Source organism: Sphingomonas rhizophila (assembly GCF_014396585.1).
Lineage (GTDB): Bacteria > Pseudomonadota > Alphaproteobacteria > Sphingomonadales > Sphingomonadaceae > Sphingomicrobium > Sphingomicrobium rhizophilum.
Genome location: NZ_CP060717.1, coordinates 2,397,501 through 2,510,692 on the forward strand (window position 1 = coordinate 2,397,501; position 113,192 = coordinate 2,510,692).

Genomic DNA, 113,192 nt, shown 5'->3' on the forward strand with positions numbered 1-113,192 from the left:
CAAGCAGGCCCAATCGCGCGCCAAGATGCTGGCCAAGATGCAGCCGATCGCGGCGATGGCCGAGGACCCAAGCCTGGCCTTCAACTTCCCCAGCCCGAGCGAACTGAAGCCGCCGCTGATCACGCTCGACGTGGCGAGCGTCGGTTACGCGGCCGGCCAGCCGGTCCTGCGCCAGCTGAACCTGCGCATTGATCCCGACGATCGCATCGCGCTGCTTGGCCGCAACGGCAACGGCAAGACCACGCTCGCCCGTCTGTTGGCGGCGCAACTCGCGCCGATGGACGGCGCGCTCAACGCCAGCGGGCGGATGAAGGTCGGCTATTTCACTCAATATCAGGTCGAGGAACTCGAAGGCGACGACACGCCTCTGCAGCATATGACCCGCATGATGGAGGGCAAGACACCCGCCGCGGTTCGTGCGCAGCTCGGCCAGTTCGGCTTCTCCGGTGATAAGGCGACGACCCGCGTCGACAAGCTGTCGGGCGGCGAACGCGCGCGTCTGGCGCTGGCACTGATCACCCGCGATGCGCCCCATCTGCTGATCCTGGACGAGCCGACCAACCACCTCGACGTCGACAGCCGCGAGGCGCTGGTCCAGGCGCTCAACGATTATGAAGGCGCGGTCATTCTCGTCAGTCACGACCGTCACATGGTCGAACTGACGGCCGACCGGTTGGTGCTCGTCGATCACGGCCGCGCGGTCGACTACGCGGGTAGCATCGACGACTATATCGACTTCGTGCTGGGCCGGAACCAGCCCAAGTCTGCCACCAAGTCGAAGGATGCACCGCGCAAATTCGGAAAGGCCGGCGATGCCCTGCGCAAGGCCGTGCGCCAGGCCGAAGCGGAAACCGGCCGACTGACCGACGAACTCGCCGCGATCGATCGCGCATTGGCCGAAGCAGGCGCCGACACTGCCGGGCTGCTCAAGCGCCGCGTCGACTGCGCCGCCGAGCTGGAGCGGGCCGAGCTGGACTGGCTCGACGCCAGTGAGCAGCTCGAACAGGCTGCCTAGACTAGCGGCGTTCGCCCGGGTGATAGATGGCGCGCGCGTGCGCCGCGACATCGGCCGTTTCGAAATGCACCGGCAGTAAGTGCCCGTCGGCATAGGCCTGGGCCTGGTCGGCGAAGTGTGGCGAGCGCGGGTCGCCGTTCACGCCCCGGCCGTCACCGCGAAGCCGCGTGGCCCGTTCTTGCCGAACTCGACCACCGCTACGAAGCTGTTGCCGCTCGTGCCGTAGCGCTTCTTCGTCCCCGGATAGGTGCGCGCGCCGAAGCTGGCGAGCGAGCCCCAGTCGGCCGACGGGAACGGCACCGCAATGCTCGGCTTCGCGTCGTCAAAGGTCTGGACGATCGCGCCGTCATTGCGCTGGAAGCGGTTGATGTCGCCCCACTTGACCCGCCAACTCCCAAAGTCGCCGCGCAACTTGTCGAGCGCTGACGTTAGCGCCTCCAGCTTCTGCGTGTCGTTCGCTGCCTGCATCGCCGCATAGACCTGCGCGGTTGCCCGGCCCTTGATGCCGGCCGACGCCCGCTTCCACATGGCCTCGCCCCAGTGGACGGCCAGCGTTTGCGCTTCGCTGTCCGCCGACCAGCGCCGGTCCCATCCTCGAAGCATTGCGATCGGCGCCGCGAACGAGGCGCGCCGAGCATCGTCCGTCGAGAGGCGGTCGAATGCTTCGATCAGGCCCGGCAACAACAGGTCGACCCCCGGCTGTTCGCGATCATAGGCTGCGGCGATCAGCTTGGCCGGCGTGAAGCGCTGCTCCCGTTCGAGCACGCGAAGCGCGTGGTCGGTGCGCGCGTTCCAGCCCCACTGATCCATGTAGCGCGGGAATTTCGCCGGATCGAAGGTGCCGCGGCCCGCTGCGGGCCATGGCGCATCGTTGGAGTTGAAGACGAAGCCCGACGCCGGATTGACAACGTTGGGCAGGTCGCGAACCTCGTGCAGTCCCCGCCAGTCGGTCGCCGGATCGCTGCCATCGACAGGCTTGGTGTAGTCGAAGCGATTGTCGCGCACCGGCACGAACTGCGGGTGAAGGTAAGCGATGGTGCCGCTGGAATCCGCGAACAATGTGTTGTTCGACGAGTTGGCCCGCCGCTCGGCAACCGCCATGAATTCGGCCAGGTTGCGCGCCTTGGTGCGGAGGAAGCTCTGCTCCAGTGCCGCGACCGGATTGTCGAGGATGGCGTAGGCGATCCACTTGCCGCCTTCCGACCGGACGATCGGGCCATGATGCGTGCGCAGGGTACGGAACGTGCGCGCCGCCAGCTGTCCGTTCGACTGCCGCACCTGGATGGTGATCGGAGTGACTGTCACCGCCCGCACCTTCCCGCCATACCGATAGCCAAGTTTACCACCTGGCAGCGCGGAACGCGTCTCCACGAATTCGTCGCGGTTATCGAGGCCGCTCGAGGTGTGCATCCACCCCGCGGTGCGGTTGAACCCCTGGTAAACGAAGAACTGGCCCCAGGTGACCGCGCCATAGACGTTGAGCCCTTCACCGCTGGTCACCTGCACGACATCGCGGAAGAAGAAGCTGGTGTGCGGATTGATCAGGAGCAGCGGCTTGCCATCGGCGGTCCGCTTCGGCGCGATGGCCATGCCGTTCGACCCCTGCGGCTCCTCGCGCGGCCGCTCGCCCGCGCTGACCTTGGACGGCGTCCCGTAGAAATCGCGCAGCGCGTCGAGATCGACGTACTCGATGTCGCCGCCGATGCTCCCTTCCGAGAAACTCAGCGCCATCCACGGCTCGAACCGAGTGAGCACCCGCGGCCTCGTGCCAGGGTGCGTCGCCAGATAGTAATTCAGCCCGTCGGCCCACCCGTCCATCAGCTTGCGCAACCATGCCGGGCTGGCGGCATATTGTGCGCGCAGTTTGGCCGGATCCGTCCACAGCCGCTGGCGCAGGTCCTTCCACAGCGACTTTTCGCCCTCGGCCTCGGACAAGCGGCCAAGGCTGGTGAGGTAATTGGTCTCGACCCGGTTGAAGTCGTCCTCGGCCTGCGCGAACGCCATGCCGAACACGGCGTCGGCGTCGGTCGGTGCCTTGACGTGCGCGATGCCCCATTCGTCGCGGGTAATGGTGACCAGCCTGGCGCGCGCCGCCAGCCGCGCCTGGTCGTCGGGCGCTGCCCACGCGGGCTGGGCGACAAGCAGCGCGGCGGCAAGCAGGATGATCTTCATCGCTATGTTGTGCGGTGCGCTCTCTTTCGGCGCAAGTCGGCGGCGAACCGTCTCCGGCAAGCATCCGCGCTCGCCAGCAGCCGGTCGATCAGCCGGTCGCCGCGCGGGGTCAGGATTGATTCCGGATGGAATTGCAGGCCGAATTGCCCGGCTTCCATGTCGCTGATGGCCATCGCCATGCCGTCCAACTCGGCCTCGACCCTGAACCGCTCGGGAAGATCAGATACGGGCGTGCACAACGAGTGATAGCGGCCAATGCCGAGTGGCGAGGGCAGGCCCTCGAATAGGTCGGTGCCATCATGGTCGATCGACGAGCATTTGCCGTGACAGGGGGCGTCCGCCCGGCAGACGGTGCCGCCCGCCTGCTGAACGATGGCCTGATGACCCAGGCAAATGCCGATCAGCGGCACCCGTCCGCGCGCCAGTTCGATCAGGTCCAGGCAGCAGCCCGCGTCCTCCGGCCGTCCTGGACCGGGCGACAGCATCAGTATGGCCGCGTCGTCGATCGCCCGCCGCAATGCCTCGTCCGCATCAATGCTGTTGCGCACCACCCGCACCGTCGCGCCTGCCGTCCGGCAGGCGTCGGCCAGGTTGAAGGTAAAGCTGTCGCGATTGTCGACCAGCAGGATGTTCACGCCGCGGCCCCGAGCGCGGCCAGCACCGCGCTTGCCTTGGCGCGGGTCTCGGCGGCTTCAGCAGCTGGCACGCTGTCGGCGACTACCCCGGCCCCGGCGCGCACCTCGGCCACGCCGTCGCGGACCAGTGCGGATCGGATCACCACCGCGCTGTCCATTTCGCCATTACCGGCGATCCAGCCGATCGCCCCGCCATAAGGCCCGCGCGCGCTGCGCTCGACCGACCGGATCAGCTCGATCGCGCGCAGCTTGGGCGCGCCGGATAGCGTTCCGACGTTGAGGCAGGCGCGCACCGCGTCGATCGCATCGGCGCCATCGGCCAGCCTTCCCTCCACCGTCGACACCAGATGCATCACCCGGGCAAACCGCTCGACCGCCAGCAGGCGCGATACGCGGCGCGTGCCCGGCACGGCGACCCGCGCGACGTCGTTGCGCGCCAGGTCGACCAGCATCAGATGCTCGGCCACCTCCTTGGCGTCGAGCCGCAAATCGGCTTCGAAACGGTCGTCCTCGTCGGGGGTCACGCCTCGCGGCCGCGTCCCGGCGATCGGGCTGACCGAGACGATCATGTCGTCACCGCGCCACGCCAGCTCGACCGCTGTCTCGGGCGAGGCGCCGAACAGCACGCCGTGCCCGCTGTCGAAACAATAATGATAAGCGCTCGGGTCGGCGGCGACGAGACGGCGGAAGGCCACATCTGGCGCGTCGCAAGGCGCACGGAAAACACGCGATGGCACGGCCTGGAAGATGTCGCCGGCGGTGATGTGCTCCTTCAGCCGAACGACGGTCGCCTCGAACGCGGCATCGTCCAGGTCGGGCGCTGCGCTCACTGGCTCGGCAAGCACCGGCGCAGGCGCCCGCGCATGCTCGCAGATCGCCGACAGGTTCGCCAGACGATCGGCGGCGAGGTGATGCTGTCGGTGTGCCGTCTTCTCGTCATCCGATCCGACGGCCATCGCCAGCACCCGCGCCGCGCCAGATGCTTCGACGACAATGGCTGTCTCGGCCAGCAGGAAGACGAGATCGGGAAAGTCGCCCGTGGGACGGGGCGGCAGGTCTTCGACCATGTCGACATGGTCGAATCCGATGATCCCTGCGGCGAGCGTCGCAAACGGCTCGTCGCCATCGATCGGCCCAGCCGCTGCGATCATGGCACGAAGGGCATCAAGCGCGGTGGGCGCCGCGGCGCGGGCCTCTTCGTCCGGGTCGTCGCAACGGGGGAAATGCAGGCTCAGGTCGCTGTCGGACCTGTCCGTCACATGGGCCGCCAACCGTTCGGCGACGGCTTCGAGCAGCAAGGCGCCGCCTTCGCTGACCGCGCAGATCCGCGCGTCCGGCCCCGTCGCTTCCAGCCGGAGTGCGGAATCGGCGACGATCAGCGCCCGCTGCCCGGTGCGGCGGAACAGGAACGGACGCCGGCCCTTCGCTACCAATGCCGCGTGCAGCGCCAATGGGTCGTGCGTCCCCGTCAACCGTCGCGACACCAGCCCCGCCTGTCCGGCGCGCGCGTGCCTCACAGGGTTCGGCCAAGGACACCCAGCACCGCGCCGAGCTGCTTGCCCAGCGCGATCATCTGGTCGGGATAGAGCGATTGCGGGCCATCGCTCAGCGCGGTCGGCGGGTCGACATGGACTTCGACCATCAGCCCATCCGCGCCAGCCGCCGCGGCCGCGAGCGCCATCGGCGCGACCAGGTCGCGCCTGCCGGTGCCGTGCGACGGGTCGACGATGACGGGCAGGTGGGTCTTGGCCTTGAGTACCGGCACCGCGGCCAGGTCGAGCGTGTTGCGAGTGGCGGTTTCGAACGTACGGATGCCGCGCTCGCACAGGATCAACTGGTCATTGCCCGCGGCCAGCACATATTCCGCCGCCAGCAGCAGGTCCTCGATGCGCGCCGACATGCCGCGCTTCAGGATGACGGGCTTCCCCGCGGCACCGACCGCCTTCAGCAGCGCAAAGTTCTGCATGTTGCGCGCGCCGACCTGCAGCGCGTCGGCGTGACGCGCGACCAGTTCGACGTCGCCGCTTTCGATGACCTCGGTGACGACGGGCAAGCCGACCGCACGCCCGACCTGGGCAAGAAGTTCGAGCGCTTCGGGTCCATGGCCCTGGAAGGCATAGGGGCTGGTACGCGGCTTGTACGCGCCGGCGCGAAGCACCCGCGCACCGGCCGCCTTGGCCGCCTGCGCACTGGCCAGCAACTGGTCCTCTGTTTCCACCGCGCAGGGACCCGCGATCAGGCCGAAGCGGTTCCCGCCGAAGCTGGCGCCGCCGACCGCCACCAGGCTGTCGTGCGGGTGAAGTTCGCGGCTCACCAGCTTGTAGGGCGCCAGGATCGGCTTCACGGATTCCACATAAGGATCGCCATCCAGCGCCAGTTCGGCCAGCACCCGCTCGTCGCCGAGTGCGCCAAGCACGACCCGCTCGCTGCCCGGCATATGCAGCGGCTTCAGGCCCTTGGCGGCAATGCGGTTCAGTACGCGGTCGACCTCCGCCTCGGTCGCCTCCGGCTTCATCACGATGATCATTCGTTCGGTCCTTGGAAAAGGGGCAATAAAAAAGCCCGCGGGTGGCGCGGGCTCCTGGAAGAAACGGGCCTCGATACGAGGCTATTTCAGCGGGGCGTGCGCCATCGTTCGGGCAAGCGCCACCACCAGCCAGCCGACAGCGCGGAAGCATTCAGAGCGGAATCGAGGCGTTGCGTTGCGTGCATCGACGCTAAAACAGCGCAGCGCGGATGGGCTGTCAAGCGCCGTGGCTCAATGTCCCGGGCGGACGATGCGCTCCTCCCTCGATGCCCCGGCCTGGCGCAACGGCACCAGCGGCTTGGCCCCATCGCCAAGGATGATGAAGGCCGCCCAGTAGACCGGATGCGATGTCCGCGGATCGTCCATCAGGCCGCGCTGCGCTTCGCCCAGTGCCATTGCCAGCGGCTCACCCGCCTTGGCGCTGAGCAGGCCCGAGATCAGCCGCTTGGTGGCGTCGAACGACTCCGGGACTGGCCAATGGCTGGCGACGACTGACCGCGCCCCGCGCCGACGAAGGCCCGGACCAGTCCGTCGAGGGCATAGTTGCCGCCAGTGGCGACGCCCGCTTCGCGGCTCGCGCCAATGCTTGCCGACCCCGCGGTGTCGCAGGCGGACAGGATGACGACGTCCGCATCGAGCTTCAGGTCGAAAATCTCGCGGAAGGTCAAAAGCCCATCCGATCCGTCCGCGAAGCTGGTGACGAGCGCTGGCCGCGCCGGGCATTCGGGCCGGGGCGCGGTGACCAGTCCGTGGGTCGCGAAGTGGACGACGCGATACTGATCGATGCTCCGGTCGGTCAGCAGCGCCGCGTCGGTGAACGCCTTGTCGGTGACGATCCGGCTTTGGGCCGGGCCGAATACCGACGCGCCGACGCGAAGTTCGTCGGCGGAAATCGGTTGCTGCCACACCTGGATCGGCCAGTCGCATTCGTCGGCGACCGCGACCGCGGGCCTCGCCACGGCGACCGCGTTGTTGCCAAGGCCGAGATAGGCTTGCCGCGCCCGGCTCGGGGCGATGGCGCGAACGTCGAGGAAGCTTCGCGGGCTGACCGAGATCGACACCTGACGGCCGCGCGCCAGCCAGTCGACGCCGGTAAAATCATATTCGTCGGCGCCCGGCCGGTTGAGCCGGACCGCATAGGCGTCGACTCCCGCCTGGGTCGCAGGAAGCAGGTAGGGCGGCAATTCCAGCATCGGCCCGTCGGGTTCGAACACCAGGTGCTTCAGCGACCGAACCTCGCCATCGACCGCGCCGAACAGCGACAGGTACAGCGTCCGCGCGCGAAGCAGGTCGAACGGTTCGCTGACCATTAGCCCGCCCGTTCCTCGATGATGCTCGATCGGACCTTGCTGACGTCGCCGCCCATCTCGGTCGCCGATTGCTGCAGCTTCATCGCCCGGGCGCCGCCGCGGGTCGCGAACAGCGCGTACACCGCGTCGTCGACGACCATCATCTTGTAATAGCCTTCGCCGTCCCGGAGCGCCGCCTGCAATTCGGTCAGGTCGACATTCGACGGCGACAGCGCCTTGTACCGCGGATAGTCGGCGAGCTTCGCCTGCAACTGCGTTTGCTGTGCACGAAGGTCGACCAGGCTCGCCTTGGCCGCGTCCAGCGCCGCCTGCTCGCCGCGGGTCGGCTTGACCAGCGCGCTCAGCCGCGCTGCTTCCGCCTCGGTCCGGACGATTTCGCGGGTGCGTGACACCGCCAGCCGGAAGGTCGCGCTGGCTTCGTCGTTGCCGGCCGACAACTGCCGCGCCAGGATGGCCTGCGTCTGCGCGACGCCAGGCCGCTGCAGCACTTGGCTGGCGCGGAACATGCTCGCCGCCGCCGCCGCCGATCCATCGCCCGCCAAGAGTTCGAAATAGGGGGCCAGCAGCCCGCGCAGCGCCGCGCCGGCGTCGTCGATATTGGCGCTTTCCTTGATGACCTCGTCGAACAGCGCTCGCGACGCCGCACCCTGTCCGGTCCGCATCAGATAGCCTGCCTTGCGCGCCTTGGCCGACAGCAGCGCCGGGCTTTCGGGAAGGAAGCGCCCATCGTTGCGATCGCGCTGTCGAACGAGGCCATCGCCGCGGCGGGGTTGCCCGCCGCCTCGTCGACCAGCGCCCGTTCGACCCCGATCTCGCTTTGCAGCCAGCTGGTCGACAGCACGCGCCCGTCGCGCACGCTGGCGAGGTCGCGCCGCGCGCGGTCCAGACGTGCCGCGGCATCGGACAATTTGCCTTGGAGGCGGAACGCTATCCCGGTCAGCGCCGTCGCCTGCGCGTCGAGCACCGCGGCCCGCTCCAGCTGCGTCAGTCCTGACCCAAGCTGCGCCACCTGCTGCGTGCTGTTGCTGGCGCGATTGATCAGCTGCGCCATCGGGATGCTGATCAGGCCGCGGCGAAGCTGGCTTTCGCCCTCCTCGGCCATGACGTCGGCGACCTTGCGATTCAGTTCTTCGAGCGCGCCGTCGGTGTCGCGCTGGTTGAGGGCGTTGATGGCGCGGTAGTTGCGGATCAGGCGCTGGCTGACGCCGTCGCCTTGCGGCGCGCTCGCCTCAGCCCGCGCCAACAGGCGCAGGGCGGCGGAAAAATTGCCGAGGTTCGACTGCTGCAGTCCTTGATTGGCATAGGCTTCCGCCAAGGTCGCCGCATCGTCGCCTTCGCGGTTGGCGATGTCTTCGAAAAACTGCGCGGATTCGGCGAAGCGGCTCCCGTTGCCGCGGGCATAGGCCTCCTGCCGCGCGCCGGCGGTATCGAGCGATCCGGCCTGAGTCCGCGCGAATGCTGCGGGATCGCTGACTTCGGTCGTGGCGACCTGGATGACGCCCGGTTGCGCCCGGTCCAGCACCACCGACGCCAATGCCAGCCGCAGCGCAGGATCATAACCCGCCAGCCCCTCGACCATGTAGCTGGTGTGCCTCTTGGTCAGCGAATAGCGCACGTAGTCGAGGCTGTTTGTCTTGTCGTGGCAGCGCGCGGCCTGAACTGCCCCTACGCCCTCGAGTGTCGCGGTCGACGGCTTGCAGTCCAGCGTCGCCATCGGCAGCGCGCTGGGTTCGGACAACAGGTTGATGCCGCGGCGCACCGCGATCAGACTGCCGACCGGCGACGCCGCGTCGCGGCACGTCAACAGATAGCCGCGGTCGAACATGCCGGTCAGGCGAGCATCGGTCGGCTTCGATTGCGCAGTGCATAGCACCCCGGCGTCGCCCAGGCGGAAGCTCGTCCGGGTCGAGATAGGCAGGGTCGACAGCGGCGCGGCCAGCGCAGGACCGGTTATCGCACAGGCGGTGATCGTCCCGCCAATGAGCCACCGGGCGAAGCGGGAAGTCTGGTGGGCCATCACTTGACCTTTCCATCACCGTCGTTGGTCTTGGCGCGTCCGGCGGCGGGCTTCTTCTTCTTTTTTTCCTCGTCTTCTTCATCGAGTTGGTCGAGCGTCACGGTTCCGCTGCCCGTCAACGCCGGGTTCCCGCCGCCGCTGATCGGCTCGTCGGTCTCTTCGCTGCCGACCAGCGGTCCGGTGTCGAACAGCGGCTGCGGCGCCAGGATCGGGCTCGACGCGCTGTCGACGCCGCCCTCTTCCTGGTTATCCTCGATCGTCTCCTCGTTGCCGAACGGCAGCTTGTCCGGCGCCGGGGTAGAGATCAGTACCAGCTGACCCTGCAACGGTGGATTGGGGTCGTAGCTCGGCGGCGGTGGCGGCGGCGGCGCGATCTTGGTGCAGGCACCGCCCGTGACGGGGCAGCCGTTGATCATGCTCCCGGCCTTGAACCTCGCCGGATCGTCGTCCTCCATCAGGGCATCGCGAACGTCCTTGCCGGTCAGGATGCCCTCGCCGGTGTCGATCTGGCCGTTGATGACCATATCGATGGCGCCCGGCGTGGACCCTTCGGGCGAGAAGAATTCCGCGTAGCGCGCCAAGAAGCCGGCGGGCGTCGCCGACGTACCGGTGTTCTGCACCAACAGCGTGAACGCGGTCGCGCCCGATCCATTGTCAGGATCGACGTAGATGGTGTCGGCACGCACCACGCCCTCGGGACGCGCCGTCTTCGTGGGGGTCTGCAGGTCGTAGTTGCGGTTGGTATAGTTGAGGTCGCTTTCCAACTTGTCGAGCACCGCCGCGCTGGCGACGTGCAGGTGCGGGGTGACGAATTCCAGCACGCCGGTCAGGCTGCCGTTGTTCTCCAGCGCGATGGTTGCAGTATCGGCGTCGACCTCGACCATGCCGGACACGAAGGCGGCATAGTCGGCCGGACCGACGACATCGCCGACGACGCGCATGACGCCTTCGACATGGCTGTTGTCGGCGGAGGTGGTGACGAAGCGATAGCTGCGACCGCCGAATGCCTGCTGCTCGCCGCCCTCGCTATTGCCGCCTTCGAGCACCAGGTCGCCGATAAGCATGTCGATCCGGCCGCTGGCCGCGCCATTACCGGCGATCGTCAGCTGGCTGGCATCGATCCGCCCGAACTCCGCGCCGTCCAGGAGATAACCGGCTGGCGTCTGCCCGGCCGGTACCAGCCCGTCGCCGACCAGCGTCTGGGCGCCGTTCGACGATACCAGCGTGACGTCGTACCCGCTGATCCCGCCGTTGTTGCCGATGGCGATGTCGTTCGACTTCAGCCAGGTCGAATCCCACACATTCCAGTGGCCGTTGATGGTGGCCGTGCCGCCGACGGTGGCGCTCAGCGACGCGGTGGTGATCGCTGCGGTGGTCAGGTGCTGGCCGACCCGGGCATTGACGCTCCCAGCATTGACCGCGCCGTTGATCGTGACCGATCCGCCGGTTGCGGTCGCGGTGCCGCCCTGCAGGGCCGCGAACACGACCTCCTTGTCGAAATCGTCCTTTCCGCCGCCGCCGGCCAGCATGCCGAAGCCGGCGATCCCCAGCCGTCCGCCGATGTCGAGCGTACCGAGAATGGTGTTGCCACCGGCCAGCGCCAGCAGGTCGCCCCCCGCCGTCACCGCCGCCGCGGAAATGTTGCCGCCAGCGGCGAGGCCGACGTCACCGGCGGCATGGACAGCACCGACGCTGATTGCACCGTTGCTGCCGATGCCGATATCGTGGCTGCCCTCGCCAACCGGTTCGACGATCCCCGCGTCAAGGTCGGTCAGCGTCACGCCGCCGGCGCCCCAAACGCCAATGCTGTCGCCGGCACTGATGGTCGTCCCGGTGACGATGCCGGCGGTGTCGACGTCGACCGACTGGCCGGATCGGATCGACTGGGTCGTGATCGGGCCAGTGGCCGACGCAAGAGTGATGTCACCGGCCGCGTAGGCGTTGCCGCCAATCGTCAGACCGCTGCCCGCCAGCATGTCGATGCTGCCGCCAGCATCGAGTGAGCCGGTGGAGATGGTGGTGCCCGCGCGAATGAACTGCGAACCCCAACTATCGATCGATCCCGCCGTGAAGTTGCTCCCGGCCGACGCCGCCAGCCAGTCCGCCGCGATATCGCCGACGCTGATCGAACCGCCGCTCGCCACCGGCGCGCTGGCCAGAGCGGGGCGGGGTCGAATTCCTCGCCGATCGTCCCGCCCAGTGCCATCATCGAGCGGTTCGCAAGGTAGACCGGGCCACCGGCGCTGATCGATCCGAGCGCCATGTTGGCGCCGCCCAGTGCCAGCACCGGGCCGCCGGCATGGATGTCGTCGGTGTCGATGTCGCCGACCGCAGCGATGGCGACGCTGTCGGTCGCGGTGATCGACCCGGTGCTGACGCTGCTGCCGCCGTTGATCGCGACGTCGGTTCCTTCGTAATCGAACGTTCCGAAGCCGAAGGTCTGGTTGAAGGCGCCTGCCGTGATGTCGCCGGTGCTGATCGCTCCCGGCGCGATCAGAGTGATATCCTCGCCCGCCGTCAGGTCCCCGCTGGTGATGGTGCCATTGGCGGTGAACGCGATCTCGCCCGTCGCGGTCACGTCGCCGGTCAGGATCGATCCGACGCTGTTCTGCACATAGTCGCCGGCGATCAGGTCGATCGTGTCATAGGTCTCGATGATGTTGGCGGTGATGTTGCCCTTGGCCTCGACCTGGGTCGGCCCGAAGCTCAGGATGTTCCCGCCGGTGAAATCGGTGCCGGCACTGGCGCGCAGCGAACCGACCGTGGTGTCGCCGCCGATGACGATCGCGGCGTTGGTTGCGGCCGGGGCGTGGGCCAGGACGGCGTCGACATCGAAGCCGCTTCCGATCGCGCCGCCCAGCGCCTGCATCGACTTGTTGGCCAGGAAGGCGGTGCCGCCGGCCTCGATCGACGCGAAGCTCATCGTCGCGCCGCCCAGCGACAGGAAGTGGTTGCCGGCATTGATCGCACCGGTGGTGATGTTGCCGTTGGCGGCCAGCACGATCGTCCCGCCCGCATCGATCGATCCGGTGGCCAGCGTCGTCCCGGCTGACAGGCCGACATCGTTGCCCGCGTCGATATTGCCGAGCGCCATCGCGCCGACGCTCCACGCATAGATATCGTCACCAGCGCTCAGGTGGCGCGCGGTCAGTGACGATTGCGAATCCAGCGCGATCGACCCCGCGGCGTCGATATCGTTGGCGGATAGCGCGCCGAGCGTGATCGCGTTCACCGATCCGCCGGCGGTCAGGTCGTGAGCGCTGAGCGTTCCGGCATTCAGCGCGATATTCCCACCCGCGCCAATGTCGTTGACCGACAACGTCCCGCCGACCAGCGCGGCGGCGGTGGTGCCGGCGGCGACGTCGTGCAGCGTCGTATTGCCGATGCTGGTCAGCGCGACTGATTGGTCTGCGGTCAGGTCGTTGGCGTGGATGGTCGAGGCGCTAACGCTGATCGCTCCGTCCGCCGTCAGGTTCCGAGCGACCAAATTGCCGCCGATGCTGGCCGCGATGGCGCCAGCGGCGATGTCACGAACCGTTGCGTTGCCGCCGATATCGAGCGCCGCATTGCCGCCCGCCGTGACGTCGTTGGCCGCCAGCGAAGCCGCACCGATCGCGGCCGATCCACCCGCGACGAGGTTATTGGCGGTCAGCTTTCCGCCGATGGCCGTCGTCAGGCTGGTGCCCGCATTGACGTTGTGAACAGTGGTGTCGCCGATGCTGGTCAGCATCATGGCGCCGGCGCTGGCCAGGTCGTTGGCCTGGGTCGATGTCGCCACGACAGTGGCAGTCCCGCCTGCCGTCAGATTGTTGGCCGAAAGCACCCCGCCAATGGCCGCGTTCAACGCGCCGCCCGCGACCACATTGCGCACGTTCGCACTGCCGCTCGTCGCCAGATTGATGTGAGCGCCAGCAGCCAGGTCATTGGCTTGGATCGTACCGGCATCGATCACCATCGCCGCGGCGGTCGTAAGGTTGCGCGCAGTGAGGGCCTTTCCGATGTCGAGGTCCATCGATCCGGCGCTACCGTCGTTCAACGCGAACGCACCGGCCGTATCGATCGTCATCGCGCTACCGGCCGACAAGTCGTGAACTGTACCCGATGCCAACGCGAGCGTCATCGCGCCGCCCGACGTCAGGTCGTTGGCCTGGATCAAACCGGCATCGATAACCATCGCTGCGACGGTCGTGAGGTTATGCGCGGTGAGGGTTGTCCCGATGTCGAGGTCCATCGATCCCGCGACGGCGTCGTTCAGCGTCGCTGCGCCGGACGTGGTGATGAACATCGGGCCGCCCGAGGAAAGGTTGTTGGCCTGTATCGTCACTGCCTCCAGAGCCATCGCGCCGGTCGCAGTCAGGTTGTGCGCGCTGAGGGTCGTTCCGATGTTGAAATCCATCGATCCGGCAGTGGCGTCGTTCAGGGTTAAGGCGCCGATCGTATCGATACTCAACGCGCCCCCGGCCGACAGGTCGTGGACAGTGCCCGAAGCCATCGCCAGGGTTATCGCGCCCGCCGCGTTCAGGTCGACGGCCGTCAGGTTCCCGCCAAAGGTCCCGCCGATCGAACCGCCCGAGGTGACATCAAGGAAGGTTGCGTTGCCGCCGCTGGCAAGGCTCATCGCCCCACCCGAGGACAGGTTCTTAGCGTTGATCGCGCCATCAGCGTTGATCGATAGCGTGCCGCCAGCGGTCACATCGCCCGTGATGCTCGCGGTGCCGCCGGCGTCAATCGACGCCAACCCATCGGTCACGATCGTATTTCCGGCAGTGAATCCCTTGCCTGCGGCCGCCTGCAGCGATCCCGCCGCGATGGGCCCGGCAACGTTGATCGATCCTCCGGTCCTGACCGGCGTTGCGGCGAGGATCGGGGCGGGATCAAACTCACCGTCGCCAAGCTCGCCCATCTCGATCATCGAGGCGTCCGCCAGATAGGCCGGGCCTGCCGCCATGATCGAAGAGATCGACATGTCGCCACCGGCGAGCGCCAGGAAGATTCCGCCGCTGTCGATCGCGCCGGCGACCAGCGATCCCGTTGCGCCGAGCCCGATGTGCGACGACGCCGAGGCGTCGAGGATGCTGAGGTTGCCGCCACTGACGACGCCGATGACATAATCGGCCCATTCGTCGCTGCTGGGTTCGACCAGCCCGGCCGACAGATTGCCGAGCCGGACATTGCCGCCGGCGGTGACATAGATACTGTCGGCCGCGGTCAGGTTGCCCGCAACGATCGTTCCACCGGCCTCGATGTCGATCGATTGGCCGTAGTAGCCGTCGCCTTCCTCGAATGTGCCGACGTCGCCGCCGTGATAGTCTCCACCGACGGATATGCTGCCGACCGTGATGTCCGACCCGGCGTAAAGCGACGTATCGAGCACACTGTCGATCGTCCCGAGCGCCAGGCTGCCCTCGTAGGCAGATATGTCGACAAAGCCGTATGCCAAAATGTCTCCGAGCGAGATGTCGCCGCTCGATGACCAGATCGCGACGTCGTGGCCCGTCAGGTCGCCGGCGTCCATCGATCCGCCAGCGTTCATCCAGATCGATCCACCCGCATCGACATCGCCCAGCGCAATGGTCGAGCCAGCGGTGACGCTGACCGTGGAGGACGCGGTAAGGTCGCCCAAATCGACCAGCCCGTTGGCGTAGAGGAACAGGTTGCTGCCGCTGACCAGTCGGGCATCCATGATGATGTCCTGACCGCTCAGTATATCGATCCAGCCGGCGAAGATCGTGCCCTGGTTGGCGGCCGGCGCGTACGGCGGGACATCGTACACGAAGTTGGCTGCGTCGAGCGTCAACGAGCCCGCGGTCAGCGTCGATCCATCGAGCAAGACCGAGAGGCGGTTGCCGGTGCTGATCGTCATCGCGTCGTCGACGGTGACGTTGGAATGGAGCAGGCGGACGCTGTCCGGCGCGCTGCCCATGGCCGCGCCACCGGCAGCGGACGTTGTCGCGGCGTAGTGACCGAAGCGGACATTGCTGTCCTCGACGTACAGCGACTGGTTGCCACCAATCTGCGCCGCGCCGCCGCTCGACGCGCTTGCCGAGGTCGCGCCGGTGTAGCTGTCGATCGAGACATTCGACCCGGTGCCGGGGTTGATCGTGCTGCCGGCGAAATTGAGCGAGAGGGCAGAGGTCAGCGCATTGCCGCCCGCCGCGCCGCTACCGCCCGAGCCGCTGGTCGATGCCCCGGTCAGCGCAAGCGACCCGATGTCGATGGCGCCTCCGCGCGCGGTCAGGCTGGCCGATCCGCCGTCGGCGTTGCCGCCGCGCCCGCCTGCGCCGGACCCTGTCGTTCCTGACCCGGCCGCGCCGCCGTTGCCGCCAAGCGCCGAGAGCAGGATGCTTGCGCTGTCCGCTTCGAACCGGCCGTCGTTGCGGAACGAGGGCGATCCTGTCGTGGTGCCCAGATAGGCATTCCCCGCCTGGCCGGCACCGCCTGCACCGCCAGTGCCTCCGGCACCGGCGCTGCCCGATCCGCCGGCCCCGCCGTTGCCGCCGCGGCCCAGCGTCGTTGCCGACAAGCTGCCAAGGTCGACGACCCCGCTCCCGACGCCCGCCTGGACGAAGATGTTGCCGCCCTTTCCCGCCCCGCCAGCGCCGCCGCTACCACCGCTCGTACCGTTGGCTCCCGCACCGCCGCTGCCGCCCTCGCCGCGCACATCGACGGTCAGCTGGTTCGCTTTGAACCGGTTGAGACCACTGTCGCTGTTGTCCGCGGTGACGAACGCGGTGCCGCCGGTGCCAACACCGCCTGCCGCGCCTGCGCCGCCCGCGCCGCCAAGACCGTTCGCCGTCAGGGCGAGCGTGCCCCCGTCGATTGAACCGCCATGGCCACTGCCGGTGGCCGTCACGGCGACCAGCCCGCCGCTCGCCGCGCCTCCGGCCCCACTGCTGCCCGCACCGCCGCTCGCGTTCGCGTTCAGCGCCGCGTTGGCAAAAGTCACCGTGCCGGTGCTCGCCGCGATCCTTGCCGTCCCACCGGACGCCGCGCCGCCAGTCGCGCCGCTGCCGCCACTACCGCGCGCATCGAGAATCGCCGTGCCGGTGATCTGGTGAGTGCCGCCGCCGACCGAAATTTCCGCCGCTCCGCCGGATCCGGTTCCACCAAGCACACCGCCCGCCCGCCGGCCGCGTTGGCCGAGAAGGACAGTCCGGCGATCGTCGCCGTTCCGCCATCCAGCGCGATCCGCGCCGTGCCGCCATGACCCGCGCCGCCCTTCCCGAAGATGCTCCGCCGACGCCACTGGCATCGGCGCTCAGCGTCCCGGTCGACAGCAATGTGCCGCCGCTGGAACCGATCGACACCGTGCCGCCCTGGCCGATGCCGCCTTGCACCGACCCGGCCCCACCAACGCCCCGCGCGGTGGCGGTCAACTGGCTGAAACTGACGGTGCCGCCCGTCGGCGCGATGGTGATCGTCCCGCCGGTGCCGTTGCCGCCCGTCCCGGTGCCCGTGGTCGCTGAACCGCCCGTACCGTCGGCGGACAGGACGGTGGCACCGGCGAAGTGGAGCGTCTTGCCGTTCGACGCGCCGATGCTGATGTCGCCCGCGGTCGCGTCGCCGCCCGGCGCGCCAATGCGGTCGGTGGTGGCGGTCAGCGTCCTCGCGAACGTCAGGTTGTTATTGGTCGCCGCGACATTGATCTGCCCTGACGCCGCCAGCGTCACGTCGCCGCCATAGGTCGACGCGCCGCCATCACTGTTCACATTGATCGTGCCGTGGGCAATCGCGGTGAGCCTGGAATCGGTCGATACGCCGTCCAGCGTGATGTTCGAATTGCCCGCACCGGCCGGATACGAGGCGACGCCGCCATTGAGCACGCTCGCGCCTGCGGACAGGACGACGCTGTTGCCCTCGATTCCAGCCGAGCCGGCAACGTCGAATCCCAGCTTCGATCCGCTGTTGAACAGCATTGTCACTGCATCGTTTTTGGCCACGCTGACCAGATAGGCGGTGTGGTTGCCACCCACCGCGGCGGTGTTGCGGGCGATCGCGCCGTTGAGGACGATGCCGTTGGGATCGGTCGTGCCGGTACCGACGATGATGTCCCACAGGCCATTGTCGCGAATGGTCAGCGTTGCCTGCTCGGCGGCGACCAAGGCGGCGACCCCGTCGGTCTTGATCGTGCCCTGCACGTCGACCTTCGGCGCAACCAGCGCAATGTAGTTGTCGCTGTTGCGTACCGCGAGCGTCGCACCGGGATTGACCCGGACGAAGGCGTTGGGATTGACCGCCGGACCGAAGCTGATCGTCTGCGCCGAGGTGCCGAAGCCGCTGATCCAGTTGCCATCGGCATCGCTTGCGACCGGCAGGGCGGTCAGCCCCAGGGAGCCGACATCGATCACCGCGTTCTGGCCGATGATGACGCCGTTCGGACTGGAGAAGAAGATCGTCCCGCCGCCGCCCGAACTGTTGGACTGGGTCTCGATGATCCCGTCGAGCAGGATCGAACTTCCGGCGACGCCGGGCGTGACGCGGTTAAGCACCGCGAACTGGCTGTTGCCGCGGAAGCTGGCGGTCGTCCCGGCCGGCTGGAAGGTGATCACGCCGTTGTTCGACGCGCCCGTCGCGGTCCAGTTGATGACGGCCTGGGTGTTCTGGACGTTGATGACGGTGATGCCGTTGCCCTGCAGGTGGACGTTGGCGCCAACCGATGAATTGACTGTGCCGATGAAGCTTTGGGCTAGCGCGGGACGGGGCGCCATCACCAGCGCGGTCGCGATCGCCAGCGATGAGCAAAGCGTCTTCCGGGACAAGCGGCGGGCCATCATCATCTCCACGGCAAAAGTCGGCTGGTCAGGGTCAGCAGCAGTCGCGTCGGCCCCTTTTCGTTGGTGATTCCGGCGCGCTCGAGCGGCTTGGCGACGGTGAGGTCGAGTCGCATCCGGTCGGCCCACGCAAAGCGGACGCCTCCGCCGGCCGATTTCAGGTGATCGGGATCTCCGGCCAGGTTCTTGTTCCACGCCCACGCCGCGTCGCCGAACAGGAAGGGCTGAAGCGACAGGGTGTCGAGCTTTGGCGGAATGAAGCGCGGGCCGCGAAGTTCGACGGTGGCCCCGACGCCGCTGTCACCGCTAAGCAGTGCGGGGTCGTAGCCGCGGCCGATCGTGTAGTTGCCGGCGGTAAACTCCTCGAACGCGAACAGCGGCTTGAAGGCGATCTGGGCACGTGGCGCGATCGCCAGCGCCAGCGAAGAACCGATGGTGACTTCGGCATCGGCGCTGGCGCGGACCAGCATCGCATCGGGTTCGCCATCGGCGCGGCTCGGCCCGATTATTCCGGTCGGGCAGCCGCCGGTCGGGCAGCTGTTCGTCGCGCCCCAGAGGTCGAAGCCCTTGCGCAACTCTAGGCTGCCGGCGACGCGCCATTTCGGACGGCGCGACGACAAGTCGATGCTGTCGGCGGTGACCCGCAGGAAGCCGACGCGCAACCGGTCACGCGACTGCGGCCCGAAGAAATCGACGTCCTGTTTCAGGAAATCGAACCCGCCGCCGATCCACAGATTGTGCGACTGGCGGCGGACCAGGGGATAGCGCACCGCCAGTTCGGCAAACAGCGTTCGCGCCTTCAACGGCGGCACGACCGACGTCGTGTTGAGATCGGGCCGAGTCCAGGCGTAAGTGAAGTTACCGTCGACGACCAATCCCTCGCTGCCGGGGCGAAAGCTGTGCGACAGTTGCAGGATCTTCTGTTCCTTGTGCTGCGCGGTCGAATAGAAAGAGGCGCTGGTAACGTCGCCCAGGCCGGTCAGGCCGAAGAACATGGCGCGCACCTGCCCGCCCAGCGGCCCGTTTCGGGCGCGGCGAGGTTCTGCACCATGATGTCGAGCGATGCGGGAAGACGGACGACCGACACTTCGCCGATCAACTCGCCCGGCCCGGTGCCGGCGGGGCGCAACGTTAGTTGCACGTTGTAGCCAGGCAGGTCGCGCGCCAGCAGCAGGTATCGCTCGGCGCGATAGCGATCGAAAATCTCGTCCTCGGTGAGTTTGCTGAGATAGCCGGCCAGCTTGGCTTCGGCGCCCCCGGTTTGACCGCGGGCGCGCACCGTGGTGACCCGGGCGAACAGCGTTTCCATCCGCACGATACCGTCGTCGATGCGCTGCGTCGGCACCTGGACCGCGGCGAGATAGCCCTTGTTGCGCAGGATTGTCGCGGCGGCATCGCGGATCTCGCATAGCACCGCCACGGGTTGGGCCGTTCCGGCATAAGGCGCCCAGGACGGCGCCAGCTCTGCCGTTGTCGCGCCCTTCAGATTGTCGAATATTACCTCGCGAATGGTGACCTTGACGTCGGCGTATTGCGGGGCGGCGAGGGGGCAGGGCGACCGCTCGATCCCGCCGACGACGTTCAGCGTGCTCCTGGGGGCGGGCGCTTCCTGGGGGCGCGTGAGCTCGTCACGAGTGGGGGCAACCGATTGGGCCACGGCGGATGCCGACGATAGCATCGCGACGCCGGCAAGCAGGCTGAAGAAACGCACGTGCCGTCGCCCCGTCCCCACCGGCATGCCATGGTCCCCTTGATGGTGCGCGCTCCACCCCCGCGGAGCAAAGCGAGTCGCATCCGTTAAATTTTGTGTAACCAAGATTAATAAGAGTCAATGTTTAACGCGGTTGGGAGCGGTCCCTAAAGTGGAACCGCGTCAGGCACTTGGCACGTTGAATTGACCGGCCGGCGATCCTTTGCCGGCGAACCGATTAGCGGCTTTCGAACCCCGCGAGGCACTCCGCCAGCCAGCGGGCCGCGGTCAGTGCGCTGAGATCGGTGGAATCGAGCGGCGGATCCCATTCGCTAAGGTCGATCACGGCGACTTTCGGGCAAGCCGCCAGCCGCCGCGCGGCGGAAAAGAAATCGACGACGGAAATTCCACCCGGCCGGGCTCCCGGCGCGCCAGGGAACTGGCTCCGGTTGACGACATCGATGTCGCAATCGACCAGGATCGCGTCGCAGTGCGCGACATGGCCGATGGCCCGCTTCACCGCCTCGTCTATCCCGCGTTGGCGAATGTCGCTCGTCGTCACGACAAGATGCCCGCCCTCGATCGCGTCGCGGTGCATCGCCGCGCTGTTGGCGAACGGCGCCAACCCGACCTGAGCGATGTTGCGTCCGGGTAGCCCGTCCTCACGTAGCGCTCGCACCGGGTTGCCGTTGCCCAGGCCTTCGGCGGTCGAGCGAAGGTCGAAATGCGCGTCGAGGGTGATCAGCCCGATGCGGCCAAGTGGCAGGCCGAGCGCATCGCCCAGCGCAAGGACACCCGGCCTGGTGACCGCGTTGTTGCCGCCGATCAGGAAGGTCAACGCGTGACGGTTCACGCTCGCGGCGCAGGCCTCGCGGATCAGGCCAGTCGCTTCTTCGATGCTCATCTCGCCGATCGGCGCATCCCCATGGTCGGCAATCCGGGCTGCGATCTCGCGCCCCGTTTCCAGGTCGTACCGGCCGATCCGACGAAGCGTTTTGCGCAGGTGTCCCGGTGCCAGGTCGCAGCGCCCGGGTGTCACCGATCCGCTGGCCAGCGGCGCCCCGACCAGTCCGACCGGCGCGTCGCGTTGCGCATCGACGATCAGGTCGGCAAGGTTGGGCCAGCTCATGCTTGACGACTAGCACCGCGCCCGCTCATTGCCACCCACCATGTGGGACCGGCTGCTTACCGATTGTCATCTCGCGACGATGGTCGCCTCGCCCGGCAACCCGCTCGGCATCATGACCAACGCCGCGATCGGGATCGCCGATGGCCGGATCGTCCGTGTCGGCAAGCGTACCGAGCTCGCGGGCTTTCGCGCGAAGGAAGTGGTGCCGCTGGGCGGCGCCTGGGTCACGCCCGGCCTGGTTGATTGCCATACCCACCTTGTGTTCGGCGGGACCCGCGCCAACGAACATGCCATGCGCCGCGCCGGCGCGACCTATGAGGAAATCGCTCGCGCCGGCGGCGGCATCGTTTCGACCGTCGCCGCGACCCGCGCCGCTTCCGCCGACGACCTCAAGGGCTCGGCCCGCCGCCGTCTCGACGCATTGATGCGCGGTGGGGTCACGACGATCGAGATCAAGTCGGGCTACGGCCTCGATACGGCGTCGGAAATCCGGATGCTCAATGCGGCGCGGTCGCTCGGCCGCGATTCGCCGGTGCGGATCGTGCCGACCCTGCTCGCGCTCCACGCCCTGCCGGCGGAGGCGAAGGACGACCGCGAATCCTTCGTCAAAATGGTCGCCGACGAGATGATCCCCGCCGTTGCCCGCGCCGGCCTCGCCGGCACGGTCGACGCCTATTGCGACACGATCGGGTTCACCCCGGCGGAGGTCGAGCGCGTGTTCACCGCGGCCCTCGCCAATGGCATGGCGGTCCGCCTCCATGCCGAGCAATTGTCGAACCAGCACGGCGCCGCGCTCGCCGCGAAATACAAGGCGCTGTCGGCCGATCATCTCGAACATCTCGATGCGGCCGGCGCGCGGGCGATGGCGGCGGCGGGGACCGTCGCGGTGCTGCTGCCCGGCGCCTATTATGCGCTGAACGAGAAAGTGAAGCCGCCGGTCCAGTTGCTTCGCGACGTCGGCGTGCCGATGGCGGTGGCGACCGACTGCAACCCCGGCACCTCGCCGCTGCTGTCGCCGACTCTGGCGATGAACATGGCCTGCACCCTGTTCGGCCTGACCCCGGAAGAAGCGATCGCGGGCATGACCATCCACGCCGCCCGAGCCCTCGGCCTGGCGCACGAAGTCGGCTCGATCGAGGCCGGCAAGGCCGCCGACCTCGCCGTCTGGCGGATCGGGGAGCTTGCCGAACTCGGCTACTGGATCGGCCTTCCGGGGCCGGAGCGGCGGCTATTCGCCGGACGTGATTCCTGATGGAGCCTCGCCGCGCGCCGCCGCGGCCTTCGCCTGCCGTCGCCTCGACCAGATGTTGAGGCCCTCGACCGCTGCCGAAAATGCCATCGCCGCGTAGATGTAGCCCTTGGGCACATGCACGCCGAAGCCGTCCGCAATCAGTACTGCGCCGATCATCAGCAGGAAGCCCAGGGCCAGCATCACCACCGTCGGGTTGTGATGGATGAAGTTGGCCAGGGGGTCGGCGGCGACGAACATCACCACCACCGCGACGATCACCGCAATGACCATCACCGGCAGGTGGTCGGTCATGCCGACCGCGGTCAGGATGGAATCGATCGAGAAGACGAGGTCCAGCATCAGGATCTGGACGATCGCCGCGCCGAACGTCAGCGTCTTCGACGGGCTGTCGAACAGGTCGTCGTTGGGATTGGGGTCCGCGTTGTGGTGGATTTCCTTGGTCGCCTTCCAAACCAGGAACAGGCCGCCCGCGATCAGGATGAGGTCGCGCCACGAAAACTCGGTCTCGAACGAGGGTTCGCCGTGCGCCCCCGGCGCGCCCTGGAAGCCAAGGTCGAAAACCGGCGCGGTCAACCCCACCAGCCAGGCGATCGTCGACAACAGTGCGAGACGCATGATCAGCGCCAGCGAAATCCCGACCCGCCGGGCCCTCTGGCGCTGCCCTTCCGGCAATTTGTTGGACAGGATCGAAATGAAGATGAGGTTGTCGATGCCCAGCACGACTTCCATCACGATCAGTGTCATCAGTGCCGCCCACACCGTGGGATCGGCGAACAGGGTCATCAGACCTTCCATGAAACAACCTCTCTGAGTCTCGCGTCGACGAACATCGAAAGGTTTAGCCGGGTGCGTCAGGCTTCACGAACGGCACCAGGGCAAACCCCGATGCGGTCCGACATCACGACCTTGTCAGCAAGGTCGCCAGAGGGGCCCGGCCCGCGCGGCCATGGCTAGGCGAGAAGCGATTGCGGTTCAAGCGCGAGGTTGGCATGTCCTCCTGACGTCAAGCCAGCGGGGAGGCAGGGACATGAGCATGGGTGTAGCTTCGAACGGAGCGCGCCTCGCCGCCGTGCTCGTCGCCGCCGTGGCATGGATCGGCATCGCCGTGCAGTTTCGGGCGACGTTGGGCCAAGGTTACGACATCGGCGCGACGCTCTGGATCCTGCTCCGCTATTTCACGATTCTCACCAACCTCGCTCTGGCGGTGATGATGACCATGGTGGCTCTCGGGCGCCGAGTGTCGCCGGCATGGCTCGGCGGCGTGACGCTGGCGATGGTGCTCGTCGGCGTGGTCTACATGACGCTGCTGCGCGGCCTGCTCGACCTCAGCGGCGGCGCCCTTCTGGCCGACACGCTGCTGCACAAGGTGACGCCGATCCTGTCCGCGCTATGGTGGCTGCTCCTCGCGCCAAAGGGGCGCCTTGGTCGGCGGGCACCATTGCTGTGGGCGCTCTATCCCTTGGTCTATTTCGGCTACGCCTTGTGGCGCGGGTCGATCGAAGGCGTCTTCGCCTATCCCTTCATCAACTACGCGAACATCGGCGTTCCCGCCGTGGCGCTCAACGCGGTCGTCATCGCCGGCTGCTTCCTGCTCGCCGGGCTCAGCATGGTGGCGATCGACCGCCGCCTTGGCGCATCGCGCGCGGCGGGCTAGGGCGCGGCCCAGCCCAATCGACAGGACCGCCCGATGACCGACCCCCGCCTCGACAACAGCCGCCGCATCCGCGCCCGCCGCGGGTCCGACATCAAGGCGAAAAGCTGGCTGACCGAAGCCGCGGTGCGGATGCTGATGAACAACCTCGATGACGAGGTCGCGGAAAATCCGCAGAGCCTGGTCGTCTACGGCGGCATCGGCCGCGCCGCGCGCAACTGGGCAGCCTATGACAAGATCGTCGAAACGCTGGAGCGGCTGGAGGGCGACGAGACGCTGCTGGTCCAGTCGGGCAAGCCGGTCGGCGTGTTCCGCACCCACGCCGACGCGCCGCGCGTGCTGATCGCCAACTCCAACCTCGTGCCCAAGTGGGCAACGTGGGAAAAGTTCAACGAACTCGATCGCGCTGGCCTCATGATGTACGGCCAGATGACCGCGGGCTCGTGGATCTACATCGGCACGCAGGGCATCGTTCAGGGCACCTACGAAACCTTCGCCGAAATGGGCCGCCAGCATTACGGCGGCGACCTTCGCGGCAAGTGGATCCTCACCGCCGGCCTCGGTGGCATGGGCGGCGCGCAGCCGCTGGCGGCGGTGATGGCGGGTGCGCACTGCATCGCCGTCGAATGCCAGGAAAGCTCGATCGAGAAGCGGCTGGCGACGCGCTACCTCGACCACCGCGCCACCTCGATCGACGAGGCGGTCGACATCATCGCCAAGGCCAGCGAACCGGTCAGCGTCGGCCTGCTCGGCAACGCTGCCGAAATATTGCCGGAAATGGTCGCGCGCGGCATCCGCCCCGACGCGGTCACCGACCAGACCTCCGCCCACGATCCCGCCAACGGTTACTGCCCTGCCGGGTGGAGCGTCGCCAAGTGGCTGGAGATGCGCGAGCGCGATCCGGCTGCTGTGGCGCAGGCCGCCCGCCACTCTATGGCCCGCCATGTCGAGGCGATGCTGGCGTTCAAGGCGATGGGCATCCCCACCTTCGACTACGGCAACAACATCCGCCAGGAAGCACTCGACGACGGCGTTGCACGCGCCTTCGACTTTCCTGGCTTCGTCCCCGCCTACGTCCGCCCGCTGTTCTGCCGCGGCATCGGCCCGTTCCGCTGGGCCGCGCTGTCGGGCGACCCGGAGGACATTTACCGCACCGACCAGCGGGTCAAGGAACTGATCCCCGACGATCCCCACCTTCACCGCTGGCTCGACATGGCGCGGGAGCGCATCGCGTTCCAGGGTCTGCCGGCGCGCATCTGCTGGGTCGGCCTTGGCCTCCGCCACAAGCTCGGCCTCGCCTTCAACGAGATGGTGCGGAATGGCGAAGTCAGCGCGCCTATCGTTATCGGCCGCGACCACCTCGACAGCGGCAGCGTCGCCTCGCCCAACCGCGAGACGGAGGCGATGATGGACGGCAGCGACGCGGTCAGCGACTGGCCGCTGCTCAATGCCCTGCTCAACACCGCCAGCGGCGCGACCTGGGTGTCGCTCCACCACGGCGGCGGGGTCGGCATGGGCTATTCGCAGCACAGCGGCATGGTGATCGTCGCCGACGGAACCGACGACGCGGCGCGCCGGCTGGAACGCGTACTGTGGAATGACCCCGGCACCGGTGTCATGCGCCATGCCGACGCCGGCTACGAGATCGCCATGGACTGTGCCCGCGAGCAGGGCCTCGATCTGCCGAGCATGAGCCGCCGAGCTTAAGCGAAGCGCAGCCCGGCGCCCTTGTGTGGAGCGGCGGCGAACGCCGGATGACGGGACGTTATTCGCGCCGATCGACCATCTGCCGGAAGGCGGGTGAAACGGTTCGCCGCTCTTCGCGGGCGCGTCACCCATAAACTTAACGGGGGCTAAACCACGGCCAATTCCGTTCATCTGGCAGCAAGGTTCGGCTGAACAGTCGGCGCGATGAAGTGACCGGAAAAGCGTGTCGCCAACGCGGCAGGCCGGTCACCGGAGGAACGAAATTGGTGCAGATTTTGAAGCGATTGACGGTTCCCATGCTGTTGGCTGCGGTGGCCTTGCCGGCCAGTTCGCTTTCGGCGCAGCAGGTTGACGGCGGGGATCCGATAACCGTGACCGGCCAGCTGCCGGCGACCCTCAAGGGCTTGCCCGAAGGACCCGAAATCAAGGGCATGATCACCGCGCGCAAGGGCGGCCAGATGCAGGTCACCGCCGACAACGGCGCCAGCACGGCGGTTCTCGTCGCCCCGACCACGGAGATCAAATCGAGCGGCGGTTTCCTTGGCCTCGACAAGGACAAGCTTTCTGCAGCCTCGCTGCTCAATGGGCTGCCGGTTACTGTGAAGACGGTGCAGTACGGCGGCGGACTCATCGCCACCCAGGTCAAGCTCAAGGACAAGAACCTGGCGACTGCCTCGATGATCCGCAACGGAACGGCGCAGCGCTTCGGGGAGCACGACACCGCGATTGCCCAGAATGCGGCGGCGACCGAGGCCCTTCGCGGCCGCGTGGGCGACATCGACCAGTATAACATCAAGGGCACGACCAACATCTACTTCGACACCGGCAAGTGGGCCTTGTCGCGGGACGAGGAAGCCCAGCTGTGCGCGGCGGCGACCCAGGCCAAGGCGATGGACAACGCCCTCCTGCTCGTCGTCGGCTATACCGACGCGGTCGGCGGCGAGGACTATAACCAGGCCCTCAGCGAGAAGCGCGCGGCCAAGGTCGTCAACTATCTTCAGCAGAAGTGCGGCTGGGCGCCGTACCGCATGCTGACCCCGACGGGCATGGCCGAGGCCGATCCGGCGGCGGACAACACCACTGCCGAAGGCAAGGCGCAGAACCGCCGCGTTGCGGTCAACATCCTGGTCAGCAAGGCCGTCGACGGCATCGGCGAAGGCGGCTAACCCGCGAGTTGTCTCCGGCGGCGCCCGCCCTGTACGGGCGTCGCCGGAGTCATGCCACCGTTTGGCCGCAAGCGGTCCACCTTCCCAGCGCGGACACCCGCCCCTGCTATCGCTGGCCGTAGCTGGACAAATCGGTCATCGGCCGGCCTGCCTGGTAATCGCCGCCGCCACCGGCACCGCCATCGTCGCTCATCCGCGAGGAAACCGGCGCAAAGTCCCTCTTGAAGCCGGTGTTGCAGCCGCGGGATTTCAATTCGCTTTCCACCGCGCCGAGCGTCATCGCGGTCCGCGCCACGCCGCCGAAGCCCGACTGCTGCTCGATCGGCGGCGCGTTGGCGGAGAGGAGCTTCTCGGCAAGCTCGCGGCATTCGTCTGCGCTCAGGCTGCCCGCCGGCCGAACCAAATCGTCCAGTTCGTCTTCCAGCACCATGCTGAACAGCCCGAGCGTCAGGCCTTTCGAACGAAACGCCGGGGCGACGAAATCGTCGGGCGCGTCCCCGCGCTCGACCTTGGCGGTGACTCGTGTCTGTCGGCCGCCCGCGACCGGCTCGAGGTGGGCGATCATTCGCACCGCGACCTTGTCGCCGCTCGTGACCGTCCACACCATGTCGTCGCCTTCCTGCGTCAGCTGGAACAGCGGCGCGACACCGCCCGACCGCGAGGGATCGCTTGCCGGGGCGCCGGGCGCGTTGCGGATGTCGAGGTCCATCAGGGCGCTTCGCACGTCGTCGGGCGATGCGCCGACCGTGCGGTCGATGCCGCCGCTGCCGCTCATCAGGTAGGCGGCCGGCGCCGCCACGCAGCATAATCCCGTAAAAGCCTTGCCGAACATCAACGCACCCGCTGCTGGATCTAGAAGCAGCGGGCACGGTGATGGAAAGGGGTGAAGAAGTGGTTGCCCGCCTTCTTCACCCGCGGCCCGTTACACCAGCGTGTAGGGGTCGGCCCAGGCGTCGATGTTCGACGTAATGGTATAGCCCAGGTCCTTGAACGACGCCGCGCTCATCGCGGAATAATAGTTCGGACCGTCGTTGAGGTAACCGGTCATCATCTCGTTATCGAACGTCTTTTCGTCCCAGTGCGCACCGGCGGTGCCGCCGCCGCCGTCCTGCTCCACCGGGACGCCCGAACCCGAACCGCCCAGTTCGAGATATTCGGCCAGCGCGTTCTGGCCGGTGAACAGGCCATCGGTAACAAGGCCGAGCCGCGACCAGATCGATCCGAAGCCCAGGCTGTGCGACATTTCGTGAAGCACGACCGCCTCGAAAGCTTCCAGGCCCATCGCGTTGACGTCGACGATGTCGAACTTCATCGTCGCGGTCACCGGCAGCGACCCGGCGGTGCGTACCGCGGTCGGGCCGGCTTGCCCAAGCACGTTGCCGGCGCCGTCGATATTGCCAAGCTCGGCAACGATCAGGATGTCGTCGACGCTCTTCGGTCCGCCCTTGCTGCCATAGACCGTGGCATTGGGAAGCTCGCCGATGATCAGTGCGGTCAGTTTGTCGGCGGAACTGACGAAGATGTTGTACAACTCCTGGGTCCAGGTGCCCTTGAACTCGATCGTGATATTGTAGCCGCTCGCCGTGTTTGCCGGGCCGCTCGTATAGGGCGCGAAGCTGGTCCCGCCGCCGCCGCCGCCGCCACCGCCGCCGGGGTTGCCGCCACCGCCACCCTTCGCGGCCGCGACATCGTTGGTATGGATGATGTGCGTCAGGTCGACGCCGACGATCTTGTCGGTCGTCATCGGCAGATCGACGCGAAGGTCGAGCCGCGACTGCCCGAACGCGGAATTGCCGGGCGTGGTGTCCTGCCCGTCTGTGGTTTTGCGCATGCGATACCCCTCGTTGGCGGCCGGACGTGCGCCGGCCGCGGATCGACCAGCCTAAGCGGCGATCTACGCCTTGCAAGTCATTATATTCGCGCGAAATTTCGAACCGGCGCACGCGCGGCGCGCTCCGCCGATGACGGCGTTCATTGCGCGCCCCCTGTGATTTGCCGGCGCTTTCTGCCAAGGGCGCGGCCATGCTGATCCTCGACCCGACCACGATCGACCTCGCCACCGTCCGCCGCCTTTGGGCAGGCGAGCCCGGTCGCCTTGACGACGAATCGCTGGCCCGGGTGGATGCGGCCGCTGCGGCGGTCGGACGCATCGTCGCGGGTGGCGCGACCGTTTACGGGGTCAACACCGGCTTCGGCCTGCTTGCCCAGACGCGCATCCCCGCCGATCGGCTCGCCGACCTTCAGCGCAACCTGATTCTCAGCCACAGTTGCGGCCTTGGCGACGCGCTCCCGCGCCACGTCGTCCGGCTGATGATCGCGCTCAAGTTGCTTGGTTTGGGGCGCGGCCATTCGGGCGTCCGGCGCGACGTAATCGACGCGCTACAGGCGCTGCTCGATGCCGATGCCATGCCGATCATTCCCGCGCAGGGCAGCGTCGGCGCGTCGGGCGATCTCGCCCCGCTGGCACACATGGTCGCCGCGCTGATGGGTGAGGGCCGCATCGACCTGGCCGGAGAAATTCTCGCTGCCCGCGATGCGCTCCAGCGCCTCGGCCGCGATCCGCTTTCGCTGGGCCCGAAGGAAGGTCTCGCACTTATCAACGGGACCCAGGCCTCGACCGCGATCGCGCTCGACGCACTGTTCATTGGCCAGCGCGTGTTCGACGCGGGGATCGCCGCCGGCGCGCTGTCGGTCGATGCGCTGATGGGCAGCATCGCCCCGTTCGACCCGCGCATCCACGCCGTCCGCGGCCAGCCGGGACAGATCGAGGTCGCCCGGCGCCTCCGCGCCCTGCTCGACGGCAGCGAGATCAATTGCAGCCACCACGACTGCGACCGGGTCCAGGACCCGTACAGTTTCCGCTGCCAGCCGCAGGTGATGGGGGCCTCGCTCGACCTGCTCGGCCACGCCGCGCGCACGCTGGAGATCGAAGCCGGAGCGGTGACCGATAACCCGATCCTTTTCCCCGACAGCGACGAGGTCATCTCGGGCGGCAATTTCCATGCCCAGCCGATCGCCTTCGCGGCCGACATGATTTCCATGGCGCTGTGCGAGGTTGGCTCCATCAGCGAGCGGCGGACGTCGGTGCTGGTCGATCCCAAGATGAGCCGCCTGCCGGCCTTCCTGACCGACGACGGCGGGGTCAATTCGGGCCTGATGATCCCGCAGGTCACCGCCGCCGCCTTGACATCCGAGAACAAGAGCCTCGCCTTCCCGGCCAGCGTCGATTCCATCCCGACGTCGGCGGGGCAGGAGGACCATGTGTCGATGGCGCCGATCGCGGCGCGGAAGGCAGTGCAGATTGCGAAGAACGCCGCGGGCATCGTCGCGATCGAACTCATCGCCGCCGCGCAGGGCGTCGACTACCGCGCCCCGCTCAAGACCAGCGCGCCGCTCGACAAGGTTCACGGCCTCGTCCGGTCACGCTCGCCGCACCTCGAATCCGACCGCTACTGGGCCGATGAAATCGCGGGTGTGCAGGCGCTGGTGCTGGACGGCGCGTTCGCGGGCTAGCGCACCCGGCGCCAGTTCTGTTCCTTGCACAGGACTCCGGCCACCGCGCAGCCCCTGACCGAGATGGTGTTGGCGCTCAGCACGCGGATGGTGCCGCCGGCGCTCATGTTGCGCTTGGGAAGGAACACCTTGCCCTTGTAGCCGCCGCGACCATCGGGGACGAAGCCGTGCATCAGGCGGGTGCCGATGAGGTTGGCGGTTCCGCCTTCGCGTGCGTCGGCCTTGGCCTTGGCGGAGGCGCTGACCACCGTGCCGCACCAGGAATTGCCGCAGCGGTCGACGTCCACCACGACGCTGCCCTTGGGATTGGACCAGCGGCCCTCGATCGAGCCCGCCGGCGCGGCCGCCGTCGCCGCCGAAGCGAGCGTCGCTGCCACCGTCATGCCAACCAGAAAGAGTTTCATCTGTCCATTTCCGCTGTTGTGGGGGATGTCGGGGTCCTAGCACAGGGCGATTAAGCTGTTGATGAACGAAACAAGGCGCAATTGGGGCGCTCCATCGCTTCGGGTCAGTGAAAATCGCGGCTTTTGGGGATGCAGCTCACGTTGCGCGGGTGAATGCCGGTCTTCGCCCGCCAGCTGCCGCCGCCATCGCCGTTCGACAGGGTGGACGGCATCGATTCCTCGCTCAGGGACCGCAACATATGGGTGTCGTCCTCCAGCTTCGCCGCGACGACATGGACTACCGCCTCGTCATGCTGGACCATGCCGTGGACGACCATCAGCCGCGCGCCCATCACCACCCCGCGCTGGGCGGCGAAGGCATCCGGCCACACCACCAGGTTGGCGATGCCGGTCTCGTCCTCCAGCGTGATGAAGCACACGCCTTTGGCGCTGCCCGGCCGCTGGCGGATCAGCACCAGCCCCGCCAGGCTGACGCGGCGACCATAACGCAGCGATCTGAGTTCGCCGGCGGTGACGAAACCGCGCCCGCCATAGTGGCGGCGCAGGAAATGCATCGGATGGGCTTTCAGGCTGAGGCGCGTCGTCTGGTAATCGATCACCACCTGCTCGCTCATCGGCATCGCCGGCAGGCGCACGACATCGGTTTCCCAGCCTTCGTCGCGCGCGTCGGCATGAGCGAACAGTGGCAGGTCGGGCGCCCCTTTCAGCGCCCGCGCGTCCCACAGCGCGCCGCGCCGGTCGAGCTTGATCGAACGGAAGGCGTCGGCTTCGGCCAGCCGTTCGATCGACGACACGCCGGCGCCCGAACGGCGGCGAACCTCCTCGACCGACGGATAGGGCGTGTCACCACGCGCCGCGACGATCCGCGTGGCCGCGTCCAGCCGCAGCCCCTCGACCTGGCGCAGCCCCAGCCGGAGCGCGACGCCGCCGTCCCCGGCCGGCTCCAGCGTGCAGTCCCACTGGCTGTGGTTGACGTCGATGCCGCGCACCTCGACACCATGTTCGCGCGCATCGCGGACGATCTGGGCGGGGGCGTAGAAGCCCATCGGCTGGCTGTTCAAAAGCGCGCAGGCGAACGCCGCCGGGTACTTCCATTTGATCCAGCTCGACACGTAGACCAGGTGGGCGAAGCTCGCCGCATGGCTTTCGGGGAAGCCATATTCGCCGAAGCCGCGGATCTGGTGGAAACAGCGCGCGGCGAAGTCGGGGTCGTAGCCCCGCTCGACCATCCGCCCCACCATCTTGTCCTGCAGCAGGTCGATCGTCCCGCGCGACCGGAACGTCGCCATTGCCTTGCGCAACTGGTTGGCCTCGGCGGACGTGAACTTGGCGGCGTCGAGCGCGATCTTCATCGCCTGTTCCTGGAAAATCGGCACGCCCAGCGTCCGGCCGAGGATCCGCTCCAGCTCGTCCGGCGGGCCGTGCTCCGGCGACGGGCAGGGGAAGGTCACCGGCTCCTTGCCCTGACGTCGCTTCAGGAAAGGGTGGACCATGTCGCCCTGGATCGGACCGGGGCGGACGATCGCGACCTCGATCACCAGGTCGTAGAATTCGCGGGGTTTGAGGCGCGGCAGCATGTTCATCTGCGCCCGGCTTTCGACCTGGAATACGCCCAGCGAGTCCCCCTTGCACAGCATGTCGTAGACCTGCGGCACCTCGCGCGGGACGGTCGCCAGTTCCAGCGGTTCGCCATGATGCTTGCCGATCAGGTCGAAGGCTTTCCGGCAACAGGTCAGCATGCCCAGCGCCAGCACGTCGATCTTGAGGATGCCCAGTTCCTCGATGTCGTCCTTGTCCCATTCGATGAAGGTCCGGTCGTCCATCGCGCCGTTGCCGACCGGGACGGTTTCGATCAGCGGCCGTTCGGTCAGGATGAAGCCGCCGACATGCTGCGACAAATGCCGCGGCATGCCGATCATCTGCTGCGCCAGCGCGATCGTGCGGCGAAGGTGCGGGTCGGCGAAATCGAGCCCCGCCTCGCCGACGCGTTCCTCGGCAATGTCGGCCTCCATGCTGCCCCAGTGGGTCGAGGCGATGGCGGATGTGACGTCTTCGCTAAGCCCCATCACCTTGCCGACCTCGCGGATCGCGCTTCGCGGGCGGTAATGGATGACGGTCGCGGCGATGCCGGCGCGTTCCCGGCCATATTTGCCGTAAATGTGCTGGATCACTTCCTCGCGCCGCTCATGCTCGAAATCGACGTCGATGTCGGGCGGCTCTTTCCGCTCCTCGGAAATGAAGCGTTCGAACAGCAGGTCGCTGGTCGACGGGTCGACCGCGGTAATGCCCAGGCAATAACAGACCGCGCTGTTCGCCGCGCTGCCGCGTCCCTGGCACAGGATCGGGGGTCGAGGCTTCGGGCGAAGGCGACAATGTCGTGGACCGTCAGGAAATAGCGCGCGAAGTCCAGCTTCTCGATCAGCGCCAGCTCATGCTTCAACTGTTTCAGGATGCGCGGCGGCACGCCTTCCTTCCACCGCTTCGAGGCGCCGATCCAGGTCAGGTGGGCCAGCTGCTGCTGCGGCGTGCGACCGCCCGGCACGCTTTCGCGCGGATATTCGTAGCGCAGCTCGTCGAGCGAAAAGTCGATCGCGTCGGCGAAGGCGCGGGTCGCGGCAATCGCGTGCGGCCAGCGTTCGAACAGGCGGACCATCTCCGCCGGCGACTTCAAATGGCGCTCGGCATTGGGGTTGAGCCGATAACCGGCGGTGGCCAGCGTCACCTTCTCGCGGATGCAGCTCATCACGTCCTGCAACGGCCGCCGGTCGGGCGTCGCATAATGGACGTCGTTGGTGGCCAGGATGGTGAGCCCGTGCGCCCGCGCCAGCCGGTCGAGCCGTTCGATCCGCGCCAGATCGTCGCCGCGATAGAGGTGGGCGGCGGCGATGTGTTTCATGCCCGGCAAGGCCGCGGCCATCGCTGGCAGCGCCGCCTCGAACGCGTCGAGATCGGCGGCCGGCATGGCGATGAAGGCGATACCCTCGCCATGCAGCGCGACCTCGCTCAGCGTAAGGTCGCACTCGCCCTTTTCGCAGCGCATCTTGCCCAGGCTCAGCATGCGCGACAGCCGGCCATAGCCTTCGCGGTCGATCGGGTAAGCGAGCAGGGACGGGGCATCGACCGGGTCTATCCGGCACCCGATCAGCGGCCGCATCCCCGCGCCCTTGGCGGCGCTGTGCAGCCGCACCACCCCGGCCAGCGTGTTGCGGTCGGCGATGCCGATCGAATCCATCCCCATCTCGAGCGCGGTCAGCACCAGCTCGATCGCGTCCGACGCGCCGCGCAGGAAGGAAAAGGGGCTCGACACGCCCAGCTCGACGAACGGTGCGGGAGGGATCGGCGGCAACGCCTCGCCATCGCCCAGCACCAGCTTCTTGCGCGAAAATCCGGTATATTCGGGCATCAGCCGAACGCCTTATCGAGGGTTCGGATCGTCATCCGAACAGGCCGTGAAGATACCAGACCGGATCGCCGCCACGCCCGTCGCCGTGCAGTCCTTCGCGGTAGATCCAGTACCGGCGGCCCTCGCGGTCCTCGACCCGGTAGTAATCGCGAAGGCGAGCGGTCGATCGTTCGCGCCACCATTCCGGCGCGATCCGCTCCGGTCCCTCGGCGCGGGTCACGTCGTGCACCGCCCGCCGCCACACGAAGCGGCGCGGCAGGCCCTCGGGCGTGGCATAGATCACCGCAATCGCCTCGGGCCGGTCGAGCATCCGCGGCGGGCGCGGTGCGGTCGGCGGCGGCGCCATGCACTCCGCCGCCGGTTCCAGCGCCGGGCGCCAGCCGCTGGCGCGCTCGGGGAGATGGCTGGCACGCGGTTGCGGCCGGCGCACCCGCTCCGGGCCCAGCTTGACCGACAGGCGATCGACCAGCCGCGCCACCTCCAGCGCCGGCGGCGGGCCGCCGATCAGCCCGTCCTGGCCTGCACCCAGCGGCTCGCACCACGCCGCTTCCAGCGCGAACCCGTCGAAGCCGAAGCCGGGATCGAGCGTTCCCGCCTTGTCGGCCAGCAGGCGGTGGAGGTGTTTGGCCTCGCGGGTCGCCAGCGCGGTCGCCGCCACCGCTACCGCCACCTCCCCGTCGACCCGGTACCCGGCCAGCAACAGCCGCCGCGCGCCCAGCTTGCGCGCTTCCAGCTGCTTGACGAGCCCGGGCACCAGAAGGTCGAGCGCCTGGGGCGCGGCGGCCGGATCGGACACCGGCTCGGCCAGGCGCAGCAGGGCGCGGGGCGGGGGATCGTCGGGGATGGCGGTCAGCGGCTCGGCCTTGCGTCCCAGCATCCGGTCGAGCGCGTCGAGCGGATTGTCGGCCTCGCGAAAGCGCCGCGCCAGCGGACGACGCTCGACCCCCGCCAGCGTGCCGATCCGCTTCAAGCCCAGCCGCTCCAGCGTGCGCGTGACCTCTGGCGGCAGGCGCAGCGCCGCGACCGGCAGCGGCGCCAGCCGCGCGGCGGTGGCATCGACGGGGCAGGATTGCGCGGCGGACGCGCCATGATGGGCCAGCGCCCATGCCGCACCGGGGGTGCAGGCGATCGCCACCCGGCTCGACAAGCCCAGGCTCGACAGCCGCCGCTGGATGTCGGCGATCAGGCCATTCTCGCCGCCGAACAGGTGCGCCGCGCCGCTGGCGTCGAGCCGTAGCCCATCCGCCCCGTCGATCTCGACCAGCGGCGACCAGCGCGACGCCCAGCGCGCCAGCCGCTCGAGCAGCGCCGCGTCGCCGGCCGGGTCGGCTACAACCACCTGCAATCCAGGGTCGAGCGCCCGCGCATCGGTCAGCCGCATCCCCGGCCGCGCGCCCAGCAATTGGGCGGCCTCGGTCGCGGCGGCGATGCGCTGGCCATGCGCTTCTTCGACGACCAGCGCCACCCGGGCGTCGTCAGGAGCGCCCGCCAGCCGCCGCCAGCGTTCGATCGCCAGCCGCGGCAGCCAGATCGCGACGATTCTCTGCTCCCTTGACCGTTTCTCCGCCTTGCGCCGGTTCATCGCCGACCCTCCATCGGCCAGGCGCGAAGCCCCGCGCACGGAACAGCTCCGCCTCCCACGCCGCCGGGCCGGGCGCGCGCGGGTTGAGCGGGTGGGGCAGGCTCGGCGCGCTGGCCACGCGCCAGCGCATCCGCGCCCCGCTGAGGTTGGCGTGACCGCCCAGCCGAATCAAAAAGGCGGCCACGCCATGCCGTTCGGCGGCCACCGCCAGCCGCCGGGTCGCGGTAAAGTCGAGCGCTTGTGGGTCGCCCCACAGCTCGCCGACGACGGCGCTCAGGGCCGAACATCGCAGCCCCTCCTCCATCGCCCACAGGGCATCGCGGGCATCGCGCACCTCGACATGAATAAGTTCGGACAAGCCAAGCCCCGGCGGGTAGATTCGGCCGCTTTCCAGGATCGCCATCCGGTCCTGCACCCACAGCAGCGGGCGTTCCGGCACCAGCTGGCCCAGCAACAGCCCGGCCCAGCCGCCATCGCGCGGGGACGCGGCGAACAGCTCGCTGAGCGTCGGCCCCGCCGGCGCTGGAAGCTCGCCGGGCAGGCGCCAGGGTGCCTCGGTCCCTTGCGGAACCGCCGCTTCTTGGCCCGACCGGGGACGCGCGCCACCGCCTCCGTCCAGGGGACGAAGCCGGGCCCGCTGCCCGCCGGCGGCCACCAGGGAAAGACCTGCCGCCACACGACTCGCAACGCTTATGTTCTTATTTTGTTCTTATCGTTCCGACTCCCTCGGGGAGTCAACGGGGAAGCGATCAGGATACGATCGGAAGCTTACCCATGACCGGCGGCGCGCCTTCCGCCTCTGTCAAAAACTGGCGGATTTCCTTCACAACCTGGCTCAGCGCCGGTCGATACAGCGCGAAGCCCATGTGGTGCGTGTCGACTTCCACCGCCTTGTCGACCTCATGCGCCTGGCCGCGCGCGGCGGCGGGGGCGACGATGCCGTCCTTGCGCGACCACAGCGCCAGCGTCGGCACCGGCGGTTTGGTCAGGTGCCGCTCGAACGGCGGCTTCTCCACGTCGTGGCCGGCGATCCGTTCATAATATTCGCGAACATTGGTGTTGGTCTTGAGGTCGCCGCTGAACGGGCTTCCCAGCGTCACCACCGCGCGCACCAGTTCGGGGCAGAAATGCGCCACCTCGCGGGCGAACATACCGCCCAGGCTCCAGCCCACCAGCAGCACCGGCTTGCCACCACCGACCGCCTTCAGCCGATTGCGGATCAGCCGGAGCGTATCCTTCTTGGCCCCGGTGTTGATACCGAGCAGCCAAGGATGCGCGCGCCAGCCCCCGCGTGCCAGTGCGCGGCGAAGTTCCATCGTCGTCCGGTCGGTGGCCAGAAAGCCCGGCAGGACCATCACCGGCGGCCCGTCTTCCGGTCCGCGTGGCCCCAACGGGCCAAGCCCCGACAGCATCCGCGGCAAATGCCAGAACACCTCGCGCGTGCGGTCCCATACCGACGGCGCCAGGCTGTCGGGATCGACCGGCCCGTCCGCCGGCGGCACGGGATCCAGCGCGCGTTCCCACTTCATGATTGGAAGATGGGACCTTTCCGATGGCCGGACAAGCCGTTCCGCTTCGTTAACGATGCTTTTGGAGGAAGCTGTCGATTTCCCGCACCACCGCGCGCGCGGTCGATCGCGACACGCCGAAGGCCATATGACTGCAGCGCATTTCGACCGTCGCGTCACTTTCCTCGGCCAGTCCGCGCGCCGCCGCCGGGGCAACGATTCCGTCCTGCGGAGACCAGATCGCCAGCGTCGGCACCGGCGGCTTGGCACTGACCCGCGGGATCGGCGGGGCGTCGACGGGATGCCCGGCAATCCATTCGTAAAGCTGCCAGACGTTGTTGGCGCGCGGATCGCCGCTGAAGGGGCTGCCCAGCGTCACCACGGCGCGGATCCCCTCGGGGTGCGACCGCGCAAATTCCCGCGCGAACACTCCGCCCAGGCTCCAGCCGACGACCAGCACCGGTTCGCGCGCGTCGAGTTCGTCGATCCGCCGCTTCAGCCGTTCGATCGTGTCACTGCGCGCACCGAGATTGAAGCCAAGGTCCCAGGGGTGAACGCGCCACCCGCCGTCGGCCAGGGCGCGGCGAAGCTCCAGGGTGGTGCGGTCGTTGGCGATGAATCCGGGGATGACCAAAGCCGGCGGCCCATCCTCGGGTCCGCGCGGGCCGAGATGCCCGAACCCGCGCCACATCCGCGCGCCCAGCCATGCCGCCTCACTGGCGCGGCGCCACTTCGGGGGCGGCTGATCGTCGCTCCGCCTAGAGATACTCGTCCCCGCCCATCAGGTCGCGGATCGCCGCGGGCAGGCGCACCCGGCCGTCGGCGGTCTGGTGATTTTCCAGCAGCGGCACCAGGATTCGCGGGGACGCCAGCGCGGTATTGTTCAGCGTGTGGGCGAAGCGCACCTTGCCGTCGGCATCGCGGTAACGGAGGTTGGCGCGTCGCGCCTGCCAGTCGTGCAGCGTCGAACAGCTGTGGGTCTCGCGAAACTTGCCCAGGCTCGGCACCCAGCTCTCGATATCGTTCATGCGATACTTGCCGAGCCCCATGTCGCCGGTCGACGTCTCGATCACCTGATAGGGGATTTCCATCGCCGTCAGCAGGCTTTCGGCCAGCGCCAGCAGCCTGGCGTGCCACTGTGCGCTCACCGCGGGGTCAGCCTCGCACATCACCCACTGTTCGACCTTCAGGAACTGGTGCACGCGGAGCAAGCCGCGTACGTCCTTGCCCGCGCTGCCCGCCTCGCGGCGGAAACAGGGGGAGTAGCCGGCGTAGAGGATCGGCAGCTTGGCGCCCTCGACGATCTCGCCCGAATGAAGGCTGGTCAGCGCGACTTCGGCTGTGCCGGCCAGATAGGCGTCGTCGTTGGGAAGCGCGTAGGTTTCCTCGACATGGCCGGGAAATTGGCCCTGGTTCAGGAAGGCCTGCTCGCGGGCGATGGCGGGGACCGTGATCGGGGTGAAGTCGGCCGCCGCGATGCGCTCGAGCGCCCAGCCCATCAGCTTGGTCTCCAGCAGCGCCAGCCGCCCCTTCAGGCAATAGGTGCGGCTGCCCGACACCTGGACGATCCGGCTGAGGTCGGCCCAGTCGTTCTTCTCGATCAGCGCAACATGGTCCAATGGCTCGAAATCGAACGCGGGCACGGCGCCCTCGGTGCGGATGACGACATTGCTGTCCTCGTTCGGCCCAACCGGCGCGCCTTCCCACGGGATCCCCGGAAGCTTCATCAGCAGGCCGCGAAGCTCATCTTCCTTGCCGGCCAGCGCACCTTCCAGCTCGCCCGCCCGCGCCCCGGCGGCCTTGGCTTCGGCACCCAGCGCGGCTCGTTCGTCCGGACTGGCGTCCTTGAACCGCGCGCTGATCGCGTTGCGGCTGGCCCGCAGCGCCTCGATCTCGCCCTTGGCGCCGCGAACCTCGGCATCCAGCGCCAGCAGCGCGTCGAGGTCGACGTCGACCCCCTTGTCGCGGATCGCGCGCTCGACATCGGCGCGGTTCGACTTGATGAAATCCATTCCCAGCATGGCGATGCCGCTTGGGCAAAAACATCGACACTGGCAAGGCCCCCGCCGGTCCGCTAGCACCGGCAGGCAGTTTCGAGATGGGGGATTTCATGCGTTGGACGTTACTGGCGATGGCCGTCCTCGTCGCCGGCGGCGAAGTGTCCGCGCACCCCGGCCACGCGCCGCTGGTGGCCTCGGCGAATGAAGTGATCACGCCCGAAAGGTTGGACTTGCCCGCCTCAAAGGGCCGCAAGCTCGCGATCACCGTGTGGCCCGCACTCGGAAACGACGGGCCGGTCGTCATCTTTGGCCACGGCCTCGGCGGCGAGCCGGAGGCCTACCGCGGCCTGTTCGAGCTTTGGGCGATGACCGGAACCACGGTCGTCGCGCCGATCGAACCCGACAGCCGCGCCAATTCGGACCACGACAAGGTCGACCTGCCCACCGGCTTCGGCCTCAGGACCGAGGACCTGATGATCGCTCGCGGCTATGTCGCTCAACGGTTCCCGAAGAGGCCGGTCTTCCTTGCCGGTCACAGTTACGGGTCATTGTTCGCGATGATGGGCGGCGGCGCGGTGACGGCGGCCGGTCCGCTGAATGGGCCGCCGGTCGCCGGGGTGGTCGCATTTTCCACGCCGGGGAAAATCCAGGGCGTGGTCAAACCGGACAGCTTCGCTTCATTGAAGGTGCCGTTGCTGCTGGTGACGGGAACCGAGGACACGGTTCCGGGCTTTGTCCCCGATGCAGCCGACCACCGCTTCCCGTTCGATAGCGCCGCGCCGGGCGATAAGATGCTGGTGACGTTCAAGGGCGGCGCCCACGATCTGGCCATTCGTCCCGGACTGCCCTCGTCGGTGTCGGCCGCATTGTCCGCGGCCTTCTTCGAAGCATATGGGCGCCCCGATCCGGACGCGCGCGCCGAATTCCGCAAGTTCAAGTCGACCGGAACCTACACCGTTGAAGTCCGCTAAGGAGTTTCCATGCCCTCCGGCCTGATCGCCCTGCTCGACGACGTCGCGATGATCGCCAAGCTGGCGTCGGCCAGCCTCGACGATGTCGCCGCCGCCGCAGGCAAGGCAGGCACCAAGGCGGCCGGGGTGGTGATCGACGATACCGCGGTCACGCCGCGCTACGTCAATGGCTTGACGCCGGATCGCGAGCTTCCGATTATCTGGAAGATCGCCAAGGGCAGCTTGCGAAACAAGATTTTCTTCCTGTTGCCGATCGCGATGTTGCTGGCGGCTTTTGCTCCATTCCTGATGACCCCGCTGCTGATGATCGGCGGCGCTTACTTGTCGTTCGAAGCGACCGAAAAGATCCTGGAGGTCATCACCGGCGACCATCATGACGAAGAAACGCTGCTCGAGGATGATACGCCTGCCGAGCTCGAGGCTCGTCAGGTCAAGGGCGCGATCCGAACCGACTTCATCCTGTCGGCCGAGATCATGGCGATCGCGCTGGCGGAACTGAAGGACCAGGCGCTGGCCATGCAGGCCCTGGCCCTGGCGCTGGTCGCCATCGCCATCACGGCCGGCGTGTACGGGGCCGTGGCGCTGATCGTGAAGCTGGACGATATTGGTCTGCACCTCGCCGAACGCCAGTCGAAACTGGCCCGCTCGTTCGGCATGTTCCTTGTCCACGCCGTTCCGAAGCTCCTTCGCGCCCTGTCGGCACTCGGCATCGCGGCGATGCTGTGGGTCGGCGGGCAGATCCTGCTGCATGGCCTGGAGGACATTGGGCTGCCCCTGCTGCCGCAGATCGTCCATCACTTCGCCGAGGACGTCGCACACGGTCTCGGCGGCATCGGGTCCGTCGTCGAATGGCTGATCGGTGCGCTTGGCGGCGCCCTGATGGGGATCATCATCGGCGGCGCAATCGTGCTGATCGTCAAGCAATTCACCGGGCATCCGGAAAAGCTGGTGGTCGACGCCTGATGGCGCCCGCGCTGCTGGTGTTCGCCGGTGGCGGGCTCGGGGCGCTGCTCCGTTACCTGACGGCGCTGCTGGTCGGCGGCCCCTTGTCGACCCTGACCGTCAACATCGCCGGCTGTTTTGCGATCGGGCTCATTGCCGGTTCGGTCCCGCTGGACGCCACCAACGTGCGACTGTTCTTCATGACCGGGATCCTCGGCGGCTTCACCACCTTCTCCGCTTTCTCCCTCGACGCCTTGTCGATGTGGCAGCGTGGGGAGGCGCTCGCGGCGTTGGCCTATGTCGCGGCCTCGGTCATCCTGGGACTGGCGGCCGCGGCCGTCGGCCTGGCGCTAGGCCGCGCGATGTAGCCCTTGTTCAGTTGCGATCCGCTACCCATCTGGCGGCGACGCGACGCGAAGGAGACCCCGCGATGACCGACCAGCCGACCCTTGCGAACCAGCCAGCCGATTACGTCCCGCCACGGGTGTGGACTTGGGCCAAGCCGAGCGGCGGCCAGTTCGCATCGATCAACCGTCCCGTCGCCGGCGCCACACACGACGCCGATCTTCCGGTCGGTGACCACCCGCTACAGCTCTACAGCCTCGGTACGCCCAACGGGCAGAAGGTTACGATCATGCTGGAAGAACTGCTCGCGGCTGGCCACGCGGGCGCGGAATATGACGCCTGGCTGATCGACATTGGCAAGGGCGACCAGTTCGGCTCCGGCTTCGTCGCCATCAACCCCAATTCGAAGATCCCGGCGCTCCTCGACCGCACCGACCCGAGCGCGCCGCAGCGCGTGTTCGAAAGCGGCGCCATCCTTCTCTATCTCGCGGAAAAATTCGGCGCGTTCCTCCCCACCGACCCCGCCGCCCGCACCGCGGCCTTGAGCTGGCTGATGTGGCAGATGGGCAGCGCCCCCTTCCTCGGCGGCGGCTTCGGCCATTTCTACGCCTACGCCCCGTTCAAGATCGAATATGCCATCGACCGCTACGCGATGGAGGCCAAGCGCCAGTACGACGTCCTCGATCGCCACCTCGCCGAGAACCGCTTCATGGCCGGTGAGGACTACAGCATCGCCGACATCGCCATCTGGCCCTGGTACGGCGGCGTCGCGCTCGGCGCGGCCTACGGCGACGCCAAGGACTTCCTCGACCTCGGGAGCTACAAGCATTTCCAGCGCTGGGTCAGCGAAGTCGGAGCGCGTCCCGGAGTCCAGCGCGGGCGCGTGATCAATCGCAACGCGGAAGGGTTCATCCCCGAGCGCCACAGCGCGGCGGATATCGACGCGCTGCTGCACCGAGCGTAGCGCCGCCGGCGCAAAGCGCCGCCGAAGCAGCGCGAAGAGCGCAGCAAGCCGGCCGGCCTGCCGCGTCAGCGGACAGGACCGACGTCACGGATTTACTCCGTGACGGCCCGCGTCACTCAAGCCTCAAAAAACCGCTGTCCTACACGAACCGATTTGGTTAACTGCCTAGCCGCATGCCTCCCCTGCTGCCCGACAATCTCCCGCCCGCCCCGCCGCCGTTCAATCCCGACGACCCGCTCGATTTCGAGCCGGTGCCGCGCCGCGTCAATCGCCCCGACGGCTGGACGGCGGAGCGCCAGCGCGAGTTCATCCGCCGCCTCGCCGTCCACGGCTCCCCGCAACAGGCGTGCCTCGAAATGGGCAAGAACGTCACCGGGATCGAGGCGGTCTACAAGGTGCCGACCGCGCACAGCTTCCGCGCCGCCTGGAACCATGCGGTCACCATCGGTCGCGCCGCGCAAGGACGTGGCGGCGGCCCGCTGCACCTCGGCGCCGTCCCCGGAATCCAGCGCCGCGGGCCGAACGGCCAGCCGCCGCCCGCGCCGCCCGCCGACCAGGAAGAGGACGAGATGACCGTCGAGCAAAAGGGCGCTCTGCTCGACAACCTGCTCGGCCGCTGGCTCGGCAAGGTGGAGGCGGAGCGCATCGCCCGCCTCGCCGGCCGAATCACGGAGGCGGATTTCTACCTGCGCCAGGTGACCTTCATCGAAATCGCCTTCGGCCTGATGTGCGGCGGCCCGCACGACGCCTGGATGGAACTGGGCAAGCGCCAGCATCACGGCGAATCCCTGTTCTTCATCGCCGAAACCCCGTTCAGCCAGGTGCTGGATCTCAAGCGGCGGGAACTGTGGGCGATCATGGAACAGCCCGACCGCCCCGAACATCCCCCCGCCCGCTTCCTCGTCGACCGCCGGGTGTTCAGCATCGAACCGTTCGAGGTGCTCCACGGCGGCGAGCAGGGCGACAAGGACCGCGAACACCACGCCGCCCAATACGCCGAGGACGCGAAGAGGCAGGTTGAATGGGAAGCGCAGGCGCGCCGAGACTATGAGCGCCGCCGCGACAGCGGCGCCGCATCATAGACGAAGAGCCGCGCCAAGCCGGCCGACGGGGACGGAGCGAAGCGACGACAGCCCGATCGACGTCACGCAGGAAGCGGCAACGGTGCGCCAGCATCGTGAAAGCGCCCGAAAGTGGCGGCCCCGTTCAAGAAGGAACCACCCCATGCCCACCGACCCGGACCCCGACAGCCCACCGCCGCCCCGCACCTTCACTCTCAACGACCCCTACGCGCTGGAAGCCCTCTGCCACCGCGAGCGCTCCATGCTGCCGAGGTTGCCGAGGCGGAGGGTTCGGGGAAGCTGGATGGCTTGGTGGTGGTGCCGGTCGATCGGTGATGGGGCTGAATGGCGGCCGTGAGGATGTTGTGATGACACCGACCAATTTTGTTCGCAATTGATCAAGACTCAAAGGAAGCCGCTTGGGCGAACTCCGTAGATTTGGCGAACATCTCGCAAGAATTCCGGCTGGCCTCCGTAACTTGGGTGGCGAACCCGAAGGACTTCAATTCCTGTGCCCAATGTTTCGACGGCCTTCGCAGCGTCATTACCGATGGCCAGCAGTTTCTTAGGGCGTACGAGACCAATGAGCTGTTCGAGCACCTCCAATCCAAGTTTCCGTTCGGCTGCGGTATGGAGGCGATTTGTAAATGGGTTCGTGATTTCATGAGGATGTAGGGGGAAAACGTTCCACAAAAATATGGGGAGGTCGATTGCTTCGAGCAGGCTCCAGATTACCGTAGCTGCACGCTCCGCCACGGCACTGCCCTTGGTTGGTCTGCTAACACTCAGACCCCAACGAGCCCCGTGGTCAGACAAATGCACATCATCGGTGAAAGGAAGGCCAGTTCTACGCCCACCGCGATAGCCGAGATCCCTTCCGATCCACAGGGTTTCTAGCTCGACGGATTGGGCAGCTACGAGTGTTTCCGTCAGCATCTTCGAACGGATTGCCGGGGCGTTATCCAGGTCGTAGACTTTGCAGCTATCCGAATAGGGATTGAACGCATTCACGGATCGTTGCGTGCTCAATTGAGAAACAAATTGCTGGGGTGTCATCGGAGCCTCTAGGAAAGCGGCCTATAGCTAATAGTCCGCAATTCGCGATCCCCAACGACCCACCCGCCATTGTTTGCCTTCACGTCTCGGAAGACTGCATACCCTTGCAGGATCGCTCTCTCCCACACGCTGAGGGGCATCTATCGACTTCATAACCGCTTACGAAATCGGCAATTGTCTTAAGCATATCGAACGAAACAGAGTTTTTGTTTTCAAAAAAATTCAGCTCCTTCGCTCGAGCAAATATCCAGGCAGTCAAACCCTCTTCGATCACGATTGCTCGACCGCCATCCTGCGCCTCATCAACTTCTCTGTCGCTTTTCCTTTTATGCTTGATCAATGCCCTAGTTACAGGTGACCAATGCAAAATTGCCGCGTGGGCGAGGTGAAAAACATCATGGAAGCGGTAACCATCCGGATCACGGATATTATCTGACAAAGGGTCGCCAAGAAAAACGCCCTGCCACCGGAGATAGCTTTTTCCGCTCCTTCGCTGCGTGATCTCAATTTCGAAGTGATCGGGGAGCCGTTCTTCCGGCTCAAATTGTGAGTCGAAAGTAGGGAGGAGTTCAAGGTCGGGTGGAACAAATCTTCCTATCGTTTTGGAAAGATTCGTTCTCGCGACTTCGCCAAAAGAAACGCCAGAGACCTGAAGGGCCTTCACGTAACTGTCAGCGAAGGCGACTAGCGCGTCTATCGTTATTTCTCCGTCGGCCACTTGCAAGAGCGCTGACGCCGCGGAGCCGAGGAGCTGAAGGGCGTCGTCAAGAGCGGCCACTTGTCGTGGCATTAGAATTTTTGAAACTGATCCGGACTCAATGTCGCTGGCGGCCAACACCGCAACGTAGTCATCGCCAGCAGTGGCCTTTTCGAAGACATCTTCCAACGAAATATTCAGGCGACGGCAAAGCGCAGAGAGATACCAGAGGCTATCTCCAAACTCCTCGACTAGAGACTTGCGGTAACCGACGAAAATCGCACCTTCTCGGTGGTGCTTTTTGGCTGCCGACATGATGCCGCCGACCTCACCGAAGAGGCCGAAGAGAACTGGCCTGATGTCAGGCTTCATATTGTCGGTTTGTGCTACGCGACTAACGTAGTCACCGATTGTGATTGTCGTCGGAAAATCCATTTCAGGCATCTTCAAGAATCCAGTCCAGTGGCCGGCCATAGAAGCCCGGCGATCCGAAGGTGCGGAGCCAAGCAACGAATTCTCCAATCCAATCGTCGTCATCGAGCCGTTTTCGCCGACGGATTTTGCGGCAAATATCGTAGCGGGTGGGGTCCCGAAAATGCACAGGAATCTCAGGCCCTTGGCCGCCGAAGTAATAGAAGTCCTGACTGATCAGGATTCTGTCGACGCCCGTGTCCCTTTTTACGTGTTCTGCCCTGGCAGTCCCGTCGTCGTTGCTATGGAAGGAATCTGACTGGATCCATCCAGTGTCGTCATCGTTGCGATGGTAAATGTTGTCACCACAACTTTGTTTACGACTTCCCCTTCTTAACGGGCGCTTGCGAGCGAAACGTGGATCGGCCCAATAGTCTCGCCAGGTGCACGCTTCTCCAACGCGCATGGCGTAAACAAGAGTTGTGCCGCGGTTCAGGCGCCTGTCCGCGCTCCCAGTGCCAACAACCCAGTCGCCGGGCTGTGCAGCATGGCGAATGTCGGGCTTGCACGTGGCAAGAGTGCAGTACCCGTAAAACGGGTTAGGAGCGAACCCGCTATCGTAGCGGACGACATACGAAAAAAGCACTTCTGCCAGCTAGCAACAATGCCGCTTGATGGGTCGGACCTCAGCAGGCGTTCCGTCCGGGCGCTCCCAAACGTCGCAATCTCCGTTGATGGCATCGACGACGGACGTCCCATTCCATCCGACTACTGCGTCCGCCAAGTCGTTCAGCGCCGGCGGCAGTTCGCAGTCGTGGCACCCATGGGCCCAGACTCCGACGATACGCTTATCTTTCTGATGTGCGTGTCGGATTTCCCAATCAACCCAATCGCTATCTTTGGTATCTGGCGTAACGTACACGACCATTGTCCCGGCCCAATCAATCTGAGGGGCTAGGATCTGCGATTTAATGTAATCCTCTGACTGCGCGTTATTAGGATTGGAGGAGTTGATTGAGGCATCCCGGATCGACATTCCTGACTTTGCGAGCAGATCCTTGAGTTTTCCAAGTCCCTCGTCGTCCTCGTGGATGTGGCTGATGAACACATTCTTTTTCTGGTCGGCCATATCGGGCTCCGGGAGTCATGCTATGTTCCCGGCAACATGATGCAATCGATTTAATCCTTCAATACCAATCGGTGCATTTCTCTCCGATAACTGATCAAGATGGCATTCACCCGCATCAAGTCTTCTACGAGCGCGTCGTACTGCGGGAATTTTTGCTGGATCATTTGGGGATCAAGCACCTCGTCCCCTTTGCCTTCGTCATAGCGTTTGAGTTCGCGATCATACCAATGCCGAAATCGAGCCTGCCATTTCGTAAGGTGAGGGCGCAGTCCCTGATTGAGGACTTCGATCGACAGCTTAATGATTTTTTGAGTGCTATCGCGGGCAACTTTTTGCACCGGGACAGCTTTCACAAGCTCCCTCGTGACCGTGAAAAACCCGTACCACGAATCATAAACCTCAGAAACTACATCGTTTTCGAGGTCGATGGATAGGCCAATCTTGCGAGTGCTCAACTCAACCCAAATCGCATAGGCGATTTGCTTATCGGTCACGTTCGGTTTCAGTTTAATCTTTTGCTCACCGAGTCCGAAGTTGGCCTCGTCGATTTCCATGCTTCGCAATGCGGACGTGCCGAGCGTTAGTCTCCACACGATGCCGGCCAACAGCAATAGAATAAGTCCGGCCGTGACCCAACCGTTCGCCACGAGCGCAACGGTCGACTTATTGCTATCCCACACAAGCGCGAGCAGAGGGATGGATGCTAAAAGGCTGCCAATCACCACCTTTTTCTACAGCTCAATTCGGAATTGTCACGAACCTAGGTCTATCTTACGCGCGCCACTGCACCTGGCATCGGACCAAGAAGGGGGCGCTAATTTTCGTCTCTACGCGGACAGCGAGAATCAGCCTTCATCCCCCATCCGCAGCGCCGCGATAAACGCCTCCTGCGGAATGCTCACGTTGCCGTATTCCCGCATGCGCGCCTTGCCCTTCTTCTGCTTTTCCAGAAGCTTGCGTTTGCGGGTCGCGTCGCCGCCGTAGCATTTGGCGGTGACGTCCTTGCGCAGCGCGGACAGGGTTTCGCGGGCGATCACCTTGCCGCCGATCGCCGCCTGGATCGGGATCTTGAACATATGCCGGGGGATCAGTTCCTTGAGGCGCTCGACCATGCCGCGGCCGCGGCTCTCGGCGGTGCCGCGGTGGACGATCATGCTCAGCGCGTCGACCGGCTCCTCGTTGACCAGGATGCTCATCTTGACCAGGTCGCCTTCACGGTACCCGATCTGCTGGTAATCGAAGCTGGCATAGCCCTTCGACAGGCTTTTCAGCCGGTCGTAGAAATCGAACACCACTTCGTTCAGCGGTAGTTCGTAGCGCACTTGCGCGCGGCCGCCGACGTAGGTCAGGTCCTTCTGGATTCCGCGTCGGTCTTGGCACAGCTTGAGGATGGGGCCGAGATATTCGTCGGGGGCGTAGATGGTCGCCTCGATCCACGGCTCCTCGATGCTCTCGATCCGGTTCGGGTCGGGCATGTCGGCCGGATTGTGCAGCTCCAGGCTGCGCGCGTCGTCGGTCTTCGATTTCGACAGTTGCAGGCGATAGACAACGCTCGGCGCGGTGGTGATGAGGTCGAGGTCATATTCGCGGGTCAGTCGCTCTTGGATGATTTCCAGGTGGAGCAGGCCGAGGAAACCGCAGCGGAAGCCGAAGCCGAGCGCGGCGCTGGTTTCCATTTCAAAGCTGAACGACGCGTCGTTGAGGCGGAGCTTGTAGAGGCTCTCGCGAAGCTTTTCGAAGTCCGCGGCATCGACCGGGAACAGTCCGCAGAACACCACCGGCTGGACTTCCTTGAAGCCGGGCAACGCTTCGGCGGCCGGCTTCCTGGCGTCGGTGATGGTATCGCCGACCGCGGTCTGGCTGACTTCCTTGATCTGCGCGGTGATGAAGCCGATCTCGCCCGGGCCGAGTTCGCTCAGCTGCTCGATCTTGGGGCGGAAGCAGCCGACGCGGTCGACCAGGTGGGTCGTGCCCGCGGCCATGAACTTGATCTGCTGGCCCTTCCTGATCGCGCCGTCCATCACGCGGACCAGGATGACGACGCCGAGGTAGGGGTCGTACCAGCTGTCGACCAGCATGGCCTTCAGCGGCGCGTTGGCGTCGCCCTTGGGCGGGGGATCTTGTCGACGATCGCCTGCAGCACTTCGTCGATGCCGATGCCGCTCTTGGCGCTGGCGAGCACCGCTTCCGACGCATCGATGCCGATGATGTCCTCGATTTCCGCGCGAACCTTTTCCGGCTCCGCCGCGGGCAAGTCGATCTTGTTGATCACCGGCACGATCTCATGGTCATGCTCGATGCTCTGGTAGACATTCGCCAGCGTCTGCGCCTCGACGCCCTGCGCCGCGTCGACCACCAGCAGCGCGCCTTCGCACGCGGCGAGGCTGCGCGACACTTCGTAGGCGAAGTCGACGTGACCGGGCGTGTCCATCAGGTTCAGCGTGTAGGTCTCGCCGTCCGCTGCCTTCCAGTTTAGACGGACGGTTTGCGCCTTGATGGTGATCCCGCGCTCCTGCTCGATCTCCATGTTGTCGAGCACCTGGCTCGACATTTCGCGGTCGGTAAGGCCGCCGGTGCGCTGGATCAGCCGGTCGGCCAGGGTCGACTTGCCATGGTCGATGTGCGCGATGATGCTGAAGTTTCTCAGCTTTTTGAGGTCGGTCGACACGGTTTCAACTTTGAATGTGAGGAGGTTTTGGCGCGCGAGTAGCAGAGCGAGGCTAGCCTGTCAGCATGGGCCGGGCGGACAGGCGCGCCGTGCCGCCTGTTCCCGCCGTTCATCGAAGCGCGTTGGCCGTTAATCGACGAGAATTGCGCGTGCGCGGCACCTCGCTACTGTGGCCGGCAATTCCTTTCCGGAGATGTTGAACATGACCCGAATTCGCCTGCCGCTTTTGCTCGCCGGAACGGCGCTGCTCGGCGCCTGCTCGACCGCGACCACGAACGCCCCGTCGTCACCGTGGCGCCCGTCGTGGCGGCGTCGCCGGACGAACCGGCTCCGCTCTCGGCCCTGGTCCAGCAGGTTTCGGTGCCGCACAGCAAGTTCACCCTCGACAACGGCCTGACCGTGCTGGTGAACGAGGACCGCAAGGCGCCGGTGGTGGCGTTCAACATCTATTACAACGTCGGTTCGAAGGACGAGCCGGCGGGCAAGACCGGTTTCGCCCACCTGTTCGAACATCTGATGTTCTACGGATCGGACAACGTCCGCGAAGGCATCATGCCTTACCTCGAAAAGCTGGGCGCGACCGACTGGAACGGGACAACCTGGTTCGACCGCACCAACTATTTCCAGACGGTCCCCAAGGGCGCGCTGGAAAAGGTGCTGTTCATGGAATCGGATCGCATGGGCTATCTGCTCGGGGCGGTCGACCAGAAGCGGCTCGATATGCAGCGCAGCGTGGTGCAGAACGAAAAGCGCCAGGGCGATAATGAACCTGGCGGCCTCGTTGAATATGAACTGCTGGAAGCGCTGTTCCCGGTTGGCCATCCCTATCGTCACAGCACGATCGGTTCGATGGCCGATCTCGACGCGGCCAGCCTGGCCGACGTGAAGCAATGGTTTATCGAACGCTACGGCCCCAACAACGCCGTCGTCGCGCTGTCGGGCGACATCACCGAAGCCGAAGCGCGCACGCTGATGCAGAAATATTTCGGCGCCATCCCGCGCGGCGCGGTCAATAACCCCGCGCAGGCGGCGGTCCCGACGCTCGCCGCGCCGAAGAACATCGTCATGAAGGACAAGGTCGCGACGGTCGAGTTGCAGCGCCACTGGGCAACGCCCGGCTTGCTCGCGCCCGAATTTCCGGCGCTCGATGTCGGGGCGGCGGTCCTCGGTGGCCTCAAGAGCTCGCGCCTCGACCGCATTCTCGTGCGCGAGGAGAAGCTGGCGGTCTCGGTGTCAGCCAATGCCCAGCCGTTCCACCGCGTCGGGATGATGGAAATCAACGTCAAGGTGAAGCCGGGCGTTGATCCGGCAGTGGTCGACAAGCGGCTCGACGAGATCGTGGCCGATTACCTTGCCAACGGCCCGACCGCGGACGAGGTGAAGCGCGCCGGAACCGAATTCGTCGGCAGCAAGATCCGCGGGCTCGAGAAGGTCGGCGATCGCGCCGGCAAGGCCCCGACGCTGGCCGAGGGTCAGCTCTACGCCGGCGATTCCGACTTCTACCGCAAGCAGCTGGCGGCCTATGCCGCGCTGACCCCGGACCAGGTGCGCTCGACCATGAGCCAGTGGCTGTCGCGGCCGGTCGTCAAGATCACGCTGGAGCCGGGCGAGCGCCCGCCTTACGTGGAATCGAAGCCGGTGAAGTCGACCGCAAAAGCCGACGTCGCGACACCGTCGGTGAAGCGCGCCGATCCGCCGTTCACCGCGTCTCCGCCGCTCGACTTCCCGACGGTGGAGCATGCCACCCTCGCGAACGGCCTCAAGGTCCGGTACGCGCAACGCGCCGGAACGCCTCTGACCTCGATGGTGCTAAGTTTCGACGCCGGTTTCTCCGCCGAAACTGCGGGGCAGCGCGGTCTCCAGAACATGGTCATGAGCCTGCTCGACGAGGGCGCGGCCGGAATGACCGCGCAGCAGATCGCCGAGAAGGCCGAGATCCTGGGTGCGGAAATCTCGACCTCGGGCACGCCCGATCGCAGCCGGGTCAGCCTGTCCGCCCTCACGCCGAACCTGGTGCCGTCGCTCAAGTTGATGAGCGACATCGCGACAAGACCCGACTTCGCGCCGGTCGAGGTGGAGCGTGTGCGCACTCAGATCGTGACGTCGATCGCGCAGGCCAAGACGTCGCCCAGCGGGATCGCGTCGCGCGCGCTTCCGGCGCTGATGTATGGCGAGGGCCACCCCTATGGCAGCACGGCGGCGGGCGACGACGCGGCGGTCGCCAGGTTTACCCGCGACGACCTGCTCAATTTCCAGCAGCGCTGGCTCCGTCCCGACAACGCGGAATTGTTCGTGGTGTCGGACCTGCCGTTCGCCGAGATGAAGCCGATCCTCGAAGCGCAGCTGGGCGGCTGGACCGCACCGGCCGTCGCCAAGGGCGCCAAGCAGTTCGGCGCCGTGGCGCCGCGTCGTTCGAAGCCGCGGATCGTCCTGATCGACCGCCCGAGTTCGCCGCAAACCTTTATCCTCGGCGGCGCGATCACCCCGGTCGATCCGCGTGGCGAGAACAGCGCGTTCACGGCCGGTGTCGACCTGCTCGGTGGCCGCGCCGGTGCGCGGATCAACCAGGACCTGCGCGAAACCAAGGGCTGGTCCTACGGTGCGTTCGGCTACAGCAGCCCGAACGAGCGCGCGGTGCCGTTCATGGTTCAGGCACCCGTCCAGGCCGACCGGTCGGCGGACTCGGTCCTTGCACTGATGAAGCAGGTCAAGGACATCGTCTCGACGAACCCTGCCAAGCCCGAAGAATTGTCGACGTCGGTCGCGTCGATCGTCGGCGAATTGCCGGGCTCGTTCGAAACGGGATCGTCCGTGCTTGGAGCCATGCAGTCGAACGCCCTGTTCGGCCGTCCCGACGATTACCAGGAACGGATGGCGAGCCTCTATGGTGGCTTACAGCTGGTGGGAGTGAACTCGGCGCTGCGCGCGTCGATCGATCCCAACAGCATCGTCTATGTCGTCGTGGGCGACGCGGCGAAGGTCCGCGCACAGCTGGCCAAGGCTGGTCTCAAGGCCGAAGAGATGGCGGTTCGTTGATGAAGACGGGCCGCGTTACGCGATGCGCGTGACGTGGCCCATCTTGCGGCCGGGGCGAGCTTCGCCCTTGCCGTAAAGATGCAGGTGCGCGCCAGTCTCGGCCAGGAACTCGGGCCAACGATCGGCATCGTCGCCAATCAAATTTTCCATCGACGCGCCGCGGCCGGCGAGCGACGGGTCGCCCAGCGGTTGTCCGGCGACGGCGCGGATGTGCTGTTCGAATTGCGACGTGACCGCGCCTTCGATCGTCCAATGACCGCTATTGTGCACGCGCGGCGCGATCTCGTTGACGATCGGGCCTTCCTCGCAGGCGAAGAACTCCACTGTCAGGACGCCGACGTGTTCAAGCCGGTGGGCGATGGCGGTGGCGATCCGGACTGCCTCGACCGCGTAAGGATCGACCAGCGGTCCTGCCGGCACTTCCGACCAGCGCAAGATGCCATCGGCGTGGGTATTGCGGGCAATGGGGAAGGGCGCGGTCCTGCCATCCTCGGTGCGGGCGATAATGACCGAGAATTCGGCGGAGAAGCGCATCGCCGATTCCGCTACCGCGGGTTCCTGTCCGATCGATTCCCACGCTTCCAGCGCGTCTTCGGGGCGGTGGACCCAGCATTGGCCCTTGCCGTCGTAACCGAGGCGGCGAGTCTTCAGCACCAGTGGAGCGCCCAGCGCCTCGACGGCGGTGGCGAGCGAGGCGATATCGTCGACCCGCGCCCATGGCGCGACCTGTGCGCCGGCCTGTTCGAGGAATTCCTTCTCGGTGGCGCGGTCCTGGGCGACCGCCAGGCTGCGCGTGCCGGGGCGGAGCTTGCCGTCCAACACCGCCAGCGGATCGACCGGCAAATTCTCGAACTCGTAGGTTATCACGTCGCAGTCCGCTGCGAAGCGGGCCAACGCGATGTCATCGCCATAGGCTGCACGGGTGAAGTCAGCCGCGACATCGGCGCCGCAAGGCGCATCGTCGGGCGCGAAGATATGGCAGCGATATCCGAGTTGAGCGGCGGCAATCGCCAGCATCCGGCCAAGCTGGCCCCCGCCGATAATCCCGATCGTCGATCCGGGCGCCAGTGCCACTACAGGCTCCTCATTCGGGCTGGTCGGGGACGGCGTCGGTCTGTCGCTTGCGCCAGTCGGCCAGCCTGCCGGCAAGGGCTTCGTCGGCGGTCGCCAGCATCGCAGCGGCCAACAGGGCGGCGTTGATCGCCCCAGGCTTGCCGATGGCCAGCGTTCCGACCGGGATTCCGGCGGGCATCTGCACGATCGAAAGCAGGCTATCCATACCCTTGAGGGCCGCGCTCTCGACCGGCACGCCAAGGACCGGCAGGTCCGTCATCGATGCGGCCATCCCCGGAAGGTGCGCGGCGCCGCCGGCCCCGGCGATGATCGCCTTCAGCCCGCGCGACCGGGCCGAGGTCGCGTAGTCGTACAGTCGTTGCGGTGTACGATGCGCGGAAACGACGCGGGTTTCATGGGCAATGCCGAGCGCGTCGAGCGTCTCGGCCGCGTGGCGCATCGTGTCCCAGTCGGACCGGCTACCCATGATGATCCCGACCAGCGCCATTCAAAATCGCCCCAACCCGCGCCAAAAGCCGCCTTTATCGGCCCGATTCCGCTGACGCAATCCGGGACAGCCGGCAGAAGTATATCCACAAGCGCAATAAAACTGGCTATGCCGGCGTTTCAGGTGGGACTGGATAATGCACGATATCTCCCTTGAAAGCCGCCCTCCGGGCGAGTTGCTTGAGGAAATCGCGCGCTTGCGCGGCGAGCTCGCTCGCCTCGAGGCCCGGATCGAGGACCTCGATCGTCTGGCGCACCTCGATACGCTGGTACCCCTGAGCAACCGCCGCGGCATGCTGCGCGACCTCGACCGGATGATCGCCCGCTTCAACCGCAACGGGACGCCGGCGGCGCTGCTGTTCGTCGACCTCGACGACCTGAAGACATTGAATGACTGCTTCGGGCACAGCGGCGGCGATGCGGCGCTGGTCCATGTCGCCGAACAATTGCTGGCCGGCACGCGCGCCAACGATTGCGTGGCCCGGCTGGGCGGGGACGAATTCTGCGTTCTGCTTGACGATGCCGACGAAGCTGGCGCCATCGAGATCGCCGAGAGGATGGTCGATGCGATCGCCGGCGACGATTTTCTGTTCGACGGAATGCCGATGCCGCTGTCGGTTGCGATCGGGGTGACGACCATCATGCCCGGTGACACGCCCCAGTCGCTGCTCGCCCGGGCCGACCAGGCGATGTATCGAGTCAAATCGGCCGACGCAGCCTAGGCGAAGTCTAGCGTTCGCTGACGTAGAAGCGGTCGAGCTTCTGCAGCTTGTCGTCCAACTCGTACACGATCGGCTGGCCGGTCGGAATTTCCAACCCGACGATCTCGTCATCGGCGATGTTGGACAGGTGCTTTTCCAGGGCCCGCAGCGAATTGCCGTGCGCGGCGACGATCACCCGCTCCCCGCGCTTCAAGGCCGGCGCAATCTCGGCCTCGAAATAGGGCAGGACGCGGGCGATGGTCGTCTTGAGGCTTTCGGTGTTCGGAATGTGGATCCCGGCATAGCGCCGGTCGCCGGCCAGCTGATAGGGGCTGTCATCGTCGAGCGGCGGGGGCGGCACGTCGAAGGATCGGCGCCAGATTTTGACCTGCTCGGCGCCAACCTTGTCGATCATTTCCTGCTTGTTGAGCCCGGTGAGGCCCCCATAGTGACGCTCGTTGAGCCGCCAGTCCTTTGTGACCGGCAACCACAGCCGCTGCATCTCCTCCAGCACCAGGTTGAGCGTCCGGATGGCGCGGGTTTGGACCGAGGTGAAGCAGCGGTCGAAATCATAACCCTTGTCACGCAGCAGGCGGCCCGCAGCGCGAGCTTCCTCAACGCCCAGCTCCGTCAGGTCGACGTCCCACCAGCCGGTAAAGCGGTTTTCCAGGTTCCACTGCGACTGGCCGTGGCGGAGCAGGACGAGGGTCGGCATCAGGCGGTCGCCTTCCCCGCCTTGCGCCTCTTCAGCTCGGGCAGGATGGCGTGCAGCGAATCGAGGCACGCGCTCGCGAGATACTTCGACCGCTCTGGGCTCCATCCGTAGACATCGTCGGGCAGGTCGAAATTGTCCTTGAACGGCATTTCCAGCGTCATCGAGACGCAGCCGTAGCGTTCCGCCAGCTGGGTGGTCGACATCGACAGGTTGGCCTGCCCCGGGGCGGGGATTTCATAGCCCTGGCGGGTCTGGAAATCGGGGGAGATGCGCTCCAGCGTCCGGCTGAACAGTGCAAACAGGTCGGTCTGCCCCTCGGTCAGCGACGGGATACCTTCGAAGCCGGCGAGGAAGTTCGCCGGGATCGCCTCGTCGCCATGGATGTCCATCGCGAAGTCGACGCCGGTGTCGTCCATGCGATTGCGCACGCACAGCACTTCGGGGCTCTTTTCGGCCGATGGCGCATGCCACTCGCGGTTGAGGTTCACGCCGACGGCGTTGGTGCGCAGGTGGCCGCGCCGCGACCCGTCCGGATTCATGTTCGGAACGATGTGAAAAGTGCAGTCGCGGCGAAGGATCCGGGCAACGGGATCGTCGGGATCGGTCAGCTTTTCCAGCGCACCTTCCATCCACCATTCGGCCATCGTCTCGCCCGGGTGTTGGCGGGCGTAGAGCCAGACCGTAACGTCGCCGTCGCCGAGCGTCAGGCAGTCGATGTCCTGCCCGTCGTGGCTCTTGCCAAGGCTCTCGTAATCGACGCCCGGCAGCGCCGCGACGGTCGAAATGAGGTCGTGGTGACGTTCCATCGAATAAGGCGCGAAATAGGCGATCCAGACGAGGTCGGTTTCTGGCGTCAGCTTGATGGTCAGGACGCCGTCGGCATAGCTGGTGCCGTCGATGCGCACCCAGTCCTCGCGGTCCAGGCTCATGACGGCGCGATAATCCGGCCAGCCGTCCGGGTAGGCGGCGTTGGCGCAATTGGTGATCTTCAGCGTGACTTCGCGGCCACCGCCTCCGGCCAGGCGGAAGTGAAACCACTGGTAAAAGTCGCTCATGTGATCCTTGACGATCTCAAGGTTCACCGTGTCGCCGTCCTGGCCGGTGACGCGAATGTTGCCGGCGTCGAACGCGCTCGAAATCGTGATGCTCATGAGGTCCTTCGAAAATGTCGGATCGGGAGGTTGGCGGCCCTATTAGCCATGTCCGGTCGATCGAGGAACCCCGCGCTTCGACGAAGGGCGGTCGCGGCTCTGGCGGGGCGGGCGTGATTGGGATAGCCACGCCCAACCCAGCTGCGCGCTCCGCTCGTGCCGCGCCATGCCTAGAGGCCTTCTTTCATGATTCATCGCCGCCTTGTCACCCTGCTGCTTCCGATCGCGCTGTGCGCCGCCATTCCGGCCGGCGCCGCGCCTACCAACAAGGCCTCCGACCCGGCGTCGGCGGCGCGGGTGCAGAGCCACGTCGAATTCCTTGCCGACGATCTGCTGGAAGGTCGCGATACGGGCAGCCGCGGGCATGAGCTTGCCGCGCTCTACGTCGCCAGCCAGTTTCGGGCGCTCGGCCTGAAGCCCGCCGGCGAAAACGGCGGCTGGTACCAACAGGTGCCGTTCCGTCGCGCCACGTCGGTCGGAGGTCCGGGCAAGATCACGATCAGCGTCAACGGCAAACCGCGCGTGCTCGCCGAGAATGAGGGACGCGTGTCGCCGAGCCTCACCGAAAAGTCGCGCAAGGTAAGCGCCGGGCTGGTCTTCGTTGGCTATGGCCTCGAAGATCCGGCCATGCGCATTAACGATTATGCCGGGTTGGATGTCCGCGGCAAAATCGTGGTCCTGTTCCGCGGTTCGCCCCGCGGCCTGCCGACCGATATTGCCTCGCACCTCGGGGTGCAGAAGGCGGCGATCGCCCGTCGCCACGGGGCCATCGGCATCATCGAAATCCCGGCAAAGCCGCCGTCGAAGACCGACGCTGCTGCTCCCCTCGGCCGGTGGGCGAACCGCCCGGTCATCAACTGGGTCGACAAGCAGGGTCGCCTCGGCGGCGAATCCGGTCCGCCGATTGCCAGGATCAGCGTATCGAACGCGGTTGCCGCCTCCCTTTTCGACGGCTCGAGGATGAGCCTCCAGAAGGTGCGAGCCGCAGCCGCCAAGTCGGCGCCGCGCGGCTTCGCGCTTCGTCCCGCGTTGTCGTTCGAATCCCAAAGCGATTGGACCGATTTCACCTCGCCCGAAGTGGTGGCGATGCTTCCCGGCGCCGATCCGAAGCTCAAGGACGAATTCATCGTCATGATGGGCCATCTAGATCACCTGGGGATCAAGGCCGACGCCAAGCCGGGTGAGGATCGCGTTTACAACGGCGCGCTCGACAACGCCGCCGGCGTGGCGACGCTGATCGAGGCCGCGCGCCAGTTCGTGGACTCGAAGCAGGCTCCGCGCCGCTCGGTGCTGTTCCTGATCAACACCGGTGAGGAGAAAGGCCTTCTCGGCGCCGATTACTTCGCCTCGCACCCGACCGTTCCGATCGGCAAGATCATCGGGGGTGTCGACCTCGACATGCCGGTCCCGCTCTATGAGTTCACCGATGTCGTCGCTTTCGGCGCCGATCATTCGACGCTGGTCAAATCGGTCGCCGCAGCCGGCAAGCAGATGGGAATCACCGTGTCGCCCGATCCCATGCCGCAGGAATCGATCTTCACCCGTTCCGACCACTACAGCTTCGTCGAAAGGGGTGTTCCGGCCATTCTCCTGTTCACCGGCTACGCAAACGGCGGCAAGCCCAAGTGGGATGAATTCTTCGAGAAGCGCTACCACTCGGTCCGCGACGACCTGAACCAGAATATCCTGTGGGAACAGGCTGCGCGCTATGCCGAGTTCAATTACCGCCTGACCCGGATCCTGACCGATTCGGACAGCCGGCCGATGTGGTACCAGGGCAATTACTTCGGCAATTTGTTCGCGCCGGCAGCCCACAAGGCGCCCGCCAGCCGCACCGCGCCTTGACTTTGGGTGCGCTGCCGCATAGGTGGCGCACCGGTTTTCCAGCCCTACAACCTGATTTGAAACGAAGGCACGTCCCGGCCATGAAGATTCGCAATTCCCTGAAGTCGCTGAAGTCGCGCCATCGCGATTGCCGGGTGATTCGCCGTCGTGGACGGACCTACGTCATCAACAAGACGAACCGCCGTTTCAAGGCGCGCCAAGGCTGATTCCGGCGAGCCCTTCCGGGCTCTCCCTAGCGCAAACCTCGTCTGCCCGCGTTTCGCGGGCAGTTCGTCGTTTGTCAGCACCGGTTCACCTCCACCGTCCTATATAGAAGCGATGTGGAGGACTGATTCGATGACTCGTGTGGTCAAAACCGTCTTGCTGGTGGGTGCCGTGGCTTTTGCGGCGACGGCGGCGACCGCTGCGTTCGCGTCGACCGGCGGCGACGGTGACAAGAAGACGCCTTCCGGCTTCAGCTACGATATCAAGGACGGCAAGCGCGTTCCCAAAGCGGGCAACCGCGTGAACAATGCCGACGGAAGCTGGCGCGAGGAGACCAAGAAGGGCGGCTGCACCGAGGTCAAGGAAATGTCGGCCGCGGGCGAACTGAAGATCACCCGCACCTGCAGCTAATCAGGACGCAGGCGCCGCCGGGGCGGGCGTCGCCTCGTCCAGCTTGCAGGCCGGAAGCCCGACCTTTTCCGTATCCTTGCAGAGCCGCACCTGGACGCTGTTGTCGGCGCCGATGAACAGCGCCCAGTCGCGCTTGTCGCTGCATCGGACGCCCCACATGTCCATATTCTTGTACTTGCCGATGAACCGGCTGGCATCGACCCGCTGGCAGGTTGATCCGGATGCGTAGATCGCGCGCTTAAGGCCGATCGCGCGGTTGAGTTCGTCCAATTCGAACAGGCGCTTCTGTTCGGCGCTTCGGACCGTAATTTCCGGCTTGGCCGGGGCTGGCGCGGGCTTGTCGCAAGCGGCCAGGGTCAGGACGGCGGCGGCGGTCATCAGGCGAAGCATCGGCGGACTCCTTCTCGCTCCTGAAACGCACGGCATCCCCTTGCGGGTCAAGCCCGATCGCGACGCGCGTTGAGGTCGGCGATGATGCGATCGCCGATCGTGCCCTCGGCAACGGCGACGAAGATCGTGTCGTCTCCAGCGATCGTCCCGGCAATGCCCGGCAGGGACGCGGCGTCGAGCGCGTTGGCGACAAGATTGGCCGAGCCGGGAGGCGTCCTGAGCACGACGATCGGTCCGGCCGAAACAATCGAGAGCACCCATTCGCCGAGCAGGCGGTCGAGCTTGGTGGCCGCATGGCCCGCCTCTACCTGTTCGGGAAGCAGGTAGCGGACCTCGCCATCGCGGCGCAGCTTGACCGCGCCAATTTCTTCCAGATCGCGGCTGACGGTCGCCTGCGTGGCAGGAATACCGGCGCTGGTCAGTCGCGCCGCCAGTTCTTCCTGGCTGCCCGCTTCCCCACTGCGCAACCAGTCGGCGATCAGTCGCTGCCGCTGGCCCTTGGCGCTCATCGCGGGGACTGGTCCTCGTTGCAGATCATCGTGCCGATGCCTTCGTCGGTAAACAGTTCGACCAGGATGGCATGTTCGGCGCGGCCGTCGATCATGTGCGCGCTCTTGACCCCGCCCTCCACGGCCTCGGCGCAGGCCAGCAGCTTGGGGATCATCCCGCCGGTCACCGACTCTTCTTCGATGCCTTGGCGTGCTTCGGCAGCGCTTAGTCGCTGGACCAAGGTCGACGGGTCGGCGGGATCCCTCAACAAGCCGGCCGTTCCGGTCAGGTAGATGATCTTCTCCGCGCCCATTGCCACGGCGATCGCCCGCGCCGCATCGTCGGCGTTGATGTTGTACGGTTGCGCGGAAGTGTCAGCCCCGACCGTCGATACGACCGGGATCAGCCCGTCGTCGTGGAAGTCGTGCAGCAATTCGCCGCGCACCTTGGTCACGCGCCCGACGAAGCCGAGGCGCTCGTCGACTGGCTCGACCTCCAGGAGCCGACCGTCCTCGCCGGCGACGCCGATGGCGACCGGCTCCAGTGCATTGATCGCCGCGACCAGGTCGCGGTTGGTCTTGCCGACCAGCACCATGCGGACGATTTCCAGCGACTGCGCGTCGGTGACCCGAAGGCCGTCGATCCGTTTCACCTCGATCCCGGCGCTGGCCATCATCTGGTCGATCTGCGGCCCGCCGCCGTGAACCAGCACCGGCCGGATGCCGACCGAGTGAAGCAGCAATATATCCTTGGCCAGGCTGCGCATCCGCTCCGGATCGGTCATCGGCAGGCCGCCGACCTTCACGACGATGGTCTTGCCGGTGAAGCGGCGGATGTAGGGCAGGGCCTGGATCAGGATGCCGGCGGTTTCATTCGGTGCCATCATGACGTCGCCGCATTTTCCTTGATATATCCGGGGCCCAAGTCGACCGACACGGCGCGGCCGATGCCGCCGCCAAGGCCCAGGTCGACGACGATGTCGATTTCCTTGCCGCGCATATGGTCCATCACCGCCGCCGCATCGTGCGGGATCTCGATGCCCGCGTCGGCGACCTTGATCCCGCCATAGCTGACCGATGCCAGATTGCTGTCGAACTCAACCCCGCACGATCCGGCTTCGGCGAGCAGGCGCCCCCAATAGGCGTCCGCGCCGTACCAGCTGCACTTGATCAGCTGGTTGGTGCCGATCGACCGGGCGACGTGGCGCGCCTCCGCATCGCTCGCCGCGCCAGTCACCCGGATGACGACCAGCTTGGTCATCCCTTCCGCGTCGCGCGCCATCTGCAGCATCAATTCCTCGCACGCCTGCCGCACCGAATCCTCGAATGCGGCGAGGTCCGCTGGCCGGCCCTTGCGGCCGCTGGCGAACAGCATGACGGTGTCGTTGGTCGACGTCGCGCCATCGGTCACCAGGCAATTAAAGGTGGCGTCAGCGGCGCGGAACAGGATCGGCTGCAGTTCCTCGGGAGACAGCGCGGCGTCGGTGGTCAGGAAGGCCAGCATCGTCGCCATGTTGGGCGCCAGCATGCCGCACCCCTTGGCCATGCCGCCAACGACATAACCGTTCCCCGCGACCAAGCTTTCCTTGGGGCGCGTGTCGGTCGTCAGGATTCCCTTCGCGGCGTCGCGTCCACCGTCGCGGCTCAACGTCTCGCCCAGCGTCGGTATGGCCTTCAAGATCTTGCCCATCGGCAGGCGGAAACCGATCAGTCCGGTCGAGCAGACCAGCATTTCGTCGCTGTCACAGCCGACCGCCGCTGCGGCGGCCTCGCACATCGCTTCCGAATCCGCGCGGCCTTCGGCGCCAGTCCCGGCGTTGGCGTTGCCGCTGTTGACGACGACGCCGCTCGCCATCCCGCCGGTGGCGGCCAGACGATCGACACAGGCATCGACCGGCGGCGCGCGGAACTTGTTCCTGGTGAAGACGGCGGCGGTCGGCACCGGCTTGCCGTCGTCGGTCGCCAGCAGGGCCATGTCGCGCCGGTCGGTCTTGATCCCGGCATGAAGGCCGGCGGCGACGAAGCCCTCGGCGGCGGTGACACTCACGGATAGACTCCCACTCTCGACAGGCCCGCGGTTTCGTCGAGCCCGAACATCAGGTTGGCGCACTGGATCATCTGGCCCGCCGCGCCCTTGCCGAGGTTGTCGATCGCCGCCAGCGCGACGACCGTGCCGGTTCGCTTGTCGAAGCGGGCGGACAGGAAGGCGGCGTTGCTGCCGGTCGCCCACTTGGTTTCGGGCAAGGCCTCGCCGACGTGGACGAAGGCTTCGTCGGCATAGGCGTCGCGAAGGATGGCTAGCGGGTCGTGCTTCCCCGTGGCGCGGGCGTAGCAGGTAGCAAGAATGCCGCGGCTGGTGGCCATCAGGTGCGGCGTAAACAGCACCTCGGCCCCGGTGTTCATTTCCATCTCCGCCGTGTGCCGGTGACGGGTCAGGCCGTAGGCGCGGAAGCTTCCCTCGACTCCGCAATAGTGGGTGCCGGCACTGGCGGCGCGGCCGGCGCCGCTGACTCCGGAGGCAGCGTCGACGATGACCCCCGTCGACTCGACGACTCCCGCGTCAATTAGCGGCTTGAGCGCCAGGCTGGCGGCGGTGGGATAGCAGCCCGGAGAAGCGACCCAACGCGCGTTCCGGATGCGGTCCCGATGAAGCTCGGGCAGGCCGTAGATGAACTGGCCGAGCAGGTCGGGCCGTTGGTGCGGTTCGCCATACCAGGCCTCGAAATCCTCGGCACTATTCAGCCGAAAGTCCGCGCCCAAGTCGACGATCCGGGCGCCGCTGCCGGTCAATGCGTCGGCCAGCCGCTGGGTCTCGCCGTGGGGCAGGGCGGCGAAAATGAGGTCGCTGCCTTGCAGCAACGAGATATCGAACGGAGCGAACGACTTGCCGGGATAGGCGAGCGACAAGTGCGGGTGGAGGTTGGCCATAGGCTGGCCGGCGTTACTATTGGCGAAGCACGGCCCCACGTCGAATGACGGATGCGCGGCCAGAAGCCGAAGCAACTCGCCGCCGACATATCCAGAGGCGCCGAGGATGGAGACCGTCGTCATTCGTGCAATATGCACAAAAGCGAATAATTATGCAAGCACGCGATGGCTCTCGCGGTTCATCCGCTCATACTCATTGGCCAGGTCTCGAAGCGCGCGCGCAATGATCGGGTCGTTGCTCGACCCGGCCATTTCGCGGAGCCGTTCGGGCTGGGGCGGCGGTAGGAGGCTGGCATTGCCAGAGATAATGGATCAACCGGCCGTTGGTTGCGGGCGCCGAACTACTCAGTTGGTCGGTTCGTCGTAAACCAGAACAATCTTGCCGGCGGCCTCGACGGCACGACCGACCGCTTCCTCGGCCGTCTCCGCACGCGCCAACGCCACGCCCATCCGTCGATTCTTCAATGTGCTCGGCTTTCCGAACAATCGCGCATCGATCGGCCTTCCCGCCTCCCCGAGCGCGAGTGCTGAATCGAGTCCGCGGATCGCGAAATGCCCGGATTCGCGGTCGGCGAGCACCACGGCTGACGCCGACGGACCGGCCAGTTCGATCGCGGGAATGGGTAGGCCGAGAATGGCGCGAAGATGGAGCTCGAACTCGTTCGGCGACTGGCTGATCAGCGTCACCATGCCGGTGTCATGCGGACGCGGGCTCAGTTCGGAAAAGATCGCGCGATCGCCGGCGATGAAGAACTCGACCCCGAAGATGCCGTGGCCGCCCAGGGCATTGACGACCTTCGCCGCCTGCTCCTGCGCAGAAGCCAGCACGTTCTCGCTCATCGCCGCCGGCTGCCAGCTTTCGCGATAGTCGCCGGCCTCCTGACGGTGCCCGATCGGCGGGCAGAACAGCACGCCGTCCTTGGTCGACAATGTCAGTAAGGTGATCTCGCTGTCGAAGGCGATGAACTCCTCGACGATCACCCGCGGCCGGTCGCCGCGCATGTTGGCGACGGCATGGTCCCAGGCGGTTCCCACCTCCTCAGCCGTCCGCGCCACGCTCTGGCCCTTGCCGCTCGACGACATCACCGGCTTGATGACGCACGGTAGGCCGGTCGTTTCCGCGCCGGCCATCGCTTCATCGCGGCTTTCGGCGAAGACGTAGCGCGAGGTCGTCAGGCCCAGCTCCTTCGCTGCGAAGTCGCGGATGCCGTCGCGGTTCATGGTCAGCTGCGCCGCCCGCGCGCTCGGCGCGACCCGCCATCCTTCACTTTCGAGCGCGAGCAGAGTGGCGGTATCGATCGCCTCGATTTCAGGGACGATTACGTCCGGCCGGTGCTTCTCCACCGCGGCCCGAAGCGCCGCGCCGTCGAGCATCGAAAATACCTCGCGGGTATCGGCGCACTGCATTGCCGGCGCATCATCGTAACGGTCGCAGGCAATGACCCGGCAGCCGAGGCGCTTCGCGGCGATGGTGAATTCCCGGCCCAGTTCGCCGGATCCCAGAAGAAGTAGAGTGGCTAGCGGCATCGCGCCGTCCTAGCCAAGCGCGCGTGCCTGCCCAAGGGGTCTTGTGCTTTCGCAGCCGCTGGCCATGGTGACGGCTGAACCGAGGGGGATGAATCCATGTCGCTGAAGCTTGTCACCGCCGCCGCTCTGCTGCTTGCGACCAGCACCACGGCTTTGGCCGCAGAGGTAAAGGTCAAGGCGCCGGGCGATGTGGTCAAGGCCTCGAGCCCGGCCGATTGGAAGGAAATCCACGCGGATGACCTGATGGTGATGAATCTCGCCACCGGCAAACGGGTGGTGATCCAGCTCGCCCCGCTCTTCGCCCCCGTACACGTGGCCAACGTGAAGATCATGGCGCGAAGCGGCTATTGGGCGAAGGCAACGATTTATCGCGTCGTCGATAATTGGGTGACCCAGTGGGGTCTCGGCGACGGGGAGTTCAAGCTGCCGCCGAAAGCGGTCGCCCGCCCGCCTGAAGAATATGAGCGTCCCTTGACGGGCCTTACGCTGACCCCGTCCGGCTCTCCCGATCCATATTCGCAGATGGGAGCGTTCACCGAAGGCTGGCCGACTGCCCTGCAACTCAACGGCAACGTCAATCCGGTCTATTGCTACGGCGCCGTCGGGGTGGCCCGCGACGCGGCACCCGATACCGGATCGGGTAGCGAACTGTTCACGGTCATCGGCACGCCCGCGCGCCGGCTTGACCGCAACTATGCGCTGGTCGGACGGGTGATAGAGGGGATGGAAAACCTGTCGGCCCTGCCGCGCGGCACCGGCGAGATGGGGGTCTACGCCAAGGACCAGACGCCGACGCCGATCCTCAGCGTCCGGATGGCCGCGGACATGCCGCCGGCGGATCGTCCGCGGTACGAGGTGATGAAATCGGGCAGCGCAGCTTTTGCCGAGTATGTCGACCTTGCCTCCCACCGCCGTGACTATGGCGTCGGGTCGCCGGGTGCCGCCTTGTGCGCCATCCCGGTCCCGATCCGCAAAGTACCGGTGGAGCGCCGCTAGGCGGCCCAGGCCGGGGCCGAATGGTCCTGGTTGCGGTGACGGATCACCGCCGGCGCGTTGTGCGAGCGCATGCTGGCCTCGGCCAGCGGAAGCGCGGTGGCGCAAAACGCGCATTCGGCAGACATGCGGCCAATGATCCAGTGGGTACGGCCGCAGCCCGGGCAGTGATTGACTTCACGCTCGCGATAGACCGCATGGTAGCCTCGGCCGGCCGGATCGTGCGTCTTGCGCAGTTCGCTTAGGGTCGGGACAGTCATCGTCATCGTTCCTTTCGGATTATTTCAACCGACGAGATGGCAAGATGTTTCCGCCACACCCTTTCCGGGGGCAAGCACGCAGCTGATTCAGTCCCGAGGCGGGACGCTGCCTGAGAGGGGAGCCAACGCTAACCCTGATCTTGGTTAGTGAAATATTAGGGGCCGGGTCGGGCGGAACGGGCCTAGTTCAAGCCGGATTCTCGGCCGCCGACGTCGATCGGCTGGCTGAACTCGGCGCCGATCTTGTTGCCAGCGGTCCATTTGACCAACGCGTTGGCGCGCTCGCGGTTAGGCAGCATCAGCCAGATGCGGGTGCCGACGTCGAAATTGCCTTCGGTCTCGGCCATGAAGCCCTCACACGAAATGTTCAGGACGCGGGCCTCGACACCTTCGTTACCGAGCTCACGCACCCGCGCGCCGATCTCCACGTCGGTCCGCGCGGACTGGCGGCGATCGAACGGTTCGGCATCGGCGATTCGGGCTTGGATTCTCACGAAGTTCATCTCCACGGCCGGGACTATTCCAGCCCCCGGGCAAAGTGAATACCAATCTGACCGTCGCGGACCCAGCGTACGAAGCCGGGCTGTTCGCCATGATCGAGCAACTGGAGCGACACTTCCTCACCGATGTGCGGCACCGCGTGGAACGACAGCATCGCACCGGATCGCGACAGGTTGATCAGGCGAACAACATGGTTGCGACCGCGAAGGCTCAGCACGGCGGTCTGTGACCCGGCGTCGATTCGCTCCTCCGACCGCTGGTCGAACATGCGTTTGACCGTGCGGGGTATCATTGCTCCGTCGAGACTGAACTTGGCTGCCAAATCCGATCGTCCTGTGCCGCTTCGTCACGACTGCTTCTAAAACCAATCATTTAAGAAGTGGTTGGCAAGCGAAAGCCGCTTGGCCGGATTCGTTCATGCTGTGTATGAAGGGGCCCGGCCATAAGGGCCCCGAAAACTGGCTCGAAAGGACAATGGCGTGGTGGGTTGGCGAAAGAGTGCGGGTCGTTGGAGTGTCGCGTCGGTCGGCTTTGGCCTTGCGCTTGCCGCGACGCAGGGCGCTTTTGCCCAGCAATCCGCCCCGCGCGATCCGATGGCGCCCCTGCCGGACAGCCGCGTCGCCAAGCCGGTGACCGGCCAGCCCGCGCCTGGCGTCCAACCGAAGGTCCAGCAGCCGGCCGGGACCGGCGTCGCCGGCCAGCCGGTCACCGTGCCCTATGTCGCGCCCGTCCTTCCGCCGCCGGTCTGGGCGCTGGGCGATGCTCAGGCGCTGCTTACCTATATCAACAGCGTGGGGACGGAGGGCTTGTCGCCGACCGACTATGACCCCGTCGGGCTGGCCGCCGCGATCGCATCGGGCGACCCGCTCGCCATGTCGAAGGCCGCGACCGATCGCTTCAACAAGCTGTCGTCGGACCTCGCGCTCGGCCACGTCCGGGGCGACAACCGCATCGACTGGCATATCGTCGACGACGACCTCGACGGCAATCGGCAGCGTCTCCTGCTCGAGGAGGCTCTGCTTCGCCACCGCATTCCCGAGGCGCTGAACGGCTTGCTGCCGACGCACCCACAATATGGGGCGCTTCGCACCGCGCTTGGATCGCAGGCCAATGCCGATCCGGCGATGCGTAACCGTATCCGGCTGAACATGGATCGCTGGCGCTGGCTGCCTCGTGAGCTGGGCCAGAAGTATATCATCGTCAACGTCCCGTCGTTCCACGCCACGCTGGTCGAAAACGGTGCCACGCGCTGGAAGCAACGGGCGATCGCCGGTGCGATCAAGACTCCAACGCCGCAGCTGAGCACGATGGCCACCGGCGTGGTGCTCAACCCGTGGTGGGAAGTGCCGACCAGCATCAGCCGGGAGGTCGCCGGCAAGGCGGGCTTCGTCGCGGTTAAGGGAAAGGACGGCAAGGTCCAGCGCTGGCGCCAGCCGCCTGGACCCGCCAATGCGCTCGGCCAGCTCAAGTTCGTGATGTACAACAAGTACAATATCTACCTTCACGACACGAACGCGCGCAGCCGTTTCAATAGCCAGGTCCGGGCGCTCAGCCACGGCTGCATCCGCACCCAGCACGTCCTCGACCTCGCGACGGAACTGTTGGGCGATGACGACGGCGATTGGACGAAGGACCGGATCGACCAGACGCTTGCGTCGAAGAAGACTGTCCAAGCCAACTTCGTAAAGCCGCTCCCGGTGTACATCGTCTATTTCAGCGCCGCGGCCCTGAATGACGGTACGGTCGTCAAGTATGACGACCTCTACAAGCGTGATTCCAAGGTGATCGCCGCCTTGCTCGACAAGGGCGGCACGGCACCGGCGGCAAAGGCCGCGGACACCGCCGCCAAGGGTCAGTAGGCAAAGAAAAGGCCGGCGCGCCGATCGGGCGCCCGGCCATTTCCTTCAAATGATGCGGGTGTTACGCCAGCTTGTCGGCGTAAATCATGCGACCACCGCCAAGGCGGTTCATGACCTGCCACTGGCTGGCGCGGCTGAACGCGAAGCAGCCTTCGCTGCGTCCCAGCTTGCCGTGTGCCGCGACCATGTCGGGTTCGGCGTACCAGGCATTGTGAATGACAATGGCGCGCGCCTCGGCGTTGTTGTTGGTGTAATCGAGGCCCTTCACCTTCATCGAAAGGCCGTACTTGCCGTGATAGGTGTCGCTGGTGATGTAGGTGCCGTTCGAACTGGCGAGCGACCCGAAGCCGTTCGAGAAGCGCTGGAGCAGGCCCGAATGGGCCGGATCCGAGCCGCGGCCGTGGGCCACGAGATGGCTTTCCGCCCGGCCCGAGACCAGGTCGACGATGTGGAAGCGCGCCTCGTGCGAAGCCTTGCCGAAATCGACGATGCCGATGACGTTCCGGTCCCGGACAAAGAAGCGGTGCGAATGAAGGGCCGCCTTGGCCCGCTCGAGAATCGCCGGATCGACGCCCATCGGTGCGATCGGGGTCGCCGCAACCTTCGGCGCGACAGGGGCCAACGGGTCGTTGGGTTTCAGGTTGAACAGCAGCGGCGTGTCGGCGGCGATGCCTGCGGACGACAGGAGCAAACCTCCCGCGCCGGCTGCGCCAAGCCTCAACATTTCCCTGCGATTCAACGACATCCAGTCCCTCCCGGTGAAGCGACCGTTGTAACACCGGAATCGTTAATCGCAGATAACCAAGGTCAAAAGTGTCCTCATATCGTCGCTGCGCGCAAACGTTTCATCGCGAATCCGAGAATTTGCCAATGTCTTGAATTGGCTGAGCGCCGCTGCTAAGGGGCCGCCTCCGCCGCGGGCATTGTCCGATGGCGAACAATTTCTTGCGCGGTGTTCTCAGCTTCCGACTCGCTCGGATGGACACCGGTTGAGACCGGGAAGCGTCCCGGGGTAATTTGAAGGGAGTTCGACGGCTTTTTATGCAGATCATCGTTCGCGACAATAATGTCGACCAGGCGCTGCGCGCGCTCAAGAAGAAGCTGCAGCGCGAGGGCGTCTATCGCGAGATGAAGCTGCGCCGTCATTACGAAAAGCCGTCGGAAAAGCGCGCTCGTGAGCGTGCCGCCGCGATTCGCCGCGCCCGCAAGCTGGAGCGCAAGCGGATGGAGCGCGAAGGCGCCCGTTAAGCTTCAGGCGTTCCGCCGCTTTTTCGTACCATCCAACACCGCGAGCGCCTGTCGATGACCGTTACTCAAGTTCCGCTTCGTCCGATCGCTCGTGGTTCGCTGGTCAAATTGTGGCTGGCGATCGCACTGCTCGTCATCGCCGCCTTCGCGCTGGCCCGTTTTGGCACCTCGTCCTTCCAGTTCGAGACGACGGCCAGCGGCATCCAGTTCCGCACGATCGCGCCGGGCACAGGTGACAGGATCAAGGCGGTCGACGGCGTGTACCTGGAATATGACGGTCGCCTGCCCGACGGGAAGGTGTTCGACTCGACCCAGGGCAAGCCGGTCCCGATGATCCCGCAGCAGGTGATCCCCGGCTTCTCCGAAGCGCTGCAGATGATGCAGAAGGGCGGTCAGTACACCGTCCGCATTCCCGCCGCGCTCGGCTATGGCGCCAATGTGCCGCCGGGCGGGCCGATCCCGCCGAACTCGGACCTCATCTTCGACGTGAAGATCATCGAGGTCATCCCGAACGCCGCGCTGATGCAGCAGCAGGGCCCGCCGCCGGGCGCGATGCCGCCGGGCCAGTAAGCCCTAGCCGGCGCCCTCGTCCGCTTCGGCGCCGCGCTTGCTCCATTCTTCCAGTGTGACCTTGACTGCGGCGACAATCGGATCGGCGAGCATCAGGCCGAGGATTCCGAACAGCGCGCCGAAAACGAGCTGCGCGGCCAGTACGACGGCCGGGGCCAGGTCGACCGTCCGGCGCGCGATGTAGGGCACGACCAGATAGCCATCGACGTTCTGGACGAAGAAATAGACGAAGATCGCCCACAGGCCCTCTCCGGTGCCGGCGGAAAAACCGACCGCGATCATCAGCACGCCCGAGATGATGGCGCCGATGTTCGGCAGGAAGGCGAGCAAGCCGGTGATAAGACCCAATAGCGCCGCAAACGGCACCCCGCCGACCAGCAGCATCAGGAAGGTGAAGACCCCTTCGAACGCCATGCCGGCGAGCCGGCCGGCAAGAAGGCGGCGCAAGGTGAAGCCGACGCGGTTGCTGACCGCGTAGAAACCGCTGCGGTAACGGACCGGGAACATCCACGCGACGCCGCGATCGTACAGGCGTGGCTCCATGGCGATGAAGATGCCGATAACGATCATCAGGAACATCGACGTCAGCGCGCCGAGCGCGGAGCCGACCGCGCTGGTCAGCCGTCCGACCCCGCCCAGCACTTGCGACTGGAGACCGGTGATCGACCCGCCTTCGGGCAGCAGGCCAAGGCTGGTCGCCACCGCCATCAGCCGCGCGGCCTGTTCCATCACCACCGCGCGCAAGGCTTCGGCCTGCGCGGCGAGAGTAGTCCCGGCGTAGTAGAACACCCACCCGATAAAGCCGAAACCGAGCAGCGCGACGATCGCCAGCCGCCACCCGCGCGGGATCGGCAGGACCCGGCCCAGCAGGCGCGTGCCGCCGTCGAGGATGACCGAGAATACCAGACCGCCGATGATCAGCATGATCGGCTGGGCCAGCACGATCACCCCGACAATGAGCAGCGCCATGCCGAGCCAGACGGCGGCGCGGCGGACCTCGATCGCCATCCGCGGGTCGCTGAACTCGGTCGGCCCCGGGACCTCGACATGCTCGACGATGGTGGTCACCGACTTTTCGGCCTTTGCTTTGCGCGGCGCGGTCGAAGCCTTGGCCATCTCTATCCCTTGTGTCCGCGGAGGCTCTCGCCGGCGCGTCCGCTGCGGAAGGCGCGGAACCAGCTGGCCGGATTGAAGAATTGCGTCGTCCCATCGAGCGAGAAGGTGACGAACTCGGCCCTGCCGCCGATGTTCTCGAACGGCACCGGTCCGCCAAGGCCGTTCTCGTCGCCGCCCAGCGCGAAGCGGCTGTCGGCGGAGCGGTCGCGGTTGTCACCCATCAGGAACAGATGGTCTGCGGGGACTTTCACCGCACTGAAGTCGTCACCCTTGCTGCGTTCCAGGTCGATGGTGTCATAGGTGACGCCGTTGGGCAGGGTCTCGCGGACGATCGGCAGGCGGCAGAAGTCGCCGCGCGGGGTCGACACCATGTTGCCGGGGAACTGGTAGGGCGTGCAGGGCGCGTTGGCGTCGACCGGAATCATCGCCGGCGGGCGGAGGACGGACTTTACCGGCTTGCCGTTGATGATGACCCGGCCGGCGCGAACCTCGATCGTGTCGCCCGGAAGTCCGATGACGCGCTTGATATAATCCTCGTTCTGGCCGGGCGGCGTGACGATGACGATGTCGCCGCGCTGGGGCAGCCTGCCGAGGACGCGTCCGTCAATGAACGGCAGGGTGATGCCCCACGGCTCGGCCGGCTGGCGCAACACCAGCGTCCGGAAAATGGCCGCCGGGTTGGGAATGGTCGGCGACACATAGGACCAGCCGAACGGATATTTGGTAACCACCAGCCGGTCGCCCTTCAGCAGGATCGGCATCATCGATTCGGACGGGATGAAGAACGGCTTGGCGATGAAGCTGTGGAAGGCGAGCACCGCCAGCAGAACGAGGCCCAGCCCCTTGATCTCGCGCCACAGCGCCGACGCGCTGCTTTCCGTGACCGGCGCAGCCTTGACCCCGGCGTCCGCCGCCTCGGCGGGAACGGCGTTCTGCTCGGCCGGCGGCGTTACGCTGTCGCTCACAAATCGTCTTTCTTGCGGAGTTCGAGGACGACGAAGGCCTGCGCCCAGGGATGGTCGTCGGTCATGGTCAAATGCACTTCGATGGCGTGGCCCGCCGGGGTCAGGGCGTCAAGCCGCGCCCGTGCGCCGCCGGTCAGGTGAAGCGTCGGCGCGCCCGAAGGCAGGTTGACGACGCCGATGTCCTTCATGAACACGCCGCGCTTGAACCCGGTGCCGACCGCCTTCGAATAGGCCTCCTTGGCGGCGAAGCGCTTGGCCAGTGTCCCGGCGATGGTGTGCGGTCGGCGCTCGGCCTTGAGCCGCTCGACGTCGGTGAAGACGCGGTTGAGGAAGCGGTCGCCGAAGCGGTCGATCGACGCCTGGATGCGATCGATGTTGCACAGGTCGCTCCCGAGGCCGACGATCACCGCGCCGCATCCATCAGCGCCCGCATCTGCCCGACGCTTGCCTCCAGCCCGGTGAAGATTGCCTCGCCGATTAGGAAATGGCCGATGTTGAGCTCGGCGATTTGCGGGATGGCGGCGACGGGGACGACATTGTCGAACGTGAGGCCGTGTCCGGCGTGGGGCTCGATTCCGTTCTTGCTCGCCAGCGCGGCGGCGTCGGCGATCCGCTTCAGTTCCACCGCGCGCTCCTCACCGTCGACATGGGCGTAGCGCCCGGTGTGGAACTCGACCACCGGCGCGCCAAGGCGCAAGGCGGCCTCGACCTGCCGCTCGCTCGGCTCGACGAACAGGCTCACGCGGATGCCGGCTTCGACCAGCCGTGCGACGAACGGCGACAGCGCCTCGAATTGTCCGGCGGCGTCGAGACCGCCCTCGGTCGTCCGCTCCTCGCGGCGTTCCGGGACGATGCAGGCGGCGTGCGGCCGGTGGGCCAGCGCGATCGCCAGCATCTCGTCGGTTGCCGCCATCTCCAGGTTCAGCGGCAAGTCGATCTCGGCCATCAGGCGGTCGATGTCATGATCGGTGATGTGGCGCCGGTCCTCTCGCAGGTGCGCGGTGATCCCGTCCGCACCGGCCGCGGCAGCCGCGATCGCCGCCCGTACCGGGTCGGGATGCGGCCCGCCGCGCGCGTTGCGGATGGTCGCGACATGGTCGATGTTGACCCCAAGGCGCAGCCGGGTCGCCATCAGGCGGCGGCACGGCTTCCCGGCTTGATCGCGGGAATCGCGGCCAGCGCATCGGGGAGGTCGTCGGCGGCGTAGGTCGGGACGTCGATGCGGATGAGCGGGACATAGGGAACGCCAAGATCGGCGGTGCCGCCCGACCGGTCGACCAGGCTGGCGGCGGCGACGACCTTGCCGCCGGCGTCCTCGATCGCGCGGATCGCTTCCTTCGACGACAGGCCGGTGGTGACGACGTCCTCGACCATCAGCACGCCCGTTCCCGGTTCGAGCGCGAAGCCGCGGCGCAAGTGAAACTCGCCGTCGGGCCGCTCGACGAACATCGCCGGCACGCCCAGCGCCCGGCCCATCTCGTGGCCGATAATGACGCCGCCCATCGCTGGCGACACCACCGCTCCAATCCGCCCGCGGAGTTCGGCGGGGATCCTCGCGGCGAGCGCGGTGGCCAGCCGTTCCGCCCGCGCACCGTCCATCAGGACCCGCGCGCACTGCAGGTAGCGGGGACTGCGAAGGCCCGACGACAGGATGAAATGGCCTTCCAGCAGCGCATCGGCGGCGCGGAATTCCTCGAGGATCTCGTCGTCGGTCATGATGCGCTCCGCCCCTTTGCCGGCCGACCGGCGTTGGCAGCGAGATAAGGGGCGTCGGCCCGGCCCGCAACCGGCCTGAAAAATGCGGCGATCCAGCGCTTGAGCAGTCTAGGGGTCGCGCCTATAAGGCCGCGAATTTCGGGGTCCCGGTCGTGGGACGCCTGGTGCCAAACCCACTATTTCCGGGGTGACGATGATTTCGATTCGACAGGGACTCGCGTTTGTGTCGGCGGCGATGGTTCCGGGGGCCGCGCTTGCCGCAGCCACCAACGCCGCTGCCCCGGCGGCTCCGGCCGCGGCTGCCGCGCCGGCCATCCAGCACGTCGCGCCGACGGCGGGTATCGGCGTTCCCGACGGCCGCCTCGGTATGCAGGACCAGGTGACCGCGCTCGGTCAGCGTGCGGCCGATTTCCACAACGGCCCGCTGCTCATCATGTGCGCGGTGATCAGCATCTTCGTGCTGGTTCTGCTTGCCTACACCATGTTCCGCTTCCGCCGCGGCGCCAATCCGACCCCGTCGAAGACCAGCCACAACACGCTGATCGAAGTGATCTGGACCGTCGTTCCGGTGCTGATCCTGGTGGCGATCGCGATCCCGTCGATCCGCCTCATCCGCGCACAGTACAGCCCGCCGCCGGCCGACGTGACGATCAAGGTCACCGGCAACCAGTGGTACTGGACCTATCAGTATCCGGACAACGGCGGGTTCGAAATCGTGTCGAACATGCTGAAGGAACAAAGCGAAGTTAAGGCCGGCGAACGCGCTCGCACCGACGCCGACGGCCCGCCCCTTTTGGCAGTCGACGAACGCATCGTGATCCCGCAGGGCAAGGTCGTGAAGTTCATCGTGACCTCCGCCGACGTCATCCACTCGTTCGCGATCCCCGCCTTCTACACCAAGATCGACGCCAATCCGGGCCGCCTCAACGAGACTTGGGTCAAGGCCGACCGTCCGGGCGTCTATTTCGGCCAGTGCAGCGAACTGTGCGGCGCGCGCCACGGCTACATGCCGATCGCGGTCGAAGTGGTTCCCCAGGCGCAATTCGACGCGTGGGTTGCCAGCAAGGGCGGCACGCCGAAGGGTGCCGCTGCCGCGGTGGTCCCGGCCGCCGCGCCGGCGCCGGCCTCGGCCCGAACAACCCGCCGGAAGCCGCGCCTTCGGCGGGCACCGAGCCCGTGGCGCAGCCTGCGCTCAACCAGGCCGCGACGGCCCAGAATTAATCAGCGGAAGACGAGACAGACATGAGCACCATCCCCGCCGACGCGCTTCCGCTTAAGGCCCACGAAGGGCACGACGCCCATCATGACGCGGACCACAAGCCGGGCTTCTTCGCCCGCTGGTTCATGTCGACCAACCACAAGGACATTGGCACGTTGTACCTGATCTTCGCGATCATCGCGGGGATCATCGGCGGCGCGATTTCGGGCGTGATGCGCGCCGAACTGATGCATCCGGGCATCCAGATTCTCAACCAGGCCTGGCCGCTCGGCGCGGGCAGTGCCAATTTCGACGAGGCGCTTCACCACTGGAACGTGCTGATTACCGCCCACGGCCTGATCATGGTGTTCTTCATGGTCATGCCGGCGATGATCGGCGGCTTCGGCAACTGGTTCGTGCCGATCATGATCGGCGCGCCGGACATGGCGTTCCCGCGCATGAACAATATCTCGTTCTGGCTGCTCGTCCCGGCCTTCCTGCTGCTGTTGGGCTCGGCCTTCGTCAGCGGCGGCACCGGCCTTGGCGCCGGCACCGGCTGGACGGTTTACGCACCGCTTTCGACGGCGGGGTCGCAAGGGCCCGCGGTCGACATGGCGATCTTCTCGCTGCACCTTGCCGGTGCCAGCTCGATCCTCGGCGCGATCAACTTCATCACCACCATCTTCAACATGCGCGCGCCGGGCATGACCCTGCACAAGATGCCGCTGTTCGTGTGGTCGGTGCTGGTCACCGCCTTCCTGCTGCTGCTCGCGCTTCCGGTCCTCGCCGGCGCGATCACCATGCTGTTGACCGACCGCAACTTCGGCACCAGCTTCTTCGATGCGTCGGGCGGCGGCGATCCGGTGCTGTACCAGCACCTGTTCTGGTTCTTCGGCCACCCCGAAGTGTACATCATGATCCTGCCGGGCTTCGGCATCGTCAGCCAGATAATCGCGACCTTCAGCCGCAAGCCGGTGTTCGGCTATCTCGGCATGGCATACGCCATGGTCGCGATCGGCGTCGTCGGCTTCGTCGTGTGGGCGCACCACATGTTCACGATCGGCATGGACGTGAATACCAAGATGTACTTCACCGCCGCGACGATGATCATCGCGGTCCCGACCGGCGTGAAGATCTTCTCGTGGATCGCCACCATGTGGGGCGGCTCGATCAGCTTCGAAACGCCGATGCTGTGGGCGATCGGCTTCATCTTCCTGTTCACGGTCGGCGGCGTCACCGGCGTCGTGCTCGCGAACGGCGGCGTCGATAACTACATGCACGACACCTATTACGTCGTGGCGCACTTCCACTACGTGCTGTCGCTGGGTGCGGTGTTCGCGCTGTTCGCCGGCTTCTACTACTGGTTCCCGAAGATGAGCGGGAAGATGTACAACGAGTTCCTGGGCAAGCTGCACTTCTTCGTCATGTTCATCGGCGTGAACCTGATCTTCTTCCCGCAGCACTTCCTCGGCCTCGACGGCATGCCGCGGCGTATTCCGGACTACACACCGGCGTTTGAGAAGTGGAACGAGATCTCGACCTATGGCTACATGGTCATGGCGTCGGGCATGGCGATCTTCTTCGTCAACCTGATCATCAGCTTCGCGGCCGGCCGCAAGGCTGGCGACAATCCGTGGGGCGAGGGCGCGACGACGCTGGAATGGACCCTGTCCAGCCCGCCGCCGTTCCACCAGTTCGAGACGCTGCCGAAGATCGACTAGAGGTCGAAGCAGCAAGCAAAGGGCCGGGAATCGCGACGCGGTTTCCGGCCCTTTGTCGTCGAGTGGAGAGGACCCGGCCGACGGATCGCGCGGCGAACCCGGTCGACGTCACGGATTGCTTCCGTGATGGTCCGTGTCAGAAGATGAAATCGCCCGCCACGAACGCGTGCAGGCCATCGACCCGGATCCAGAAATCCGCGGCCCCATCGCCGTTGGTGTCGCCCTGCAGGTAGCTGTTGCCGGCGATGACGGCGGTACGCAGCTCCCCCGCAACGCCGCTGAACGCAGCATCGCCAACGAAGTTGAAGGCCTGGTCGCCCGCGACCGAAGCGTTGGCGTCGACCGCCGACAGGTCGATCAGGTCCCCGTCCGTGGCGCTGAAATCGTGGATCCGGTCGGCGCTGCCCGTAGCCGTCCCGCCAAAATCGCTGGACGTGAAGAGGAAGCGATCGGCGCCGGAGCCGCCATACATCCGGTCGGACCCGGCGCCGCCGGTCAGCAAGTCATTGCCGTCCTCGCCGAACAGGATGTCGTTGCCGGCAGCGCCGCGAAGCGTGTCGACCCCGCCGCGGCCATAGAGCAGGTTTGCACCGCCATTGCCGATGATGAGGTTATCCAGTCCGTTGCCGTACCCGCGCAGGTCTGCGGTGCCCGACAGCTCCAACTCCTCGATATAATCGCGAAGCTGATGATTGACCGACGCGAGCACTCGATCCGTGCCCTCGCCTGCCAACTCGATGGCGTTGTCGGTGATGTCGGTGACGACATAGCGGTCGTTGCCGGTGCCTCCGATCATGCGGTCATAGCCCGTGCCGCCGGTCAGCGTGTCGTCGCCTGCGCCGCCGTAAAGATAGTCGTCACCGCCGCGCCCCCCAACACGTCAATGCCGTCGTGACCGTAAAGGCGGTCGTTCCCGGCGTCGGAGCCGGTCAGGCGGTTGGCGTCGGCGGTTCCCTCCACCCGAAGTCCGGCGCTAGTGTTATTCGTGACGTTTTCGACATGGTCGGGGAGGGTGAAGGATGATCCGGGCACGAAGCGAAGGTCGATCGTGTCGCTGCCGTTGCCGGCTGTCTCGACGACCAGGTCGCCGGCCGAATCCAGCACATAGGTGTCATCACCGAACAGCCCTTCCATCCGGTCGTCGCCGCTTCCGCCGTCCAGCGTGTCGTCCCAATATTCGGAACCCGTGAGGACGTCGTTGCCGCCGTATCCGAGAAGATATCCAGCGCCGAGAAGCGTGTCGTCCCCGGCGAAGATCACGTCTTCGAACAGCGCGCCGATCTGGTCATTGAGCAGGGCGTTGCTGAAGACGGCGGCGTCGACCGAAAAGCCGGAAACGGTGCGAAAATTGTCGTACATGCCGTCCTGGGCGATGCCGAAATCCCAAGAGGTTATAGTGCCGGTCGTCGGCAGATTGTTGACCGGCGTGCCGAGATCGGTTCCATGCAGGAAGAAGGCGGTGTGATTGCGGCCGTCGTACAGAGGCCCGTCGTTCAGGACCCATCTTGTCGATGACGAGTAAGCGACCTGGCTGCGAAGGACCAGGTTATGAAAATAGCTGCCCGACTGGCTGTAGAAGCGCATGTCGAAGCTGAGACTCATATTGTCGTCGTGAAAATAGGACGCCACGCAACACCTCCCGGCAAATTAGCCGTGGCCAGCGTGGACGGATTGGTATCTATGCTCAAGTCGAAAGGATCTCGATCAATGCTTACCCTTGGACAGATGTTCTTCCGCTCCCTCGCCCCGCTGGCGCTACTGTCCTGCGCGGCGAGTGCGACTGCGGCGACGGTCGCGGTGACCCGCTCGGCGACGTGCGGCTGCTGCAAGCATTGGGTCGAACATATGCGCAAAGCCGGTTTTACCGTGACCGAAACGGTCGCCGACGACGTCACGCCGACCGCACGCAAGCTTGGCGTGCCCGACGCGCTTCGCTCGTGCCATACCAGCCAGATCGGCGGCTATGTCATCGAAGGCCATGTGCCTGCTTCGGACGTGAAGCGCCTGCTGGCCGAAAAGCCCAGGGCCGTCGGCCTGTCGGTTCCCGGCATGGTGATGGGTTCGCCGGGCATGGAGCACGGCGACCACAAGATGCCCTACGACGTCGTCCTGTTCGACAAGGCCGGCAAGACCCGGGTGTTCGCCAGGCACTAGGGCCTTATTTGACCCGCACTGCCTTCACGATCCTGATGCGCGGTTCCAGCATCTGGCCCTTCATCGCGCCAAGGCCCTTGGTCGGTGAACGAGGCGCGGCGAGGATTTTGTTTACGACGTCCATGCCCTCGACCACCCGGCCAAAGGCGGCGAACCCGCTGTCGCCGTCGAAACCGGTGATGTCGGTGGTCATGATGAAGAAGTCGGCCTGGGCCTGACCCGGAGCCGCAGCGGCCATGGCGACGGTCCCTGCGACGTTGGACAGCCCGGTCTTGGTCGTCGATTCGAACGCCACCGGCTTGCGAAGCTTGCGTGCGTCGGTGACGATGCCGCCCTGCACCAGGCCGCCGTCGCCGTAGGGCATGGCGCGATAGAATGCCTCGCCGTCATATTTCTTCGAATCGACGTAGGCGAGGAAGTTGGCGACCGTCAGCGGCGCCCGTCCGCGGTCCAGCGCCAGCACGATCCGGCCCGCACTGGTATCGAGCGCGACCTTGACCAGGTCGTCGGCCGGTGCCGGGGCCGGGGCGGCCACTGGCGCGGTCTGCGCAAGGGCGGCGACGGGAAGGGCGGACAGGGCCAGCGCGGCCAGGGCGATTCGCGTGAACATGGCGCGCACCCTAGCGCCGCTTTGGTGAACCGCCGATGGCCCTTTTCGTGGGCGCTCCAACACCTTATAGGCCGCGCCCGTGACCAGCCTTCCCATCGAACGGCCGTCCGCGGTGACCGCGGAGTGGCGCGACCTGTTCGCGCTGACCAAGCCGCGCGTCATGACGCTGGTCGTCTTCACCGGCCTTTGCGGGCTGCTCGCCGCGCCGGTGCCGGTTCATCCGGTGCTCGGCTTCACCGCCGTTCTGTGCATCGCGCTCGGTGCGGGCGCGGCCGGGGCGCTCAACCAATGGTATGAAGCCGACCTCGACAAGAAGATGAAGCGCACCGCCGGCCGGCCGCTGCCCGCGGGCCGGATGGAGCCACGGTCGGCGCTCCACTTTGGCGTCGGTCTATCCGCATTTTCGGTCGTGCTGATGGACATCGCTACCAACCATCTCGCCGCGGCGATCCTGGCCGTCTCGATCCTGTTCTACGTCGTGATCTACACGGTGTGGCTGAAGCGGCGAACGGCGCAGAACATCGTCATCGGCGGCGCGGCGGGGGCGTTTCCCCCGCTGATCGGCTGGGCCGCCGCGACCGGCGACGTGACGCTTCTGCCCGTGCTCTTGTTCGCGATCATCTTCCTGTGGACGCCGCCGCACTTCTGGGCGCTGTCGCTGTTCGTGAAGTCGGACTATGCCGCCGCCGGGGTGCCGATGATGCCGGTCGTCGCCGGCCTGCAATCGACGCGGCGCCAGGCATTCCTCTACACCCTGCCGATGGTCGCCGCGGCGATTGCGCCGTGGCCGCTCGGCCTCACCGGCTGGATTTACGGCGCCGCGTCGATCGCGCTCAACGCGCTGTTCCTTCTGTTCGCCGCCGCCGTACTCGCCAACAAGGCGACCGACCCCGCGAAGATGAAGCCGGAAAAGCGGCTGTTCGGCTATTCCGTTCTCTACCTCTTCGCGCTGTTCGGCGCGCTCGTCATCGATGCAAGGCTGATCCCATGACCGACCCGCTTCCCGACGCAGAGGTTCGCCGCCGCCAGGCCGGCCGCGCCCGGGTCATGGCCCTGCTGCTCGGCCTGTTCGTCGTGCTGATGTTCGCCATCACCATCGCCAAGATGACCATCAACCAATGACGGATCTCGCCCAGCGCAACGGCAAGGTAGCCCTGCGCGCGGCGTTGTTCGCCGCGGCAATGCTGGCGCTCGCCTTCGCCAGCGTGCCTCTTTACCGGATTTTCTGCCAGGTCACGGGCTTTGGTGGCACTCCGATGCGGGTCGTCGCCGCGCCCGACAAGGTCATCGCGGGATCGGTCGGCGTCCGCTTCGACGCCAACATCCAACCGTCGCTGCCTTGGAAGTTCGTGCCGGTGCAGTCGACCGTCCGGGTGCAGCCCGGCGCGCGTACCACCGTCTTCTACGAGGCCACCAACTACAGCGCGCGGACAACGACGGGGCAGGCGACGTTCAACGTCACCCCGGAACAGGCCGGTCCCTATTTCAGCAAGATCGAGTGTTTCTGTTTTACCGAGCAGACGCTGAAACCGGGCGAGAGCGTCCGGATGCCGATCGTGTTCTTCGTCGATCCCAAGATACGCGACGATGAATCGACCAAGCACATCGACGAAATTACGCTGTCTTACACCTTCTACCCCACTGGAAACTGATCGCGGTGGCGGCTAGAGCCGCTGCCAACAACAGGAACGAGACACATGGCCGCGACCAAGAACCACGATTATCATATCCTTCCGCCCGATCCCTGGCCGATCATCGGCGCCTTCTCCTCGCTCGCCCTTTTCGGCGGCTTGGTGATGTGGATGCATGACAACCCCTACGGCGCGTTCGTCGGTTTCGCCGGCCTCGCCATGGTCTTGGTGACGATGGCCAGCTGGTGGTCGAACACGATCAAGGAAGCGCACGCGGGCGATCATACGCCGGTGGTCTCGCTCCACCTGCGCTATGGCATGATCCTGTTCATCGCCTCCGAGGTGATGTTCTTCGTCGCCTGGTTCTGGGCCTATTTTGCGGCCGCCCTTTTCCCATCGGGCGTTGACGCCGTCGGCGGGCAGTGGCCGCCCAAGGGCATGGAAGTGCTCGACCCGTTCGGCTTCCCGCTGCTCAACACGCTGATCCTGCTCTGTTCGGGCACGACCGTCACCTGGGCGCACCATGCGCTGATTCACGGCGATCGCGAGGGCCTCAAGAAGGGCCTGCTTGCCACCATCGCGCTCGGCATCGTGTTCAGCGCGGTCCAGGCCTACGAATATGCCCACGCGCCCTTCGCCTTTAAGCTGGCTAACGGCGGCAACATCTATTCGTCGACTTTCTTCATGGCGACCGGCTTCCACGGCTTCCACGTTCTGGTCGGCACGATCTTCCTCATCGTTTGCTACCTTCGCGCGGTGAAGGGTGATTTCACGCCCAAGCAACACTTTGGGTTCGAAGCCGCCGCTTGGTACTGGCACTTCGTCGACGTCGTTTGGCTGTTCCTCTTCGTGTCGATCTACGTCTGGGGCGGCTGGGGCGCGCCGACGCACGGGTGATGAACGGCGCCCCGCCGTCACTGCCGGCGGCGAGCCTGCTGGGCCTGTGCCCGCAGTGCGGTGAGCGAACGCTCTTCGCCGGCATTGCCCGCTTCGCGCCAAGGTGCCGCACCTGCGGACTCGACTTCGCGGCGTTCAATGTCGGGGATGGCCCGGCGCTGTTCCTGATCCTGATCATCGGGACGCTGCTGACGGTCGGGGCACTGGTCGTCGATGCGGCCTACAGCCCGTCCTATTGGGTCCATCTCGTCTGGCTGCCCATCGGGATCGGTCTGACGCTGGCCGGTCTGCGCATCGGGAAGGCGGCGCTGCTGTTCCAGGAGTATCGCCACCGCGCCCGCGAGGGGCGGATCGTCCCATGATCCGCCGCCTGCCACTTCTTCCAACGGTCCTCGTCGCCGCGGCGGTGGCGACGATGATCGGCCTCGGCATCTGGCAGTTGCAGCGCGCCGCATGGAAGGAAGGGTTGCTGGCGACCTACCGCACTGCCCAAGGCCAGCCGGGCATCGCCTTCCCCACTTTTCCGACGAAGAATGAGCCGCCCTATTTCCGCAAGGCGACCGGCCACTGCCTCGACATCGTCGGCTGGCGTTCCGTCGCCGGACAGAATCTGAAGGGCGAGTCCGGTTATGCACGCATCGCCGACTGCCGAACCGGCGCCGAAGGACCGGGCATGGTCGTCGTGGCCGGTTGGTCCAAGGACCCCAACGCTGCCTCAAGCTGGAAGGGCGGCATCGTCGAGGGCGTCATCGGTCCCGACCAGCTCAATCGCCTGCGTCTCGTGTCCACGACCGGTCTCGGCGGACTGGAAGCGAGCGCGCCGCCCTCGCTGGAATCGATCCCCAACAACCACCGGGCCTATGCCGTGCAATGGTTCCTGTTCGCCGCCATCGCGCTGGTGATCTACGTCCTCGCGCTACGCAAACAGTGGGCGAAGGAGCCGGCGCAATGACGGCCGAACTGACCCGCCTGTCCAACGGCGTGACGGTCGCCATCGACCGAATGGCCGATGCCCAGTCGGCGTCGATCGGGCTTTACGCCGCGGTAGGCTCCCGCTCGGAGCCGGAGCGGCTGGGCGGTCTCGCGCACCTCGTCGAACATATGGTGTTCAAGGGTGCCGGCGGCCGCGATGCGCGTGGGATCGCCGAGGCGATCGAGGACGTCGGCGGCTCGCTGAACGCCTGGACCGCGCGCGACCAGACGGTGTTTCACGCGCGGACCCTTGCACCCGACGTCGGGCTGGCGCTGGAGCTGATTGCAAGCCTGGTTCGCGATCCCCGCCTCGACGCGGACGAGCTGGAGCGCGAGAAGCTCGTCATTCTCTCGGAGCTCGGCGAATGCCTCGACGCGCCCGACGACCTGATTCACGACCGGCTGTTCGAAGCGGCGTTCGGTGCGCAGCCGATCGCCCGACCGGTGCTGGGCGTCGAGAAAACCATCCGCGCCGCGAAACGCGAGGATTGCGTAGCCTGGCTTGCGGATCAGTACCGTCCGGACCGGCTCGTCATCGCCGCCGCGGGCAAGGTCGACCCGGGGCATATCCTTCACCTGGCGGAAGCGTTGTTCGGCGACCTGTCGGGCGGTGAGGCACCGCCTATCCCGTCCGCCACCTTCGAAGGCGGTATGCGCCGCGACCGGCGCGCGTCGGAACAGACCCATCTCGCCTTCGCACTTCCCGGGCTGCCCGCGTCTGACGAACGCTCGCCCGCGCTGTCGCTGTTCGCCCAAGCGGTCGGCGGCGGCATGTCGTCGCGCCTGTTCCAGGACCTGCGCGAGGATCGCGGCCTTGCCTATTCGATATACGCGTGGACGCAGGGCTTCGCCGATACCGGCCTGTTCGCGGTGAACCTGTCGACCGACAAGACGCGCGCGGGGGAGGCGATCGCCCTGGCCAACGACACCATCGCCCGCGCCGCCGAGAACCTCAGCGAGGCCGAACTCAAACGAGCTCGGGCGCAGGTCGAGGCCGGGTTGCTGATGGCGCTCGAAACGCCGCAGGGGCGCGCGGACTCGATGGCACGATCGATCGAGATCTTCGGCCGGATCATGACCGCCGACGAAATGCTGGCCGAACTCCGCGGGGTCGATGTCAACGCCGCCCGCGCGGCGGGCCAGGCCGCGCTTGCCGGGCCGCGCGCCGACGCCTCGATCGGGGAAAGCCGGGCGATCGCCGCATGAGCCTTGGCGAGCTGAAGACGATCGTCGCCGAACCCTGGGCCGATTGGGGCCTGATCGACAGCGGCGACGGTCAGAAGTGGGAGCGATACGGCAAGGTCACCGTCGTTCGCCCGGAGCCGCAGGCGATGTGGGCGCCGGCGGTTGCCGACTGGTCGCCGGATGCGACCTTCGTCCCGGGATCCGATGAGGATGGCGGCGGCCGCTGGGTCCAGCACCGGCCTGTACCGGCAAGCTGGCCCCTGACGCGTGACGGCGTGCGATTCCACGCCAGCCTGACGCCATTCCGCCACCTCGGCTTTTTCCCGGACATGGCGCCGCAGTGGGACTGGATGCGCGACCGCGCTGCCGATGCCGACGTGCTCAACCTCTTCGGATACACCGGGGTTGGAACGCTTCTGCTCAGCGAGGCCGGGGCGCGGCTGGTCCATGTCGACGCGTCGAAGAAGTCAGTGGAGGGCGGCCGCGCCAATGCCAGCCTGTCCGGACTCGCCGACCGGCCGGTTCGCTGGATCGTCGACGACGCCGCCAAGTTCACCGCGCGCGAAGTGCGCCGTGAGCGCCGCTACGACGGCATCCTCCTCGACCCGCCCAAGTTCGGGCGCGGGCCGACGGGGGAAGTCTGGCGGCTCGAAGAACATCTCGCGCCGCTGCTCGCCGACTGCCGGCGCCTGCTCGACGGTGACAGCCGGTTCCTGGTGCTCACCGTCTATGCGGTGCGGATGTCGGCGTTGAGCATTGGCGAGTTGCTCCGGCAATTGACGGCCGACCTTGGCGGAACGGTCGAATGCGGCGAGATGGCGGTGCGCGAAGAAGCGCGCGGGCTATTGTTGCCGACCGCCATTTTCGCGCGCTGGTCGAAGGACTAGGTTCGCGCCGCGCGGATCGCCGCGCCCGTGACGAACGGCGCGCCGGCGACCAGCAGCATCGCCACCGCCGCCTCAAGCTTCAGCGCGCTGCCTGAATCAGCGCCCGTCGCCGCTGCGCCGAAGATCAACAGCGGCACTGCGAGCGGCAGCATGAGCAACCCTGCCAGCGCGCCGGCCCTTGGCAAGCCGGCTGTCAGCGCGGCGACCGCGACCGAAAGGGCGGCAAGTGCGGGCGTCCCGATCGCGAGCGCGACGAGGCAGCGCAGCAGCGAATCGCCGTCGATCGCGACCATGATCGACGCCGGGATGGCGGCAAGCAGCAGCAGCGGCCCAAAGGTCAGCCAGTGGGCGACAATCTTCGTGGCGCCGATGGTTTCCTCGGTCACTCCTGCAAGCGCGAGCTGGTCGAGGACACCGTCCGCACGGTCGGGCTCGACCAGCCGTTCTATCGGCAGCAAGGCGGCGGTCAACGCCGCGATCCACAGCGCGCCGCCACCGATGCGGCCGAGAAGCTGCGCATCGGGGCCGACCGCGAAGGGGACGATCGTTGCGACCAGCATGAAAAAGGCAACGGGCAGCCATGCGCCCCCGACAAGCCGCGGCGGACGTCGCGCACGATCATCCGACTGATCATCCGGACAGCACCATTTCCTGCCACGAATCGGCGAGCGGCTGGTGACTGGCGATGACGACCGCGCCCCCGGTCTTGCGGTGCCGGTCGATGGCGAGACGAAGCCGCTCACCGCTGCTGGCGTCGAGCCCGTTGAACGGCTCGTCGAGCAGCCACAGCGGCGCATCGCTGGCCAGCACCCGCGCCAGTCGTGCCCGGCGCGCCTGTCCCGACGACAGCAGGCGGACGGGGACGTCGGCCAGCCTGGACAGGTCGAGCGCGTCCAGTGCGCCGTTGAGCTTTGGCACGTTCCAGAACCCGAGCGCGCGGCGCAGCGACAATTCCCTGTCCAGCGACAGATGGTCGTCGGCCAGCGCGACCGCGGGCCTTTCGATCGCGCCCGCCGTCGGCCGCAACAGGCCGGCGATCACGCGGATCAGGCTGGATTTTCCCGCTCCGTTCGGACCGGTCAGGTGGAGCCCTCCGCCCCGATCCAGGCTGACGTCGAGACCTTCGAAAAGAAGCCGTCCGCCGCGCACCAGCGCCAGGCCCGTCCCGTTGAGCAGCATCATGCGTCGGCTTCCAACGCGTGCATTTCCTCGTCGCTGAATCCGAAATGGTGACCCGCCTCGTGAATCAGGATGTGCCTGACGAGATGTTCCAGGGATTCGCCCTCGCTGACCCATTCATCGAGGATCGCGGCGCGAAACAGGCGGATTCGGTCGGGCAGGGTCCCGCTGCTGGTGACGCTCTTGTCGCCGATCGGGATGCCTTCGTAGACGCCGGTCAATTCCAGCGGATGGTCGATAAGAAGGTCGGCGAGCAAATCTGCATCCGCCTCTTCCTCGATCAACAGCACAACGTCGCGCAAGTGCGAGGCGAAGGGCTCCGCCAATCCCTCGAGCGCAAGCCGGGCGATCGCCTCGATCTCCTCGGCAGTGGGGGATGATCGAAGCGCCGCGTCATGGTCAGATCGCATAGAGTGGGAGGCCGCGTCCCGGCAAGCTTGCCCGATCGTCGATCCCCGCCTAAACGCACGCGCTTCCAGGCCGATCTGGTTGGATTAATGCGGAGCGGTGGCCGAGTGGTCGAAGGCGCTCGCCTGGAAAGTGAGTATACGGCAAAACCGTATCGAGGGTTCGAATCCCTCCCGCTCCGCCACTCGATCGCCAGTCTGGTCCTTTGATGCTTCTCCTCATGCTTCTCGCCCAGGCCGAGCCAGACGAGGTCATCGTCACGGGCGGGGCTTGCCGTCGGGTGACGCTGCGGGGGCGGCGACGGTCGTGATCGACCAATCGCGGATCGGGCAATCGGCCAGTGGCCGGCTGGAGGACGTCCTGCGCGATGCTGCCGGCGCGCTGGGTTTTCGAAGGTCGGATTCGCGGTCGAGCCATGCCACGAATCAATCGATCACCCTGCGCGGGCTGGGCGGCAATGCCTCGTCACGGGCCCTGCTTCTGCTCGACGGGGTTCCGCAGGGCGATCCATTCGGAGGGTGGATCAGCTTCCCCGCCTACTCGACCGAACGGATCGGCTTGCTCCGCGTTACGCGCGGAGGCGGGAGCGCCTATTTCGGTCCCGGCGCACTGGCCGGCACGGTCGAACTTGAAAGCGCTGCGCCGGGGTCCGAGGCGAGGATCGCTGGCAGCCTCGCTGCCGGGAGCCGCGATAGCCTTGACGCGCGGGCCAGCCTGCTTCTTCCCTCGGCGGGCCGTTTCGTAACCCTGTCCGGGGCGGTGGCGCGTGGCGATGGATTCGTCCCTGTCCGTGCCGCGGATCGTGGCCCCATCGATCGACCGGCGCCCTACCGCCAATCGTCCGGCTCGGCACGGATCGTCCAGGATATCGGCACCACCGAAGCGCAATTGAGCCTCGGTGCGTTTGATGACCGGCGCGACCGCGGCGTGCCGTTCACAAGTAACCGCGGCAAGGGCTTCGATACGTCGCTACGGGTCGTCGGCAAGGGCGCTACCCGATGGTCCACGCTCGTTTACGCCCAGTTCCGCAATTTCGCGTCCAGCTTCAGCAGCATCGATGAAGGCCGGACGAGTTCAACCCAAACGCTCGATCAGTACAGCGTGCCGTCGCGCGGCCTTGGATTCCGCGCCGAGATCTCGCCAACCCACGGTCCGATTGGATTCCGCCTGGGCGCCGACGGGCGCTTCGTCAGCGGGACGACCAGGGAAAATTATCAGTTCGTGGCGGGCGAGCCGACGCGGAAGCGGGAAGCGGGCGGCCGCTCGCGAACCGTGGGGATGTTCGCCGCCGCGAGCGTTGCCAGGGGAGCAGCTACGCTGAACGCGAGCGGCCGCGTCGATCGATGGGCAATCGGCAACGGCACATTCGTTCAGCAGTCTCTGGACGGGCCGATACTGACCGACATGCAGTTCAATGATCGTGGCGGCTGGCAAGCAAGCGGCCGGCTGGCCGGAGAGGTGGCGGTCACGTCGCGACTGTCCTTGCGCGCCGCCGCTTATCGCGGCTGGCGACTGCCGACCCTGAACGAGCTCTATCGTCCGTTCCGCGCCGGCGCCGACGCGACCGCCCCCAATGCCGAACTGGACCCGGAGACCATGGTTGGCGCGGAGGTCGGCGGCGATGTCTATCTTGCGACCGACTGGAATGCGTCGGTGACGGGCTACACCGCCCGTCTCGATGGGGCGATCGCCAATGTGACGCTTGGCACCGGACCGGGCGTCTTCCCCATCGTCGGTTTCGTTGGGACGGGTGGGGCCTATCGCCAGCGCCAGAACCTCGATTCGATCCTCTCCCGGGGGTTCGAGGCGGACGTCGCCGGAAAACTCGGCACGTTCGATGCCCGTCTGTCCTATGCCTTCGTCGATGCGCGCGTGGAAGGCACCGGTGCGGCCGCCTCGCTCGACGGCAAACGCCCGGCCCAAACGCCGAGGCACCAGCTGTCGGCGACCATCGGTTGGTCAAGCGTACGCGATCTGGACGTTTCGGTGACTGGCCGGTTGCTGTCCGCACAGTTCGAGGACGACCTCAATTCACGGCGTCTCGACCCCGCCGTGACCTTTGACGGGTTTGCTTCACTCCCCTGAGCAGCCGCGTCGCCCTTGAGTTTCGTGGCGAGAACCTGTTCGACCAATCTGTCGAAGCAGCGGTGAGCGCCAGCGGCGTCATCGAGCGGGCCCTGCCGCGGACGCTATGGATAGGTGTCCGGTTGCGGTAAGCAGACGCGCTATCATTCATGCCTTACTTAGCCGGGCGTTTCGTTCCCGACTTCGTTGCGGACTGGATCGACCTCCGCGGGTGGTGACACGGGGGAAAGCTGGATGTCGCTGTTGGGCGTCACCGGTTTGGCGGCTTGGCGGGCACCATCTTCGTTCGCCACCGCTGGCGCGGTGCGATCGGCCCGTTCAGTGGCCGGGGTGCACCCAGCCAGGCTGACGAGCATCGCACCAATCGTCGTATTCCTCATGCCTTTGCCCTTCCTGGTTCGTGGCAAAATTGCCGGAAAATCGCGTTCGTTAACGTCCCGTTTCGAGAAAATGCCCAATCGGCTTAATAAGTTGTTGACTCTAATCAAGCTGCCCATAAGCTCCCCACTATTCGCAAAAGTAGCTGATTTTGCGAGAGAAATTCCGGGAGGGCGAATTTGGTTCAGTTGCGTGGTCCCGGAATCCATCAATCCAACATCGCTGACCTGAGCCGCCGATCGAGCTGATGGGCGTCCGCTCTTCGTTCGTCCTCCTTTGGGGACGGGTGCAGCCATATGTGACTTTGCTGAGGGGAAATTGAATGGCTAATTATGAAGTGGGCACGTTTCACGACGATCACGACGACGCGTCGCTCGATCCGCTCGCCGGCGGCACTGCCAACGGCAAGCAGATTTGGACTGCTGAACAGATCGCTGCCTATCTGAATCGCACCAGCGGCCAGTGGGGTACTGGCACCGGTGACCTCATCACGCGCAGTGGCGATCCGACCGTCATCACCTATGGCTTTCATGAAAACCAGCAGAGCCTGATCGACAACGGCTACATCTACACGCGGCCGAACGCGCAGGGTGTGACCACGCTCTATGCCTTCTCCGAATATTTCCAATTTGGTGCCTTCAACGAGGCGCAGCGTGCCGCGACGCGTGAAGCCATGCAGAATTGGGACGATGTCGTTGCGGTCACCTTCGTCGAAACCAGTGCCTATGAAGGCGACATCAACTTCGGCAACCTGACCAACTCGCCGAACACCCAGGCTTATTCGCGCATCCCGACGTCGGGCTACGCGAACAATTTCGACGGCTATTACGGCACCTACTCGATCGCGGGCCTCGCCGGTGACGTGTGGGTTTCGACGGCCCAGGCCTCAAACTTCCAGTTCGACGAAGGTCTTTATGGCCTCAACACGCTGGTTCACGAAATCGGCCACAGCCTCGGCCTGTCGCATCCGGGCGGATACAACTTCGGGCCCGGTTTCGCGGTCACCTACGGCAACGGCGCGGAATATGCGCAGGACGCACGTAACTACACCATCATGTCGTACTGGAACCCGCGCGATCTGGGTTCGACCTCGACCGGCGTCGTCACCCGCGACTTCGACTGGTCGCTGATGTCGATCGCCTACGGCTCGACCCCGATGATCCACGACATCCTCGCCGCCCAGGCGATGTACGGCGTGGACACGACGACGCGCACCGGCGACACGGTCTACGGCTTCAACTCGAACGCCGGTCGCGATCATTACGACTTCACCAAGACGCCGTGGCCGACGATGACGATCTGGGATGCCGGTGGCAACGACACGCTCGACGCGTCGGGCTACAATGTCGACCAGGTCATCGACCTGACCCCGGGCTCGCTCAGCAGCATTGGTGGCATCACCTATGCCGAAGCCCTGGCGACGCTCAGCTTTGAGCAGGTCAATGCCAACCGCGCGGCCGCGGGCTACGCCCCGATCGCCAAGTCGACCTACGATGCGAACATGGCGGCCCTCGCGGCGCAGCCGGACTTCCGCGGTCGCCTGACCGACAACGTGGGCATCGCCTATGGCGCCATCATCGAAAATGGTGTCGGCGGCGGCGGCAACGACAAGCTGATCGGCAACGACGTGTCGAACAAGCTGTGGGGCAATGCCGGCAATGACACGCTCGAGGGACGTGCCGGTGCCGACTATCTCTACGGCGGGGCGGGCAACGATCGCCTGATCGGCGGCACGGGTCGCGATTTCATGACGGGCGGTGCCGGCAACGACACGTTCGTCGGCGAAATCGACAGCGCGGGCAAGGTCTCGTCGAAGGTCGGCAACATCTCGATCGACGTCATCACCGACTTCCAGTCGGGCAGCGACAAGATCGACCTGTCGGCCATCGACGCCAACGCGCTGAAGCTGGGTGACCAGGCGTTTGACTGGAAAGGCCACGCTGCCAACAAGGCAATCGGCGACCTGAGCATCCGCACGTTCGGTAATATGACCGCGGCGGAAGCGGCGCTGGGCATTGACCTCGATGGTGTCGACGGCCCTGGTGCTGCCGGACATGTCACGGTCGTCCTTGGCAACACCAACGGCGGCACGCCGGACTTCGCGATCGTCCTGTTGGGCGTCAACTCGGTCCAGTCGTCGGACTTCATCTTCTGATCTGATCGGAAGATTTGAACGGGACGGGGCGCTTCCCATAACGGGAGCGCCCCTTCTTGTTCCGCCCTTGCTTTCGCCTTGCCCCGCGGGGCAATGTCCCGGCCTTGCCAGCGCAAGGCGCGGCGGCGCCCGAGGTATCCGAATTGTATTTGCCTTCTTCCTTACGCGACAGTGTCACGGTCAAGATCGCGCTCGACGCGTGCCGGCGCCATTTCAAATATGCGGCGCTGTTCAGCGCGGCGATGAACCTGCTTTTCATCGCACCGATGCTCTACATGTTGCAGGTCTACGACCGCGTCGTTCCGTCGCACGGAATCACGACGCTTCTGTTCCTGACGCTGGTGCTGGTTTTCGCGCTCGTCACTTTGTCGGCGCTCGACGCGATCCGCACCCGCCTGCTCGTGCGTGCCGGCGCGCGGCTCGACGAGACTCTGGCCGGCGCGATCATGCGCGCGACTTTGCAACAGCCCGACAGCGGCCAGCGGCTGGCGCGGCAGGCACTTCGCGAATTCGACACGCTGCGCCAGGCGCTGAACGGTCCGGGGCTGCTCGGCGTGCTCGATGCGCCGTGGGTTCCCGTCTATGTCGTCATGGCGTTCCTCATTCACCCCTGGGTCGGCGTGCTCACGCTCGGCGGTGCGGCGCTAATCGCCTATCTTGCCTGGCGTAACGAGCAAATCACGCGGCAACCGCTCCAAGAGGCCAACGCCGCCGCGGGGCGGTCCTATGCCGCCTATGACGCGTCGGTCGGGTCGGCCGATGTGGTTCGCGCGCTCGGCATGCGTGAAGCGCTGGTGCAGGGCCACATCGCCGACCGGCAGGCGATGCTCGCGCTTCAAACCGAAGCCGGCATGCGCTCGGCCCGGCTGACGGCGGAATCGAAGTTCGTCCGGCTCTTGCTTCAATCCCTTGCGCTCGGGGTCGGCGCCTTGCTCGCTATCAGCGCCAAGATCAGCCCCGGTGCGATCTTCGCCTCGATGTTCATCGTCGGCCGGGCGCTGGCGCCGATCGACCAGCTGCTGGGCGGCTGGCGCTCGATCATCCAGGCGCGGGGCGCGATCACTGTCCTCGACGAGCTGTTCGCCGCAACACCCCCGGACATCGCGCGCACGCGCCTTCCCGACCCCAAGGGACGACTGCAGGTTGAGGGGCTGGGCGTCGCTGCCGGACCCGGCCAGAAACCGATCCTCGCCAACGTCAGCTTCCAGGTGGCGCCCGGGGAGGTCATCGCCATCGTCGGCCCCAGCGGCGCCGGCAAGTCGACGCTGGTCCGCGCGATCGCCGGCGCCATCCGGCCGACGGTCGGCCACATCCGCTTCGACGGCGCGGAGCAGCAGGACTGGGACCCGGAGCAACTGGCCGACCATGTCGGGTTCATGCCGCAGGAAACGGTGCTGCTGGCCGGGACGATCAAGGACAATATCACCCGGTTCCATGCAGCGGCGGGGGAGGACGCCGGGACGCTCGACGACCAGGCCGTGGCGGCGGCGTTGCTGGCCGGCGCCCACGACATGATCCTGCAGTTGCCAGGCGGCTACGATCATCCGCTCTCGCTCGGCGGCCGCGGGCTTTCCGCGGGCCAAGCGCAGCGCATCGCGCTTGCCCGCGCGCTGTTTCGCTCGCCGCGCTACGTCATCCTCGACGAACCGAACGCCAGCCTCGACGCGGAGGGCGACGCGCAGCTTACCCATACCCTCGAGGCGCTTAAATCGCAGGGCAAGACCATCCTGATCGTTGCCCATCGGCTGAGCGTCCTTCCGGTGGTCGACAAGCTTCTGGTCGTCCGGGACGGGCAGTTGTCAATGTACGGTGCACGCGACGAGGTGTTGAGCAAGCTGGCGCCGCCCAAGAAGCGCGTGTCGGCGCAGGGATAATGAGCATGAACATGATCGAGCGCCGCGGCGGCGCGGGTTTTCCATCCCGGCACCGGCAGGTGTCGCTCTCGCCAGTGACCAATCTTCACGCGGCGACCGAGCCCGATGGTGACATCAAGATCGGCCTGATCATCGCAGGCCTCTTTTTCGTCCTGTTCCTTGGCTGGGCGGCGATCGCGCGTCTCGATGCCGTTGCGATGGCGCCGGGCAAGCTGGTGGTGGCGGGGGAACGCCAGTCCATCCAGCACCGCGAAGGCGGGGTTATCGCCCAGATCGCGGTCAAGGAGGGGCAGCGTGTCGAGAAGGGACAGGTCCTCATCCGGCTTGCCGGCGCCGATGTTCGCGCGCAGGAACGCGCCATTGCCGGCCAGGCGATCTCGCTCCTTGCCCAGCGTGCCCGGTTGCGCGCCGAACAGTCGGGCAGCGGCCGGATCGCGCCGCCGGCCGAATTCGCCGCGCTGACGGGCGAGGACCGGCTCGACGCGGATCGGGCGATGCGCCTGCAGCTGTCGCAGCTGCGCACGCGAAGCGCGGTGCTCAACGCCCAGCAGAGCGTGCTTGGCCAGCGCACTGCCCAGGCGTCGAGCCAGGGCCAGGGCTACAGCCGCCAGGTTGTCGCCATCGACGAACAGTTGAAGCTGATCGACGACGAACTGAACAGCCTGCGCTCGGTCGCCGAAAAGGGTTTCGTGTCGATCAACCGGGTGCGCGCACTCGAACGGGCCAAGGCCGACCTCCAGGGGCAACGCGGGCAATATCTGGCGACCGTCGCCTCGTCCGGCAGCCAGGCCGGTGAGAGCCGTCTCGAAATCCTCCAGGCCCGCAGCAGCTACTACGAACGCGTCGCCAGCGACCTGCGCGACGTCGAGGCGTCACTTGCGGACGCCATGCCGAAATGGGAGGCCGCCCGCGACCAGCTCAATCGGGTCGACATCCGTGCCCCGGTCAGCGGCACGGTGACCGGCCTGCTCGTCTTCACCCCGGGCGGCGTCATCACGCCAGGCCAGAAGCTGATGGATATCGTTCCGGACCGCGTCCCGCTGACCATCGAGGGGAAGGTGTCGCCCAACGACGCCGACGACATTGGGCCGGGACAACTCGCTTACGTCCGCTTCTTCACCCTGCACGAACGGTCGCTTCCTGCATTGAAGGGAAAGGTCACCCGCCTTTCGGCCGACGCGTTCACCGATGAACGGACCGGCGAGACCTTCTACACCGCGTCGGTCTCGGTGCCCTTGGACGAGATCAACAAGGTCCATGAGCTTCGCGGTCCGCACACGCTTCGTGCCGGCATTCCGGTCAGCATCGAGATTCCATTGCGCAAGCGGACGGCGTTGCAATATGCGTTCGAGCCGCTGAGCGGCGCGATCCGACGGTCTTTCACCGAGAACTAAAGGGCCTCGCCGGCCGCCACTCCGCTGGCCCAGGCCCATTGGAAGTTGTAGCCGCCGAGCCAGCCGGTTACGTCGACCGCCTCGCCGATGACGTACAGGCCAGGCACCCGGGTGGCGGCCATCGTGCGGCTATTGAGTTCGGCAGTCGAGACGCCGCCGACGGTCACCTCGGCCTTGGCGTAACCTTCGCTGCCGTTGGGTGTGAAGATCCAGCGCCGAAGCCGGGCTTCTGCGTCGTTGAGCGCACGGTCGCCAAGACCACCAAGCGCACCGCGGACGCCGATCTTGTCGCACAATGTTTCCGCCAGCCGCGTCGGCAGCGCCTGCTCAAGCTGGCGGAGGATCGATCGTCGCGGATCGTCACGCTTTGCGGCCGCCAGCCAGCCGGGTGGCGCATCGGGCAGGAAGTCCACCGCGATCGGCTCACCGTTTCGCCAATAGCTCGAAACCTGCAGGATCGACGGGCCCGACAGGCCGCGGTGGGTGAACAGCGCCGCCTCGCGAAACGGCGGTCCGTGCGCGGCGGTCGCGACGACTTCGGTAGCGACGCCCGACAAGGTTTTGAACAGCGCTTCATCCCCGACAGGGTGAGCGGCACCAGCGCCGGGCGCGGTTCAACCAGTTTCAGGCCTAATTGCTTGGCCGTCCGATAGGCAAAATCGCTGGCGCCAAGCTTCGGGATCGACGGTCCGCCGGTGGCGATGACAAGGGAGGGCGCCCCGGCGGATCGGGTCGGGGTCTCGACCCTGAAGCCATCGCCGTCCCGGCCCACCGACGCGCCCTCGCCAAGCCACAGCGTCACGCCGGCGGCGGCGCATTCGCCCCACAGCATGTCGACGATCTGCCGGGCCGAGCCGTCACAGAATAATTGGCCCAGCGTCTTTTCGTGCCAAGCAATGCCGTGGCGTTCGACCAGGTCGAGGAAGTCGCGCGGCGCATAGCGGGCGAGCGCCGACTTCATGAAATGCGGGTTGGCCGACAGGAAGCGGTCGGGTGCGGTATGGATGTTAGTGAAGTTGCACCGGCCGCCGCCGGAGATGAGGATCTTCTTTCCCGGCGCGTCGGCGTGGTCGACCAGCAGCACTCGCCGGCCGCGCTGGCCGGCGATTCGCGCGGCCATCAGGCCGGCGGCGCCCGCGCCGAGGATGATCGCATCGAACCGTTCCACCCGCGCGCTCAAGACGCCGGTTGCGCACGCGTCAAGCGCGACAATGGGGCGGACCCGTACTGCTTGACACTTTGCGGTACCGCCGCGATGCTTGGCCGATGATCAGCGCGACCCTTTCTTCGACCCTCGGCAATGCCGGCCTGTGGTGGTGGTCGTGCACGCTTTCGGCGGCGCGATGGCGCGGCTGGTGACCCTTTAGCGGACCGCCAACCGACGACCCGAAGCCCGCCCACCGGCGGGCTTTTTTATTGCCTGAATTCGCCGAAGCGAGAGATGATCATGATCCAGCAAGCCGCCACCGTCCTGACCCTGCAGCCCGATCCCGCCGCGTTCGAGGATCATGGTCCGGTCCCCAATCCCCTACCCAAGCTGCTGGCAGGGGAAGACCTCACCAGCGAGGAAAGCCAGCACCTGTTCGAACGGCTGGTCATCGGCAAGCTCGAACCGGCCGAAATCGCCGGCATGCTGATCGCGCTGCGCATGAAAGGCGAAACCAGCGAGGAGATGATCGGCGCAGCCCATGCTCTGTCGGCCGCTGCAACCCCGTTCGAACGACCCGACTATCTGTACGCAGACTGCTGCGGCACCGGCGGCGACGGCAGCGGGCTGATCAACGTGTCGACCGCGGCGGCCTTCGTCGCGGCCGCGGCCGGACTTCCCATCGCCAAGCATGGCAACCGCAGCGTCAGCTCGCGGTGCGGATCGGCCGATGTCCTGGAAGCCGTCGGTGTCAAGGTGGAGCTCAGTCCCGCCGCCGCGCGGGCTGCTTTGGACGACACGGGCTTCTGCTTCCTGTTTGCCCCCGCCTACCACCCCGGAATGAAGCACGCGGCGCTGGTCCGCCGACAATTATCGGTTCGAACGGTCATGAATTTGCTGGGACCGTGCATCAATCCGTCCCGTCCGCCCGTACAGTTGCTGGGCGTCGCCGATCCGCGCATGCTGCGGCGGATTGCGCAGACGCTCGATGCGGTCGGAGTGAAGGAGGCGCTGGTGGTGCATGGTTCGGGACTGGATGAACTGGCACTCCACGCCGAATCGCGGGCGATCCGCTTGTCGAACGGGCAGATGACGGAACTGGAACTGGCCCCGGAGGACGCCGGCCTGGTCCGCGCGCCGCTCAGCGTGGTCACCGGTGGTGACGCGGATGAGAACGGCGCCCGGCTACGCAGCCTGCTCGACGGCAAGGGCGAGCAGGCGGACAACGACATCGTCATCTTCAACACTGCCGCGCTGCTGCTGACCGCGGGCAAGGCGTCGAGCCTGAAGGATGCGGCGGGGCAGGCGCGGGAGGCACTGCTGACCGGCGCCGGCGGCCGGGTCCTCGATCGCTACGCGGAGGCCAGTCATGGCTGATGTGCTTGCCCGGATCGTCGCTCGCAAACGGGCCGAAGTCGCGGCACGGCTTGACGGTCCGGTTCCGTCCGACCCGACCCCGCGCAGCCTTCGCGCGGCCCTGTCTCGGCCGGGTGCCCGCTTCATCATGGAATATAAGCGCGCATCGCCTTCCGGCCATCGCAGCGCCGTCACCATTGCGGAGGCGGTGGCAGCCTACGCGCCGGTCACCGACGCCATCAGTGTATTGACGGACGGTGAGGATTTCGGCGGTTCGCTTGGTGACCTCAGGGCGGTTCGCCAGCGGTTCGGCGGGCCGATCCTAGCGAAGGATTTCATCGTCGATCCCGCGCAGGTCAGCGAAGCCCGGGCCGCTGGTGCTGACGCCGTGCTGGCGATGATGTCGGTGCTCGACGACCACGCGGCGGTCGCGGTCATGGCGGAAGCGGCGCGACTGGCGATGGAGGTGATCGTGGAGGTCCATGACGAAATTGAATTGCAGCGCGCCGTGGCGCTTGGGGCGTCGATCGTTGGGATCAACAATCGCGACCTCAAGACGCTGAGAACCGACTTGGCGGTGACCGAGCGACTGGCGCCGCTGATCCCTCGTGGCATCATCGCGATCGCCGAATCGGGCATCGCGACCCGCGGCGATGTCGAGCGGCTTTCCCCCCTGGTCGATGCGTTCCTGGTCGGCTCCTCGCTGATGGCGGCACCCGATATCGCGCAGGCGGCGCGGGCGATGGTGCATGGTCGCGTCAAGCTGTGTGGATTGACCCGGATCGAGGACGTCGCGCTGGCAGGCCGGGCGGGCGCCAGCCATGCCGGGCTGGTCATGGTGCCCGGCACGCCGCGCGCCGTGGGCGTCGGTGAAGCCCGCGCGCTGGCGATGACGGCGAGCGAAATGGGCATGAAGACGGTCGGCGTGTTTCGCGGCGCCGGCGCCGACGAGGTGGCCCGGGCGGTCGAGGCGCTGCGGCTCGACGCGGTACAGCTCCATGGCGAGGAGGATGAAGCGGCGCTCGCGGCGCTTCGAGCGCGCTTGCCCAAGAAAACGGAATTGTGGGCCGTATGCGGGGTCAGCGCGTCGCGAGTCCCACCCGGCCGGACCGGCGCCGACCGCACTTTGTTCGATACGGTCCGCGACGGGCAAAGCGGCGGCACCGGCACCGCTTTCGATTGGTCGCTGCTCGACGGGCGTGAGGACCTTAGGAACGCCGTCATCGCCGGCGGGATCGGGCCGGCCAATGCCCGTGCGGCGGCCAGCCTTGGCGCCCATGCGATCGACGTGAACTCGGGTGTCGAGGAAGCGCCCGGACGCAAGGACCGCGGCAAGGTCGAGGCCTTGTTCGCCGCGCTCCGTCCCAGGACGCGGGGTGACCATGAAGCTTGATGGACGATTCGGCCGCTTCGGCGGCGCCTATGTTCCCGAGATACTCGTCCCCGCGCTCGAGCAGCTCGAGGCGGCGTTTCTCGACGCCCAGGAAGACGATGCATTCCGCGTCGAGCTCGACGGGCTGCTGACCACCTATGCCGGAAGGCCGACGCCGCTGACCCGCTGCCGCAACCTGGGCGCGGGACGAGCGCGAATCTACCTGAAGCGCGAGGATTTGCTTCACGGCGGCGCGCACAAAACCAACCAGGTCCTAGCCCAGGGACTGCTCGCCAGGCGGATGGGCAAGACGCGGCTGATCGCCGAAACGGGCGCCGGGCAGCATGGCGTGGCGACGGCACTGGCCGGTGCCCTGTTCGGGCTTCGGACACGGATCTACATGGGCGCCGACGACGTCGAGCGGCAGCAGCTCAACGTCTTCCGGATGGAGCTGATGGGCGCGGAGGTGGTGCCCGTCACCTCCGGCGGGCGGACGTTGAAGGATGCGGTCAATGAGGCGCTGCGCGACTGGACCGCCAGCTTTGCCGACACGCACTATCTGCTCGGCACGGTCGCCGGACCTCACCCTTTTCCGCTGATGGTGCGCGAATACCAGCGCGTCATCGGCAAGGAAGCGCGCGAGCAAATCCTCGACGTCGAGGGGCGCTTGCCCGACGCCGTCATCGCCTGCGTCGGTGGTGGTTCCAACGCGATCGGCCTGTTCAGCGACTTCGTCGGCGATGGGGGAGTCGAGATCATCGGCGTCGAGGCGGCGGGCAAGGGCCTGTCGGGGCGTGATCATGGCGCGACGCTCCAGAAAGGGCGGCTCGGCATCCTCCACGGGTGCGAGACCCTCGTGCTCCAGGACGAGGACGGCCAGATCGAGGACACCTGGTCGGTCAGCGCGGGCCTCGATTATCCCGCGGTCGGGCCGGAACATGCGCATCTGCAGGACATCGGCCGGGCCCGCTACGTCGGCGTCGAGGATGATGACGCGCTGTCGGCGTTCCAGGCGCTGGCGCGATCGGAAGGGATCGTCGGTGCGTTCGAAAGCTGCCACGCACTCGCCCACGCGCTGAAGCTGGCGGAAGAACGTGACGACGATCCGATCCTGCTCGTCAACCTGTCCGGGCGCGGCGACAAGGACGTTGCCCAGGCGCAGCATCTGGTTGGCGGCAAGCGCCTGAAGGCCGTGGCATGACCCGCTACGCCGCCATGTTCGATCGCTGCCGGGAGGCCGGCGAAGGGGCATTCGGCGCGTTCCTGATGCTTGGCGACCCCGACCTCGATCGAAGCGCGCTGGCGCTCGAGGCGCTGGTCGCGGGCGGAGCTGACATGCTGGAACTTGGCATCCCGTTTAGTGATCCGGTTGCCGACGGACCGGTCATCCAAGCCGCTGCTGAACGCGCGCTTCGTGCCGGCGTGCGGGTTGCCGACTGCTTCGACCTCATCGCCGGATTGAGGGCCCGCCACCCGGATATTCCTATCGGCATCCTGACCTACGCCAACATCGCGGTGGCGCGCGGTCTTGATCAATTCACAGGCGATCTTGCCATTGCGGGGGTCGACAGCCTGCTGGTCGCCGATGTTCCCAGCCTTGAAGCACCGCGCTTTTCCGCGGCAGCACGGACCGCCGGGCTCGACCTCGTCATGATCGCCGCACCCAACACGCCGGCCTCGGCGCTGGCCCGCATCGCGGAGCTATCGTCAGGCTATACCTATTGCGTCGCCCGCGCCGGCGTCACCGGCGCGGACCAGCAACTCGCGCTCGATCATGGCTCGCTCTTCGAAGCGCTCGACCGGGCAGGTGCACCGCCGCCTGTGCTGGGGTTCGGCATTGCAACGCCAGCCCATGTTCATGAAGCCCTCGCCAGCGGCGCGGCGGGCGTCATTTCCGGTTCCGCCATCGTTAGCCGCTTGGCGAAGGGAGCGTCGCCGGCCGAGCTCGAAGCCTTCGTTTACGAGATGAAAAATGCGACGCGCGGGACCGTCGCTCACCCTATCCGAATGACTGGTCAGGCACTCGCCTGATCGGGCGCGGTTTGTGTTTTGCAGGCAAAGGGCGCACAAGGGCCACGCTATCAGTCGCTTTGGACGGTCTTTGGTGCTCAGCGGCTCCTCATTCCTCTCTCTCGCCTCTCCTAGCGTTGGCCGCCGATGATCGGCGGTCCAGAAGGAATGACATCATGATTACCGGAACCGTGAAATTCTTTAATGCCGACAAGGGCTACGGCTTTATCCAGCCGGAGGACGGCACTGGCGACGCCTTCGTTCACATCAGCGCCGTGGAGGCCGCCGGCCTTCGCACGCTCGATCGCGACCAGCGCGTCCAGTACGAAGTCCAGGACGACGGCCGCGGCCGTTCGAGCGCCGTCAACGTCCAGGTTGCGTAACGTCCGGACGCTCCCCGTCGTAAGGGCGGGGAGCTTTCGACCTATTTGATCAAATCGCCGGCCAGGACCCTCAGGTCCTTTTCCGGCCTCGCCCCATAGTGCTGGATGACCTCGGCGGCGGCGATGGCGCCAAGCCGAAGCGACGTTTCCAGATCGAGCCCGCGGGCAACGCCGGCAAGAAAGCCTGACGCGAACAGGTCGCCCGCGCCGGTCGTATCGACCAGCCGCTCGATCGGTTCGGCCGGAACGTCGACACGCTCCCCGCCGCGAATGGCGATCGCGCCTTTTTCACTTCGGGTCACGACCAGCGTCGGCACCTTCGCCGCGAAGGTCGCGACCGCCGCCTCGAAGTCGGACGTGCCGCCCATCTCGCCGATCTCGGCTTCGTTGGCGAACAGGATGTCGATCTTCCCCTCGTCGATCAGGCGGAGGAAATCGGCGCGATGGCGGCTGATGCAGAAGCTGTCGGACAGCGTGAAGGCAACCTTTCGGCCAGCGCCACGCGCGATCTCGATTGCCGCTTCCATGGCCGCCCGCGGAACTTCCGGATCCCACAGATAGCCTTCGAGGTAGACGATGGCGGCGTCGGCGACGGCCTCGATGTCGAACGCCTCGCGCGACAGTTTCTGGGCGGCGCCAAGGAAGGTGTTCATCGTCCGCTGCGCATCGGGCGTGACCAGGATCAGGCAGCGCGCCGTCGCACCGACGTCGCCGCGCGGAGTGACCAGAAAATCGATGCCCTGCGACTCGATGTCATGCTTGTAGATATCGCCCAGCTCGTCACTGGCGACCTGCCCGATGAACCCGGTGCGGATGCCGAGTGCGGCCAAGCCCGCGGCAGTGTTGCCGGCCGATCCGCCGCTGATCTCGCGGCCCGGTCCCATCAGGCCATAAAGCCGCACCGCCTCCGCCTCGTCGATCAGGCGCATTGATGCCTTGTCGAGGCCCTGTTCGGCCAGGAATGCGTCGTCGGCATTGGCGATCACATCGACGATGGCATTGCCGATCGTCAGCACCTCGAGGCGGGGGGCGGTCATGGGGTCATCCTGCAAATCATCGGGAAGGCGGCCCGCCTAGCCGCGCACTCGGTTTGCGGCAAGCTTGCCAGCCACGATCGGCGGCGGCACAGTCTGTCGATGCGTCGCCTGCTGATCACCCTGCCGCTGTTCGTAGCGGCCTGTACCGCTCCTCGTCCCGTCGTCGAGACGCCCAAGCCCGCTGAACAGGTACCGGCGCAGCGTGGGGACCTGATTGGGCTTTCCACCGAAGAAATCGGGGTCCGCTTCGGCCGCCCCGATCTGACCGTGGCGGAAGGCCCTGGAACGAAGGTCCAGTACCGGTCGCGGAGCTGCGTCCTCGACCTCTACCTTTACGTCGCGCCCAGCGGGCAGGGGGCGCCGCGCGTGACCCATGTCGATGCAAGGACGCCTGCGGGCGACGTCACCGACATCGCGGGCTGCGAAGCGGCGATCGACGCCCGCTAGGGGAGGCGTACCATCGCCCAGTGCGCGGCGTCGGCGACCACCGGATTCCCACTGCCAAGGTGCGCTTCGACCGCGGGCCGGAGGGCAGCATCGCCGCTGTTGCCAGCGGCAATCAGGCAGTTGCGGATCATCCGGTCGACCCCGATCCGCTTGATCGGCGAGCCCGAGAACATTTCCCGGAACGACGCATCGTCGAGCCGGAGGAGGTCGGCGAGCCGCGGTGCGGCCAATTCGGCGCGGGGCAGGAAGGCCTGATTGGCGCTGGCCGCGTCGGCGAAGCGGTTCCACGGGCACACCGCCAGGCAGTCGTCGCAGCCGTAGATACGGTTGCCGATCGCCTCGCGAAACTCGACCGGGATCGGGCCGGCATGCTCGATGGTAAGGTAGGAGATGCAGCGCCGGGCATCGAGCTGGCGCGGGGCGACGATGGCGGCAGTAGGACAGGCGTCGATGCATCGGGTGCAGCTGCCGCAGTGTTCGACGGCCGGGGCATCGGGAGCAAGGTCGAGCGTCGTGTAGATGATTCCGAGGAAGAACCAGTTCCCATGGTCGCGGCTCAGCAGGTTGGTATGCTTGCCCTGCCAGCCGATACCGGCCGCCGCGGCAAGCGGCTTTTCCATCACCGGAGCGGTGTCGACGAACACCTTGAGCTGGCAGCCTTCACTGTCGGCGAGCCAACGCCCGAGCACCTTCAGCCCCTTCTTGACCGTCTTGTGGTAGTCGCCGCCCTGGGCATAGACCGAGACGCGGCCACGCGACCGCTCTTCGGCCAGCGCGAGCGGATCGGTCGGGGGCGCATAGCTCATCGCCAGCGCGATCAGGCTTCGAGCCTCCGGCCACAGCCCTTGCGGCGAAGCGCGCTGCTCGGCGCGGTCCTCGATCCAGCCCATCTCGCCGTGATGGCCGGCCGCGATCCATGCGCGCAGGCCCTCGCCGGCATGGGGCGCGGCATCGGCGCGCGCGAAGCCGCAGGCGATAAAACCTAGTTCCGCCGCCTTGTCGCGGATGCGCTGTTCGAGCGAGACCGTCACGCCCGCGCCCCTAGCAGGCGCAGGCCGGCGCGGCATCAGTTGATCGCGGCGCGCGCGGCTTCTTCCAGCTGTTTCATCAGCGCCCGGTGCGGGAACGGCCCGTGGCTGATGCGCGCGATTCCGGCGGCAATCCATTCCGACTTCGGCGGCGCGCCGGGAAAGGCGATCGCGTTGAGCGGCAACGGCACCTCGCGCACGACGCGCTCGATGTGGCGCGGGTCCGCGATACGCGGGACGAAGAAGCCGCTGGCCCCGGCGTCGGCGAAGGCCTTGCCGCGCTCGATCACCTGGTCGAACAGCGCGTCGTCGTGGGTGTCGTTCTTGATCAGCAAGTCGGTGCGCGCGTTGATGAAGAACTGGTCGCCCACTGCCTCGCGAATGGCGCGGATACGCTCTACCTGCCGGTCCAGCGGATGGATGCCTTCGCCTCCGACGACCTGGTCCTCGAAGTTGCAGCCGACCGCACCGGTTTCGGCGAGCCTCGCGACATTGCCGGCGCCTTCGGCGGGACCGGTGGAGTAGGCACCCTCGAAATCGACGGAAAGCGGCAGGTCGACCGCCGCCATGATCCGCCGCGCATTGTCGAAGACGTGTTCGAGGGGGACGTTGTGCGCGTCGCCATAGCCGCTGGCGTCGCCGACCGGGTGGCTGCCGGTGGCCAGCGCCTTCGCCCCGGCCGCGGCCACGGCAACGGCGCTGCCCGGGTCCCAGATATTGTACAGGACGATCGGATCGCCCGGCACATGGAGCGCGGCGAATTCCTCGAACTTGCTCATTGCCGTGCGCTCCCGTGCCTTAGTGAACGAATCTCGCGACCACGTCGCGATAGCTGCGGCTGACCTTCACCTGCGCACCGCTGTCCAGCACCAGGAAACATTCGCCGTTGGTGTGCGGCTTGACCTGCTTGACCAGGTCGAGGTTGACGATGGTCGAGCGGTGAACGCGCTGGAAGCGGCGCGGGTCGAGCCGCTTTTCCAGGTCCTTCATCGTTTCGCGAAGGATCAGCGTGTTGTCGCCGGTCTGGATGCACATGTAATCGCCGGCGGCGTCGATCCGCTCGATCGTGTCGACATCGACGCGGAAAATCTGGCCCTGGTCGCGGATGTTGATCATCTTTTCGAAGCGGCTGGAGGCGGGTCCCTCGCCGGCGCTTTCACCAGCCAGCGTCTCGGCTGCCTCGGGCGCATGCTCGACCAGCGCTTCCTTCAGCCGCTCGGCCTCCTCGACGCCTCGCTTCTCGGCCAGGCGCTGGCGGACCCGGTCGAGCGTCCCCGCGAGCCGGTCCTCGTCGACCGGCTTCATGAGGTAATCGACCGCCTGCGCCTCGAACGCGCGAAGCGCATGGTCGCCGAAGGCGGTGACGAACACGAACAGGGGGGGCTCGACCTCCATCAGGCCCTGAACGACCGAGAATCCGTCGAAGCCCGGCATCTGGATGTCGAGGAACACGAGGTCCGGCTTGTGGGTCTTGATCGCGCGGATTGCCTCGCGGCCGTTGGCGGCGGTGGCGACCACCTCGACGTCCTCGTGGGCCTCCAGCCGAAGCATCAGGCCCTGGGTCGCCAGCGGCTCGTCGTCGACGAGGATGGTACGAATGGTCATCAATTATCCCTTGCTGTCCGCATCGAGCGGAATTTCGATAATAACGCTGAATCCCCCATGTTCGTTCGCCCGCGTCGAAAAGCCGTGTGCCGGGCCATAGGCCTGGTTCAGGCGATCCTGGATGTTGGGCAGCCCCACCCCTGTCGACTGGGCCGACACCAACCCGGCGCCCCCGCCCGGTCCGCTATCGGCGACTTCGATCCTCACCGCGCGTCCTTCCCGCGTGGCATTAATCCAGATATCCGCCCCCTGTTCCGACGGCGTCACCGCATATTTGATGGCATTTTCGACCAGCGGCTGAAGCAACAGCGAGGGCAGGCGGGCGCCGATCGTCTCTGCATCGATCCGGAAATGGGGCCTCAGGCGGTCCTCGAAACGCATCTTCTCGATCTCGAGGTACAGCTTCAGCGTCTCCACTTCCTGCGCGAGCGTGACCTGCGCGGTCGGTTCGTTGGCGAGCGTGTAGCGGAGGAACGAGGAAAGCCGCGCCAGCATCGCGTTGGCGCGCTCGGTCTGTTTCAGGAGGACGAGAGTGGAGATGCTGTTCAGCGTGTTGAACAGGAAGTGCGGATTGAGCTGGTAGCGGAGCATCGCCAATTGCGCGCTCGACGCTTGGCTCTCGAGGCGGGCGCGCTGGTCGATCTCTTCCTCGAGAAGCAGGTAATAGTTGATCCCATAATAGAGCGCCGACCATGCCGCGAGCAGCGAGAAATCGAGGATGATCGCGCCGAAGAATTCCACCCCGGCCGGTCGGGCGTCGGGCTTCAGGAACGTAGCGTAGCTCCACGTCTCGATGAACGAGAAAGCCGAGGAGGCAAGAGCGACTGTGCCGAGGCTGATGACCGCGGTCCACAGCGCCCGCATCACGATCAGGCGCCGGTAAAGCGAGGCCATCAGCAGCGTCAGCGAATAGCCGGTCGCCGTCAGCAGCAATGTGTGAACGATGAACATGACGCCCATCGAATTGGCCAGGCCGGACAGCGACCGCAGGAAGAAATAGCCCGCCCAGCCGAACGACTGGAGCACCCAGAAAGCGCGATTCTTGTCGTCGAAGAAGGGGCGGTCGAGGCCGACGCCTTCCAAGATCGGCTTGGCCGGTCCCTGCGGCTTCGACAGGATCGGGCGCTTGTCCGCCGCCGTCACCGCCGGCGCTTCGATCGGCGGCAGGGCGTCGTCGCCGGACAGGCGTGCGCCTTCAGTGGCCACGGTCGATGCTTCGGCTGGTCATTGCGGGTGAATATAGGGAGGTGGTCGCGCTAGGCCTAGTCCGATCGCCTCGCCCGCTTTGCGCATCGCTGTCGCCGGGGCTAGGACGGGCCCGAAGAGGAGTGTTTGATGGCAATTCGTTCGCTGATGGCCGCCGCGGCCCTGTTGCTTTCCGCCTGTCAGCAGGCCAGCGACACCGCTTCACCGCCGACGACTGCGTCGGCCGCCACCGTCGCGCCCATCCTCGATACGCCCGATGCGGCAGACGTTCATAGCTATGCAAAACCGCTGGAAGCGCGGGTAACCCACGTCGCGCTCGACCTGACGGTCGATTTCGCGGCCAAGCGCCTTGGCGGCACCGCGACGCTTGACGTTCTCGCCAAGCCGGGCGCGAAAAGCATCATCCTCGACGACAAGGGCTTCGAAATTGCCAAGGTCGCCGACCAGGACGGCAAGCCGCTGCCCTACAAGGTCGGCGCATCCGACGAAAATCTTGGCGCGCCTCTGGAAATTCAGCTGAACGGCGCAAAGAAAGTCGTCATTACCTATAAGTCGGCTCCCGACGCGGGCGCGCTGCAGTGGCTGTCGCCCGAACAGACCGCGGGAAGAAGCACCCCTATCTCTTCAGCCAGGGCCAGGCGATCGAGAATCGCAGCTGGATCCCGACGCAGGACTCCCCCGGCATTCGCCAAAGCTGGGAAGCCGTCATTCACGTTCCGAGTCCGCTGACCGCGGTGATGTCGGCGCCCAACGGCGGAATGCCGACGGCGGAAGGCAAGATGCGGGCCTTCAGCTTCCGGATGGACAATCCGGTCGCGCCCTACCTGATCGCCATCGCGGTGGGTGACCTCGCCTTCCGCCCGCTCGGACCGCGTACCGGCGTGTGGACCGAACCATCGATGCTCGATGCCGCCGCCAAGGAGCTCGAGGACACCGAAAAGATGGTGAGCGCCGCCGAGGCGCTCTACGGACCCTACCGCTGGGGCCGCTACGACATGATCGTTCTGCCGCCGTCCTTCCCGTTCGGCGGGATGGAAAATCCGACCCTGACCTTCCTGACACCGACCTTCATTGCCGGCGACAAGAGCCTGGTCAGCCTGATCGCTCACGAACTGGCGCACAGCTGGTCGGGCAACCTCGCAACCAATGCGACATGGAATGATTTCTGGCTCAACGAGGGAATGACGACCTACGCCGAGCGGCGGATCATCGAATCGATCTACGGCCCGAAGGTCGCCAAGCAACAAGTGGCGCTGGGCATCACCGCCATGAACGACGCGGTGACCGAAGCCGGCGGAGCGGCGTCGCTCGACAGCCGCCTGCACCTCGACCTCAAGGGCCGGCATCCCGACGATGGCCTGACCGACATTGCCTATGAAAAAGGAGCGGCGTTCCTGCGCATGCTCGAAGCGACCGCGGGGCGCGGAAAGTTCGATGCCTACCTCAAGGGTTGGTTCGAACGGCACAGCTTCCAGCCGGTCACCTCGGCGATGTTCCTGGCCGACCTTCGCCAGCATTTGATCAAGGGCGACAAGGCGCTCGAGGATCGCATGCAGCTCGACCAGTGGGTCTACCAGCCGGGCATCCCCGCCAATAGCGTCCCGGCCGATCCGCAAGCCTTCGCCGACGTCGACCAGGCAGTGAAGACGTTCACCGCGGGCGGAAGGGCGGACAGCGCGAAGTGGAACGGCTGGACCACCGACGAGCGGCTCCGCTTCCTCGATTCCATCTCGCCGAAGCAGCCGACCGAGCGCATGGCCGAACTCGACCGGGCCTTCGGCCTCAATGCCGTTCGCAACAACGAGGTGAAGTTCGCCTGGCTGACCATGGTCGTCGCCAATCGCTACGATCCGGGCATTCCGGCGCTCGAAGCGTTCCTCGGTTCGATCGGCCGCGGCAAGTTCGTCCGGCCGCTCTACACGTCGCTTTATTCCGATGCGTCATGGGGCAGGCCGATCGCGCAGCGTGTCTACGCCCGGTCGAAGTCGCTTTATCACCCGGTCGTGGGCCGCGACGTCGACAAGATCATGGCCGGGAAATAACCGCGATTAAGCGCAGGTAGCCGGTCAGCTTTAACTGCGCATAAACGCTCTTCGTCTATCCGGTCCGCTAGTTTCCAGCGAGTGGACCTGAATGTACGAAGCTCCGGATCGGTATAAGCGTATGATTTCCGCCCGCCTTCCGGGCGGGGAATCCCTGGGTCTCGTCCAGAATGGCGGGCGCGATGATGAGAGTGACTCGTCACTGCGCGACGTTCAGTTGATCGCCCGCGGTCATTTCGCGCCCTTCTTCGCTGGTGCCAACGTCTTTGCCGTCGTCCTCACCTCGCTCGCCCTGTGGGGTCATGTCCCGGCGATGTGGCTGTTGGGCTGGGCCGCGGCGATCGGCGGTGTCAATTTCGGTTCGTTGCAGTTGGCCCGTCACCAGGCAATCACCCATGTCGGGCGGTCTGGCCGGCGGGTGCCGCCGTGGCAGTTGATCGGCGATGTCCTGGTCCGCGCCGGGCTCTATCTCAGCCTGCCGGTCTTTTTCTTCTCCTCGCTTCCGGCCGATATCCAGATCATCACGGCCTCGTTGATGGCGGCGGTGGGTATCGCCGCGCTCGGCCTGGTCGTGATTCCGACCAGCGTATCGGTGTGGATGGCCTGCTTCGTCGGGGCGATCAGCTTCGTGCTGTTCAACGCGCGCGACGCTGTCCCCTATCAGCACATGCTGTCGATCGTCTTTACGATGGGCGTCGCTGTATTCGGTATCCACACCGTCGCGCGATGGGCCTTCCACCAGCTCCAGACCAACGCCGACGTGGGCTCGCAATCGGCCAGCGCCAGCCTGCTTCTGCAGGAATATGAGCAGCGCGGCGTGGGCTGGTTGTGGCAGGTCGATAGCGACAATCGGGTCACCTACATCTCCAGCCGCATGACCGCCCTGCTGGGCCGCCCGTCGTCGGCAATTCTCGGTCATTCGCTGCCCTCGCTTCTCGGCGGCCATGCTGAGCTTGGCCGCGTGCTGCTGGAAAAGCAGGCGTTCAACTCGCTCGAAATGGAATTGAAGACGGCGCGCGGACCGCGCTGGATTTCCATCGCGGGCGACCCGATCATCGATACCGCCGGCCGCTTCGAAGGCTTTCGCGGTGTCGGCAGTGACATCACCGAGGTTCGCCAAACCCAGGAGCGGCTGACCCATCTCGCCAACATGGATGTGCTTTCGGGTCTGCCCAATCGCGGCCGGGTCCGGCAGTTGCTCGGCGAATCGCTTCGTGTCGCGACCACGTCGAATGTGCCGTGCGCCATCATGTTTCTCGACCTCGACGGATTTAAACCGGTCAACGACACCTTCGGTCACCCGAAGGGCGACGCCGTGCTGCAAGCGGTGGCGAAGCGCCTGTGCGACGAAGTCAGCTCGGACGGGCATGTCGGCCGCATGGGTGGCGACGAGTTCGCGATCGTCATCACCGACGCCCAGTCCCGCCGCAAGGTCGAAGGCCTCGCCGACCGCATCATCAAGGCGATCGCCGAGCCGTACATGATCGACCAGACCGAAATCCGCATCGGGGTGTCGATCGGCTGCGCCTTCGGGCCGATCGACGGCGCGACGGTCGACGACCTGATCCTCAAGGCCGACCTGGCGCTCTACGAAGCCAAGGACGCAGGCCGCGGAGTCGCCAAATATTTCTCGGCCGAGCTCCAGAACGAGCAGGACGACCGCATCCGCCTGGAAACCGATTTGCGCAACGCCATCGCGGCGAAGCAATTCCACCTCGTCTTCCAGCCGCTGGTGTCGGCCAAGAACCAGAAGTTGATCGGTTTCGAGGCGCTGATCCGCTGGAACCACCCGCAGCGCGGGCTTGTCCCGCCGCCGGTGTTCATCCCGATCGCCGAAGAATGCGGCCTGATGATGCAGCTGGGCGAATGGGTCATCGAGGAGGCGATCCGTGCCACCGCGAGCTGGCCGGAGCCGATCACCGTCGCGCTCAACATCAGTCCGAAGCAGATCGTGCTTCCGTCGCTGCCCAACATGGTCAGCCAGGCGCTCGCCCGCCACAAGGTCGCCGGCAACCGGATCGAACTGGAAGTCACCGAAGGCGTCTTCCTCGGCGACGGCAGCCAGACGCTCGACGTCCTGAAGCGCCTGCGCGCCCTTGGCGTCGGGATCGCGCTCGACGATTTCGGCACCGGCTATTCGTCAATCGGCTATCTGAACAAGGCCGTCTTCCACAAGCTGAAGATCGACGGCAGCTTTGTCCGCGAAGCCGGTAGCCGACCGGAAAATATCGCCATCATCCAGTCGATCGTGCAGCTCGCCCGCTCGTTCCGGATGACCGTGACCGCCGAGGGGGTCGAGACTGCCGAAGATTTCGAGCGGATGCGCGACCTGGGTTGCGACACCATCCAGGGCTATCTGTTCGGCCGTCCCTTGAGCTACGAGCGCGCCAACCAGATGGTGCTCGGCCTCAGCGCGCAGCAGCGCAAGGCCGGCTGATTACCGGACGTTGTAGCGGGTCTGTAGAAAGCCGATCGCGGCTTTATATTCGTGCACCGTCACCCGCTGGTCACGGTCGGCATCCGCGATGTCGCGAAAGGCGGCAATCGCCGGCTGGGCCTCGAACATCGTCAGCCACCCGTCATGGTTGGAATCGAACTTGTCGAGCGCCCATGCCTTCAGGGCGGGATCTGACTCGACCAGTTCCGTTGCCTTGGGGTTGAGAGGGGCCGTGATCGGCGTGGCCTCTGCGGCAGCGTCCAGAGCGGTGAGCATCAACGCGATCATGCAAGGACAACGCGGGATCGCCCCGAAATGTCCGGCGCCCTAATCTTCCAGCAGGGCCTGGATCGCCCGGTCGAGCACAGCGGGCAGAAAGGGTTTCGTCAGGATCGCGGCATCCGGGGCGACGCGCCGGATGGCGTCCGTCTCGCTGTAGCCCGACACGAAAATGATCCGCTGCCCGGGACTGATGGCTCGGATTTGTTGCGCGACCTCGGCACCAGTCATGCCGGGCATGATGAAGTCGATCACCACGACTTCGGGCCTAAGCGTCTTGAACAATTCAAGGCCCTGCTGGCCATCGCCGGCCTCGGTGACGGCAAATCCGCTTTCCGTCAGGCTGGCGCACAGCATCCCCCGCACCAGTTCGTCGTCGTCGATGACCAGGATGGAATGGCCGGCGGGCGGCTTCTTTGCCGCAGCGACCAGACTTTCGTCCTGCTCGACCCCATCTTCCTCGCCGTCGGCCATCCGGAAGTACAGGCGGACTCGTGTTCCTTCGCCGACACGGCTTTCGATCCTTGCAGTGCCGCCCGATTGGCGGGCCATGCCATAAACCATGGACAGGCCCAGGCCGGTGCCTTTGCCGGCTTCCTTCGTTGTGAAGAATGGGTCGAAAGCTCGCGCGACCACCTCCTCGGGCATGCCGGTGCCGGTGTCGCGAATCTCGAGCTCAATATAGTCGCCGGGCGACAGCTCATTGTCTTCGCCGACAGTCACCGCCCGGGTAGAGATGCCAAGTTCGCCACCATCGGGCATGGCGTCACGGGCGTTGATCGCCAGGTTGAGCAGCGCGACCTCCACCTGGGTCGGGTCCGCCATGACGCGCCGCTGCTCGTCATGAAGCTCGATGCGCTTGGCGATTCCGGGACCGAGAACGTTGCGCAGCAGCGGTCGCATCTCCTCGATCAGGCTGGCGACGTGGATCGGCCGAACTTCCAGCCGCTGCACTCGGCTGAATGCCAGCAACTGCGCGGTCAGGCGGGCACCGCGCTCCGCGGCCGCCAGTGCGTTCTTGGCATAGCGTTGCGATTTCGGGTCCAAACCCTGCCGGAGGACCATGTCGAGGCCGCCCACCACGACCGTCAGCAGGTTGTTGAAATCGTGGGCGATCCCGCCGGTTAGCTGACCGAGCGCTTCCATCTTCTGACTTTGGCGAAGCTGTTCCTGGGCCAGCTTGAGCTCGGAGATATCACGAGCCTCAAGAACGAGGATTTCGACCTCGCCTTTCTCGTTGGTGACCGGCGTCAGCGAGAAATCGAGCGTGGTCACGACATGGCCGCGCCGCTCCAGGACGATTTCGCGCCGGACCGGATGGCCATCGGCCGCCTGCCGGATAAATTCGCGCAGGGGCATGATATTGTCCGGGTAGAGGCTGAGCGTCGGGGCGTCCCAGATTTTCTGCCCGACGGCACTTTCCGGGTTGGGCGCGCGCCAGGCCATGGGCGACCGGTTGAGGTCGAGGACAGTGCCATCGGGCGAAAGCAGCACGATGACCTCCAGCACCGTGTCGACGATCGCCCGGAATCGCTGCTCGCTGGTCGTCAGCGCCCTGGTCCGCGCCTCCACCTGGCGGCGAAGTTCAGACTCGGCCTCTTTCTCGAGCGTGATGTCGATCGCCGTGCCGATGAAGCCGGTGAGTTCCTTCTCGGGCCGAAACGTGGGCTCGACACCGACCGAAGCCACCGCCATTCCCCGTCTGCGCGCTTGTAGCGACCCTCCAGCGTGAACGTTTGCAGTGAAGCCTCGCCCGCAAGGCTTTCCCTGGTCAGCCGGTCAACGTCGTCGGGATGGATGAAGGCCAGCCAGTTGGCGTCCCGCGCCTCATCCTGAGTGCAGCCCATGAAGTCAGCGTAGGCTCGGTTGACGAATTCGCGCGTTCGGTCGGCACGGGTCACCCACATGATCACCGGCGCGAAGTCGGCGATCCGGCGGAAGCGCGTCTCGCTTTCCCGAGCTGCGGCGTCGGCGGCCCGTTGCTCGGTCAGATCCTGGACCAGCAGGGCGAAGCCAACAACCTTCCCGTCCTTCCCGACGTGCGGGACATATTCGGACTGGACCGTGCGCTGGCCGCGCGTCGGATGGTCGAAGATGGCGGCGAACCACTGCCGTTCGCCCTCCAACGCGGCTTCGATGGCGCCGCGACGGACCGCATAGGCCTGTTCGCCCATCACCTCACGGATGCTCCGGCCGAGGATCGAACTGCGCGGGCGGCCGAACCAGTTGGCGATG

Annotated in this window: 104 protein-coding genes, 1 tRNA gene and 5 pseudogenes (2 of these 110 cut by a window edge); 46 read left to right on the forward strand and 64 right to left on the reverse strand. The window is 66.2% G+C overall.

Translation table 11 applies throughout. The features are described 5' to 3' along the window. Positions 1 to 1,015 carry the 3' portion of an ABC-F family ATP-binding cassette domain-containing protein gene (locus H9L12_RS12300; protein WP_187541964.1) on the forward strand. The gene continues 809 nt to the left of window position 1, outside the view, so the window shows 1,015 of its 1,824 coding nt (coding positions 810-1,824); the start codon falls outside the window, past its left edge; its stop codon occupies positions 1,013 to 1,015. A 1-nt stretch (position 1,016) separates the two neighbouring features. Here H9L12_RS12300 and H9L12_RS14255 read toward each other — a convergent pair whose 3' ends face one another. The 13 genes and pseudogenes from H9L12_RS14255 to H9L12_RS12360 all read right to left on the reverse strand — a co-directional run bounded on the left by H9L12_RS14255 (position 1,017) and on the right by H9L12_RS12360 (position 21,266). Next, positions 1,017 to 1,157, reverse strand: a complete 141-nt coding sequence (locus H9L12_RS14255; RefSeq protein ID WP_343060395.1) for a penicillin acylase family protein — start codon at positions 1,155 to 1,157, stop codon at positions 1,017 to 1,019. Next, positions 1,154 to 3,187, reverse strand: coding sequence for a penicillin acylase family protein (locus H9L12_RS12305; RefSeq protein ID WP_343060396.1), 2,034 nt, complete (start codon positions 3,185 to 3,187; stop codon positions 1,154 to 1,156). Before H9L12_RS12305 ends, H9L12_RS14255 begins: the two co-directional genes overlap by 4 nt. Positions 3,188 to 3,189: 2 nt before the next feature. After that, positions 3,190 to 3,822: an anthranilate synthase component II gene (locus tag H9L12_RS12310; protein ID WP_187541965.1), complete on the reverse strand. Its 633-nt coding sequence runs from the start codon at positions 3,820 to 3,822 to the stop codon at positions 3,190 to 3,192. Then, entirely contained in the window at positions 3,819 to 5,306 is a 1,488-nt protein-coding gene (locus H9L12_RS12315; RefSeq protein WP_187541966.1) for a chorismate-binding protein, read from the reverse strand. The genes H9L12_RS12310 and H9L12_RS12315 overlap by 4 nt, the downstream gene beginning before the upstream one ends. Positions 5,307 to 5,335: 29 nt before the next feature. Then, positions 5,336 to 6,349, reverse strand: a complete 1,014-nt coding sequence (gene aroF / locus H9L12_RS12320) for a 3-deoxy-7-phosphoheptulonate synthase (protein ID WP_187541967.1) — start codon at positions 6,347 to 6,349, stop codon at positions 5,336 to 5,338. Positions 6,350 to 6,580: 231 nt separating this feature from the next. Further along, a pseudogene (locus H9L12_RS13785) lies at positions 6,581 to 7,659 on the reverse strand (CHAT domain-containing protein). Further along, complete coding sequence (locus tag H9L12_RS12335; protein WP_187541970.1) at positions 7,659 to 8,321, reverse strand: hypothetical protein; 663 nt, start codon at positions 8,319 to 8,321, stop codon at positions 7,659 to 7,661. The pseudogene H9L12_RS13785 and the gene H9L12_RS12335 overlap by 1 nt, the downstream one beginning before the upstream one ends. Continuing rightward, positions 8,321 to 9,676 (reverse strand): tetratricopeptide repeat protein, encoded by a 1,356-nt coding sequence (locus tag H9L12_RS12340; RefSeq protein WP_187541971.1) that lies wholly within the window; start codon positions 9,674 to 9,676, stop codon positions 8,321 to 8,323. The genes H9L12_RS12335 and H9L12_RS12340 overlap by 1 nt, the downstream gene beginning before the upstream one ends. A gap of 1,954 nt (positions 9,677 to 11,630) precedes the next feature. Beyond that, positions 11,631 to 16,790 (reverse strand): beta strand repeat-containing protein, encoded by a 5,160-nt coding sequence (locus H9L12_RS12345; protein WP_187541972.1) that lies wholly within the window; start codon positions 16,788 to 16,790, stop codon positions 11,631 to 11,633. Further along, on the reverse strand, positions 16,693 to 18,447 hold the full coding sequence (locus H9L12_RS12350; protein ID WP_187541973.1) for a beta strand repeat-containing protein: 1,755 nt from the start codon (positions 18,445 to 18,447) through the stop codon (positions 16,693 to 16,695). The genes H9L12_RS12345 and H9L12_RS12350 overlap by 98 nt, the downstream gene beginning before the upstream one ends. Before the next feature lie 2 nt (positions 18,448 to 18,449). Then, positions 18,450 to 19,442, reverse strand: a complete 993-nt coding sequence (locus H9L12_RS13790; RefSeq protein ID WP_246450410.1) for a ShlB/FhaC/HecB family hemolysin secretion/activation protein — start codon at positions 19,440 to 19,442, stop codon at positions 18,450 to 18,452. Beyond that, the gene (locus tag H9L12_RS13795) at positions 19,427 to 20,185 is read right to left on the reverse strand and encodes a POTRA domain-containing protein (protein WP_246450411.1); all 759 of its coding nucleotides are present in this window, start codon (positions 20,183 to 20,185) and stop codon (positions 19,427 to 19,429) included. Before H9L12_RS13795 ends, H9L12_RS13790 begins: the two co-directional genes overlap by 16 nt. Before the next feature lie 190 nt (positions 20,186 to 20,375). Continuing rightward, the gene (locus H9L12_RS12360) at positions 20,376 to 21,266 is read right to left on the reverse strand and encodes an arginase family protein (protein WP_187541974.1); all 891 of its coding nucleotides are present in this window, start codon (positions 21,264 to 21,266) and stop codon (positions 20,376 to 20,378) included. A 40-nt stretch (positions 21,267 to 21,306) separates the two neighbouring features. Here H9L12_RS12360 and hutI point away from each other — a divergent pair, with 40 nt between their 5' ends. After that, positions 21,307 to 22,518 (forward strand): imidazolonepropionase, encoded by a 1,212-nt coding sequence (gene hutI, locus H9L12_RS12365; RefSeq protein WP_187541975.1) that lies wholly within the window; start codon positions 21,307 to 21,309, stop codon positions 22,516 to 22,518. Here the strand turns inward: hutI and H9L12_RS12370 are convergent. Further along, a complete protein-coding gene (locus tag H9L12_RS12370) occupies positions 22,495 to 23,301 on the reverse strand; it encodes a TerC family protein (RefSeq protein ID WP_425506781.1) in 807 nt (268 codons plus the stop codon). The genes hutI and H9L12_RS12370 overlap by 24 nt on opposite strands. A 244-nt stretch (positions 23,302 to 23,545) precedes the next feature. Here H9L12_RS12370 and H9L12_RS12375 point away from each other — a divergent pair, with 244 nt between their 5' ends. The 3 genes from H9L12_RS12375 to H9L12_RS12385 all read left to right on the forward strand — a co-directional run bounded on the left by H9L12_RS12375 (position 23,546) and on the right by H9L12_RS12385 (position 27,042). Continuing rightward, positions 23,546 to 24,172 carry a Pr6Pr family membrane protein gene (locus tag H9L12_RS12375; RefSeq protein ID WP_246450412.1) on the forward strand — a complete coding sequence of 209 codons (627 nt, stop codon included), beginning with the start codon at positions 23,546 to 23,548 and terminating at the stop codon, positions 24,170 to 24,172. A 33-nt stretch (positions 24,173 to 24,205) separates the two neighbouring features. Continuing rightward, positions 24,206 to 25,876 (forward strand): urocanate hydratase, encoded by a 1,671-nt coding sequence (hutU, locus tag H9L12_RS12380; protein ID WP_187541977.1) that lies wholly within the window; start codon positions 24,206 to 24,208, stop codon positions 25,874 to 25,876. Between the two features lie 296 nt (positions 25,877 to 26,172). Continuing rightward, the gene (locus tag H9L12_RS12385) at positions 26,173 to 27,042 is read left to right on the forward strand and encodes an OmpA family protein (protein WP_187543293.1); all 870 of its coding nucleotides are present in this window, start codon (positions 26,173 to 26,175) and stop codon (positions 27,040 to 27,042) included. 106 nt (positions 27,043 to 27,148) lie between these two features. On the opposite strand, the gene H9L12_RS12390 is transcribed toward H9L12_RS12385, so the two are convergent. Together H9L12_RS12390 and H9L12_RS12395 are read right to left on the reverse strand one after the other, a co-directional pair. Then, entirely contained in the window at positions 27,149 to 27,841 is a 693-nt protein-coding gene (locus H9L12_RS12390) for a hypothetical protein (protein WP_187541978.1), read from the reverse strand. 123 nt (positions 27,842 to 27,964) lie between these two features. Continuing rightward, a complete protein-coding gene (locus H9L12_RS12395) occupies positions 27,965 to 28,873 on the reverse strand; it encodes a leishmanolysin-related zinc metalloendopeptidase (protein ID WP_187541979.1) in 909 nt (302 codons plus the stop codon). Positions 28,874 to 29,064: 191 nt separating this feature from the next. Between H9L12_RS12395 and hutH the strand changes: the two genes are divergently transcribed. Next, positions 29,065 to 30,555 carry a histidine ammonia-lyase gene (gene hutH / locus H9L12_RS12400; RefSeq protein WP_187541980.1) on the forward strand — a complete coding sequence of 497 codons (1,491 nt, stop codon included), beginning with the start codon at positions 29,065 to 29,067 and terminating at the stop codon, positions 30,553 to 30,555. On the opposite strand, the gene H9L12_RS12405 is transcribed toward hutH, so the two are convergent. The 7 genes and pseudogenes from H9L12_RS12405 to serS form a co-directional block, all read right to left on the reverse strand. After that, positions 30,552 to 30,959: a DUF2147 domain-containing protein gene (locus H9L12_RS12405; RefSeq protein ID WP_187541981.1), complete on the reverse strand. Its 408-nt coding sequence runs from the start codon at positions 30,957 to 30,959 to the stop codon at positions 30,552 to 30,554. The genes hutH and H9L12_RS12405 overlap by 4 nt on opposite strands. Before the next feature lie 104 nt (positions 30,960 to 31,063). Beyond that, positions 31,064 to 34,362: pseudogene (locus H9L12_RS12410) on the reverse strand (error-prone DNA polymerase). Between the two features lie 31 nt (positions 34,363 to 34,393). Next, entirely contained in the window at positions 34,394 to 35,944 is a 1,551-nt protein-coding gene (locus H9L12_RS12415; protein WP_187541982.1) for a Y-family DNA polymerase, read from the reverse strand. Then, a complete protein-coding gene (locus H9L12_RS12420; RefSeq protein WP_187541983.1) occupies positions 35,838 to 36,599 on the reverse strand; it encodes an ImuA family protein in 762 nt (253 codons plus the stop codon). Before H9L12_RS12420 ends, H9L12_RS12415 begins: the two co-directional genes overlap by 107 nt. A 94-nt stretch (positions 36,600 to 36,693) precedes the next feature. Continuing rightward, positions 36,694 to 37,473: an alpha/beta fold hydrolase gene (locus H9L12_RS12425; RefSeq protein ID WP_187541984.1), complete on the reverse strand. Its 780-nt coding sequence runs from the start codon at positions 37,471 to 37,473 to the stop codon at positions 36,694 to 36,696. Positions 37,474 to 37,522: 49 nt separating this feature from the next. Then, positions 37,523 to 38,143, reverse strand: a complete 621-nt coding sequence (locus H9L12_RS12430) for an alpha/beta fold hydrolase (RefSeq protein ID WP_187541985.1) — start codon at positions 38,141 to 38,143, stop codon at positions 37,523 to 37,525. Between the two features lie 67 nt (positions 38,144 to 38,210). Further along, positions 38,211 to 39,473 (reverse strand): serine--tRNA ligase, encoded by a 1,263-nt coding sequence (serS, locus tag H9L12_RS12435; RefSeq protein ID WP_187541986.1) that lies wholly within the window; start codon positions 39,471 to 39,473, stop codon positions 38,211 to 38,213. 89 nt (positions 39,474 to 39,562) lie between these two features. Between serS and H9L12_RS12440 the strand changes: the two genes are divergently transcribed. From H9L12_RS12440 to H9L12_RS12465, 6 genes are all read left to right on the forward strand, one after another. After that, positions 39,563 to 40,423 carry an alpha/beta hydrolase gene (locus H9L12_RS12440; protein WP_187541987.1) on the forward strand — a complete coding sequence of 287 codons (861 nt, stop codon included), beginning with the start codon at positions 39,563 to 39,565 and terminating at the stop codon, positions 40,421 to 40,423. Positions 40,424 to 40,432: 9 nt separating this feature from the next. After that, positions 40,433 to 41,386, forward strand: coding sequence for a DUF808 domain-containing protein (locus H9L12_RS12445; RefSeq protein ID WP_187541988.1), 954 nt, complete (start codon positions 40,433 to 40,435; stop codon positions 41,384 to 41,386). Further along, positions 41,386 to 41,733 carry a fluoride efflux transporter FluC gene (locus tag H9L12_RS12450; protein WP_187541989.1) on the forward strand — a complete coding sequence of 116 codons (348 nt, stop codon included), beginning with the start codon at positions 41,386 to 41,388 and terminating at the stop codon, positions 41,731 to 41,733. Before H9L12_RS12445 ends, H9L12_RS12450 begins: the two co-directional genes overlap by 1 nt. Before the next feature lie 62 nt (positions 41,734 to 41,795). Continuing rightward, positions 41,796 to 42,674 carry a glutathione-dependent disulfide-bond oxidoreductase gene (gene yghU, locus H9L12_RS12455; RefSeq protein ID WP_187541990.1) on the forward strand — a complete coding sequence of 293 codons (879 nt, stop codon included), beginning with the start codon at positions 41,796 to 41,798 and terminating at the stop codon, positions 42,672 to 42,674. Positions 42,675 to 42,847: 173 nt separating this feature from the next. Beyond that, positions 42,848 to 43,756 carry a hypothetical protein gene (locus H9L12_RS12460; protein ID WP_187541991.1) on the forward strand — a complete coding sequence of 303 codons (909 nt, stop codon included), beginning with the start codon at positions 42,848 to 42,850 and terminating at the stop codon, positions 43,754 to 43,756. Positions 43,757 to 43,898: 142 nt separating this feature from the next. Then, positions 43,899 to 44,093, forward strand: coding sequence for a hypothetical protein (locus H9L12_RS12465; protein ID WP_187541992.1), 195 nt, complete (start codon positions 43,899 to 43,901; stop codon positions 44,091 to 44,093). Between the two features lie 47 nt (positions 44,094 to 44,140). Here H9L12_RS12465 and H9L12_RS12470 read toward each other — a convergent pair whose 3' ends face one another. From H9L12_RS12470 to lepA, 6 genes and pseudogenes are all read right to left on the reverse strand, one after another. Next, positions 44,141 to 44,791, reverse strand: coding sequence for a uracil-DNA glycosylase (locus H9L12_RS12470; protein WP_187541993.1), 651 nt, complete (start codon positions 44,789 to 44,791; stop codon positions 44,141 to 44,143). A gap of 8 nt (positions 44,792 to 44,799) precedes the next feature. After that, positions 44,800 to 46,025, reverse strand: a pseudogene (locus H9L12_RS12475) (pyrophosphatase). After that, entirely contained in the window at positions 45,925 to 46,545 is a 621-nt protein-coding gene (locus tag H9L12_RS12480) for an Nmad2 family putative nucleotide modification protein (RefSeq protein ID WP_246450416.1), read from the reverse strand. Before H9L12_RS12480 ends, H9L12_RS12475 begins: the two are co-directional and overlap by 101 nt. Positions 46,546 to 46,554: 9 nt before the next feature. Next, positions 46,555 to 47,028, reverse strand: a complete 474-nt coding sequence (locus H9L12_RS12485) for a TIR domain-containing protein (protein WP_187541994.1) — start codon at positions 47,026 to 47,028, stop codon at positions 46,555 to 46,557. 50 nt (positions 47,029 to 47,078) lie between these two features. Further along, positions 47,079 to 47,750 carry a hypothetical protein gene (locus H9L12_RS12490; RefSeq protein ID WP_223177123.1) on the reverse strand — a complete coding sequence of 224 codons (672 nt, stop codon included), beginning with the start codon at positions 47,748 to 47,750 and terminating at the stop codon, positions 47,079 to 47,081. A gap of 123 nt (positions 47,751 to 47,873) precedes the next feature. Beyond that, positions 47,874 to 49,696: pseudogene (gene lepA / locus H9L12_RS12495) on the reverse strand (translation elongation factor 4). Positions 49,697 to 49,999: 303 nt separating this feature from the next. Here lepA and H9L12_RS12500 point away from each other — a divergent pair. Beyond that, on the forward strand, positions 50,000 to 52,732 hold the full coding sequence (locus H9L12_RS12500) for a M16 family metallopeptidase (RefSeq protein WP_187541995.1): 2,733 nt from the start codon (positions 50,000 to 50,002) through the stop codon (positions 52,730 to 52,732). A gap of 15 nt (positions 52,733 to 52,747) precedes the next feature. Here the strand turns inward: H9L12_RS12500 and H9L12_RS12505 are convergent, their stop codons facing one another. After that, positions 52,748 to 53,806, reverse strand: coding sequence for a 5-(carboxyamino)imidazole ribonucleotide synthase (locus H9L12_RS12505; RefSeq protein WP_187541996.1), 1,059 nt, complete (start codon positions 53,804 to 53,806; stop codon positions 52,748 to 52,750). Positions 53,807 to 53,816: 10 nt separating this feature from the next. Continuing rightward, a complete protein-coding gene (gene purE, locus H9L12_RS12510; protein WP_187541997.1) occupies positions 53,817 to 54,293 on the reverse strand; it encodes a 5-(carboxyamino)imidazole ribonucleotide mutase in 477 nt (158 codons plus the stop codon). A gap of 136 nt (positions 54,294 to 54,429) precedes the next feature. On the opposite strand from purE, the gene H9L12_RS12515 reads away from it, so the two are divergent. Then, positions 54,430 to 55,014: a GGDEF domain-containing protein gene (locus H9L12_RS12515; RefSeq protein WP_187541998.1), complete on the forward strand. Its 585-nt coding sequence runs from the start codon at positions 54,430 to 54,432 to the stop codon at positions 55,012 to 55,014. Between the two features lie 7 nt (positions 55,015 to 55,021). Here H9L12_RS12515 and gpmA read toward each other — a convergent pair whose 3' ends face one another. Together gpmA and H9L12_RS12525 are read right to left on the reverse strand one after the other, a co-directional pair. After that, positions 55,022 to 55,708 (reverse strand): 2,3-diphosphoglycerate-dependent phosphoglycerate mutase, encoded by a 687-nt coding sequence (gene gpmA / locus H9L12_RS12520; protein WP_187541999.1) that lies wholly within the window; start codon positions 55,706 to 55,708, stop codon positions 55,022 to 55,024. Then, the gene (locus H9L12_RS12525; RefSeq protein WP_187542000.1) at positions 55,708 to 56,859 is read right to left on the reverse strand and encodes a M14 family metallopeptidase; all 1,152 of its coding nucleotides are present in this window, start codon (positions 56,857 to 56,859) and stop codon (positions 55,708 to 55,710) included. Before H9L12_RS12525 ends, gpmA begins: the two co-directional genes overlap by 1 nt. Before the next feature lie 186 nt (positions 56,860 to 57,045). On the opposite strand from H9L12_RS12525, the gene H9L12_RS12530 reads away from it, so the two are divergent. From H9L12_RS12530 to H9L12_RS12540, 3 genes are all read left to right on the forward strand, one after another. After that, positions 57,046 to 58,704: a M20/M25/M40 family metallo-hydrolase gene (locus H9L12_RS12530; protein WP_187542001.1), complete on the forward strand. Its 1,659-nt coding sequence runs from the start codon at positions 57,046 to 57,048 to the stop codon at positions 58,702 to 58,704. Positions 58,705 to 58,784: 80 nt separating this feature from the next. Beyond that, on the forward strand, positions 58,785 to 58,910 hold the full coding sequence (gene ykgO / locus H9L12_RS12535; RefSeq protein ID WP_006833921.1) for a type B 50S ribosomal protein L36: 126 nt from the start codon (positions 58,785 to 58,787) through the stop codon (positions 58,908 to 58,910). A 130-nt stretch (positions 58,911 to 59,040) separates the two neighbouring features. Beyond that, positions 59,041 to 59,319: a hypothetical protein gene (locus H9L12_RS12540; RefSeq protein WP_187542002.1), complete on the forward strand. Its 279-nt coding sequence runs from the start codon at positions 59,041 to 59,043 to the stop codon at positions 59,317 to 59,319. Here H9L12_RS12540 and H9L12_RS12545 read toward each other — a convergent pair whose 3' ends face one another. The 6 genes from H9L12_RS12545 to purT all read right to left on the reverse strand — a co-directional run bounded on the left by H9L12_RS12545 (position 59,320) and on the right by purT (position 64,652). Further along, positions 59,320 to 59,709 (reverse strand): hypothetical protein, encoded by a 390-nt coding sequence (locus tag H9L12_RS12545; protein WP_187542003.1) that lies wholly within the window; start codon positions 59,707 to 59,709, stop codon positions 59,320 to 59,322. It abuts the gene before it with no gap. A 47-nt stretch (positions 59,710 to 59,756) separates the two neighbouring features. Further along, entirely contained in the window at positions 59,757 to 60,218 is a 462-nt protein-coding gene (argR, locus tag H9L12_RS12550; protein WP_187542004.1) for an arginine repressor, read from the reverse strand. Beyond that, positions 60,215 to 61,084 (reverse strand): acetylglutamate kinase, encoded by an 870-nt coding sequence (gene argB, locus H9L12_RS12555; RefSeq protein ID WP_187542005.1) that lies wholly within the window; start codon positions 61,082 to 61,084, stop codon positions 60,215 to 60,217. Before argB ends, argR begins: the two co-directional genes overlap by 4 nt. Further along, positions 61,081 to 62,244, reverse strand: coding sequence for a bifunctional glutamate N-acetyltransferase/amino-acid acetyltransferase ArgJ (gene argJ, locus H9L12_RS12560; RefSeq protein ID WP_187542006.1), 1,164 nt, complete (start codon positions 62,242 to 62,244; stop codon positions 61,081 to 61,083). The genes argB and argJ overlap by 4 nt, the downstream gene beginning before the upstream one ends. Continuing rightward, the gene (gene argC, locus H9L12_RS12565) at positions 62,241 to 63,248 is read right to left on the reverse strand and encodes an N-acetyl-gamma-glutamyl-phosphate reductase (RefSeq protein ID WP_187542007.1); all 1,008 of its coding nucleotides are present in this window, start codon (positions 63,246 to 63,248) and stop codon (positions 62,241 to 62,243) included. Before argC ends, argJ begins: the two co-directional genes overlap by 4 nt. A gap of 222 nt (positions 63,249 to 63,470) precedes the next feature. Then, positions 63,471 to 64,652 carry a formate-dependent phosphoribosylglycinamide formyltransferase gene (gene purT, locus H9L12_RS12570; RefSeq protein WP_187542008.1) on the reverse strand — a complete coding sequence of 394 codons (1,182 nt, stop codon included), beginning with the start codon at positions 64,650 to 64,652 and terminating at the stop codon, positions 63,471 to 63,473. A gap of 96 nt (positions 64,653 to 64,748) precedes the next feature. Between purT and H9L12_RS12575 the strand changes: the two genes are divergently transcribed. After that, entirely contained in the window at positions 64,749 to 65,648 is a 900-nt protein-coding gene (locus H9L12_RS12575) for a peptidylprolyl isomerase (RefSeq protein ID WP_187542009.1), read from the forward strand. Here the strand turns inward: H9L12_RS12575 and H9L12_RS12580 are convergent. The 3 genes from H9L12_RS12580 to H9L12_RS12590 form a co-directional block, all read right to left on the reverse strand. Then, positions 65,645 to 65,905, reverse strand: a complete 261-nt coding sequence (locus tag H9L12_RS12580) for a hypothetical protein (RefSeq protein WP_187542010.1) — start codon at positions 65,903 to 65,905, stop codon at positions 65,645 to 65,647. The two genes, H9L12_RS12575 and H9L12_RS12580, sit on opposite strands and share 4 nt — an antisense overlap. Before the next feature lie 182 nt (positions 65,906 to 66,087). Further along, positions 66,088 to 66,399 carry a PilZ domain-containing protein gene (locus tag H9L12_RS12585; RefSeq protein ID WP_187542011.1) on the reverse strand — a complete coding sequence of 104 codons (312 nt, stop codon included), beginning with the start codon at positions 66,397 to 66,399 and terminating at the stop codon, positions 66,088 to 66,090. A gap of 23 nt (positions 66,400 to 66,422) precedes the next feature. Continuing rightward, positions 66,423 to 66,728, reverse strand: coding sequence for a PilZ domain-containing protein (locus H9L12_RS12590; protein ID WP_187542012.1), 306 nt, complete (start codon positions 66,726 to 66,728; stop codon positions 66,423 to 66,425). 157 nt (positions 66,729 to 66,885) lie between these two features. On the opposite strand from H9L12_RS12590, the gene H9L12_RS12595 reads away from it, so the two are divergent. After that, positions 66,886 to 68,265, forward strand: coding sequence for a L,D-transpeptidase family protein (locus H9L12_RS12595; protein ID WP_187542013.1), 1,380 nt, complete (start codon positions 66,886 to 66,888; stop codon positions 68,263 to 68,265). A 61-nt stretch (positions 68,266 to 68,326) separates the two neighbouring features. On the opposite strand, the gene H9L12_RS12600 is transcribed toward H9L12_RS12595, so the two are convergent. Next, positions 68,327 to 69,010 carry a murein L,D-transpeptidase catalytic domain family protein gene (locus tag H9L12_RS12600; protein WP_187542014.1) on the reverse strand — a complete coding sequence of 228 codons (684 nt, stop codon included), beginning with the start codon at positions 69,008 to 69,010 and terminating at the stop codon, positions 68,327 to 68,329. A 296-nt stretch (positions 69,011 to 69,306) separates the two neighbouring features. Between H9L12_RS12600 and rpsU the strand changes: the two genes are divergently transcribed. Both rpsU and H9L12_RS12610 read left to right on the forward strand, forming a co-directional pair. Continuing rightward, positions 69,307 to 69,513 (forward strand): 30S ribosomal protein S21, encoded by a 207-nt coding sequence (gene rpsU / locus H9L12_RS12605; protein ID WP_119533862.1) that lies wholly within the window; start codon positions 69,307 to 69,309, stop codon positions 69,511 to 69,513. A 54-nt stretch (positions 69,514 to 69,567) separates the two neighbouring features. After that, entirely contained in the window at positions 69,568 to 70,083 is a 516-nt protein-coding gene (locus tag H9L12_RS12610) for an FKBP-type peptidyl-prolyl cis-trans isomerase (RefSeq protein ID WP_187542015.1), read from the forward strand. A gap of 3 nt (positions 70,084 to 70,086) precedes the next feature. Here the strand turns inward: H9L12_RS12610 and H9L12_RS12615 are convergent, their stop codons facing one another. The 5 genes from H9L12_RS12615 to pyrE are packed head-to-tail and all read right to left on the reverse strand — an operon-like array spanning position 70,087 to position 73,880. Beyond that, on the reverse strand, positions 70,087 to 71,199 hold the full coding sequence (locus H9L12_RS12615; protein WP_187542016.1) for an AI-2E family transporter: 1,113 nt from the start codon (positions 71,197 to 71,199) through the stop codon (positions 70,087 to 70,089). A gap of 2 nt (positions 71,200 to 71,201) precedes the next feature. Beyond that, positions 71,202 to 72,164 carry a signal peptidase I gene (gene lepB / locus H9L12_RS12620; RefSeq protein ID WP_187542017.1) on the reverse strand — a complete coding sequence of 321 codons (963 nt, stop codon included), beginning with the start codon at positions 72,162 to 72,164 and terminating at the stop codon, positions 71,202 to 71,204. Further along, positions 72,161 to 72,571 (reverse strand): holo-ACP synthase, encoded by a 411-nt coding sequence (gene acpS / locus H9L12_RS12625; protein ID WP_187542018.1) that lies wholly within the window; start codon positions 72,569 to 72,571, stop codon positions 72,161 to 72,163. The genes lepB and acpS overlap by 4 nt, the downstream gene beginning before the upstream one ends. After that, positions 72,568 to 73,296, reverse strand: a complete 729-nt coding sequence (locus tag H9L12_RS12630) for a pyridoxine 5'-phosphate synthase (RefSeq protein ID WP_187542019.1) — start codon at positions 73,294 to 73,296, stop codon at positions 72,568 to 72,570. The genes acpS and H9L12_RS12630 overlap by 4 nt, the downstream gene beginning before the upstream one ends. Then, a complete protein-coding gene (pyrE, locus tag H9L12_RS12635; RefSeq protein WP_187542020.1) occupies positions 73,296 to 73,880 on the reverse strand; it encodes an orotate phosphoribosyltransferase in 585 nt (194 codons plus the stop codon). Before pyrE ends, H9L12_RS12630 begins: the two co-directional genes overlap by 1 nt. A 193-nt stretch (positions 73,881 to 74,073) precedes the next feature. Between pyrE and coxB the strand changes: the two genes are divergently transcribed. After that, positions 74,074 to 75,126, forward strand: a complete 1,053-nt coding sequence (coxB, locus tag H9L12_RS12640; protein WP_187542021.1) for a cytochrome c oxidase subunit II — start codon at positions 74,074 to 74,076, stop codon at positions 75,124 to 75,126. Then, a complete protein-coding gene (gene ctaD / locus H9L12_RS12645; protein WP_187542022.1) occupies positions 75,123 to 76,799 on the forward strand; it encodes a cytochrome c oxidase subunit I in 1,677 nt (558 codons plus the stop codon). Before coxB ends, ctaD begins: the two co-directional genes overlap by 4 nt. A gap of 136 nt (positions 76,800 to 76,935) precedes the next feature. Here the strand turns inward: ctaD and H9L12_RS12650 are convergent, their stop codons facing one another. Continuing rightward, on the reverse strand, positions 76,936 to 77,622 hold the full coding sequence (locus tag H9L12_RS12650) for a calcium-binding protein (RefSeq protein ID WP_425506826.1): 687 nt from the start codon (positions 77,620 to 77,622) through the stop codon (positions 76,936 to 76,938). After that, positions 77,619 to 78,428 (reverse strand): hypothetical protein, encoded by an 810-nt coding sequence (locus tag H9L12_RS13200; RefSeq protein ID WP_223177124.1) that lies wholly within the window; start codon positions 78,426 to 78,428, stop codon positions 77,619 to 77,621. Before H9L12_RS13200 ends, H9L12_RS12650 begins: the two co-directional genes overlap by 4 nt. Before the next feature lie 78 nt (positions 78,429 to 78,506). On the opposite strand from H9L12_RS13200, the gene H9L12_RS12660 reads away from it, so the two are divergent. Continuing rightward, positions 78,507 to 78,953, forward strand: coding sequence for a DUF411 domain-containing protein (locus H9L12_RS12660; RefSeq protein WP_187542024.1), 447 nt, complete (start codon positions 78,507 to 78,509; stop codon positions 78,951 to 78,953). A 4-nt stretch (positions 78,954 to 78,957) separates the two neighbouring features. Here the strand turns inward: H9L12_RS12660 and H9L12_RS12665 are convergent, their stop codons facing one another. After that, positions 78,958 to 79,563, reverse strand: a complete 606-nt coding sequence (locus H9L12_RS12665; RefSeq protein WP_187542025.1) for a peptidylprolyl isomerase — start codon at positions 79,561 to 79,563, stop codon at positions 78,958 to 78,960. Between the two features lie 160 nt (positions 79,564 to 79,723). Between H9L12_RS12665 and H9L12_RS12670 the strand changes: the two genes are divergently transcribed. The 8 genes from H9L12_RS12670 to H9L12_RS12700 are packed head-to-tail and all read left to right on the forward strand — an operon-like array spanning position 79,724 to position 85,135. Then, positions 79,724 to 80,554, forward strand: coding sequence for a heme o synthase (locus H9L12_RS12670; RefSeq protein ID WP_246450745.1), 831 nt, complete (start codon positions 79,724 to 79,726; stop codon positions 80,552 to 80,554). Beyond that, complete coding sequence (locus tag H9L12_RS14005; protein ID WP_281399786.1) at positions 80,551 to 80,685, forward strand: hypothetical protein; 135 nt, start codon at positions 80,551 to 80,553, stop codon at positions 80,683 to 80,685. Before H9L12_RS12670 ends, H9L12_RS14005 begins: the two co-directional genes overlap by 4 nt. Then, positions 80,682 to 81,215, forward strand: coding sequence for a cytochrome c oxidase assembly protein (locus tag H9L12_RS12675; RefSeq protein ID WP_187542027.1), 534 nt, complete (start codon positions 80,682 to 80,684; stop codon positions 81,213 to 81,215). The genes H9L12_RS14005 and H9L12_RS12675 overlap by 4 nt, the downstream gene beginning before the upstream one ends. 45 nt (positions 81,216 to 81,260) lie before the next feature. Next, positions 81,261 to 82,091 (forward strand): cytochrome c oxidase subunit 3, encoded by an 831-nt coding sequence (locus tag H9L12_RS12680; protein ID WP_187542028.1) that lies wholly within the window; start codon positions 81,261 to 81,263, stop codon positions 82,089 to 82,091. Then, positions 82,091 to 82,453, forward strand: a complete 363-nt coding sequence (locus tag H9L12_RS12685) for a DUF983 domain-containing protein (RefSeq protein ID WP_187542029.1) — start codon at positions 82,091 to 82,093, stop codon at positions 82,451 to 82,453. Before H9L12_RS12680 ends, H9L12_RS12685 begins: the two co-directional genes overlap by 1 nt. After that, on the forward strand, positions 82,450 to 83,043 hold the full coding sequence (locus tag H9L12_RS12690; RefSeq protein ID WP_187542030.1) for an SURF1 family protein: 594 nt from the start codon (positions 82,450 to 82,452) through the stop codon (positions 83,041 to 83,043). Before H9L12_RS12685 ends, H9L12_RS12690 begins: the two co-directional genes overlap by 4 nt. After that, positions 83,040 to 84,269 (forward strand): M16 family metallopeptidase, encoded by a 1,230-nt coding sequence (locus H9L12_RS12695; protein WP_187542031.1) that lies wholly within the window; start codon positions 83,040 to 83,042, stop codon positions 84,267 to 84,269. Before H9L12_RS12690 ends, H9L12_RS12695 begins: the two co-directional genes overlap by 4 nt. Then, positions 84,266 to 85,135 (forward strand): class I SAM-dependent methyltransferase, encoded by an 870-nt coding sequence (locus H9L12_RS12700; RefSeq protein WP_187542032.1) that lies wholly within the window; start codon positions 84,266 to 84,268, stop codon positions 85,133 to 85,135. The genes H9L12_RS12695 and H9L12_RS12700 overlap by 4 nt, the downstream gene beginning before the upstream one ends. Here the strand turns inward: H9L12_RS12700 and H9L12_RS12705 are convergent. The 3 genes from H9L12_RS12705 to H9L12_RS12715 form a co-directional block, all read right to left on the reverse strand. Further along, complete coding sequence (locus H9L12_RS12705) at positions 85,132 to 85,695, reverse strand: heme exporter protein CcmB (RefSeq protein ID WP_187542033.1); 564 nt, start codon at positions 85,693 to 85,695, stop codon at positions 85,132 to 85,134. The two genes, H9L12_RS12700 and H9L12_RS12705, sit on opposite strands and share 4 nt — an antisense overlap. 70 nt (positions 85,696 to 85,765) lie before the next feature. Next, positions 85,766 to 86,317 carry a heme ABC exporter ATP-binding protein CcmA gene (gene ccmA / locus H9L12_RS12710; RefSeq protein WP_246450418.1) on the reverse strand — a complete coding sequence of 184 codons (552 nt, stop codon included), beginning with the start codon at positions 86,315 to 86,317 and terminating at the stop codon, positions 85,766 to 85,768. Further along, the gene (locus H9L12_RS12715; protein WP_187542034.1) at positions 86,314 to 86,724 is read right to left on the reverse strand and encodes a metallopeptidase family protein; all 411 of its coding nucleotides are present in this window, start codon (positions 86,722 to 86,724) and stop codon (positions 86,314 to 86,316) included. The genes ccmA and H9L12_RS12715 overlap by 4 nt, the downstream gene beginning before the upstream one ends. Before the next feature lie 91 nt (positions 86,725 to 86,815). Here H9L12_RS12715 and H9L12_RS12720 point away from each other — a divergent pair. Both H9L12_RS12720 and H9L12_RS12725 read left to right on the forward strand, forming a co-directional pair. Beyond that, positions 86,816 to 86,906 (forward strand) — tRNA-Ser (locus tag H9L12_RS12720). 122 nt (positions 86,907 to 87,028) lie between these two features. Beyond that, on the forward strand, positions 87,029 to 88,807 hold the full coding sequence (locus H9L12_RS12725; RefSeq protein WP_246450419.1) for a TonB-dependent receptor plug domain-containing protein: 1,779 nt from the start codon (positions 87,029 to 87,031) through the stop codon (positions 88,805 to 88,807). A gap of 158 nt (positions 88,808 to 88,965) precedes the next feature. Here H9L12_RS12725 and H9L12_RS12730 read toward each other — a convergent pair whose 3' ends face one another. Beyond that, positions 88,966 to 89,187 carry a hypothetical protein gene (locus H9L12_RS12730; RefSeq protein ID WP_187542035.1) on the reverse strand — a complete coding sequence of 74 codons (222 nt, stop codon included), beginning with the start codon at positions 89,185 to 89,187 and terminating at the stop codon, positions 88,966 to 88,968. Positions 89,188 to 89,507: 320 nt separating this feature from the next. Here H9L12_RS12730 and H9L12_RS12735 point away from each other — a divergent pair, with 320 nt between their 5' ends. The 3 genes from H9L12_RS12735 (at position 89,508) to H9L12_RS12745 (ending at position 94,608) form a co-directional block, all read left to right on the forward strand. Next, positions 89,508 to 91,340 (forward strand): M10 family metallopeptidase C-terminal domain-containing protein, encoded by a 1,833-nt coding sequence (locus H9L12_RS12735; RefSeq protein ID WP_187542036.1) that lies wholly within the window; start codon positions 89,508 to 89,510, stop codon positions 91,338 to 91,340. Between the two features lie 149 nt (positions 91,341 to 91,489). Further along, a complete protein-coding gene (locus H9L12_RS12740; RefSeq protein WP_187542037.1) occupies positions 91,490 to 93,214 on the forward strand; it encodes a type I secretion system permease/ATPase in 1,725 nt (574 codons plus the stop codon). 11 nt (positions 93,215 to 93,225) lie between these two features. Beyond that, positions 93,226 to 94,608: an HlyD family type I secretion periplasmic adaptor subunit gene (locus H9L12_RS12745; RefSeq protein WP_187542038.1), complete on the forward strand. Its 1,383-nt coding sequence runs from the start codon at positions 93,226 to 93,228 to the stop codon at positions 94,606 to 94,608. Here H9L12_RS12745 and H9L12_RS12750 read toward each other — a convergent pair. Beyond that, positions 94,605 to 95,728 (reverse strand): annotated as a pseudogene (locus H9L12_RS12750) (BaiN/RdsA family NAD(P)/FAD-dependent oxidoreductase). The gene H9L12_RS12745 and the pseudogene H9L12_RS12750 overlap by 4 nt on opposite strands. A gap of 327 nt (positions 95,729 to 96,055) precedes the next feature. Between H9L12_RS12750 and trpD the strand changes: the two are divergent. The 5 genes from trpD to H9L12_RS12775 all read left to right on the forward strand — a co-directional run bounded on the left by trpD (position 96,056) and on the right by H9L12_RS12775 (position 100,876). Next, positions 96,056 to 97,132 carry an anthranilate phosphoribosyltransferase gene (gene trpD, locus H9L12_RS12755; RefSeq protein ID WP_187542039.1) on the forward strand — a complete coding sequence of 359 codons (1,077 nt, stop codon included), beginning with the start codon at positions 96,056 to 96,058 and terminating at the stop codon, positions 97,130 to 97,132. After that, the gene (gene trpCF, locus H9L12_RS12760; RefSeq protein ID WP_187542040.1) at positions 97,125 to 98,504 is read left to right on the forward strand and encodes a bifunctional indole-3-glycerol-phosphate synthase TrpC/phosphoribosylanthranilate isomerase TrpF; all 1,380 of its coding nucleotides are present in this window, start codon (positions 97,125 to 97,127) and stop codon (positions 98,502 to 98,504) included. The genes trpD and trpCF overlap by 8 nt, the downstream gene beginning before the upstream one ends. Then, positions 98,494 to 99,684: a tryptophan synthase subunit beta gene (trpB, locus tag H9L12_RS12765; RefSeq protein ID WP_187543297.1), complete on the forward strand. Its 1,191-nt coding sequence runs from the start codon at positions 98,494 to 98,496 to the stop codon at positions 99,682 to 99,684. Before trpCF ends, trpB begins: the two co-directional genes overlap by 11 nt. Beyond that, positions 99,681 to 100,514, forward strand: coding sequence for a tryptophan synthase subunit alpha (gene trpA, locus H9L12_RS12770; protein ID WP_187542041.1), 834 nt, complete (start codon positions 99,681 to 99,683; stop codon positions 100,512 to 100,514). Before trpB ends, trpA begins: the two co-directional genes overlap by 4 nt. 155 nt (positions 100,515 to 100,669) lie before the next feature. Beyond that, complete coding sequence (locus H9L12_RS12775) at positions 100,670 to 100,876, forward strand: cold-shock protein (protein WP_187542042.1); 207 nt, start codon at positions 100,670 to 100,672, stop codon at positions 100,874 to 100,876. A 41-nt stretch (positions 100,877 to 100,917) separates the two neighbouring features. Here H9L12_RS12775 and H9L12_RS12780 read toward each other — a convergent pair whose 3' ends face one another. Continuing rightward, complete coding sequence (locus tag H9L12_RS12780) at positions 100,918 to 101,913, reverse strand: adenosine kinase (RefSeq protein ID WP_187542043.1); 996 nt, start codon at positions 101,911 to 101,913, stop codon at positions 100,918 to 100,920. A 99-nt stretch (positions 101,914 to 102,012) separates the two neighbouring features. Here H9L12_RS12780 and H9L12_RS12785 point away from each other — a divergent pair, with 99 nt between their 5' ends. Then, positions 102,013 to 102,360, forward strand: coding sequence for a hypothetical protein (locus H9L12_RS12785; RefSeq protein WP_187542044.1), 348 nt, complete (start codon positions 102,013 to 102,015; stop codon positions 102,358 to 102,360). On the opposite strand, the gene queG is transcribed toward H9L12_RS12785, so the two are convergent. Genes queG through H9L12_RS12805 form a run of 4 tightly spaced genes read right to left on the reverse strand, consistent with a single transcriptional unit; the run spans position 102,357 to position 106,079 of the window. Further along, complete coding sequence (gene queG, locus H9L12_RS12790; RefSeq protein ID WP_246450421.1) at positions 102,357 to 103,391, reverse strand: tRNA epoxyqueuosine(34) reductase QueG; 1,035 nt, start codon at positions 103,389 to 103,391, stop codon at positions 102,357 to 102,359. The two genes, H9L12_RS12785 and queG, sit on opposite strands and share 4 nt — an antisense overlap. Before the next feature lie 35 nt (positions 103,392 to 103,426). Next, positions 103,427 to 104,167: an isocitrate lyase/PEP mutase family protein gene (locus H9L12_RS12795; protein ID WP_187542046.1), complete on the reverse strand. Its 741-nt coding sequence runs from the start codon at positions 104,165 to 104,167 to the stop codon at positions 103,427 to 103,429. A 19-nt stretch (positions 104,168 to 104,186) separates the two neighbouring features. Next, the gene (locus H9L12_RS12800; RefSeq protein WP_187542047.1) at positions 104,187 to 104,993 is read right to left on the reverse strand and encodes a LytR/AlgR family response regulator transcription factor; all 807 of its coding nucleotides are present in this window, start codon (positions 104,991 to 104,993) and stop codon (positions 104,187 to 104,189) included. 3 nt (positions 104,994 to 104,996) lie between these two features. Further along, positions 104,997 to 106,079: a sensor histidine kinase gene (locus tag H9L12_RS12805; protein ID WP_187543298.1), complete on the reverse strand. Its 1,083-nt coding sequence runs from the start codon at positions 106,077 to 106,079 to the stop codon at positions 104,997 to 104,999. A 249-nt stretch (positions 106,080 to 106,328) separates the two neighbouring features. On the opposite strand from H9L12_RS12805, the gene H9L12_RS14260 reads away from it, so the two are divergent. From H9L12_RS14260 to H9L12_RS12815, 3 genes are all read left to right on the forward strand, one after another. Beyond that, positions 106,329 to 106,928, forward strand: coding sequence for a gluzincin family metallopeptidase (locus H9L12_RS14260; protein ID WP_343060405.1), 600 nt, complete (start codon positions 106,329 to 106,331; stop codon positions 106,926 to 106,928). Between the two features lie 8 nt (positions 106,929 to 106,936). Further along, positions 106,937 to 108,241: a M1 family metallopeptidase gene (locus H9L12_RS12810; RefSeq protein WP_343060406.1), complete on the forward strand. Its 1,305-nt coding sequence runs from the start codon at positions 106,937 to 106,939 to the stop codon at positions 108,239 to 108,241. A 121-nt stretch (positions 108,242 to 108,362) separates the two neighbouring features. Further along, positions 108,363 to 110,678, forward strand: coding sequence for a putative bifunctional diguanylate cyclase/phosphodiesterase (locus H9L12_RS12815; RefSeq protein WP_187542048.1), 2,316 nt, complete (start codon positions 108,363 to 108,365; stop codon positions 110,676 to 110,678). Here H9L12_RS12815 and H9L12_RS12820 read toward each other — a convergent pair whose 3' ends face one another. The 3 genes in view from H9L12_RS12820 to H9L12_RS12835 are tightly spaced (at most 51 nt apart) and all read right to left on the reverse strand, a layout consistent with a single transcriptional unit that may run on beyond the window. Continuing rightward, positions 110,679 to 110,954 (reverse strand): hypothetical protein, encoded by a 276-nt coding sequence (locus H9L12_RS12820; RefSeq protein WP_187542049.1) that lies wholly within the window; start codon positions 110,952 to 110,954, stop codon positions 110,679 to 110,681. Between the two features lie 51 nt (positions 110,955 to 111,005). Then, on the reverse strand, positions 111,006 to 112,529 hold the full coding sequence (locus tag H9L12_RS13800) for an ATP-binding protein (protein WP_246450749.1): 1,524 nt from the start codon (positions 112,527 to 112,529) through the stop codon (positions 111,006 to 111,008). Then, a protein-coding gene (locus tag H9L12_RS12835) for a PAS domain-containing protein (RefSeq protein ID WP_246450751.1) crosses the window boundary here: on the reverse strand, positions 112,505 to 113,192 show its 3' portion. Its footprint extends 50 nt past the window's final position; only the last 688 of its 738 coding nucleotides appear in the window; its start codon lies beyond the right edge, outside the window; the stop codon is at positions 112,505 to 112,507. Before H9L12_RS12835 ends, H9L12_RS13800 begins: the two co-directional genes overlap by 25 nt.

Coding starts and splice junctions, on each gene's coding strand:
- H9L12_RS12540 (WP_187542002.1), top strand. CDS start 59,041: ATGACTCGTGTGGTCAAAACCGTCTTGCTGGTGGGTGCCGTGGCTTTT.
- ccmA (WP_246450418.1), bottom strand. CDS start 86,317: ATGATGCTGCTCAACGGGACGGGCCTGGCGCTGGTGCGCGGCGGACGG.
- H9L12_RS12465 (WP_187541992.1), top strand. CDS start 43,899: ATGCCCACCGACCCGGACCCCGACAGCCCACCGCCGCCCCGCACCTTC.
- H9L12_RS12470 (WP_187541993.1), bottom strand. CDS start 44,791: ATGACACCCCAGCAATTTGTTTCTCAATTGAGCACGCAACGATCCGTG.
- hutH (WP_187541980.1), top strand. CDS start 29,065: ATGCTGATCCTCGACCCGACCACGATCGACCTCGCCACCGTCCGCCGC.
- H9L12_RS12690 (WP_187542030.1), top strand. CDS start 82,450: ATGATCCGCCGCCTGCCACTTCTTCCAACGGTCCTCGTCGCCGCGGCG.
- purT (WP_187542008.1), bottom strand. CDS start 64,652: ATGCCGCTAGCCACTCTACTTCTTCTGGGATCCGGCGAACTGGGCCGG.
- H9L12_RS12700 (WP_187542032.1), top strand. CDS start 84,266: ATGAGCCTTGGCGAGCTGAAGACGATCGTCGCCGAACCCTGGGCCGAT.
- H9L12_RS12350 (WP_187541973.1), bottom strand. CDS start 18,447: ATGGCCCGCCGCTTGTCCCGGAAGACGCTTTGCTCATCGCTGGCGATC.
- H9L12_RS12670 (WP_246450745.1), top strand. CDS start 79,724: ATGACGCTGGTCGTCTTCACCGGCCTTTGCGGGCTGCTCGCCGCGCCG.
- H9L12_RS12360 (WP_187541974.1), bottom strand. CDS start 21,266: ATGAGCTGGCCCAACCTTGCCGACCTGATCGTCGATGCGCAACGCGAC.
- H9L12_RS12305 (WP_343060396.1), bottom strand. CDS start 3,187: ATGAAGATCATCCTGCTTGCCGCCGCGCTGCTTGTCGCCCAGCCCGCG.
- H9L12_RS12405 (WP_187541981.1), bottom strand. CDS start 30,959: ATGAAACTCTTTCTGGTTGGCATGACGGTGGCAGCGACGCTCGCTTCG.
- H9L12_RS12680 (WP_187542028.1), top strand. CDS start 81,261: ATGGCCGCGACCAAGAACCACGATTATCATATCCTTCCGCCCGATCCC.
- H9L12_RS12775 (WP_187542042.1), top strand. CDS start 100,670: ATGATTACCGGAACCGTGAAATTCTTTAATGCCGACAAGGGCTACGGC.
- H9L12_RS12715 (WP_187542034.1), bottom strand. CDS start 86,724: ATGCGATCTGACCATGACGCGGCGCTTCGATCATCCCCCACTGCCGAG.
- H9L12_RS12445 (WP_187541988.1), top strand. CDS start 40,433: ATGCCCTCCGGCCTGATCGCCCTGCTCGACGACGTCGCGATGATCGCC.
- H9L12_RS13795 (WP_246450411.1), bottom strand. CDS start 20,185: ATGCCGGTGGGGACGGGGCGACGGCACGTGCGTTTCTTCAGCCTGCTT.
- H9L12_RS12685 (WP_187542029.1), top strand. CDS start 82,091: ATGAACGGCGCCCCGCCGTCACTGCCGGCGGCGAGCCTGCTGGGCCTG.
- H9L12_RS12600 (WP_187542014.1), bottom strand. CDS start 69,010: ATGTCGTTGAATCGCAGGGAAATGTTGAGGCTTGGCGCAGCCGGCGCG.
- H9L12_RS12675 (WP_187542027.1), top strand. CDS start 80,682: ATGACGGATCTCGCCCAGCGCAACGGCAAGGTAGCCCTGCGCGCGGCG.
- H9L12_RS12580 (WP_187542010.1), bottom strand. CDS start 65,905: ATGACTGTCCCGACCCTAAGCGAACTGCGCAAGACGCACGATCCGGCC.
- pyrE (WP_187542020.1), bottom strand. CDS start 73,880: ATGACCGACGACGAGATCCTCGAGGAATTCCGCGCCGCCGATGCGCTG.
- H9L12_RS12340 (WP_187541971.1), bottom strand. CDS start 9,676: ATGGCCCACCAGACTTCCCGCTTCGCCCGGTGGCTCATTGGCGGGACG.
- H9L12_RS12385 (WP_187543293.1), top strand. CDS start 26,173: ATGCTGTTGGCTGCGGTGGCCTTGCCGGCCAGTTCGCTTTCGGCGCAG.
- trpCF (WP_187542040.1), top strand. CDS start 97,125: ATGGCTGATGTGCTTGCCCGGATCGTCGCTCGCAAACGGGCCGAAGTC.
- coxB (WP_187542021.1), top strand. CDS start 74,074: ATGATTTCGATTCGACAGGGACTCGCGTTTGTGTCGGCGGCGATGGTT.
- H9L12_RS12545 (WP_187542003.1), bottom strand. CDS start 59,709: ATGCTTCGCCTGATGACCGCCGCCGCCGTCCTGACCCTGGCCGCTTGC.
- trpB (WP_187543297.1), top strand. CDS start 98,494: ATGAAGCTTGATGGACGATTCGGCCGCTTCGGCGGCGCCTATGTTCCC.
- H9L12_RS14005 (WP_281399786.1), top strand. CDS start 80,551: ATGACCGACCCGCTTCCCGACGCAGAGGTTCGCCGCCGCCAGGCCGGC.
- H9L12_RS12415 (WP_187541982.1), bottom strand. CDS start 35,944: ATGAACCGGCGCAAGGCGGAGAAACGGTCAAGGGAGCAGAGAATCGTC.
- H9L12_RS12615 (WP_187542016.1), bottom strand. CDS start 71,199: ATGGCCAAGGCTTCGACCGCGCCGCGCAAAGCAAAGGCCGAAAAGTCG.
- H9L12_RS12785 (WP_187542044.1), top strand. CDS start 102,013: ATGCGTCGCCTGCTGATCACCCTGCCGCTGTTCGTAGCGGCCTGTACC.
- ctaD (WP_187542022.1), top strand. CDS start 75,123: ATGAGCACCATCCCCGCCGACGCGCTTCCGCTTAAGGCCCACGAAGGG.
- aroF (WP_187541967.1), bottom strand. CDS start 6,349: ATGATCATCGTGATGAAGCCGGAGGCGACCGAGGCGGAGGTCGACCGC.
- H9L12_RS13790 (WP_246450410.1), bottom strand. CDS start 19,442: ATGTTCTTCGGCCTGACCGGCCTGGGCGACGTTACCAGCGCCTCTTTC.
- serS (WP_187541986.1), bottom strand. CDS start 39,473: ATGCTGGGAATGGATTTCATCAAGTCGAACCGCGCCGATGTCGAGCGC.
- hutI (WP_187541975.1), top strand. CDS start 21,307: ATGTGGGACCGGCTGCTTACCGATTGTCATCTCGCGACGATGGTCGCC.
- rpsU (WP_119533862.1), top strand. CDS start 69,307: ATGCAGATCATCGTTCGCGACAATAATGTCGACCAGGCGCTGCGCGCG.
- H9L12_RS12630 (WP_187542019.1), bottom strand. CDS start 73,296: ATGGCGACCCGGCTGCGCCTTGGGGTCAACATCGACCATGTCGCGACC.
- H9L12_RS12660 (WP_187542024.1), top strand. CDS start 78,507: ATGCTTACCCTTGGACAGATGTTCTTCCGCTCCCTCGCCCCGCTGGCG.
- H9L12_RS12695 (WP_187542031.1), top strand. CDS start 83,040: ATGACGGCCGAACTGACCCGCCTGTCCAACGGCGTGACGGTCGCCATC.
- H9L12_RS12450 (WP_187541989.1), top strand. CDS start 41,386: ATGGCGCCCGCGCTGCTGGTGTTCGCCGGTGGCGGGCTCGGGGCGCTG.
- H9L12_RS12375 (WP_246450412.1), top strand. CDS start 23,546: ATGAGCATGGGTGTAGCTTCGAACGGAGCGCGCCTCGCCGCCGTGCTC.
- H9L12_RS12370 (WP_425506781.1), bottom strand. CDS start 23,301: ATGACCCTGTTCGCCGATCCCACGGTGTGGGCGGCACTGATGACACTG.
- H9L12_RS12485 (WP_187541994.1), bottom strand. CDS start 47,028: ATGGCCGACCAGAAAAAGAATGTGTTCATCAGCCACATCCACGAGGAC.
- H9L12_RS12800 (WP_187542047.1), bottom strand. CDS start 104,993: ATGACCATTCGTACCATCCTCGTCGACGACGAGCCGCTGGCGACCCAG.
- hutU (WP_187541977.1), top strand. CDS start 24,206: ATGACCGACCCCCGCCTCGACAACAGCCGCCGCATCCGCGCCCGCCGC.
- H9L12_RS12665 (WP_187542025.1), bottom strand. CDS start 79,563: ATGTTCACGCGAATCGCCCTGGCCGCGCTGGCCCTGTCCGCCCTTCCC.
- purE (WP_187541997.1), bottom strand. CDS start 54,293: ATGGCGCTGGTCGGGATCATCATGGGTAGCCGGTCCGACTGGGACACG.
- H9L12_RS12430 (WP_187541985.1), bottom strand. CDS start 38,143: ATGTGGCGCGGGTTCGGGCATCTCGGCCCGCGCGGACCCGAGGATGGG.
- H9L12_RS12735 (WP_187542036.1), top strand. CDS start 89,508: ATGGCTAATTATGAAGTGGGCACGTTTCACGACGATCACGACGACGCG.
- H9L12_RS12745 (WP_187542038.1), top strand. CDS start 93,226: ATGATCGAGCGCCGCGGCGGCGCGGGTTTTCCATCCCGGCACCGGCAG.
- H9L12_RS12395 (WP_187541979.1), bottom strand. CDS start 28,873: ATGCGCAAAACCACAGACGGGCAGGACACCACGCCCGGCAATTCCGCG.
- H9L12_RS12780 (WP_187542043.1), bottom strand. CDS start 101,913: ATGACCGCCCCCCGCCTCGAGGTGCTGACGATCGGCAATGCCATCGTC.
- H9L12_RS12730 (WP_187542035.1), bottom strand. CDS start 89,187: ATGAGGAATACGACGATTGGTGCGATGCTCGTCAGCCTGGCTGGGTGC.
- H9L12_RS12440 (WP_187541987.1), top strand. CDS start 39,563: ATGCGTTGGACGTTACTGGCGATGGCCGTCCTCGTCGCCGGCGGCGAA.
- H9L12_RS12575 (WP_187542009.1), top strand. CDS start 64,749: ATGTCGCTGAAGCTTGTCACCGCCGCCGCTCTGCTGCTTGCGACCAGC.
- H9L12_RS12425 (WP_187541984.1), bottom strand. CDS start 37,473: ATGAAGTGGGAACGCGCGCTGGATCCCGTGCCGCCGGCGGACGGGCCG.
- ykgO (WP_006833921.1), top strand. CDS start 58,785: ATGAAGATTCGCAATTCCCTGAAGTCGCTGAAGTCGCGCCATCGCGAT.
- H9L12_RS12795 (WP_187542046.1), bottom strand. CDS start 104,167: ATGAGCAAGTTCGAGGAATTCGCCGCGCTCCATGTGCCGGGCGATCCG.
- trpA (WP_187542041.1), top strand. CDS start 99,681: ATGACCCGCTACGCCGCCATGTTCGATCGCTGCCGGGAGGCCGGCGAA.
- yghU (WP_187541990.1), top strand. CDS start 41,796: ATGACCGACCAGCCGACCCTTGCGAACCAGCCAGCCGATTACGTCCCG.
- H9L12_RS12525 (WP_187542000.1), bottom strand. CDS start 56,859: ATGAGCATCACGATTTCGAGCGCGTTCGACGCCGGCAACATTCGCGTC.
- gpmA (WP_187541999.1), bottom strand. CDS start 55,708: ATGCCGACCCTCGTCCTGCTCCGCCACGGCCAGTCGCAGTGGAACCTG.
- argC (WP_187542007.1), bottom strand. CDS start 63,248: ATGACGACGGTCTCCATCCTCGGCGCCTCTGGATATGTCGGCGGCGAG.
- H9L12_RS12335 (WP_187541970.1), bottom strand. CDS start 8,321: ATGCGGACCGGACAGGGTGCGGCGTCGCGAGCGCTGTTCGACGAGGTC.
- H9L12_RS12815 (WP_187542048.1), top strand. CDS start 108,363: ATGATTTCCGCCCGCCTTCCGGGCGGGGAATCCCTGGGTCTCGTCCAG.
- argB (WP_187542005.1), bottom strand. CDS start 61,084: ATGATGGCACCGAATGAAACCGCCGGCATCCTGATCCAGGCCCTGCCC.
- H9L12_RS12810 (WP_343060406.1), top strand. CDS start 106,937: ATGTCGGCGCCCAACGGCGGAATGCCGACGGCGGAAGGCAAGATGCGG.
- argR (WP_187542004.1), bottom strand. CDS start 60,218: ATGAGCGCCAAGGGCCAGCGGCAGCGACTGATCGCCGACTGGTTGCGC.
- H9L12_RS12515 (WP_187541998.1), top strand. CDS start 54,430: ATGCACGATATCTCCCTTGAAAGCCGCCCTCCGGGCGAGTTGCTTGAG.
- H9L12_RS14260 (WP_343060405.1), top strand. CDS start 106,329: ATGGCAATTCGTTCGCTGATGGCCGCCGCGGCCCTGTTGCTTTCCGCC.
- H9L12_RS12460 (WP_187541991.1), top strand. CDS start 42,848: ATGCCTCCCCTGCTGCCCGACAATCTCCCGCCCGCCCCGCCGCCGTTC.
- trpD (WP_187542039.1), top strand. CDS start 96,056: ATGATCCAGCAAGCCGCCACCGTCCTGACCCTGCAGCCCGATCCCGCC.
- H9L12_RS12610 (WP_187542015.1), top strand. CDS start 69,568: ATGACCGTTACTCAAGTTCCGCTTCGTCCGATCGCTCGTGGTTCGCTG.
- H9L12_RS12820 (WP_187542049.1), bottom strand. CDS start 110,954: ATGCTCACCGCTCTGGACGCTGCCGCAGAGGCCACGCCGATCACGGCC.
- H9L12_RS12705 (WP_187542033.1), bottom strand. CDS start 85,695: ATGCTGGTCGCAACGATCGTCCCCTTCGCGGTCGGCCCCGATGCGCAG.
- H9L12_RS12530 (WP_187542001.1), top strand. CDS start 57,046: ATGATTCATCGCCGCCTTGTCACCCTGCTGCTTCCGATCGCGCTGTGC.